This is a genomic window from Vannielia litorea, from assembly GCF_900142295.1.
In the GTDB taxonomy this organism is placed as follows: Bacteria; Pseudomonadota; Alphaproteobacteria; order Rhodobacterales; family Rhodobacteraceae; genus Vannielia; species Vannielia litorea.
Genome location: NZ_FSRL01000001.1, coordinates 1544031 through 1653789 on the forward strand (window position 1 = coordinate 1544031; position 109759 = coordinate 1653789).

A 109759-nucleotide genomic window follows, 5' to 3' on the forward strand; every position below is an offset into this window, starting at 1 on the left:
CTCGAAGCCGCTGGCGTGGCTGACAAATTCGAGATCATGGCCCCGCGTGAGGCGACCCGTGCCTCGCTGGAGACCATCACCCGGGGCGAGAACACCATTGCCATCACCGGCAACGTGCTGCGCGACTACCTGACCGACCTCTTCCCGATCCTCGAGCTGGCCACCTCGGCCAAGATGCTCTCGATCGTCAAGCTGATGCAGGGCGGCGGGCTCTTCGAGACCGGCGCGGGCGGCTCGGCGCCCAAGCACGTGCAGCAGCTCCACGAGGAGAACCACCTGCGCTGGGACTCGCTGGGCGAGTTCTGCGCGCTGGGCGAGAGCTTCCGCTTCCTCGCGGAGGTGAAGGGCAACGCCAAGGCGAAGGTGCTGGGCGACGCGGTGGATGCCGCGACCCAGGGCATCCTCGACCATGACCGCTCGCCCTCGCGCAAGGTGGGCGAGCCCGACAACCGCGACAGCCACTACTGGTTTGCCCGCTTTTGGGCCGAGGCGCTGGCCGCCCAGGGCGAGGACGCGGAGCTGGCCGCCGAGTTTGCGCCCATCGCCGAGGCATTGGCCGAGGGCGAGGCCCAAATTACCGGCGAGCTGGCCGCCGCACAGGGCAAACCGGCCGATACCGGTGGCTATTACATGAACGATCCGGCCAAGCTGGCCGCGGTGATGCGCCCGAGCGCCACGCTCAACGCGATCATCGGTTGATATCACGCGCGGCGGCCCCAAAGGCCGCCGCCGGTTTACTGGCGCTCAACCTGGGCGCCCTATAGCTGCGGCAGAGATGCAAGGAGCCAAGATGTCGAAGATCAAAGTCGAAAACCCGATGGTCGAGATCGACGGCGACGAGATGACCCGGATCATCTGGGACTTCATCAAGAAAAAGCTGATCGAGCCCTATCTCGACATCGACCTGCTCTACTACGACCTCGGCATCGAGGAGCGCGACCGCACCAACGACCAGATCACGATTCAAGCCGCCGAGAAGATCAAGGAAGTGGGCGTCGGCGTGAAATGCGCCACCATCACGCCCGACGAGGCGCGGGTCGAGGAATTTGGCCTGAAGCAGATGTGGAAGAGCCCCAACGGCACGATCCGCAACATCCTCGGCGGCGTGGTCTTTCGCCAGCCGATCATCTGCCGGAACGTGCCCCGCCTCGTGCCCGGCTGGACCTCGCCCATCGTGGTGGGCCGCCATGCCTTCGGCGACCAGTACAAGGCGACCGACTTTCATTTTCCCGGCAAGGGCCAGCTCACCATGAAGTTCGTGGGCGAGGATGGCGAGGTGATCGAGAAGGTCGTCTACGACGCGCCCTCGGCGGGCGTCTACATGGGCATGTACAACCTCGACGACTCGATCACCGACTTTGCCCGCGCGAGCTTCAACTACGGGCTCAACATCGGCTGGCCGGTCTACCTGAGCACCAAGAACACCATCCTCAAGGCCTATGACGGGCGGTTCAAGGACATCTTCCAGAAGGTCTACGAGGAGGAGTTCGAGGAGAGGTTCAAGGCAGCGAACATCTGGTACGAGCACCGGCTGATCGACGACATGGTGGCCTGCGCACTCAAGTGGAACGGCAAGTTCGTCTGGGCCTGCAAGAACTACGATGGCGACGTGCAGTCCGATACCGTGGCGCAGGGCTTCGGCAGCCTGGGCATGATGACCTCGCAACTGCTCACGCCCGACGGCAAGATCGTGGAGGCCGAGGCCGCCCATGGCACGGTGACCCGGCACTACCGGCAGCACCAGGAGGGCAAGAGCACCTCGACCAACTCCATCGCCTCGATCTTCGCCTGGACCGGCGGGCTGCGCCATCGCGCCAAGCTCGACGACAACGCCGCGCTGATGGGCTTTGCGGAAACGCTGGAGAAGGTGATCGTGGAGACGGTGGAGAGCGGCCACATGACCAAGGACCTGGCCCTGCTGGTCGGCCCCGACCAGGGCTGGCTCACCACCATCGGCTTTCTCGAAAAGATCGACGAGAACCTGAACAAGGCGCTGGCGGGCTGAGGCGCACGGCCCATGGGCAGGGCTTTTCACGCTTTTTTCGCCCCAGGCATCGCCCGGCTCCGATAGGCTGAGGCAGGACCAGCCGGCACGGGCCGCGAGCCCCCTGCCCGCCGCTGGCCCGCTGTGGCTGCCAGGGGAGCGCGCGATGACATGGTCCGAGGCTGATATCGTCAATCCGGTCTCTACCCCGCCCCGGTTTGCCGGCCATATCGCCATGGCCGGGCACCGCGACGAGGTCTACCTCGTCGGGCGGCAACAGGGAGACAGCGCCTTTACCCAGCTCCGCCGGTTCGCCAATGGTGCGGGCGGCATGACGGCCTGGTTCGATGACGGGCGGTTTGCGGGCGATGACCCGCACGCCCAGGCGGGGCTGGCCGTGCATGACGGGTGGGTGCACTGCGTGCTGGCGGGCAGCGCCGGGATGGAGCACTGGAGGCTGCGGCGCGGCAGCTTCGAGAAGCTGGGCGAGATCCCCGGCCACAAGAGCCATGCGCCGCCCTCCTTGGCCAGTGACGGCGCCGTGCTGCACATGGTGCATCTGGGCTTTCTCAACAAGCGGCTGTTCTACACCACCTTCGAGAACGGCGCCTGGAGCGCGGGCCAGTGGCTGCACCGCCTCCAGAGCCACGTGCCGCCGGTGGTGAGCTGCAACCAGGGCAACGTGCAGATCTTCACCACCGATGCGAGCGGGCGGGTGCGGATGATCGAGAAACACCGCACCGCGGGCGGGTTTCAGCAGATGGACATGGCGCATGGCATGGGCCGCGGCACCACCGCTTTGGCCGCATGCCATTTTGACCAGTCCGACGGGCTTGGCCTGATCTCCATGCGCCCGCGTCCCGGCCCGACGACCCACCTGCCGCCGCCGAACCTGCTGACCTGCGCCGTGTTTCGGCGCGGGCCCCGCGCGGGCCGGGGAATCTGGACGGGTGCGCGCAGGCTGGAGCGGTTCGTTCCCGCCCTGCCCGGCCGGATCGCCGCCGCCCGGACCCGACGCCACCTGCACCTCGTCTGGCTCGACCATCTCGGCCGGGCCCATGCCGCCTGGAACGGTGCGACACGGATGGGAGACGTGCGGATCGGGTTCAAGATCGCGCGGCCGGTGCTCGCCACCTGGCTGGCGGGCGACACGCTGGAGCGCCGCGCAAGACGGCTCACCGCGGGGGCGAACGGGCTGCTCGGCCGATACGGGGTGAACGTGCGGCAGGCCGCACCGCCTCAGGTGATCGACCTTCAGCCCGACCTGCTGGACCTCGACACCGGCGGCTGCGTGTTCCGGTCACGCAGCGAGGAGCTCGATCGGCTCAACAGCCACCGGGCCGGGCTCTCCCCGCGTGATGTTGCCTGCTACATCGTGCCCCGGATCGGCAATGGCGTCGTGGGATGCGCCTTTCTGCGCTACGACGGGCTGGCGATGATCCCCGACACCGATGGCGTGAACCAGCCCGATACCGAGACGGTGGTTCTGGCCCACGAGATCGGCCATGTCCTCGGCCTCGAGCATGTCGATCCGGCGCGCGCGCCATTCAACATCATGGCGGGTGCCGGGCCGCTGGGGCAACGGCTGACCCCGCAGCAGGCCACGCAGATGATGACCGACCCCAACGTGCTCATCTGACCCGCTCTCCGGCACTGGCGCCGGTTCGAAATTCAGGCTAGGCGGAGAGCGTTCTCCCCCTCCCTGCCCCGGTGCGCCCATGCCCAAGACCTATCTCTTTCTCGTGCTCGCCATCCTCGCGGAGACCATCGGCACGGTGGCGCTTCCGGCCACCAGGGGGTTTACCCGGCTCGCGCCCGCGCTGGTGGTGGTGGCGGCCTATGCGGTGTCGTTCTACTTTCTGTCGCTGACGGTGAAGGTCATGCCGGTGGGGGTGGTCTATGCCATCTGGTCGGGGCTGGGGATCGTGCTGATCGCGGTGATGGGCTTTCTGCTCTACAACCAGCGGCTCGACCTGCCTGCGGTGATCGGCCTGGGGCTGATCCTTTCGGGCGTCCTCGTGCTGCATCTTTTCTCGGCAACCACCGGCCACTGAGGCCCGCCGCGCAGGCAGGCGACGCCACGTTACGCCCTGCCCCCCACGACGGGGTTTGACGGCAGCCTGCCGCCGGGCCAGAGGGGCGGCATGGCGCTTGCAGACGAGAAACCGCATTACACCCCGCTCGAGGACATCCAGGGCCTCGTCATCGCCTCGGCGCAGGCCGCGCTCGGCGTGCACCTGCTGCGCGCGGCGGGGCTGATCTCGTCGGGGACGGCGGGCACGGCGCTGATCATTGCCTATCTCTCGGGCTGGTCCTTCGGGCTGGTGTTCTTTGTCATCAACATTCCCTTCTACGCCCTTGCCTGGGTGGCGCGCGGGCCGGTCTTCTGCCTCAAATCGCTGGGGGCCGTGACGCTGCTGTCGGTGATGGCGGAGGCGCTGAAGCCTGTGCTGGTGATCGCCTCGGTCCACCCGGCGGGCGCGGCGCTGCTCTTCGGCGTGGCCGCCGGAGTCGGGTTGCTGGGCCTCTTCCGCCATTCGGCCTCGCTTGGCGGCGTGTCGATCATCGCGCTCATCCTGCAGGACAAATACGGCTTTCGCGCGGGCTGGACGCAGCTCATCCATGACCTCGTGCTCTTCACCGTCGCCGCCTTCGTGCTGCCGCTCTCGGCGGTCGGATGGTCGCTGCTGGGAGCGGTGGTGCTCAATCTCGTCGTGGCGTTCAACCACCGCCGCGACTGGTATGTCGTCACTTGAGACTGGCCTTTCGCTGCGGTGCAGGATATGCGCGGCCCGAACAGTCAAAGAGAGCCAAATGGAACTGCGCAACATCGCCATCATCGCCCACGTCGACCACGGCAAGACGACCCTGGTGGACGAGCTCCTCAAGCAATCCGGCGCCTTCCGCGAGAACCAGGCGGTGGCAGAGCGTGCGATGGACAGCAACGACCTCGAGCGCGAGCGCGGGATCACCATCCTCGCCAAGTGCACGAGCGTGGAGTGGAAGGGCGCGCGGATCAACATCGTCGACACCCCCGGCCACGCCGATTTTGGCGGCGAGGTGGAGCGCATTCTCTCCATGGTCGACGGCGTGGTGCTGCTGGTCGATGCGGCCGAAGGCCCGATGCCGCAGACCAAGTTCGTGACCTCCAAGGCGCTCGCCCTCGGCCTCCGGCCCATCGTCGTGCTCAACAAGGTCGACAAGCCCGACGCCGAGCCCGACCGCGCGCTCGACGAGGTCTTCGACCTTTTCGCCGCGCTGGATGCCGACGAGGACCAGCTCGACTTTCCGCATCTCTATGCCTCGGGCCGCAACGGCTGGTGCGACACCGAGCTGGACGGGCCGCGCAAGAACCTCGACGCGCTCTTCCGCCTTGTCCTCGACCATGTGCCCGCGCCCAAGCAGCAAAAGCACGCCGACGAGGATTTTCGCATGCTGGCCACCACGCTGGGCGCCGACCCGTTCATCGGGCGCACCCTCACGGGGCGGGTGGAATCGGGCCGCATCAAGCCGGGCGCGACGGTGCAGGCGCTCACCCGCAACGGCCAGAAGATCGAGCAGTTCCGCGTGAGCAAGATCCAGGCCTTCCGTGGCCTCGGGCTTCAGGAGATCCCCGAGGCGGTGGCGGGCGATATCGTCACCCTCGCGGGCATGGCCAAGGCGACCGTGTCGGACACCATCTGCGCGCTGGCCGTGGAAGAGCCGATCGACGCGCAGCCGATCGACCCGCCGACCATCTCGGTGACCTTCGGCATCAATGACAGCCCGCTTGCGGGCCGTGACGGCAAGAAGGTGCAGAGCCGGGTCATCCGCGAACGCCTCCTGAAGGAAGCCGAGCAGAACGTGGCGATCAAGGTGACAGACACGCCCGGCGGCGAGGCCTTCGAGGTCGCCGGCCGGGGCGAGTTGCAGATGGGCGTGCTGATCGAGAACATGCGCCGCGAGGGCTTCGAGCTTTCGATCTCGCGCCCGCAGGTGCTGTTCCGCGAGGAAAACGGCCAGAAGCTGGAGCCGATCGAGGAAGTCACCATCGACGTGGATGACGAGCACTCCGGCGCGGTGATCGAAAAGATCACCGGCGCGCGCAAGGGCGACCTGGTGGAGATGAAGCCCGCGGGCGCCGGCAAGACCCGGATCATCGCCCATGTGCCCTCGCGGGGGCTCATCGGCTATCACGGCGAGTTCCTGACCGACACGCGCGGCACCGGTGTGCTGAACCGCGTGTTTCACAGCTGGGCACCGCACAAGGGCCCGATCCCGGGCCGCCGCGCGGGCGTGCTGATCTCGATGGAGCCCGGCGAGGCCGTGGCCTATGCGCTGTGGAACCTCGAGGATCGGGGCCGCATGTTCATCGGGGCGCAGACGCCCGTCTACACCGGCATGATCATCGGCGAGCACAGCCGCGACAACGATCTCGAGGTGAACCCGCTCAAGGGCAAGAAGCTGACCAACGTGCGGGCCTCGGGCACCGACGAGGCAGTGCGGCTGACCACGCCCATCACCCACTCGCTCGAAGAAGCGATTGCCTACATCAACGACGACGAGCTGGTGGAGGTCACGCCCAACGCGATCCGCCTGCGCAAGCGGCACCTCGATCCGCATGAGCGCAAGAAGGCTGCGCGCTCGGAGGGGTAGTCGGCGGGCCTCCCGCGCCCTAGGGTTTGGGCAAAGGGAGGTTCAGATGCAGAAAATCCAGACCCAGGGGGTGCACCACATCACCCTGACCGGCGCCGACCGGCAAACCTCGATCGACTTCTGGGAGGGCGTGCTGGGCATGCCCTTCCTCTTCGAGCAGCCCAACCTCGACAATGCCGACGAGAGCCACCTCTACTTCGATCCGGGCGACGGGCGGCTCATCACCATCTTCACCCATGAAGAGCGCAAGCCGGACCGGCGGCGCACGCCCACCGAGCCGGGATGCGTGCATCACCTCGCCTTCATCGTCTCCAAGGCCACCTGGAACCAGGCAGAGGCGCGGCTCGAGGCACGCGGCATCGGCCATTCCGGGCCCAAGGACCGGGGCTTCATGGATTCGCTCTACTTCAAGGATCCGCTCGGCCTGCTGATCGAGCTGGCCGCCTACAAGTTCGAGCCGCCCGCAGGCTGCACCCATGCCGAGGTGCTGGCCGAGGCACACCGGCTGCGGGTGGCCGCAGGCGACGAGGCCATTGCCGACGAGCACCTGGCCGATGCGATCGAGGCGCTGGTGGAACGGCGCAGCGCCACCCTCTCGGACGACCGCAGCGCAAAGAACCCCTACGCCTGAGCCCGGGTCTAGAACGGCCCCTTGAAGATGAAGAAGGCGCCGAGCGCGATGAAGCCGAACCCGAGCGCGTGGTTCAGCGTCAGCGCCTCCTTCAGGTAGGTGATCGAGAAACCGGCGAAGACCACCAGGCTGATGATCTCCTGGATGGTCTTCAACTCCGCCGCGCTGTAGCTGGCATGGCCGATCCGGTTGGCCGGGACGGCGAGGCAGTACTCGATCAGCGCGATCCCCCAGCTGGCGAGGATCACCAGCCCGAGCGGCGCCGTCGGGAACTTGAGATGGCCATACCAGGCCAGCGTCATGAAGACGTTGGAGGCGGCCAGCAGGACGATGGGCAGCAGCGTCGTGGCGCTCAGGGACGTTACTCCGAGGTCTCGACGACCATCAGCTCGCGCTCGCTGGCCCCGCGGGCATGGTCGAGCGCGGCCTGGTACTCGGGCGAGTTGTAGCACTCCACCGCCGCCTCGACGGAGGGGAACCGGGCCACCACGTTACGCGGCCGCTCCTTGCCCTCGAGTTGCACGAACCGGCCGCCGCGGGCGATGAAGCTGCCGCCATGCTTGGCGATGGCCGGGCCTGCCAGCTCGGCATATTTGCCATAGGCCTCGGCGTCGGAAACGGTGACGTGGGCGATCCAGAGTGCGGGCATGTCCTATCCTCCGATGACAGCTTCGGCAGCGGCAATGGCCTCGGCGGCCTTCGAGGGGTCCGAGCCGCCGCCCTGCGCCATGTCGGGCCGACCGCCACCACCCTTGCCGCCGAGCTTTTCGACCGCGGCCTTCACAAGGTCCACCGCCGAGAGCTTGTCGGTCAGGTCGGCGGTCACGCCCGCCGCCACGGCGGCCTTGCCCCCGGCATCGGCCACCAAGAGCACCGCGCCGGAGCCGAGCTTCTCCTTGTGGGCGTCGATGAGACCGGGCAGATCCTTGCCGGTCACCCCGGAAAGCGCTTGAGCAATGAAGGCTATGCCATTGATATCCTTGGCTTCGGCCTTGGCCTCGCCGCCGCCCGACATGGCCAGTTGCTGGCGCAGCTGGGCGACCTCGTTGGTCAGGCTCTTGCGTTCGTCGAGCAGGCTCTTGAGGCGTGTGATCACATCTGGGCCGGACGCCTTGAGCAGCCCCTCGACCTGTGCGAGCGCCACGTCGCGGCTGCGCAGCTCGGCCAGGGCGGCCTGCCCGGTCAGCGCCTCGATCCGGCGGACACCGGCGGAGCTGGCGGCCTCCGAGGTGAGCGCGAAGGCCCCGATGTCGCCGGTCCGGCCGACATGGGTGCCGCCGCAAAGCTCGATCGACCAGGTCTTGCCGTCACTGCCCTTGCCGGTGTCGGCGCGGCCCATGCTGACCACCCGCACCTCGTCGCCGTATTTTTCGCCAAACAGCGCCTGGGCGCCGATGGCGCGGGCGTCGTCGGGGGTCATGATCCGGGTTTCGACCGGGGTGTTCTGACGGATGAAGGCGTTGACCTCGCGCTCCACCTGGGCGACCTCCTCAGGGCTCAACGCCTTCCCGTGAGAAAAGTCGAACCGCAGCCGGTCGGGCGCGTTCAGCGAGCCGCGCTGCGCCACGTGATCGCCGAGCGCTGCGCGGAGGGCCTCGTGCAGCAGGTGGGTGGCGGAGTGGTTGGCGCGGATCAGGCTGCGGCGGTCGTGATCGACCGTCAGCTCGGCGCCCTGCCCCAGCTCCAGCGTGCCCTCCTCGACCCGGGCGAAATGGATGAAGACGCCCGCCACCTTGCGGGTGTCGGTGATCACCGCGCGGCCCGTCTCGGTCTTGACCCGGCCCTCGTCGCCGACCTGGCCACCGCTCTCTGCGTAGAACGGGGTCTGGTTGACAACCAGTTGAATTTCATCGCCTTTCGAGACCGAAGTCACCTTGTTGCCGGCCTTCACCAGCGCCAGGATCTGGCCCTCGGCCACCTCGGTGTCGTAACCCAGAAACTCGGTGGTGCCCTTCTCCTCGGCGAGGTCGAACCAGAGCGCCTCGTCGGCGGCGTCACCGGTGCCGGCCCAGGCCGCGCGGGCCTTGGCCTTCTGCTCGGCCATCGCCACGTCGAACCCGGCGGTATCCACCGCCCGGCCCTTCTCGCGGAGCGCGTCCTGCGTGAGATCGAGCGGGAAGCCATAGGTGTCGTAGAGCTTGAAGGCGGTCGCACCGGGCAGTTCGGCCCCCTCGGGCAGGTTGCCCAACTCGTCATCCAGCAGTTTCAGCCCGCGATCGAGGGTCTGGCGGAAGCGGGTTTCCTCGGCCAGCAGTGTCTCTTCGATGAGCGCCTTGGCGCGGCCCAGCTCGGGGTAGGCGCCGCCCATCTGGCGCACAAGTTCGGGCACCAGCCGGTGCATCATCGGGTCCTTCGTGCCCAACAGGTGGGCATGGCGCATGGCCCGGCGCATGATGCGCCGCAGCACGTAGCCGCGCCCCTCGGCCGAGGGCATGACCCCGTCGGCGATCAGGAAGGAGGTCGAGCGCAGGTGGTCGGCGATCACCCGGTGGTGGATCTTGCCCGCGCCGTCCGGGTCGGTCGAGCTGGCGTTGGCCGAGGCCTCGATCAGCGCGCGGATCAGGTCGGTCGAATAGTTGTCGTTGGTGCCCTGCAGCAGCGCGGCGACCCGCTCGATGCCCATGCCGGTGTCGATCGACTGCGCCTCGAGCTCGCGGCGGGTGCCATCCTCGAACTGCTCGTACTGCATGAAGACGAGGTTCCAGATCTCGACGAAGCGGTCGCCATCCTCCTCGGGCGAGCCGGGAGGGCCGCCCCAGTATTTCTCGCCGTGATCGTAGAAGATTTCGGTGCAGGGGCCGCAGGGGCCGGTCGGACCCATCTGCCAGAAGTTGTCGTTGGTGGCGATGCGGATGATCCGGTCGTCGGGCAGGCCTGCAACCTTCTTCCACAGATCGGCGGCCTCGTCATCGGTATGGTAGACCGTGACCAGCAGCTTGGACGGATCGATGCCCAGCTCCTTGGTGACCATCTCCCAGGCAAAGGGAATCGCCTGCTCCTTGAAGTAGTCGCCGAAGGAGAAATTCCCCATCATTTCAAAGAAAGTGTGGTGCCGCGCGGTGTAGCCGACGTTGTCCAGGTCGTTGTGCTTGCCGCCGGCGCGCACGCATTTCTGCGCCGTGGTCGCCCGCTTGTAGTCGCGGTGTTCGACCCCGGTGAAGAGGTTCTTGAACTGCACCATGCCGGAGTTGGCAAAGAGCAGCGTGGGGTCGTTGCGGGGCACCAGCGGCGAGCTGTCGACAACCTCGTGGCCCTGGCGGGCGAAGTAATCGAGAAAGGCGGTGCGGATGTCGTTGAGCGTGCGCATGATCATGTTCCGGGTGGGCGGACGTGAAGGTTCGCGCAGGTTTAGCCCCCTGCCCCGGTGCTGTCCACGGGCGAATGCGAAAAGGGCGGCCGTGGCGGGCCGCCCTTGCGTATCGTGGCCCTGTGGTGCGGGTCAGCTCTCGAACATCTCGTCGTCGGCGCTGCCGCTGTCCTCGTCGGAGCCGCCGAAGTCGAGCCCGTGGGAGGCGCGGATCTTGTCCTCGATCTCCCAGGCCATGTCGGGATTGTCCTTCAGGAACTGCTTGGCGTTCTCCCGTCCCTGGCCGATGCGCTCGTCACCGTAGGAGAACCAGGCGCCGGATTTCTCCACCACGCCGGCCTTCACGCCGAGGTCGAGCAGCTCGCCGGTCTTGGAGATGCCCTCGCCATACATGATGTCGAATTCCACCTGCTTGAACGGCGGGGCGACCTTGTTCTTCACCACCTTCACGCGGGTCGCGTTGCCCACCACCTCGTCGCGATCCTTGATCGCCCCGATGCGGCGGATGTCGAGGCGCACCGAGCTGTAGAACTTCAGCGCGTTGCCGCCGGTGGTGGTTTCGGGAGAGCCGAACATCACGCCGATCTTCATGCGGATCTGGTTGATGAAGATCACCATGCACTTGGAGCGGCTGATCGAGCCGGTCAGCTTGCGCATGGCCTGGCTCATCAGGCGGGCGTGGACGCCCACGCTCGAGTCGCCCATGTCGCCCTCGAGCTCGGACTTGGGCGTGAGCGCGGCGACCGAGTCGACGATCACCATGCTGACCGCGCCGGAGCGCACCAGCGTATCGGTGATCTCGAGCGCCTGCTCGCCAGTGTCGGGCTGGGAGATCAGCAGCTCGTCGAGATCGACGCCCAGCTTCTTGGCATATTGCGGGTCCAGCGCGTGTTCGGCGTCGACGAAGGCGCAGACGCCGCCCTTCTTCTGCTCTTCGGCCACGCAATGCAGCGTCAGCGTGGTCTTGCCCGAGCTTTCCGGCCCGTAGATTTCGATGATGCGGCCCTTGGGCAGGCCGCCGATGCCAAGCGCGATGTCGAGGCCGAGCGAGCCGGTCGATGTGGCCTCGATGTCGGGCAGCGCGTTCTCGCCGCCGAGCTTCATGATCGAGCCCTTGCCGAACTGCCGCTCGATCTGTGCGAGCGCGCTGTCGAGCGCCTTCTGCTTGTCGCTGTCGCCTGCCTTGCCGTCTTTGCCCATGTCCAGAATTTTCGCTGTGGCCATTGTTTGCGTCCTTATCCCATATGCCGCCGGGAGCGGCAATGACTGCTGCTGTTCACCTCTTGTTCCGCAAGCTATGCGATCAAAACGAGAACAAAGCAAGTTGAATCTTCACCTCGCCATGTTTGACGCCCCTTGGTTAATGAAGCGTGAACGTTTACGAAAAGCGGCGCAATACACGCGGAAGAGGTATGGATGCTGCTGTTCTGGGATGCCCGGCTGGTTTTTCTGGCGACCCCCAAGACGGGGACGCATGCGTTGGAATCGGCCCTCGGCGACGTGGCCGATATCGCCTTCCGGCACCCTCCCACGGTCAAGCACATGGGCTATGCCTGGTCGAACCGGGTGATGCCGCGGATCGTGGGCCAGAAGGAATGGACCGGCTTTCGCACGGTGGCGGTGATGCGCGAGCCGCTGAGCTGGCTTGGCAGCTGGTACAGGTATCGGCGGCGCAACGATCTCCAAGGCCAGAGCAACTCGACGCGGGACATGAATTTTTCCAGATTTCTCAGGGGGTACCTGGCGGATCCCCAGCCGCCCTACGCCCGGCTCGGGCGGCAGTGGAAGTTCCTGCGCACCGAGGACGGGCGGGTCGGGATCGACTACCTGTTTCCCTATGAGCGCTTCGAAGAGCTCGTCGCCTTTCTCGAGAACCGTCTCGATCGCAAGATCACGCTGGAGCGGCAGAACGTGTCGCCCGAGGCGCCGCTCGAGGTCGACCCCGAGCTCGCGGCGCCCCTGGCGGCCCAGCTGGAGAAGGACTTCAGGCTCTACGACGCGCTGATCTCGGGCGGGGACTGGAAGAATATCTGACCCGATCGCCAGCCGTCGCGGCGGCACCCGCGGTCAGTGGATCTGGTCGTGCACGGTTGCGGTCAGCTCGTTGAGCGAGAAGGGCTTGGGCAGGAAGACGGAATTCGGGATCAGGGCCTGCTCGTTGTCGAAGCTGTCCTCGGCATAGCCGGACACGAAGACAACCTTCACGTCGGGCCGCATCTCCAGGGCCTTCCTCACCCAGCTCGGGCCGTCCATGCCCGGCATGATGACATCGGTCACGAAGACATCGACTTTCAGCTCGATGTCCTCGAGCACGCGCAGGGCCTCCTCGGCGTTTTCGGCCTCGAGGACGGTGTAGCCCCGCATCCGCAGCGCGCGCGAAGCGAAGGCTCGCACGGGGGCCTCGTCTTCGACCAGAAGGATCACGCCCTCGCCCTTCCCGGCGGGCTCGCGCGGGAGCTGGTCGAGGGCCCGGCGCGGCGCTTCTTCGGGCCGGTCGTAGGCCGGGAAATAGAGCGTGAAGCTGCTGCCCTGGCCGAGGATCGAATCCACGAAGATATAGCCGCCGCTCTGCTTGACGATGCCATAGGCGGTCGAGAGCCCGAGCCCGGTGCCCTCGCCCGGGCGCTTGGTGGTCCAGAACGGCTCGAAGATCTTGCCGATCTTGTCGGGGTGGATGCCGGTGCCCTGGTCGGAAACCGAGACCACCACATAGGTGCCGGCGGGCACGGTGGCGCGGTCGCGGTGCAGCTCTTCGTCGAGCGTGCGGGTCTGGGTCTCGACGGTGATGGTGCCGCCCTCGGGCATGGCATCGCGGGCGTTGACCACGAGGTTCATGATGACCTGCTCGAGCTGGCGCTTGTCGGCCCGGATGGCGGGCAGCTCGGGGTCGTGGGTGAGCGAGAGACTCACGCGCTCCCCCACCAGCCGGTTGAGCAGGTGGCCGAGGTCCGACAGCGTCTCGCGCATGTCGAGGATCTCGGGCTGGAGGTTCTGCTTTCGGGAGAAGGCGAGCAACTGGCCGACGAGGCTGGCGGCGCGATTGGCGTTCTGGTTGATCTGCACCAGGTCGCCGTAGTCCGGATCGCCCTGGTCGTGGCGCAGCAGCAGCAGGTCGCAATGGCCGGAGATGGCGGTGAGCAGGTTGTTGAAATCATGCGCCACGCCGCCCGCGAGCTGGCCGATGGCCTGCATCTTCTGGCTCTGGACGAACTGGGCCTCGAGCGTCTTCAGCTCGGTCGCGTCGTTGAGCACCGCCACCAGCGAGGGCTCGCCGTTCTCGACCACGCGACTCAGCGAGACCTGGAGGAACACGTCTTTCAGAGGCATCTTGGCGCGGGCGACCTCGGCCCGCAGCGGGCCGCGACCCTCGGCGGCGTCGGTGACCCAGTCGCGCACCGAGCGGCCAAGCCCCTCGACCAGCTCGGCAAAGGACATGTCGATCACGTCGTCATGGCCCAGGAGCTCGCGCGCCAGGCGGTTGGCCATCGAAAGCGTGCCATCCCTGCGGATGCGCAGCAGCGCGACCGGCAGATGGTCGAGCACCTCCGTGGCCGCGGAAACGGCGGCGGGCTGCGTGGCGGGTTTGCCGGCCGGCAGCAGATAGACCTCGCGCCGCCCGGCCTGCCCCGCCACCTCGACCACATGGCACGGCAGCTCGCCCGAGGGCCCCGAAATGCGCTGCGGTCCGCCGAGACCGTCCTCGGGCACATCGACGAAGACCTCCTCGAGCCGCTTGGCGCGCCCGCCCAGAACGCGGCGGAGGGCCTCGTTCATGAACAGGATCGCGCCGGTCTTGTTGACCGTCATCATCGGCAGGCTGAGACTCTCGGCGCCGCGCGAGCCGTCGCGCTCGACCATGTCTTCCATCCGCCACAGGAATCCCTCCTGCCCGAGCCGGTGGACCACGAGCCGCATGTGGCCCTTGCGTGTGACCACATCTTCCGAAGTGTGGCCGCGCGCTTCGGCCCGGGCCTCGAGCCGGCTGAGCAGCGCGGCGGGGCTGGCCAGAAGATCCCGCATGATCCGTGGCAGGGTCTCGCCCGCCTCGGCCGAGAAGCGCTTGCGCGCGCTGGCGTTGAGATGGGTCACGCAGCCCAGCGGATCGGTGGTGAAACAGGGGGCGGAATCGAGCTCGGTAAAGCCTGCAACCGTTGCGGCAAGGGCCTTCTCCGCTTCGGCCTGACGCCCGGAGAGCAGCTTGAGCAGCACCGCCACGGCAGCCAGCGTGGATCCGCAGGCCACCAGAACGAGAGACAGCCGCAGATCGGGCAGGAAGGCGCCCACGCCGAGGAAGACGACCGCGGCGCCCAGCACATGCCAGACCCTTCCCCGAAAGGCCTGCGCGGTTCGCGCAAGCGGTGAAGGTGTCAGCGCTGGGTGCGACACGTGTCGGAACTCCCTTCGAATCATTGCACTGCACAATCGCCCGAAAATCGTTAATCGGGGATTAAGAACACTCGGGGCCCGCGAGACTCCGCGGGGTCAGGCACCACCCTGACGTGTGAAAACGGCGAGAAAAAACCCGTCGCCGCCGTCGCGCGGGGTGAGCCGAAGGCTGCTTTCCTGCTGCCAACCCGGATTGCGCGCCAGGAAGCCCGCGGCCTGCGCCCCGTTCTCGGCATCGAGCAGGGAGCAGGTGACATAGGCCAGCCGCCCTTGCGGTGCGACGCGCGGCGCGACCTCCTCGAGGATCGCGGCCTGGGTGGCGGCAAGGGCCGACAGGCCATCTTGGTCGAGCTGCCACTTGGCCTCGGGCTGGCGGCGCCAGGCGCCGGAGCCGGAACAGGGCACATCGGCCACCACCAGCTCGAACCGGCCCTCGGGCGCCTCCGTGCGGGTGATCTCCACCCCGGCACGGGCGGCACGGGCCGGAATGTCGTTCATCCGTCGGGGGTTGGCGTCATGGGCGAAGTAGCGCAGCGCCGGCGCGCGGGCCGCGAGGGCGAGGCTCTTGCCGCCACCGCCCGCACAGAAATCGAGCACCCGGCCCTGCGCGGGCAGCGGAATCGCCTCGCAAATGGCCTGGGAGCCGGCATCCTGCAGCTCCACCAGACCCTCGGCGAAGGCGCGGGTGGCCTGGATGCGGCGCGCGCCCGCGGTGACGCGGAGCGCATGGGGCGCGAGCGGAAAAGGCTCAGCTTCGACCCCCTCGGCGGCGAGTGCGGCGCAGGCCTCTTCGCGCGTGGCCTTCAGCGCGTTCACCCGCAAGAACACATCAGCCCGCGCCTGCAGGGCCTTGAGAACAGGCTCGAAATCGGGCCCGAGCGAGGCCTCCAGCTCGGCCGACAGCCAGGCCGGGCAATCCAGCGCCGCAGGGCCTTCGGGCGCATCACCCGCGGCGCGCTCCTCCGGCGACAGGGGTGCGGGGGCGTGGCCCTCGCCGGTGAAGACCTCGTCCGGGTCGCGGCCCTCGGCGCGCAGCAGGCCCAGCATCAGCGCCCGGCCGCTCAGCCCGCCGCCCCAGGCGGCACAGCTCGACCGGCGGCGCAGGGCGTCGAACACGTGATCACGGATCGCGGCGCGGTCCTTGCTGCCGGCGAAGCGGTTGGCCCGGCCCCAGCGGCTCAGGGCCTGCTCGGCGGCAAGGCCGGTGGCGATGGCATCCAGCACCTCGGCGGCGGCGGCAATACGGGCGGCGGGGGTCATCGCGCTACCTCAACTCGGGCCCGCAAGCGCTTTATCCGATGCGATAATTCGGGCTTTCGCGGGTGATCTGCACATCATGCACATGGCTCTCCTTGAGGCCCGCGCCGGTGATCCTCACGAAACGGCAGTTCTTGCGCATTTCCTCGACGGTGGCGCAGCCGGTGTAGCCCATCGCGGCCCGGAGCCCGCCGACCAGCTGGTGAACCACGGTGCCGGCAGAGCCCTTGTAGGGCACCTGGCCCTCGATGCCCTCGGGCACCAGCTTGTCGGAGGCCGCGTCCTTCTGGAAGTAGCGGTCGGCCGAGCCGCTGGCCATGGCGCCGAGCGAACCCATGCCGCGATAGGCCTTGAACGAGCGGCCCTGCCAGAGGATCACCTCGCCCGGGCTCTCGTCGGTGCCCGCGATCATGCTGCCGACCATGGCGCAGGACGCACCCGCCGCGATGGCCTTGGCAAAATCGCCGGAAAACTTGATGCCGCCATCGGCGATCACCGGCACGTCGCCCGCCGCGCGGGCGCAGTCCATGATCGCGGTGAGCTGGGGCACGCCGACGCCCGCGACCATGCGGGTGGTGCAGATGGAGCCGGGGCCGATGCCCACTTTCACCGCGTCCGCACCGGCCTCGATCAGCGCGAGGGTGGCCTCGGCGGTGGCCACGTTGCCGGCGATGATCTGCACCTCGTTGGAGAGTTGCTTGGCCCGCTTCACCGCCGCGATCACGCCCTCGGAATGGCCATGCGCCGTGTCGATCACCACGATGTCGGCGCCCGCGTCGACCAGCGCGGAGGTGCGCTCGAAGCCTGCGTCGCCGACAGAGGTGGCGGCGGCCACCCGGAGGCGGCCGAGGCTGTCCTTGCAGGCGGTGGGGTTCAGCACCGACTGCTCGGTGTCCTTCAGGGTCAGCAGGCCGGTGAGCTTGCCGGCGGCATCGGTCACCAGCAGCTTCTCGATCCGGCGGGCCTTCATCAGGCTGATCGCCTCTTCGCGGTCGGCGGGCTCGCGCAGCACAGCGAGATCCTTCGAGGTCATCATGACCTTCACCGGCGTGTCGTCGGAGGTGGCGAAGCGCATGTCGCGGTTGGTGACGATGCCCACCACGCGGTGCTGCTCGTCGACCACCGGGAAGCCGGTGAAGTTGTAGCGCTCGATCAGTGCCTTGGCGTCGGCCAGGGTCTGGTTCGGGGTCAGGGTGACGGGGTTGTAGACGATGCCGCTCTCGAAGCGCTTCACCCGGCGCACCTCGCGGGCCTGGGCCTCGATGTCGAGGTTCTTGTGGATCACCCCGATCCCGCCGGCCTGGGCCATGGTGATGGCCATGCGGCTCTCGGTCACCGTGTCCATCGCGGAACTCAGCAGCGGGATGTTCATGGAGATGTCCCGCGTCACGCGGGTCGCCGTATTGGCGGTAGACGGCAGGACCCGGCTTGCGGCGGGAACGAGCAAAACATCGTCGAAGGTCAGGGCCTCGCGAATCTCCATCACGGCTCTCCAGATGAGGGGTTCGGTTGGCGCTTCCCTATTGCATGGATGCTGCGGGAGCGAAAGGCCCATTGTGCCCCCCTGCCCCGGCGCCCCCAGTATCTGGTGGTCATTGCCCGGTGGCACGGGCGGCGAGGTCGGCGAAGATCTCCTCGGGCTCCGGGCGGGCGACGGTTTGGGTGACGAATCCCCAGGAGAACAGCATCTGCGCCTCGTACTGGCGGTTCACGCGCAGGTAGAGCGGCTTCAACTCCGCCGGTCGGATGATGCCGGTGGGCGGCAGGGCCACCAGCATGTGTACCCCCTTGAGGTCTTCCGGCACCGGAGAGGGGTACCAGGCGGGAGGGTCGAAGGGCGCACCTTCATACCAGACCTGGGGCACCGACAGGAAGGCATAGCGGAAGCGCCCTCGCGTGGCGCGGTCGGGCGTGGGGGCGTTGAGGTTGGTCCGCTCCAGCAGCACGCCGCTTTCGTCGATCAGCAAGGGGTGGATGCTCGCCGTCTCGGCCTCGGTCACGAAGGGGAGCGCGGCAAAGTCGCAGGGGCGGCAGGTGATGCCGTAGTGGTTGCCGTCATGGAGGTGGATCAGGGCGCCGGGTTCGAGCGCGAGGGTTGCCGCCTGCGGCTCGGCTGCGGCGAGTCGGGCGGTGATGCGGGCGCTCTCGAGGCGCTGGAGCAGCGGCGAGACGGTGCTGGCCGCCACTGCGAGGGCCAGGCCGGCGAGCCAGGCCCACCAGTGGCGGCCGTTCAGCAGCCAGATCAGCAGCCCCGCTCCGGCGGCCACGGTGATGGTCAGCACGAAGGCGGCGATATAGGGCAGCGCCATGGCGAGGAAATAGATGATGGCCATGTCTGCGCTCTAGGCTCCGTGCAGGGGCATCGCAAGCCCGCGGCGATGGCCGGTCATGTCTCGGCCTTCGGGACAGGCGCGGCCAGGGTTGCGGTGCGCCGGAAGGCCAGGGTCAGGACGCTCGCGCCGATCAGCACGTTGAGGGCGTAGACCAGGTTGAAGGCCAGGTCGAGCAGGGAGAAGGCCCAGAGCGGCATGCCCTCCTGTCCGGCGTCCCAGAGTGCGGCGTCGTGCTCCAGCAGGGCGGCGTAGGCGAGGTAGTAGACGGCTCCGGCGGGGATCCAGAGCAGGAGCGACCAGGCCGACGCCGAGGCAAACCAGCGGCGCAGGGCCCCGCCGAGCGCGTCGTTCCAGGTGCCATCGCGGCGGATGGCGAGTGCCGGAAGGGCGCGGGCGAAGTGGAAGAAGAGCCAGATGACGAGCCAGAGGCAGCCGAGGCCCATCAGTGCAACCCAGGGGCTGGCCGCGACGACCTCCAGAGGCGACAGGAGAAAGCCGGACATGCTCGGCTCCATGACGACGGCGCCTGTGCCGACCAGCCTGGTCAGCAGGAAATAGAGCACGAGAAAGAGCACGATCCCCAGGATGCCAGCGGCGAGGCCCGCGAAGAACCAGCCGAGCGCGTAGCGCGGCACGGGGCGGGCGTAGCGGGTGCCGAAGGGCCCCGGGCGCTCATCGAGCAGCGCGCCGCGGTGCCAGCCTACGGCGGCCCAGGAGAAAAGGAGAAACTCGGCAATCGTAACCGGCAGGCCGACGCCACCGGGCCATGCCCTGTAGTAAAGCTCGTAGATCAGAGTACTGAGCAGGAACGGAAGCCAGATGACCCTGAGCGCCGTGCCGCGCCCACGCCAGACCTCCGCCACGGCGGGCCAGAAAATGCCCTTGCTTTCCATACCCTTCCCACTCGTCTCTCACCTTGCGGGCAAGATGCCGGAAGGACGGGCCGGCCGCAAGCCGGCCCGCAGGAGGGGGTCAACCGAGGTAGTCGGAGCGTTGCAGCCCGTATTTGGCCATCTTCTCGTTCAGCGTGCGGCGCGGCAGGCAGAGTTCTTCCATCACGTTGACGATGGAGCCCTTGTGCCGGCGCATGGTGTTGTCGATCAGCATCCGCTCGAAGGCTTCCACATACTCCTTCAGCGGTTTGCCCTCGGTGGTCATGACCGGCTGCACCTCGCCCTCGTCGTTCATCAGCAGCGAGGCGATGGTGCCCGAGCCGCGACGGGCCTGAAGCACGGCGCGCTCGGCAATGTTGATGAGCTGGCGGACGTTGCCCTGCCAGGGCGCCTGCAGCAGCTGCGCGGCCTCCTGGGCGGAGACGGCGGGGGCCTCGCAGCCGTATTCCTCGGCGAACTGCTCGGAGAGCCGGGTGAAAAGCAGCAGGATGTCCTCGCCGCGCTGGCGCAGCGGCGGCAGGGTGATCTTCATCGCCGCCAGCCGGTAGTAGAGATCGGGGCGCAGCGCATCCTCCGAGGTCTTGCCCTGCTCCTGCAGGTTGGAGACGGCGACGATGCGGGTTTCGGCGGGCGTGCCCTGCTCGTTGATGAACTGCAGCAGCCGGGCCTGAAGGCCGGGCGAGAGCGCCTCGATATCCTCGAGGCAGAGCGTGCCGCCGCGCGCCTGCTCGACCAGAGGCAGGCGGCCCTTGTCGGCGTTGCCCTCGAAGAGCTGGGCCGCAAGCTCCTCCTCGTCGAAAGCGGCGCAGGAGACGATCACGAACTCCTTGCTGGCGCGGCTGCCGACGGCATGCAGCGCATGGGCCGCGAGGGTCTTGCCGGTGCCGGTTTCGCCGTCGATCAGCACGTGGCCGTCGGCCTGGCCGAGATCGAGGATGTCCTCGCGCAGCCGTTCCATGACCGGCGAGGCGCCGATCAGCTTTTTCATGATCGTGGTGCCGCCGCCCAGCTCGCGGCGCAGCGCGCGGGCATCCAGGCTCATCCGGCGGCGCTGGGTGGCGCGCTTGGCGAGCTGGGTCATCCGGTCGGGGTTGAAGGGCTTCTCGAGAAAGTCGAAGGCCCCGACCCGCATCGCCTCCACCGCCATCGGCACGTCGCCGTGGCCGGTGATCATGATTACCGGCAGCGCAGAGTCCTGCGCCATCAGCTTTTTCAGCAGCGCCATGCCGTCCATGCCGGGCATCCGGATGTCGGAAACCACCGCGCCGGGATAGTCGGGGCCGATGCCCTTCAGGGCCTCTTCGGCGGAGGGGTAGGTCTCTGTCTCGAAACCCGAGAGCGCCAGCCATTGGCTGATGGATTGGCGCATGTCCTGTTCGTCGTCGATGATTGCGATCTTCATAGCCTGTGCCATGTGTTGTCCTGTCGTCCCTGCTCTATTCCGCCGCCGTCGCGCTGTCTTGGCGAAGGATCGGCAACTGCAGCTCGAAAACTGCGCCGCCTGCCCTTCCGTTCCGCGCCGTGAGACGTCCGCCCAACTCGTTGATGATCCCCGAGGAGATGGCAAGCCCCAGACCGACGCCGTCGCCGGGGGCCTTGGTGGTGTAGAAAGGCTCGAAGAGGTTCTCCAGATCCTCGATCCCGTGGCCGTTGTCGCGCAGGGTCAGCGTGGCCGTGTCGCCGGTGGAGAGGGTCAGTTCGAGGGCGGGCGCGTCGACCTCGCGGGTAGCATCGAGCGCGTTGCGGAAGAGGTTGACCAGCACCTGCTCCACCCGCAGCCGATCGGCCCGGATGACCACCGGCTCGGCGGGCAGGCTGCGGGTGATGGAGACGTGCCGGGTGCGCAGCTGGGGCTCCATCATCGACAGGGCCGAGCTGACGGCGTCCCTTAGATCAAAGGGTTCGAAGGCCACCTCGCCCTTGCGGGCATAGCTCTTGAGCTGGCGGGTGATGGCGCCCATCCGGCCGATCAGGTCGTCGATACGCTGGAAGCTCGAGAGCGCCTCCTCGGGGCGCTTGCGCTGCAGTAGCAGGCGGGCCCCGGCGAGGTAGGTGCGCATGGCGGCGAGCGGCTGGTTCAGCTCGTGCGATACCGCCGCCGACATCTCGCCCAGGGCGGCCAGCTTGGAGCTTTGCGCGAGGGTCTGTTCGGCCACTTCGAGGCTCCGTTCGGCCTTTTCGCGTTCGGCGATTTCCCGCTGGAGGCGCAGGTTCAACTGGCGGAGTTCTGCCGACTCCTTCAGCGCCACGCGCCGGTCGGACCGGGCCTTGCGGGAGAGCCACCAGAACGAGCCCGCCAGCAGCAGCGCGAAGCCCATGATCTCGAGCGCCAGCACCCCGTTCACCCGCTCGCGGATCGAGCTGTAGGCGGTGAAGGAGGTGATCCGCCAGCCCTGGAACGGGATGCGCCCGTCGGTGCGCATCACCGCCTCGCCGAAGATGTAGGCATCGGGCGGGATGAAGCTCCAGTCGGCGGTGGCCTCGATGGCGCGCTGGATCGCCGAGGGCGGGTCCTGCTCGTCGAGCGCATCCTTGAGCGGGTGCCCGCGCCAGCGCGGCTCGGTGGAGAGGATCACGGTGCCCTGGCTGTCGGTGACCAGCACCGCATCGGAGATGCCGGCCCACTGGCGCTCGAACTTGCCCAGGTCGACCTCGACCACGATCACCCCGATGCCCTTGTTGTCGTGGCGGATCAGCCGCGAATAGGCGAATTCCATCGCGTTGTTCTCCTGTAGGTGCAGGGTGAACACGGTGCTGTCGGCCCGCTGGGCCTCGACGAAATAGGGCGCGGTGCGGTGGTTGGAGCCGAGCTGGTTGCGGTCGGTCGAGGCCACGGCGCGGCCGGAGGTATCCAGCATCAGGATCGACTTGGCGCCGATCTCGTCGCGAAACTCGATGAGCCGCTGCGAGGTGGTGAGGTAGTCGGAGCTGTTGAGCGCGCCGATCAGCGAGGGGTCGCGGGAGAGCAGCAGGGGCACGACCTGCGCCCGCTGCAGCTCGGAGATGATATTGCCGGCGTAGAGCGCCTGCCGCAGCTCGGACTGGTTGCGGGTGGTCTCGGTGAACCGCTCGGTGAGGAAATGGTTGGTCAGCCAGACGGAGAAGCCGGCCAGCACAAGCACCAGCACCCAGACCCCCCGCATCAGCGGACGGCGCCATGCACGCAGGAGGGAGCGGGCGTTGAACATGGGGCAAGTCTAGGCTTTGACGCGGATTTGGGGAAGATGCCGCCGCATCGGGTGCCGCGAAGGTGAGAGGCGGCGCGACGGCGCGCCGCCCCGCGGGCGGTCAGGCGGAAACCAGCGCCTCGGCCAGCCCGGAGAACATCGCCCGGCCGTCGGTGCCGCCGTGGGCCGCATCCACCGCCCGCTCGGGGTGAGGCATCATCCCCAGCACGCGGCGGTTGGCCGAGAGCACGCCGGCAATGTCGGCCACCGAGCCATTGGGGTTGTCGGTGTAGCGGAAGGCCACGCGGCCCTCGGATTCCAGCGCGGCCAGCCCGTTGGAATCGATGGTGTAATTGCCGTCGTGATGCGCCACGGGGATGGTCAGCGCGTCGCCCTGGGAATAGCCCGAGGTAAAGGCGCTCTCGGCGTTGGCCACGGTCAGCCCCACGTTCCGGCAGACGAACTTGAGCCCGGCGTTGCGCATCAGCACGCCCGGCAGCAGGCCGGTCTCGCAGAGCACCTGAAAGCCGTTGCAGATGCCCAGCACGAAGCCGCCCGCCTCGGCATGGGCCACCACCGAGCGGCAGATCGGCGAGTTGGCCGCGATGGCACCGCAGCGCAGGTAGTCGCCGAAGGAAAAGCCGCCGGGAATGCCCACCACGTCGATGCCGGAGGGCAGATCGGTGTCCTTGTGCCAGACCCGCGCGACCTCGAAGCCCGCCTGCTCGAAGCCCATGGCAAGGTCACGGTCGCAGTTGGAGCCGGGAAAGGTGATGACGGCGGCTTTCATGGGCGATTCCTCTCGGGCTGGCGCTTTGGCTCCCCTTAGCCCGGATCGCGCATCAAAGCCAGTTGCCCATCAGCACGAAGGCCGACCAGAAGTAGGGGTGGGCGAAATCGCTTACCGCGCCGGCCGATGGTCCTGCCTTGAGGGCGGTGGCCGCGCGGTTGGCGCTCTCGCCGGGAGCCTCCCCTGCCCCTGCGCCGTGGAGCATGGCGATCTGGGCGCGGCGCAGGGCCTCGGCCTTGTCCTCGCCGCGCTGGTAGAGCCCGGCATAGAAGTCGCGCATCAGGATCGGCGTGGCGGCATCGGCCACCGGCCAGAGCGAGGCCAGCACCGCGCTCGCCCCGCCCATCAGCGCCGCCGCCCCGAAGCCGTCGATCTCGGAGCCATCGCCGCCGCGGGCGGTCTGGCAGGCCGAGAGCGTGAGAAGGTCGACCCCGGTGAACCGGAACTTCGACGAGCGCAACTCGGAGAGCGGCAGGCGGGTGCCGTCGCCCAGCAGCAGGAAGCTGTCATCGTCCCGCCCCGGCCTGAGCGCGAAGTGGGAGGCGATGTGCAAGAGCTCGGGCGGGTCGCGCAGGGCACGGCGCAGGGCGCGGGTGTCGAACGCGCCGTCGAGCAGGGCTTGGCCGGCCAGAACGCCCTCGCCATCGGCGGCGGTGAAGAGGGTTTCGAGCTCCGAGGCCACGCCGGGGAGCGCCGAGAACCCCTCGTGCGCCTCGGTCACCCCGAAGCCCGCCGCGCTCTCGGACGCGCGCGGCGGGCGGGAGAACTGGGTCTGCACGGCGGCGACGTAGAGCGCGAAGGCGAAATCCTCCACCAGGTAGCGGCTGCCGTCGTGGAGCGCGGCAAAGGGCACGTAGCGCAGCACGCCATCCGCATTGACCATCACCACCTCGGTGCCGGCCGTCTCCAGCGCGGGGCGGATCGGCGCGAAGAGCACCTCGTGGAGCGCGTGCAGCCGCGCCTGCGCCTCGGGGCTGCGAGCCTCGATGGCCTGGAGCGCGTCGAAGACCATGCGGTTCATCTCCTCGCGCGGCACCGCCACCTGCTCGTGCACCGTGGCCCCCGGCAGGGTGAGGAAGAGGTGGGTGGCGTCGTCGAGCATGGCCAGTTGCAGGATTGCGGAGGGTCTCTCGCGCGCCTCCAGAATCGACTGGTAGGCGCCGGTGGCGTCGAAGAGGGCGGCAAAGCCTGCGCGGCGGTCGAAACTGACCGCGGTCAGAAACTCCTCCACCTCGGCCTCGAAGGCGGCATTGGCCTCGGCCATGGCATCCTCGAGAAGAAAGAGCTGGTCTTCCTCCTCCGCGGTGCCGCCGCCGGCCGCGAGCCGGGCCGAGAGCGTCTCCCAGGCCGCGCGGGCCTCGACCGGCCGCAGGGCGAGCTCGGCCAGCTTTTCGGCGTCGCTCTTCTCGCTGTCGGTCAGCACGGCCACGGTGTCGCGCAGCTCTGCCTCGCCATCGCGCCGCAGGAACTCGAAGGCCTCCTGCTCCTTCTCCATGTTCAGCACCGCCTGCGCCTCGGAGAAGCGGCCCTCGGCGATCATCAGGTCGGCGAGGTCGCGGTAGAGCCGGCTCCACTCGGCGCGCAGCCCTTCGGTATCTTCCTCGGGCAGCGACTGGTTGAGCGCGCGGATCTCCTGCTGGGCGTTGACCGCCATCTTGCCGAAGAGGATCGCCTTTTCGACCTGCCCGCGCCGGGCGAAGATGTTGCGCATCAGCTCGAAGGTCCAGCGCTGGTTGTTCAGCGACGAGCGCGGGTTGGTGGCGATGTAGGGCAGGATTTCGACCGCGTAGCGCATGGCCTTCTCGTCCTCGCCCATGTCGAAGGCGATGAGCCCCAGGTTCACCCGCACGACGGCAGGTGCATAGCTGTGCGGGCCCCAGTGCCGGTCGAGCAGCGGCAGCGCCCGGAGCGACCAGTCGCGGGCCGGCTCCAGCTCCTTCAGATACCAGTAGGACGCACCGATGTTAGCCGTGATCGCGGCCACCGAGGCGCTCTCGGCCCCCTCCATCCGCTCGAAGATCTCCAGCGCATCCTCGCTCACGCCGATGGCCTCGCGGTGGCGCTTGAGACCGTCGAGCGCGTTGGCCTCGAGCATCAGGGTGTTGGCCACGTAGAAATCGCGCAGCGGGTCGTCCTCGGCAAAGACCTTGTAGACCTGCCGCGCCAGCCCTGCATGCTCGATCGCCTCGCCGTAGCGCGACAGCTCGTTGAGCGCCACGGCGGCGGCCTCGAGGCATTGGCCGAGGGTCAGGTTGGCCTCCTGCTCCTCCCAGCGCTCTCCCAGGGCCTCGATGCAAAGGTTGGCCCAGCCGAGGGCGAAGCTGTGCTCGGCCAGCTCGGAATAGAGCGTCGTCAGCAGTTTGGCGGCCATCGCGGCATAGAGCACGCCGGTGGCATCGCCGTGGTCATAGCCGTTGTAGGCCGCGCGCAGCCAGCCGGTCATCTGGCGGCGCTCGGCATCGGTCAGGCCGGTCTCGGAGAAGAGCGGCAGCACGTAGTTGTAGGCCGCCGTCGGCTCACCTGCCCGCGCCGTCTCGTAGAACTCCTGCGCGGCCCCCGGCATGTGCGGATAGTCGAACGGCACCTCCTCGGCCCGCGCGGGCAGAGCCAGGCAGGCGAGGGTCAGAAACAGGTGTGTCAGCCGAAGCATGGCAGGTTTCCGGGGTTCGTGCCCGGGAGAATACGCCAGATGCGAGCGCCGTTCAAAATGACAAATGCCGTTTCAGCGCAACGCCGGGGCGCGGCGGCGCCAGCGCAGCAGGAGCAGGGCTGCAAGGAGCGCCGGCACCAGCGTGGCAGCCCCGAGCGCGGCGAGCGCACCGGGGATGATCCAGTGCCAGGTGCCGGGGAGATAGACGTCGCCGTTGGTGTCGGGGTCGTAGAGGATGGTCATCCGGCTGCCCGGGGCAAAGTTCCACCCGGAATGGGACATGCCCGTGGAGGCGCGGGCCTCGGTGCCGTCGGCGCGCATGTAGCGGAAGAGCGGCGAGTAGTTGGTGACCTCGCCCTCCAGCGGGCTCCAGCCCTCGTAGGCGCGCAGCTCGATCACCTCGCCCTCGGCCGCCTGCTTGCCCAGGGGCGCGGTAAGGGTGAAGAGCGCGAAGAGCGCGGCGGCCCCGAGGAAGAGCGCAGGCATGATCCAGACCAGCAGCCAGCTGCGCCAGCTGATCTCGCGGTGGCCGTCGAAACGGGTGCGGATGAAGAAGGCATCGGACATGGGCCGATACTGGCCGGAGAGAGGCGAGGCGTCCAGAGGCATGGAGCCCGCCCTGTGACCGGCGCCTCGGCCCGGCCTCGGCGGTGCAAGGCGGCAAGCCGCCGCCCGGCCCGGCCTCACATGTGGATCGCGTAGCTCTCGATCACCGTATTGGCGAGGAGCTTTTCGCACATCGCCTTCACGTCGGCCTCGGTGGCGCCTTCGGCCAGCTCCAGCTCGATCACCTTGCCCTGCCGCACGCCTTCGACGCCGGTGAACCCCAGCGCGCCGAGCGCCGATTTCACCGCCTCGCCCTGCGGGTCGAGCACACCCTGCTTGAGCATCACGTCAACGCGAACCTTCATCGGCCGGGCTCCCTGTTCTTCAGTTGATCAGCTTCGGCTTGCCCATCGGGGCGGGGCCGTTGGAGGGCAGCACGCCGAGACGGCGGGCCACTTCGGTATAGGCGTCGGTCAGCGAGCCCAGGTCGCGGCGGAACACGTCCTTGTCGAGCTTGCGGCCGCTCTCGAGATCCCACAGGCGGCAGCTGTCGGGGCTGATCTCGTCGGCCACGATGAGCCGCATGTACTCGTTTTCCCAGATCCGGCCGACCTCGATCTTGAAATCGACCAGCTTGATGCCGACGCCGTACATCACGCCGGAAAGATAGTCGTTCACCCGCAGCGCCAGCGCCACGATGTCGTCGAGGTCCTGCTGCGAGGCCCAGCCGAAGGCGATGATATACTCCTCGGGCACCAGCGGATCGCCCAGCTTGTCGTCCTTGTACGAGAACTCGATGATCGGGCGGGGCAGCTGCGTGCCCTCTTCCATCCCCAGCCGTTTGGCCATGGAGCCTGCGGCGAAGTTGCGCACGATCACCTCGAGCGGCACGATCTCGACCGAGCGGATCAGCTGCTCGCGCATGTTGATCCGCTTGATGAAATGGGTCGGCACGCCGATGTTGTTCAGCCCGGTCATGAAGAACTCGGAGAGCCGGTTGTTCAGCACGCCCTTGCCCTCGATCGTCGCCTTCTTCTCGGCGTTGAAGGCGGTGGCATCATCCTTGAAATACTGCACCAGGGTGCCGGGCTCGGGGCCTTCGTAGAGAATCTTCGCCTTGCCTTCGTAGACGAGCTTGCGTCGTGCCATGGGATCCAATCCAGATGCGGGCAGGCGCGGCGCCGGGAAGGGCCACGCGGGTCTGTCCGCGCTATACGGCAAGGGGGGCCCAGCCGCAAGCGGCGGCAGGGTGCCCGACACGGCTTGGCCCCCGGCCGGAGGCGGGATAGGCTGGCCGTGCCGAGCGGTGGGCCGACCGGAGGGGGAGATGGCAGAGGATTTCGCAGTGCTGGATTTTGCGCTGGTCGCCGCGGCGCCGCGTGCGGTGGCCGTTGCGCTGGCGGCCGCCGAGGCCGGCGCGCCGCAGGCGCCGCCGCGCACGGGCGGGGTGCTGGGCCGCCTGTTCGGGCGCAAGCCCGCCCCATCTCCCGAGGCCCCGCTGCTGGTGCAACCGGCGGGCACCCTGCCCCGGGGCGTGCTGGCCCGCGAGATGCTGGACGACATGGGCTTCGGCGGGGCCGACCGCGAAATCCGGCTGTCGGCCCCCGTGGGCAATGCGGGATACACCCTGATCGAATGGCGCGAGCGGACCGATGGCGGCCCCTCGCCCCGGCTGGTCGCCCTCAGCCGCGCCCTGCCGGCCGAGGAGATCCTCGCCTTCCGGCTCACCGGCGGGCAGCATCCGGGCGGGGAATACGGGTTCGCCGTTTACCGGGGGGGCCAGGTGGTGCGGCGGCTGGGCATCCATCGCGCCGATGCCGGGAGCGACTGGGAGCCCACGCAATCGGGCACCGCGCACGCGCTGGAGGCCGAGGCCCCGCTCGACCCGTCGGACCCGGGCGCACTGATGACCCCGGCCCGCCAGGCCGGGATTCTCGCCGCGCTCGGGATCGACGCCGACCGGCTCCTGGTCGACCGAGACGGCCACGAGACGGTGCTGGAGCTCTCCACCCGCCCCGGCGGCACCGCCCCCGAGGCCCTGGCCGAGGCGCCGCCCGAGCCCGAGGAGGACACCGCCGATGCGGCGCTCGCCTGGGAGGACGAGGTGACCGGCCTGCTGGTGACCGCCGTGACCGATGCGCTTCCCGAGGACGAGCAGGTGCCCTGGCTCGACGCCATGACCGCAGACCTCGAGGCCGGGCGCACGGAGGCCGCGCTCGACCGCGCGCGCGCCCTTCTCGACAAGGGCAGCCGCCCAGCCCCGGTGCGGGCCGCCGCCGCGGCGCGGCTCGCGGTGCTCTTCGGGCATTGAGCCGCAGAGGGTATTTTGCGCCCGATCGCGCCTTCCCATCCCGGCGCGAGGCCCTTACATAGAGGCAAGGATTCACTTCGGGAGGCCCCCATGTCCACCTTCGACGATCGCGAGAACGCGTTTGAAAACAAGTTTGCCCACGACGCCGAGATGCAGTTCCGGGCCGAGGCGCGGCGCAACAAGCTGCTCGGGCTCTGGGCCGCGGGCCTGATGGGCAAGTCGGGCGAGGATGCGCTGTCCTATGCCAAGGAGGTGGTTGCCGCCGATTTCGAGGAGGCCGGCGACGAGGACGTCTATCGCAAGGTCTCGGGCGATCTGGGCAGCCTCGCGGACGAGGCCACGATCCGGGCCCAGATGAAGGCCCTGATGACCGAAGCCAAGGCCCAACTGATGGAAGAGAGCTGAAGGCACCTTTTCCACCGCGCTTCGAACGGCCGGCTCTGCCCGGCCGTTCTGTTTTGTGAAGCCCGGTTAAGCCCTTGGTCATACGGGGCTGATAGCACCCTGCCCGATACACCCCGGTCGGAGGCGGAATGGGCGAGGTTTCTCACAGGCTGCACCGCGCGGCCGGCACGCTGAAGCGGGCGGGTCTGGGGCGGCTGGTGCTGCGGCAGGGCCTGCCGATCCTGGCCGTTCTGGCGCTGCTGCCCGTGCTGGCAGGCTGGCTGCAGGGGCTCGACCTGGCCGCCGGTTGGGCGCTGCTCGCCGGGCTGCCGGGGCATCGCTGGGTCGGCGCGCTGTGCATGACCGCGGTCAGTTTCTGGGCGCTCGGGCGATACGACCTGGCCATTCACCGCTGGCTCTCCACCGGACAGAACGAGGATGCAGCCCAGGGGGCCGGGGTGACGGCGATCGCCGTCGGCCAATCCACCGGCTTCGGGCTGGTCATCGGCGCGCTGGTGCGGTGGCGCATGTTGCCGGGGCTCGGCCTTGCCCGCGCGCTGGGCGTGACCGCCGCGGTCGCGCTCTCCTTTCTGGCGGGATGGGCACTCTTTACCTCGCTCTGCCTGCTCGCCCTGCCCTCGGCCTTTCCTCATGCCGCGCCGGTCGGTGCCCTTGGCGTGCTGGCGGGTGGCTTCATCGTCGCGCTCTGTCTCTGGCCCCCCGGCTGGGGCGGGCTGGCACGGTTGCCTCGGCTGCCCTCGATCTGGCTGGCGAGCCGGATCGCCACCTTCGCCACCCTCGATTGCACCGCCGCCGCGCTGGCCTTCTGGCTGCTGCTGCCCCCCGGAACGGAGCTGGCCTTTGGCGCGCTTCTGCCGGCCTTCCTGGTGGCGCTCGGCGCGGGCATCATCGGCGGCACGCCGGGCGGGGCCGGCCCGTTCGAGGCGACGCTGGCGGTGATGCTGGCCCAGGTCGATGGCGCGGCGCTTGCCTGTGCGATCCTCGGGTTCCGCCTGGTCTACTACGCGCTGCCCGCGGGGCTCGGGCTGCTGGCGGCGGCCGCGGGGCCGATGCGCAGCCTCGCCACCCTGCGGATCGAGCGCGAGGCGCTGAGCCGCCAGCGCCCCGTCTTCCGCCGAGCCGGCCGGCCGCCCTCGCCCGACCTGGGCTGGCACCTTGCCACCGCAGACCGCGCCGAGGCCGGGCTCCTCCGCCAGGGAGAGCTCGGCTGGCTCGAGGCACCCGGCTCCGGCGGCGGCTGGGCGGCCGCGCCCACAGGCTCGGCGCTCGTGGCCATCGGGGCGCCCTTCGGCCCCTGGGGCGCAGCCCGCCACTGGATCGCGGCCCTGCGCGCCGAGGCCCGCAGCCGGGGGCTTGCGCCGGTGATCTACAAGGCGGGCGCGCGCATGGCCGCAAGCGCGCGGGAGGCCGGCTTTTGCGTGGTGCCGGTGGCGGAGGAGGCGGTGCTGGACCCGACCGGGTTTTGCCTCGACAGCCCGGAGCACCGGCAACTCCGCCGCAAGCTGCGCCGCGCCGAGAAGGCGGGGCTCGTCATCACCCGCGAGATGGGCCCGCCCGATCCGGCCACCAGCGCCGAGATGGCCGCCGTCTCCGCCGCCTGGGAGGCCGGGCGCGGCGGGGCGCGCGGGTTTTCGATGGGGCGTTTCTGCCCGGTCTACATCGGCCACCAGCATCGGTATGTCGCCCGGTCCCGAGGCCGGATCCTGGGGTTCGCCAGTTTCCACGTTTCGACCCGCGAATGGGTGCTCGACCTGATGCGCACCCTGCCCGACAGCCCGGAGGGCGGCACGGCTGCGCCGGATGGCACGATGCATGCGCTCGTTCTCCGCGCCATCGAGGAGGCCGCGGCCCGCGGCTGCCCGCGCCTGTCGCTCGCCGCCGTTCCCCTGCGCGGCACCCCCGCGGAGGACAGCGGCACACCACCGCTCTTCGCCGCCCTGCGGGCCCGGCTCGACGAGGCCACCGGCGGTGCGGGGCTGCGCCAGTTCAAGGCCTGTTTTGCGCCCCGCTGGGAGCCCCTCTACATGGCCGCGCCCAACCGCCTCGCCCTGGCGCTGGCCGCCGTCGACATCGCCCGCCGCGTCGCCCGCCCCCGGGCCCTGCCCCGGCTCGGGCCCGAGTTTGCCGCCCCCGGCGGCCTCGCCCCGCCCCGCACCGCCGACCGCGCCGCGAGGGAGCAGGCACCGCCGCTCCGCCGCGCCTCCTGAGGGGCAGGCCCCGTCTGCCCCGGTCTCGCGCGGTGATCCAGCTTTCGGCGTTGCGCCGCGGCCCCGCCTGTGGCACGCACCTGCAAACCCAAGCCCGGAGGTCCCCATGCCCGACGTTCTCTCCACCCTGCTGGCTGAACGCCCCTTCCTGCTGACCGATGGTGCCACCGGCACGACGCTGTTCAACATGGGCCTCCAGTCGGGCGACGCGCCGGAACTGTGGAACGACGAGCACCCCGACCGGATCGCCGCGCTCTACAAGGGCGCGGTCGAGGCCGGCTCCGACCTGTTTCTGACCAACAGCTTTGGCGGCAACGCCTCGCGGCTCAAGCTGCACAACGCCCAGGACCGCACCCGCGAACTCAATCGCAAGGCCGCGGAGATCGGCCGCGAGGTGGCCGACAAGGCCGGCCGCCCGGTGGTGGTCGCGGGCTCCATGGGCCCGACCGGCGAGATCATGGGCGCCATCGGCACGCTCAGCCACGAGGATGCGGTGGCGATGTTTCACGAGCAGGCCGAGGGGCTGAAGGAAGGCGGCGCCGATGTGCTCTGGGTCGAGACGATCTCGGCCCCGGAAGAATACAAGGCCGCCGCGGAGGCCTGTGGGCTGGCGGGCATGCCCTGGGTCGGCACCATGAGCTTTGACACCGCCGGCCGCACCATGATGGGCGTGACCTCTGCCGACATGGTCAAGATGGTCACCCGCCTCCCCAACCCGCCGCTGGCCTTCGGCGCCAATTGCGGCGTCGGCGCCTCCGACCTGCTGCGCACGGTGAAGGGCTTTCTCGCCGAGGGGCCGGAGCTGCCGGTGATCGCCAAGGGCAACGCCGGCATCCCCAAATACGTCGATGGTCACATCCACTACAACGGAACGCCCGAGCTCATGGCCGATTACGCCTGCATGGCGCGCGACATGGGCGCGCGGATCATCGGCGGCTGCTGCGGCACCACGCCCGAGCATCTCGCCGCGATGCGCGAGGCGCTCGACACCCGCCCCGCCGCCCCGGCCCCGACGCTGGAGCAGATCGCCGAACGCCTGGGTGGCTTTTCCTCCGCCAGCGACGGCACCGGCGACGAGCCCTCCCCCGAACGCCAGCGCCGCGGCCGCCGCCGGAGCTGACGCCCGGCCGCCCGGTCAGCCGAAGAGATCGAGCTGGTCGCCCGGTGCGGGCGGAACGCGGAACAGATCGCAGCGCAGCGGCGGCAGGTTGCGCTTGAGCCCCAACCGCTTGCAGGCCACCTCGAAACGATGCGACAGCAGCGCCGCATGGGTGCCCTGCCCCTTCATCCGGCGGCCCCATTCCGGGTCGTAATCGCGCCCGCCGTGCATCTCGCGCACCCGTGCCATGACCCGCGCCGCGCGGTCGGGCACGTTGGCCTCCAGCCAGTCGCGAAACAGCGGCGACACCTCGCGCGGCAGGCGCAGCACGATGTAGCTGGCCGCCACGGCGCCGGCATCGCGGGCGGATTCGAGGATCTTCTCCATCTCGTGGTCGGTCAGCCCCGGGATCATCGGCGAGGCCATGACCCGCACCTGCACGCCCGCGCCGGCCAGCCGCTCGATCATCTTCAGCCGACGTGCGGGCGACGGCACGCGCGGCTCCATCCTGCGGGCCAGATCGGCGTTCAGCGTGGTCACCGAAATGCCCACGCGCGCCAGCCCCTCCCAGCCCATCTCGCCGAGGATGTCCAGGTCGCGCTCGATCAGGCTGCCCTTGGTGACGATGCCCACCGGGTGGTTGTGCGCGCGCAGCACCTCCAGCAGACGCCGGGTGATCCGGTGGGTCCGCTCGATCGGCTGATAGGGGTCGGTGTTGGTGCCCATGGCGATCGGGGCCACCTCGTAGGAGGCACTCCGCAGCTCCGCCGCCAGCCGCTCGGGCGCGCCCGGCTTGGCCACCAGCCGGGTCTCGAAATCGAGCCCGGGAGAGAAGCCAAGGTAGGCATGGCTCGGCCGGGCAAAGCAGTAGATGCAGCCATGCTCGCAGCCGCGATAGGCATTGATGGAGCGGTCGAAGCTGAGATCGGGCGAGCTGTTGCGGGTGATGATCCTGCGCGGGTTCTCCAGCGCAACCTCGGTGCGCAGCGGCGGCAGTTCGGCCTCCGCCCCACTCTCCCACCCATCGTCCACCCGCTCGACCGCATAGGGATCGAACCGGTTGGCGATGTTCGACAGCGCCGCCCGCCCGCGCCTGCGGTGCTCGGGCACCATCCAGCCTGCATTCGCCTCTTCAAAACCCATGGCCACACCCTCTTGTGTGCTCCAGATATAGAACATATGGAGAACATTTTAAAGAACCACATGACCTGCATGGTATTTTTTGGCACCATTCCCCGGGCAAACGTTGCGACAAGTCGGCAAAAGCGCGTGCGATGTCGGATTTCGGAAAGTTCCCGCCTGCCGATCAGGCAAAGCGGAAAGCAGAGAAACCGCACCGGCCCCGCGCAGGCCGCACAAAGGAAACGCCCATGTCTGCGGATGACGAAGACGACATCATCCTTTCGGAACTCTCCGACGAGGACCTGACCGCCCAGATGCACGACGACCTCTACGATGGCCTCAGGGAGGAGATCGAAGAGGGCGTGAACATCCTGCTCGAGCGTGGCTGGACCCCTTACGACATTCTCACCAAGGCCCTGGTGGCCGGCATGAAGGTTGTGGGCGACGACTTTCGCGATGGTATCCTCTTCGTCCCCGAGGTGCTGCTCGCCGCCAATGCCATGAAGGCCGGCATGGCGATCCTGAAGCCGCTTCTGGTCGAAACCGGCGCGCCGCGCATGGGCAAGATGGTGATCGGCACCGTGAAGGGCGACATTCACGACATCGGCAAGAACCTTGTCAGCATGATGATGGAGGGCGCGGGCTTCGAGGTGGTCGACCTCGGCATCAACAACCCGGTGGAAAAATATCTCGACGCGCTGAAGGCCGAAGAGGCCGACATTCTCGGCATGTCCGCCCTGCTGACCACCACCATGCCCTACATGAAGGTGGTGATCGACGCGCTGGTGGAGCAGGGTCTGCGCGAGGATTACATCGTGCTGGTCGGCGGTGCGCCCCTGAACGAGGAGTTCGGCCGCGCCATCGGGGCCGATGCCTATTGCCGCGATGCCGCTGTGGCGGTGGAGACGGCCAAGCAGTTCATCGCCCGCAAGCACAACCAGCTGGCCGGCTGAGCAGAGGCTCAGGCCGGGGGCATCAGAAAGGCCTCGACCTGCGCCGCCAGCGCCTTGCCCGGATCGGTCGCCTTTCCGGGCCGGGCCACGTGGCGGGCCATGGCCATGAGGGTGAAGGCCCGGATCCCCTCGGCCATCACCTTGGGGTCCAGGTCGGTCCGGAACGGCGGCGCGCCGAAGAGCCCGCCGAACCAGCCGGTCAGGATGATATCGAGCCGCGAGAGCGCCTCGGCAATCGGGCCATCCGCGAGGGACGCGCGTTGCACAAGGTCGAAGACATAGCGTTCGCAGGTCAGCAGCTCGATGATCGGGCCGAGCGTGGCGGCCAGCGCCTTGGCGCTGGAGGGCCGCCGCGTGGTTTGCAGCGCGTCGAGCAACCGCGAGATCCGCTTGGCCACGAGCTGCTCAATCAGCACGTCCTTGTCGGCGAAATGGGTGAAGAACGTGCCCTTGGCCACGCCTGCCGCCTTCACCACCTGCTCGACCCGAAGCGCGCCGAAGCCCTCGCGGGCCACGATGCTCTCGGCGGCGGCGATCAGATTGGCACGGGTGGCGCGGGCGCGGCGCTGGATGGGCTCTGTCATGGCCGCTTGGTGGCGCTTAATCTGACCGTGGTCAATTCGAATCCGGAGGCCGGGGCGTGAAACTTCCCAGCGACAGCAAGCTGACCGAGGATGGCCTAGCCCCCGCGGGCCGGGGCGAGCTGCTGCTCATCGCCTGCGGCGCGCTGGCCCGCGAGATCCTGGCGCTGATCGAGCGGAATGGCTGGCGCCACATGGCGCTCACCTGCCTGCCCGCGATCCTGCACAACCGGCCCGAGACGATCCCCGATGCGGTGGAGGCGGCGGTGAAGAAGCACCGCGACGCCTTCGAGCGGATCTACGTGGTCTATGCCGATTGCGGCACCGGCGGGCTGTTGCAGGCGCGCTGTAAAGCACTCGGGGTCGAGATGGTGCCCGGACCCCATTGCTACAGCTTCTTCGAGGGCAACGCCGCCTTCGCCGCCCATGACGATGAGATCACGGCCTTTTACCTGACTGACTTTCTCGTGCGGCAGTTCGATGCCTTCGTGACCCGGCCGCTGAAGTTCGACAAGCACCCGGAACTGAAGGAGATGTACTTTGGGCATTACGAGAAGCTGGTCTATCAGGCGCAAACCGACGATCCGGCGCTGACCGAGCTGGCGCGGCAGCACGCTGAAACGCTGGGGCTGGCCTTCGAGCGGAGGTTCACCGGCTATGGCGACCTGGAGGTGGCGCTGGCCAAGGCCTGAGCGGGGCGGGCTTCACCCCCCGGTCACAGCGCCATGTCGTCCCGGTGGATCAGCGCCGCGCGGCCGGGGTAACCCAGCAGCGCCTCGATCTCCTCCGTCCGGTGCCCGGCGATCACCCTGGCCTCGGTGGCGGTGTAGCGCACCAGCCCCTGCCCGAGATGCCCGTCAGGCCCGACGATCTCTACCGGGTCGCCCCGCTGAAACGCGCCCTCCACCGAGCGCACGCCCGCGGGCAGCAGGGATTTGCCGGCCAGAAGCGCCTTTGCGGCACCGGCATCCACCACCACGGTGCCGCGCGGCTTCATCGAGCCGATCCAGCCCTTGCGGGCGGCCTGCGGCGTGGTCTGGGCGGTGAACCAGGTGGCATTGGCCCCCTCCTCCAGCCGCCGCAGCGGATTCATCGCGAACCCATGGGTGATCGCCATGGCGCAGCCCGCCGTGGTGGCCGTTCGCCCCGCCATCAGCTTGGTCTTCATGCCACCACGCGACAGGCCCGAGCCCGCATCGCCCGCCATCGCCTCGATCTCGGGCGTGATCTCCTCGACCACCTCGAACCGGGTGGCGGCAGGGTCGATCGACGGGTTGCCGGTGTAGAGACCGTCGACATCGCTCAGAAGCACCAAGGTATCGGCGCCCACCGTCACCGCCACCTGCGCGGCGAGCCGGTCGTTGTCGCCAAAGCGGATCTCGTCGGTCGCCACCGTGTCGTTCTCGTTCACGATCGGGATCACGCCAAAAGACAGCAGGGTCTCCAGCGTGGCGCGGGTGTTGAGGTAGCGCCGCCGCGAGGCGCTGTCTTCCAGCGTCAGCAGCACCTGTGCAGACTTCAGCCCGTGCGGCGCGAGCACCTCCTCATAGGCCCGCGCCAGCCGGATCTGCCCCACCGCCGCCGCGGCCTGGCTCTGCTCCAGCGGCAACTCGGCCACGCCGAGGCCCAGCACGCCGCGCCCCAGCGCGATGGAGCCCGAGGAGACCAGCAACACCTCGCAGCCCCGCCTGCGCAGCGTGGCAATGTCTTCGGCCAGGGCGCCGAGCCAGTCCTGCCGCAGCGCCCCGGTGGCGCGGTCCACCAGCAGGGCCGAGCCGATCTTGACGACCAGCCGACGGGCGCCGCTCAGGCCCGAGCTCAGGGCTGCCACGGCGCATCCTCGTCGTCGTCCTCAGCGGCCGCCTCGGCCTTGCGCCCCCGGACGATCTGCGCCCGCACCGCGCGCAGCACCTCGGGGATCCCCTCGCCCGCCACGCCCGAAATCTGGAACGGCCGCTGCCCGGCGGCCTCCTGCAGCTCAGCGTGTTTTTCCGCACGTTCCTCAGGGGTCAGCGCATCCACCTTGTTGAGCGCCAGCACCCGCGGCTTGTCGGCGAGGTGGCCGCCGTACATCTCGAGTTCGTGGATGATTGTGGCGTAATCCTCCGCCACCGTCTCGGAGGTGCCATCGACCAGGTGCAGCAGCACGGCGCAGCGCTCGACATGGCCAAGAAAGCGGTCGCCGATCCCCTTGCCCTCATGCGCGCCCTCGATCAGCCCCGGAATGTCGGCCATGACAAACTCGTGCCCGTCGATCCCCACCACCCCGAGGTTCGGGTGCAGCGTGGTGAAGGGATAGTCGGCGATCTTGGGTCGCGCGTTGGAGGTGGCGGCCAGGAAGGTGCTCTTGCCCGCGTTGGGCAGGCCCAGCAGGCCCGCGTCGGCAATGAGCTTCAGCCGCAGCCAGAGCGTGCGCTCCACTGCCGGCTGGCCGGGGTTGGCGCGGCGCGGGGCCTGGTTGGTGGAGCTCTTGAAGTGCAGGTTGCCGAAGCCGCCGTTGCCGCCCTTGGCCAGCACCACGCGCTGGCCCTCCTCGGTGAGGTCGGCGATCACCGTCTCCTCGTCTTCCTCGAGGATCTCGGTGCCCACCGGAACCCTCAGGATGATGTCCTTGCCATTGGCCCCGGTGCGCTGGTTGCCCATGCCCGGCTGGCCGTTCTTGGCGAAGAAATGCTGCTGGTAGCGGAAGTCGATCAGCGTGTTGAGGTTGTTCACCGCCTCGGCGATCACGTCGCCGCCATCGCCGCCGTCACCGCCGTTGGGGCCGCCGAACTCGATGAACTTTTCCTTGCGAAACGACACGCAGCCGTTTCCGCCCGCGCCGGAGCGGATGTAAACCTTTGCGAGGTCGAGAAATTGCATGGGGCTGCATCCTTGGTCTTGGGCTTCCGCGAGGTATCCCATCGCGCCGGGCTTCTCAAGCCTCCACGCGGGGCATGTGACGGCGGGTCTTGCCGACCTGGTCCGAGACACCGTGCCAGACCGCCAGGGCGCAAAAGCCCGCGCGTGCAGCGCCCTAGCCGAGCTTCTTGAGGTAGGTCCAGGTCGGAACGGTGCCGCCCCGGCTGACCGAGTAGGCCTCGGCATCGCCGAGATACTCGAAGCCCGCGTTGGTCAGCACCCGCGCCGAGGCGGGGTTGTCCTGAAAGACCTCTGCAAAGAGCGTGTCGGAGCCCTGCGGATTGGCCTCGACCATGGCCGCCACTGCCTCGGAGGCGAGGCCGGTGTTCCACATCGCGGGCGCCACCCAGTAGCGGATCTCGCTCTGCTTGCGGCCCTTCTCCGAGTCCATCCGGGTGAGAGCCACGATGCCCACCAACTCGCCCATGCCGGCGGCGGTGCCGTCGATCGCCCAGACATCCTCGCGCCGGGTTTCGGCGTGGGAGCCCCGGATGAAGGCCTCTGCGGTGCCGGGCGGCAGCGGGTGCGGCAGGTGCCGGGTGGCCCGCGCCACGCGCTCGTCGCTGGCGTAAAGGGTGATGAGCCCCGCATCGCTCGGCTGGAGCGGGCGCAGCGTGACGCGCTCTGCGGTAATGACGGGCTGCCCGGTGATCCGGTCCTGTTGCATCTTACGTTACTCCTCCGTGATGCCGGTTTCCCGGCCGGCGGTCGGGCCCCCTTCCCTTCCGCCATGACCCTAATATGGGGCCTAAACGCATCGGGGGGACCGGCTTTCTGCCGACCCCCCCGAAAAAGTGATTTCGCACCGGGTTCGGCTTACTCGGCTGCCTCCTGGACGGGCAGGACCGAAATGAAGGTGCGGCCCTTGAGGCCCTTGTGGAACTTCACGCTGCCTTCTTCGGTCGCGAATATGGTGTGATCGCGGCCGATGCCGACGCCCTCGCCCGGCCACCACTTGGTGCCGCGCTGACGCACGATGATGTTGCCGGGGATGACGGCTTCGCCACCGAATTTCTTGACGCCGAGGCGACGGCCCGCGGAGTCGCGGCCGTTACGGGAGGAGCCGCCTGCTTTTTTGTGTGCCATGGGTCGTTCTCCTTACTTGCCGGCCAGTTCTTTGGCCTGTTCGATCCAGCCTTCGCGCTCGATGCGGCCCTTGAACGAGAGTTTCTCGTCCATCTCGGCCACGTCATCGGCACTCCAGGCGGCGATCTGGGCGAAGGTGGTCACGCCAGCTTCGTGCAGTTTTTTCTCCAGCGCCGGGCCGACACCCGAGAGCTGCTTGAGGTCGTCGCCACCCTCGGCCTTGGCGGCCTTGGCGGGAGCGGCTTTCTTGGCTTCGGCCTTCGGAGCCTCGGCCTTCTTCTCGGCGGCCTTCTTCGGCGCGGCCTTCACGGCGGCGGCCACGGCGGCGCCCGACACGGAGCCGGCACCGATGGCGGCCTTCACGCCGGTCTTGTCACCGCCCTTTTCCAGGATCTCGGTGACGCGCAGCAGGGTGAGCTGCTGGCGGTGGCCCTTGGTCCGCTTGGAGCTGTGCTTCCGGCGGCGCTTGACGAAGTGGATGACCTTCTCGCCCTTGATCTGGTCGATCACCTCAGCCTGCACGGCGGCCCCGTCGACCATCGGCGAGCCGATGGTGGCGCCCACCATGAGAATCTCGTTGAACTGGACGGTTTCACCCGCCTCTGCGGCCAGCTTTTCGACCCGCAGCACGTCGCCGCTGGTCACCTTGTATTGCTTGCCGCCGGTTTTCATAACCGCAAACATGTAGTTTTCCTTACGTCTGTCGCGTTCCTGCGGTCCCCCTTGCGGGGCGTTACCGGCCTCTCGGCCACCTCGAACAGCGTGCCCTTCACCTGGGCCTTGTTGCATAGGTTTTCCACCCGTTGCCGGGTAGAGCGCGGCTTATCGGGTGGAACGGGGTTTCTGTCAAGGGGGTTTCCGGCGTTGCGGGCCTGGCAGGCCGGGCGCCCCGACCCGCCTCCACACCGCAGGACGGTCGGGCGGACAGGAGGGTGCCGGCAGACCTCTCGGCCCGGTTCGGCAGGGCGGCGCTCAGATGTCTTCGCTGACCATGAAACGGGCGGCGGCCAGGCCGAGGTCGCGGGAGATATCGGTGAAGAGCTCGTCGAAGCCCGCGAAGATCGCCCGGTTCAGCGCCCGCCCCTCCGGCGTGCGCGAGAGCGCCGTGTAGGCCTCGATATCGGCCGTATCGAGCGGCTTGTAGGCCATCGCGAGATAGGACCAGACCCAGTTCTCGGTCTCTTCGCGGATGTCTGGCTCCTGCATCCAGACGTCGCGCAGCATGTCCTCCTCGCTCATCTCGGCGGGCAGCGCGCCCCCGGCGGCGAGGCCCTGGTAGAAGGCGAAGTTGGAGTTCAGCGCGCCGGCGATGTTGGTTTCCACGAGGTCGTTCGTCTCGATGTAGTCGCGCAACACCTCGAGGCGCGGGTCATCCGCCCCCACCATCTCGCTGTAGGCCTCGCGGCTCATCTGCTCCACCGTGTCGTCGAGCAGCGCGGCGCGGGCGGAAATTTCGAGCGAGACGATCCTGCGGCCCAGCTCGCTCTCGAAAAAGGCCTTGAGCGGGGCGGTATCGACCCCGGCCATCTCTTCGGAGAAGCGGCGCAGCATCACCCGGTCGAGCCGGTCCACCTGGTAGATCTTGTCGACCAGCCCGGCCCAATCCTCGCCACCTGCGCCGGGAAAAAGCTCACCCTGCAACGATCTGGAGTAGGCCAGCCCTTCGTCGCGCAGGATCGGCATCAGCCGGTCCATCCCCAACGCGTCGAGCAGCGCCCGCGCCTCGGCCTCTTCCATCCGCGTGGTTTCGGACCGTTCGGACGCGCTCCTGGGCCCGGCCTCGGCCAGCGCGGGCACGCCCGCCCCGCAGAGAGCGGCGGCCAGCAGAAGGGCGCTGAGGGCTCGGTTGGGTCGGATCATCTGAAAGGCTACTCCGTCGCGCGGTGTGGTTCACTCTGGAATAGGCTTTCGCGGCCCTCTTTCCAAGCCAATGTCAACAATTTGAACCAGATGCGGCAGAAATCACGCCCGGCCTCAGCTCTTCCAGAGCGAGACGCAGGGGATCTTGCTGCGGTCGCAGCGCTCGGCGTACCGGCGGGCGATGTCGCGCACCTCCTCCAGCATCCCGGCCTCCAGCGTGATCGGCTCAAGCCCCATGCCCAGGAAGCGGTCGTTGGTGACATGAAGATCGTTCTCCGCCGCCTCCCGGCGCGGATTCTCCAGATAGGCGATCTCGGCACCCATCTGATCGTGCAGCATCTGCGCGAGATCCCGAACGCGGTGGGTCTCGGTCATCTGGTTGAGGATGTTCACCCGGTCTCCGTCGCCCGGCGGGTTCAGCAGCGCCAGCTCGATGCACCGGCAGGTGTCCTGGATGTGGATGAAGGCGCGGGTCTGGCCGCCGGTGCCATGCACGGTCATCGGGTAGCCGATGGCGGCCTGCATCACGAAGCGGTTGAGCACCGTGCCATAGTCGCCGTCATAGTCGAACCGGTTGATCAGCCGCTCGTCCATCCGGGTCTCCTCGGTCTGGGTGCCCCAGACGATGCCCTGGTGCAGGTCGGTGATCTTCACCCCGTCGTTCTTGTTGTAGAAGTGAAAGAACAGCTGATCCTGGGTCTTGGTCATGTGGTAGATCGAGCCGGGGTTGGCCGGATAGAGAATTTCCTGCTCGCTGGGCCCGTGCGCGGTATCGACCGAAACCTTGAGATAGCCCTCGGGGATCTTCATGCCGGCGGTGCCGTAGCCATAGACGCCCATGGTGCCCAGGTGGACGAGGTGAATGTCCTGCCCGCTCTCCACGATGGCCGAGAGCACATCGTTGGTGGCATTGAGGTTGTTGTTGACGGTGTAGCGCTTGTGGGCGCTCGATTTCATCGAGTAGGGCGCGGCGCGCTGCTCGGCGAAATGGATCACCGCATCGGGCTTTTCCTCGGCGAAGAGCGTCAGCAGCCGGTGGTAGTGCTCGCCCACGGTAAAATCGTGAAACCCGATCTCGCGGCCCGTCAGCTCCTTCCAGACCCGCAGGCGCTCGCCCAGGGGCCGGATCGGGGTGAGGCTCTCGACCTCGAGCTCGATGTCGATCTTCCGGCGGCTCAGGTTGTCGACGATGATCACGTCATGGCCGCGTGCCGACAGGTGCAGCGCATTGGGCCAGCCGCAAAACCCGTCTCCGCCGAGAATGATGACTTTCATGAAACAGGGCGCCTCCCAGCGCAAAACACCAGCCAGGCCCCCACCTTGGGCGAGTTCTACCCGAGCCGGGGCGCAGGTCAATCGGGGGCGCTCGAATTCGCCGCGCGGGGTGGTGCGGAAGCCTCAGTCGGGGCGTTGCGCCTTCGGCCCGCTCAAAGGGGTTGCGCCGCCCGCCCGGCTCTTATACATCCGCGCCACCTGAGACCACAGGGATCGCGGAGAGGTGCCGGAGTGGTCGAACGGGGCGGTCTCGAAAACCGTTGATCCTTCACGGGATCCCAGGGTTCGAATCCCTGTCTCTCCGCCACTTTCCCCATGCTGCCAGCTCAACCTCGGTGCCTGCGCCGCGCCCCACCGGGGCCGGCCGGCGCCGCGCCGCGCCCCTTCACGGGCACCTCCCGAAGACGTGACGCCGATGGCCCGCATTTCGGGGAACGGAAATCTTGCCACAAACGTTTAACGACCTCAGATGCACTCGAGCACTCAGCCCGGATGCAATCGAACACACACGAAAAGCGTCCTAAAAGGAACGACACATGAAGACCTTTATCGCAGCAGCAACGCTCCCCGCGCTCCTCGCCTTCCCGGCGTTTGCAGGCAACCTCGAAACCCCGCTCGCCGACGATGTGGTGACGACCCCCGCCCCCGTGGTGGACCTGGGCCGCGACTGGACCGGCGGCTACGTGGGCCTGAGCTTCGGCACCGGCTCCGGCGAGATCGACGGCGGAGGCGCTACCAACGACTTCGATGTCGAGGACAACTACGGCCTCTACGGCGGCTATCTCTGGGATAACGGCAACCTCGTCTATGGTGGCGAACTGGCCTACAGCTCCCTCGGCCTCAACCCCGATGTCGGCCCTGATGCCGATGCCGATGTCTGGGCCCTGAAGGGCCGCCTCGGCTATGACGCGGGCAACTTCCTGCCCTATGCCACCGCAGGCTTCGCCAACATCACCTCCGAAGGCGAGAGCGGCGACGGCTACGTGCTGGGTGCCGGCCTCGAATATGCCGCGACCGACAATATCCGGGTCCGCGGCGAGTACCTGAACCACCAGTTCGACGACTTCGGCGACACTGGCAACGACGTGAAGGCCGATACCTTCAGCCTCGGCCTGAGCTACAACTTCTGACCCTGTCCCTCGTCGGAAGTTGAAAGGGGTGGCGCCGTCGCGCCGCCCCTTTTTTCATGCCCTGAGCGGCCGGCCGCGCCCTGCCCTTGTCGCATTCGCCCGCTTCAGGGTCGAAAGTCCGGTTTCCGCCCTCCCTGATTCTTGCCTAGGATGCGCCCGAGCGCCTTGGGAGGGGCCTGCCTTCATGTCTGCATTCCGCGACGCCATATCCGAGGCCGCCGGGCTGATCGTCCGGGCGGATGCCGATTTTCTGGAGATCGTCGCGCTCTCGGCCCAGGTCACCGGACTGGCGGTGCTGATCGCCTGCCTGATCGGCTTTCCGCTGGGCGCCCTGCTGGCGGTGGGCCGGTTTCGCGGGCGCGGCGCGCTCTCGGTCCTCGTCAACGCCGCGATGGGCCTGCCGCCGGTGGTGGTGGGGCTGGCGCTCTACATGCTCTTCTCCCGCGCCGGGCCGCTCGGCGTGCTGGGGCTGCTCTACACCCCCACGGCCATGGTCATCGCCCAGGTGGTGCTGGTGACCCCGATCGTCGCCGCCCTGACCCGGCAGGTGGTGGCCGACCTCGATGCCGAGTTTTCCGAAACCCTCCGCGCGCTCCGCGCCACCCGGGCCCAGGCCATGACCACGCTGCTCTGGGAGGCCCGCCCGGCGCTGGTCACCGCCGCCCTCGCCGGGCTGGGCCGCGCCATGGCCGAGGTGGGCGCGGTGATGATCGTGGGCGGCAACATCGACCACCTGACCCGGGTGATGACCACCGCCATCGCGCTCGAAACCTCGCGCGGCGAGCTGTCGCTCGCGCTGGCGCTGGGTCTGGTGCTGCTGACCGCCTCGCTGGTCATCAACGGCGCGTTGATGGGGCTGCGCCAGCGCATCGGCGAACCGGCCCATGGCTGAGCGCCGCGTCATCCCCCTGGCCCGGCCCGAGCCGCGTGGCGCGGAGCCCGGCGTTTCGGTGCGGGGCCTGCATGTCGCTCGGGGCGGACGGGCACTGCTGCGCGGGATCGACCTCACGCTGGGCGGCTCCGGGATCACCGCGCTGCTGGGCCCCAACGGGGCGGGCAAGAGCCTGCTGCTGCGGGCCATCGCCGGGATCATCGCGCCGGACGACGGGGAGATCACCCTCGCCCCGCGCCTCGCCCGCCCGGCGCTGGTGTTCCAGAAGCCCGTGCTGCTGCGCCGCACCGCCCGCGCCAACCTCGCCCATGCGCTCAAGCTGGCGGGCCAGCCCCGCGCCGCCCGGGCCGCCCGCATCGCCGACCTTCTCGAGCAATGCGACCTGACCCAGATCGCCACCTCCCCCGCCCGCAGGCTCTCGGGCGGCGAGCAGCAACGGCTGGCGCTGGCCCGCGCGCTGGCCGCCGATCCGGCGCTTCTGCTGCTCGACGAGCCGACCGCCTCGCTCGACCCAAAGGCCACCGCCGCGATCGAGGCCATCACGCTGCGCGCCGCGGGCCGGGGGGTGAAGGTGGTGCTGGTCACCCACGACCGCGCCCAGGCCGAGCGGCTGGCGGGCGACGTGGTGTTTCTTCACGATGGCCGGGCCGTCGAACATGCCCCCGCGCCCCGCTTCTTTTCCAACCCCGCCTCCCCCGAGGCGCAGGCCTACCTCGAAGGACGACTGATCCTGTGATCCGCCCCATTCTTGCCGCCGCCCTCTCGCTCCTCGCCCTGCCCGCCCTCGCCCAGGGCCACATCACCGTGCAGAGCACCACCTCGACCCAGAACTCCGGGCTCTACGAGCACCTGCTGCCGATCTTCGAGCAGACGACCGGCATCGACGTGCGGGTGGTCGCCGTGGGCACCGGGCAGGCGCTGGAGAACGCGGGCAATTGCGATGGCGACATGCTCATCACCCATGCCCGCGAGGCCGAGGAGGCCTTCGTGGCCTCCGGCAAGGGCCTCGCGCGGTATCCGTTGATGTACAACGACTTCGTCCTGGTCGGCCCTGCCGCCGACCCCGCCGACGCGCAGGGCAAGGATATCGTGGCGGCGCTGACCCGCATCGCCGAGGCCCGCGCGCCCTTCGCCTCCCGCGCCGACGACAGCGGCACCAACAAGGCCGAGCTGGCGCTCTGGGCCGAGACCGGGGCCAACCCCAAGGCCGCTTCGGGCGAATGGTATCTTGAAACCGGCTCCGGCATGGGCGCCACGCTGAACCTCGGCACCGCGCAGGGCGCCTATGTGCTCACCGACCGCGCAACATGGGACACCTTCGCCAACAAGGCCGATTTCGAGATCCTGGTGGAGGGCGACCCGAGGCTCTTCAACCAGTATGGCGTGATCGTGGTGAACCCCGCCGCCTGCCCGGCCACCCGGATCGAGGCGGCGGAGACCTTCGCCAGATGGCTCCTGGGGGACGGCGGGCAGGATGCGATCGAGGCCTTCGCCCCCAATGGCCGGCAGCTCTTCTTCCCCAACGCCAGCGAGTGACGTCTGGCCTCGGCGGATCTGGCGCAAGAGAATGAGCAGAGCGCCGGGCCAGACGACCGGGACAATCTACCTGAGGTTGCGCATTTTCCTTCCGAGACGACTGCCGGAGGCACTACTCCTCCGACCGGCCCTTGAAGCCCGTGGCAACGACGAATTTCTCCGAGCTGTCGGCGCGGCTGGCGCCGGGCTTCACGTTGGCGACCTTCTCGAAACGCTGCTTCAACAGCACCTGCAACTCGCCCTCGGCCCCGCCGGCCAGCACCTTGGCAACGAAGGTGCCGCCCTTGGCCAGCACGTCGAAGGCCAGGTAGGCCGCGGCCTCGCAGAGCGCGACGATACGCAGGTGATCGGTCTGCTTGTGGCCCGAGGAGGCGGCGGCCATGTCCGACATCACCACATCGGCCTCGCCGCCCAGCCAGGCCTTCACCTTCTCGTCGGCGCCGTCCTCCATGAAATCGAGCACATGCAACTCGGCGCCGGCGATGGGCTCCACCTCCTGGAGGTCCACCCCGATGATCCGGCCCTGCGCCTTGCCGCTCTTCTCGCCGAGCGCGTTGATCCGCGGCACTGCGACCTGGCACCAGCCGCCGGGGGCGCAGCCCAGGTCCACCACCCGCGCGCCGGGCACCAGAAAGCGATACTTGTCGTCGAGCTCCATGATCTTGAAGGCGGCGCGCCCGCGGTAGCCCTCCTTGCGGGCACGCTGCACATAGGGGTCGTTCAGCTGCCGCTCGAGCCAGAGGGTCGAGCTGAGCTTGCGCCCGCGCGCGCTCTTCACCTTCACCCGAAGGTCGCGCTGGCCGCGTCCGGAGGTGTTCTTTCCTGTGGGGTTCTTCGCCATGGGAGCGGGTTAGCTTGGCGCGCCGGTCGGTGCAAGTTCCGTCGGATGGCATGGTGCCCCCGGGCTGCGGGCCCTCTGCGGGCTGCCTGCCACCCCGGCGCCGCTCAAAACGGCCCGTCCTCCAGCACGCCGTCGGCGCTCATCTGGGCATAGAGCAGGCCCTCGCGCAGCCCCCGGTCGGCGACCGAGAGCCGGTCGGTCGGCCAGGCCCGCATCAGCGCCTGCAGGATCGCCGCGCCTGACATGATCAGCGCCTGCCGGTCGCGCCCGATGCGCGGATCGGCCCGGCGCCCGGCATCGCCCATGATCAGGTAGCCCCGGATCACCGCGTCGATCTGGGCCGTGGTCATCCGCAGCCCGTCCACCTTGTTGCGGTCGTAGCGCCGCAGCCCGAGGTGCGAGGCGGCCACGGTGGTGACGGTGCCCGAGGTTCCGATGATCTGGAAGTTCTCGCGCCCGACGCCCGCCTGATAGGGCGTGAACTCGGCCAGCATGTCCTCGAAATAGCAGGACATCAGGGCAAAACGGGCGCCATCGCCCTTCACGTCGCGGAACTGGTCGCGCAGCGTGGCCACGCCGAGCGGAATCGAGATCCAGTCCACCACCTTGGCGGCGGGAAACGGGCCCGCATCGGCCACGAAGCCCTTGTGCAACCGCATGATCGCCTTGGGCCGCTCCGGGCGCGGCACGCGGGAAATGTCGATCCACACCAGCTCGGTCGAGCCGCCGCCGATATCCACCACGAGAAGCTGTTCGGTGCGGGTGGAGACCAGCGGCGCACAGCTCACCACCGCAAGCCGCGCCTCCTCCTCGGGCTGGATGATCTCGAGCTCCAGGCCGGTCTCGCGGCGCACCATCTCGATCAGCTCGCCCGCGTTTCCGGCCCGGCGGCATGCTTCGGTGGCGACAAGGCGCATCCGCTCGACATTGTGCTTGTGAAATTTCTTCCGGCAGATCCGCATCGCCTGCACCGTGCGGCCCATCGAGGCACGGCTGATCCGCCCCGAATCCTCCAGCCCCTGGCCGAGCTGGACCGACTTCGAGAAGCTGTCGATCACGTGAAACTGGCTGCCCTTGGGCTGGGCCACCAACATCCGGCAGGAATTGGTGCCAAGATCCAGCGCCGCATAGGTGGCGACGGGATTGGCAACCGGCGGTGCAGGTGGTTCGACCGCTTTGGGGAACGCGCCCGCACCGGTGGGACGCTTCGCGGGCATGACGCCCTCCATTTCGAGTTGCCGCCAGCGTAACGCCCAACCCCGCGCCAAGGCAACCGTTTTGCCGGGCCGCGGGGTTCAGACGGCATCTGCCCCCGCCGCCCCCGCCGCCCTTCCCCCCGCGCGCCCGAGGGCCTAGGCTCGGATGCGACGGGCGCTTGTCGTTTCCGCGTCGAACCATGTCGAAAACCGCGCGTGAACTTGCGGGTTTTTTGCGTAGACGGGGCGATGAGAGGTGCCGGGAACGACACGCGAAAGGAACAGGCTGCATGGCCGATATCACCATCGTCTACTGGCGGGACATCCCCGCGCAGGTGATCGTCGGCAAGGGCCGTCGCGGATCGAAGGCGGTGTTGCCCGAGCGGTTCGAACAGGCCATCGACCGCTGCGCCATGAAGATCGGCGCCAAGGACAGCGATTCCTATCTCTCGGAATGGCGCAAGGTGCCCTCGGGCACCGCGGAGGGCGACCCCGACGCAGTGGCCCGGGAAACCGCCGAGCGCCTGGACAGCGAACACGGGCCGGAGGTGATCCGCGCCCTGATCGCGAATGACGGCTGGGCGAAATCCGCCTGAAATGACCCGATTTGGGGCCAACCTCTGGGAGCGCGCAATGACCATCCTGAACTTCCGCCGCAAGAAGCCCGCCCCGATGAACGGCGATGTCGCCGGGTTCATCGCCGGCTATTCGATCGAGGTGATGCCCCGCACCGCCGAGAAGGTGGAAGATTTCCGCGAGATCCTGCCGGAGGGCACCCGCGTCTACATCGCCCATATCGACGGCACCCCGATCGACGACATGGTGGCGACGGCGCGGCGCATCGCCGGGGAGGGCTTCGAGGTGATGCCCCATTTCCCGGCCCGGATCATCCCGGACGCCGCCACGCTCGAGGATTGGATCGCCCGCTACCAGGGTGAGGCCGGCGTGACCCAGGGCCTGCTCTTGGGCGGCGGCATCAGCACGCCGCATGGCGCCTTTTCCGACAGCATGCAGCTGATGGAAACCGGCCTCTTCGACCGCGCCGGCTTCACCCGGCTCCACATCGCCGGACACCCCGAGGGCAACCGCGACATCGACCCGGACGGCGGCATGAAGAACGTCATGCAGGCGCTGCGCTGGAAACAGGAGTTTGCCGAGCGCTCCGATGCCGAAATGGCCATTGCCACCCAGTTCTGCTTCGAGGCCGACCCGGTTGTAAAATGGGCCGAAGACCTTGCCGCGGCGGGCATCACCCTGCCGATCCACATCGGCATCGCGGGGCCGGCCAAGCTGCAGACCATGATCAAGTTCGCCATCGCCTGCGGCGTCGGCCCCTCGCTGCGCGTGCTTCAGCGCCGCGCCAGGGACGTGACCAAGCTGGTGCTGCCCTTCGAGCCGGGCGAGGTGCTCGCCGGCCTCGCCGCCGCCCGCGCCGACGGCCGCGCCACCAACATCGAACAGGTCCACTTCTTCCCGCTCGGCGGGATCAAGACCTGCGCCACCTGGGCCGCCGAGAACGGCGCACCCGCCACCGCCAAAACCGCCTGACCCCCGCCACAGAAAGAACCACATGACCCGCACTGTCATCGAGTCCAAGACCAAGACCGTCACCATCGGCTTCGACGAGCCCTTCTGCGTGATCGGCGAGCGGATCAACCCGACCGGCCGCAAGAAGCTGGCCGCCGAGCTGGAGATGGGCGATTTCTCCACCGTCGAACGCGACGCGCTGGAGCAGGTGGCCTGCGGCGCGACGGTGCTCGACGTGAACTCCGGCGCCGTCTTCACCAACAAGATGGCCGAAGACCCGCGCTACGCCGACAACAACTTCGTCGAGCCGACGCTGATGAAGCAGCTCATCGAGAAGGTGCAGGCCGTGGTCGACGTGCCGCTCTGCATCGACAGCTCGGTGCCCGGCGCGCTGGAGAACGGGCTCGCGATGGCCGAAGGCCGCCCGCTGCTGAACTCGGTGACGGGCGAGGAGGAGCGGCTCGAGCTGGTGCTGCCGCTGGTGAAAAAATACAACGTGCCCGTGGTGGCGATCTCCAACGACGATACCGGCATCTCCGAGGACCCGGACGTGCGCTTTGCCGTGGCAAAAAAGATCGTCGAACGCGCCGCCGACTTCGGCATCCCGGCCCATGACATCGTGGTGGATCCGCTGGTCATGCCGATCGGCGCCATGGCGACCGCCGGGCACCAGGTCTTCACCCTGGTGCGCCGTCTCCGCGAGGAGCTGGGCGTCAACACCACCTGCGGGGCCTCCAACATCAGCTTCGGCCTGCCGCACCGCCACGGCGTCAACGCCGCCTTCCTCCCCATGGCCATCGGCGCGGGGATGACCTCGGCGATCATGAACCCGGTCCGTGCCGTGGAGATGGAGGCGATCCGGGCAGCGAACCTGCTGATGAACCACGACCCGAACGGCGGCGCCTGGATCGGCTTTTCGCGCATTCTCGATGCCGTCGAGGCCGGCGCCAGCTTCGCCGAGGCCAGCCAGGCCGCCGCCGAAGGCGGCGCGGGCCGGGGTGGACGCCGCCGCCGCCGGGCGTGAGCGGGTTAACCGGGTGTTAACCACGCGTGCCCGATGCTGCGGCGATGACCCAGCTTCGTCCCGTTACGGCCAATGATCAGTGGCTCAACCAGATCTTCGCGGCAAAGTCCGTGCAGACCGGCGGCGTTGTGCGCCGACAGGTCGAGGATGTCGACCGCAAGATCGGGCGCGCGGCGCTGGAGCTTGAGGTGCGGCGGCGCGGCTTTCACCTCGTGGAGGCGGGCGGGCAATACATCGTCATCTGCACCCGCGCGCCCCTGCGCGTCCTCGTCTGAGCTAAAAAATCTTCACGAAGATTTTTCGGGCCCGAAGAATTTTCGTGAAAATTCTTCCCCGGCGGCCGTTGTGTTCGTTGGCGTTAACCCGGCCTTAGGACCTGTGGCGCAAATTGGACGGCATGGACATGAGGGGCCGCATCGCCCTCGCCGCCCAGAACGGGCCTGCACTTCACCCCCGCACCGCTCAGCCGTGTCTGACCGGGGGCAATGCGGCCCACTCTGCCACGCCTCCCCCTTGCCACGCCCCGCGCCACGAGGCATCCAAGGGCCACCCGCGAGGAGGCCCGCCCCATGCGCATAGCCGTCATCTCCATCTCTGTCCTCCTGGGGATCGTCATCATCGCCGCGCTGGCGCTGGGCCTCTCGCGCCGCAGCCAGACATCTGGCACCGGCCAGGACGAGGCCTTCCCTACCCAATGGAGCGCGGGCCAGTTCACCTACCGGACCGACCTTGTGACCGCCGACTGCGAGATGCGGATCTCGACCGAGGTGCTTGAACCGGACGGCTTCGAGGCCGAGAACCGCGTGCTCATTGCCCCCATGGCGGCGCTCGACCCGGAGCGGATCGAAACCACCGCCCGCAACCCGGCCCTGGGCCTGCCCGGCCTTCTGACCTTTCACGCCAGACCGGGCGAGGCCGTCCGCTGCGAGCTGCTCGCGGGCGGGCCCTGCCCCACGGCGACACGCGACAAGGCGGAGCTTCAGCTTCCGCCGTTCTGGGCCGACCGGCCCGATGACCTGGCGCGGCTCATCCGCGCCGATATCGAGGCCTGCACCACAGAATGACCGACCCTCTCGTGATCTTCACCCCCTCCGGCAAGCGCGGCCGCGTGCCCGCCGGCACCTCGGTTCTCGCCGCCGCCCGCAAACTCGGCGTCGATCTCGACTCGGTCTGCGGCGGCCGTGGCATCTGCTCCAAGTGCCAGGTCAGCCCCGGGTTCGGCGAGTTCTCCAAGCACGGGGTGAGTGTCGCCGAGGATGCGCTCACCGGCTGGAACGAGGTGGAGGCCCGCTACGACCGGGTGCGCGGGTTGAAAGAGGGCCGCCGTCTCGGCTGCCAGGCCTGCATCGTCAAGGACGTGGTGATCGACGTTCCGCCCGAGAGCCAGGTGCACAAGCAGGTCATCCGCAAGAGCGCCGACACCCGCGCCATCGAGATGGACCCGGCCACGCGGCTCTATCTCGTCGAGGTCGAAGAGCCCGACATGCACGCCCCCACGGGCGACCTGGAGAGACTAAAAGTCTCGCTCGAGAAGTCTTGGGAGATCAAGGGCTTGCAGATCGACCCTGATCTGCTGCCGCAGCTGCAACCGGCACTGCGCAAGGGCAACTGGCAGGTCACCTGCGCGGTGCATGACGCCGGGCACGGCCCCCGCCTGCTGTCGCTCTGGCCCGGCTTCCACGAAGGCCCGCTCCACGGGCTCGCCATCGACCTCGGTTCCACCACGATCGCCGCCCACCTCTGCGACCTCGAGAGCGGCGCGGTGCTGGCCTCCTCGGGGGTGATGAACCCGCAGATCCGCTTCGGCGAAGACCTGATGAGCCGTGTCAGCTACGCCATGATGAACCCCGGCGGCGCGGCGGAAATGACCGCCGCCGTCCGCGCCGCACTGGCCGACCTCGCCCGCGCCTGCGCCGCCGAGGCCAGCGTCGAACCGGCCTCGATCTTCGAGGTCACGCTGGTCTGCAACCCGGTCATGCACCACCTCGCGCTGGGGATCGACCCGGTGGAGCTTGGCCAGGCGCCCTTCGCGCTGGCCATGTCCGACGCGCTCGACCTGCCCGCCGCCACGCTGCTGCCGGGCGCGATCCATCCGCAGGCCCGCGCCTTCGTGCTGCCCTGCATCGCCGGCCACGTCGGCGCCGATGCCGCCGCCGTCGCCCTCTCGGAGGCCCCGCACAGGTCCGACGACCTCGCGCTGGTGGTCGACGTGGGCACCAACGCCGAGATCCTGCTGGGCGACAAGCGGCGCGTGCTGGCCTGCTCCTCCCCCACCGGTCCGGCCTTCGAGGGGGCGCAGATCAGCTCCGGCCAGCGCGCCGCGCCCGGCGCCATCGAGCGCATCGAGATAGACCCCGAGACCAGGGAGCCCCGATTCAAGGTCATCGGCTGCGAGCTGTGGAACACCGAAGAGGGCTTCGACCTCGCCACCGCCACCACCGGCGTCACCGGCATCTGCGGCTCCGGCATCATCGAGGCGGTGGCCGAGATGCGCATGGCCGGGCTGCTCGACCGCTCCGGACTGATCGGCTCGGCGGAGGCCACCGGCAGCCCCCGCATCACGCCCCAGGGCCGCACCTACGAGTATCTCATCCACGACGGCACCGCCGAGGGCGGCCCGCGCATCACCGTCACCCAGGGCGACATCCGCGCCATCCAGCTGGCCAAGTCCGCGCTCTATGCGGGCGCCCGGCTGCTGATGGATGAACTCGGCGTCGACACGGTGGACCGCATCGTCCTCGCCGGGGCCTTCGGGGCGCATATCTCGCCCAAGCACGCCATGGTGCTCGGCATGATCCCCGACGCGCCGCTGGGCAAGGTCGCCAGCGCCGGAAACGCCGCGGGCACCGGTGCACGGATCGCCCTGCTCAACCGCGCCGCGCGGGCCGAGGTGCAGCAGATCGTGCGCGAGATCACCAAGGTCGAAACCGCCATCGAACCGCGCTTCCAGGAGCATTTCGTGGCCGCCAACGGCATCCCCCATGCCTCCGATCCCTTCCCCGAGCTGGGCAGGATCGCGCCGCTCCCGGAGCCCTCGTTCAATACGGGCGGTGGCGGCGAGGCGGGCGCGCGGAGACGTCGTCGCAGGGGCTGATGCGCGCCGAGTCTCGGGCTTCACATCCATGACAGGCTTTGTCATTGGCAATGCGCGCGCCGGTACCCCATATCTGTTTCAACGCAGCAACGAGCTGACGGATCGAAACGAATTCAAGGCGTTACCCAGATGAGCATGGCCCTCTTCTCCACCCTTGCCGCCGCCCTCGGCACTGTGCCGAGCGACGGGCGCTGCGGCAGCCAGCCCGCCGGGCGGCCCGGTACGACCAGCCCGGCACAGCAGGCGGCATGAGTTCTCCCTCCGGCGGCTGACGGGACGCATCCCCGGTCATCCTCCCCATCGGCTCGCCGTCTCCGCGGGCCGCGGGGATGCCCCCGCGCCGGACCCTGCGGGGCGGTGTGTGGCAGGTCAGGCCCTGCCCCTCCGCCCCGCCTCTTTTTCAGGCCCTTGACGGAACGCGCGGCGGGCCGTATCCCAACCGTCGCGGCGGGTATGATGTAATGGTAGCCTGTCAGCTTCCCAAGCTGAACGCGCGGGTTCGATTCCCGCTACCCGCTCCAGGTTTTCCGACAGTCGCAATCAGAGGGTGTGTCTGAAGGCCGGCGTTCAGGGATGCGCAGGCCCGGCCCGTGTTGCGCCCATGTGCGCCACCTGCACCCGGCCGCGCGAGCCCGATCCGGGGCGCAGCCAGAGCGCGCCCGTCCCTCACCTCCGCTTGCGGATGTAGTCCACCAGCATCTGCGTGCTGTCGTCCTTGTCGGCGCCATCGGCCTCTCCGGCCACCACGGGCTGGAGCGCGACGGCCAGCTCCTTTCCCAGCTCCACGCCCCATTGGTCGAAGCTGTTGATGCCGAGGATCACCCCCTCCACGAAGACCCGGTGCTCGTAGAGCGCGATGATCATGCCCAGCACCTCCGGCGTCAGCTCGGGATAGAGCAGCATGGTCGAGGGCCGGGAGCCGGGAAAGACGCGATGCGCGGCCTGCCGCTCCAGCTCGGCGCCGGTGAGGCCCTTGGCCGCCATCAGCGACGTGGCCTCCTTCATCGAGCGGCCGTTCATCAGCGCCTCGGCCTGGGCCAGGCAGTTGGCCACCAGAAGCTCGTGCTGATGCGCCAGCTCGCTCTCATGCCCGCGGGCCGCCACCATGAACTCGCAGGGCACAATGCCCGTGCCCTGGTGGATGAGCTGGTAGAAGGCGTGCTGCCCATTGGTGCCCGGCTCGCCCCAGACGACCGGGCCGGAGGGCACCGTCAGCTTGGCGCCATCCATGCCCACGCGCTTGCCGTTGCTCTCCATCTCCAGCTGCTGGAGATAGGCCGGAAGCCGCGCCAGGCGCTGATCGTAGGGCAGCACGGCGCGGGTCGGGTACCCGCAGATCTGGTGATGCCAGATCCCGACAAGCGCCAGCAGAACGGGCAGGTTGTCCTTGAACTCGGCGGCGCGGAAGTGGCGGTCCATCGCCTGGGCGCCGCGCAGGAAGGCGCGGAAGGCCTCGGGCCCGATCGCCAGCATCAGCGAGAGCCCGATCGGCCCCCAGACCGAGTAGCGCCCGCCGACCCAATCCTCGAAGCCGAAGACGCGCTCGGCCGGAATGCCGAAACCCGCCGTCTTCTCAAGGTTGGTGGAGAGCGCGGCGAATTGCGCCTTGGGGTCGCCGCCGCCCTCGCGCATCCAGGCCTTGGCGGTGGCTGCGTTGGTCATGGTCTCGATGGTGGTGAAGGTCTTGGAGGCCACGATCACCAGCGTATGCCGGGGGTCGAGGCCGCGCAGGGTGTCGGCGATGTCGGCGCCATCGACATTGGCCACGAAATGGGTGCGCGGGCCGTCGTGGTAGGGCGCGAGCGCAAGGCAGGCCATGGCGGGGCCAAGGTCGGACCCGCCGATGCCTATGTTCACCACATCGGTGATGCGGCCCCCTGCCCCGGCAAGGCGCCCCTCGCGCAGGTCGCCCGCAAAGCTCTCCATCCGGCCGAGCACCTCCTTGATGCCGGGCATCACGTCGGCCCCGTCCACCAGCACCGGGCCGCCGTCGAGGTTGCGCAGCGCGGTGTGCAGCACGGCGCGGCCCTCGGTGTCGTTGATCTTTTCGCCCGAGAACATCGCCTCGCGCTTGGCGGCCACGCCCGCCTTCTCGGCCAGCTGCATCAGAAGCCAGAGCGCCTCTGTGTCGATGGAGGTCTTGGAGAAGTCGAACAGCATGTCGCCCATGCGGGCCGAGAAGTTGCTCGCACGGTTGGGCGTGGCGAAGAGCTTGGCGATCGGACGGCGGGCGTGTTCGGCGTGATAGGCCCTCAGCTTGTCCCACATGGATGGTATCCTTTCGTCGATCCGCCTTCCGGCCCGTAGTGTCTCAAATAGATGCAGGAAGGCTTAACGGCCGTCCCGCCCGCACCTCAGGGTGCCCAATGCACCGTTGCCTCGCCGAGAACCACCCGCACCGGGGCCTCCTCGTTGGACAGGCCCCGCGTGCGGTGGAGCGCGGCCAGCTTGGCCTCTCCGGTGATGAGGATATGCGTCGAGAGCGCCCCTTGAAGCACCGGCGCCGAGAGCGTGATGCGCGGCTCGTCCGCCGCCTCGGCGCGCATCGGCAACAGGATCGGCGCATCGGGCGCAAGCGCCTCGGCCAGCCGGTCGGCGCCCGGAAACAGCGATGCCGTGTGCATGTCGGCGCCCATGCCGAGCAGTAGCACCTGGATCGGCAGATGCGGCGCGATCGCCTCGGCGAGCCGCTCCATCGCATCCTCGGGCCGTGCCTCCGGCGCATAGAGCGGCAGGTAGGTGGCCGCCGCTGCCGGGCCGGTCAGCAGCCGCTCGCGGATCAGGCGGGTGTTGGAGCGCGGGCTGTCCTCGGGCACCCAGCGCTCGTCGTTCAGAAACACGGCGATCCGGCTCCAGTCGAGCGAGGAGCGGCCCGCGAGCATGTCGAAGACAGGCCCCGGCGTGGTGCCGCCGGGCACGCAGAGGCTCGCCCGCTCGTGGGTTTCCAGCGCCATGGTGAGCTCCGACGAGATCTGGTCGGCCAGATCCATCATCATCATCTCGGCATCGGGGTATTCGCGCAGCCTCATACCTTGATGTCCCGCCATTTGCGGCCGTCGCGGTGCATCAGCGCCAGCGCGTCATCGGGGCCGGAGCTGCCCGCGTCATAGGGTTTGGGCACATCGTGCCGGTCGATCCAGCCCTGGATGATCGGGTCGGTCCAGGCCCAGGCCGCCTCCACCTCGTCGCCACGCATGAAGAGCGTCTGGTTGCCCCGGATCACGTCCATGATCAGGCGCTCGTAGGCGTCGGGCACGTCCTCCGCATCGGGCCCCAGCGCATCGGCGAAACTCATGTCGAGCGGCACGTCCATCAGGCGCATGCCCCCCGGACCCGGCTCCTTGATGGTGACGCCCAACTCCATGCCCTCGTTGGGCTGGAGGCGGATGGTCAGGATGTTGCGGTGCAGCCCGGCCTCGGGGCCGAAGATCGAGTGCGGCGTATCCTTGAACACCACCGCGATCTCCGAGGCCCGCGCCCTGAGCCGCTTGCCGGTGCGCAGGTAGAAGGGCGTGCCCGCCCACCGCCAGTTGGAAATACCCACCTTCATCGCCACGTAGCTTTCGGTGCGGCTGCGCGCGTCTTCCACGTCGTCGCGGTAGCCCGGCCCGTCCGGCCCCTTGTCATACTGGCCGCGCACGATGTGATGCGGATCCACCTCGTCGAGCGCCCGGATCACCTTCAGCTTCTCGTCGCGCACCGCGTCGGGGTCGAACTTGGCGGGCGGCTCCATGGCAATGAGGCACAAAAGCTGCATCAGGTGGTTCTGCACCATGTCCCGCATCGCGCCCGACTTGTCGTAATAGGAGCCGCGCCCGCCCACGCCCACCGTCTCGGCCACGGTGATCTGGATGTGGTCGACGTACTGGCTGTTCCACAGCGGCTCGAACAGCATGTTGCCAAAGCGGACGGCCATGAGGTTCTGCACCGTCTCCTTGCCGAGGTAGTGGTCGATCCGGTAGATCTGGTGCTCCTCGAAATGCGCGGCCAGCGAGGCGTTCAGCGCCCTGGCCGAGCCGAGATCGTGGCCGAAGGGCTTTTCCACCACGATCCGCGCATCATCGCCGGCAATGCCGTGGCTCTTCAGCCGTTCGGCGAGGTCGCCGAAGAGGCTGGGACCGACCGAGAAGTAGAAGGCCTTGACCACGCCATCGCGCATCAGCCCCTTCAGCTCTGGCCAGCCGCCCTCGCCCTTGGCGTCGATCGCCACGTAGTCGAGCCGTTCGAGAAAGTCTCCCACCCCGGCCACGTCGGACTTGTGGCGCGGGTCGCCGAACTCCTCGATCGCCTCCTTGACCATCTGCTGATAGCCAGCCCGGTCGAGCTCGGAGCGCGCCGCGCCGATGATCCGCGCCTCCTTGGGCATCTGCCCCGAGGCCATCCGGCGGTAGAGGCCGGGCAGGATCTTGCGTCGGGCGAGGTCGCCCGTGCCGCCGAAAATCACGAGGTCGAACGGATCGACGGGAATGACGCGTGAAACCATGGGTTCTCCCTGCGGATCGGCGCCTCTCCGGGCGGCGTTAGCGCTAACGGCCCCGGTTTACCCGCAAGCCTGCCCGGAGTCTAGCACCCGCGCGATACCGGGCAAACCGCGCGTGACGGGATTTGTCATCGCCTTGCCCGTTGTCCGAGCCGGCCCGGGCCGCCATAGTCGGATCAGCAATTTCCGTCAGATCATTTCCGGGAGCCCCGCCATGACCAACCTGTTCCGTCCGCTTGCCCTCTCCGCCGCCCTTGCGCTGGCCCCGCTGGCCGCAACCGCCCAAGGCGGGCCAGCCGTCATCGACCAGTCCGACCCCGAGCATGTGGCCCGCCTCGCGGGCGTGCTCACCGGCATGGGCTTTAAGGTCTCGCCGCTGGGGCAGGACGGGCCCTGGGGCTTTCTGGCCGAGTACAGGGGCAGCAAGCTGGTGATCGCTCCGGTGGGCTGCCCCGAGGGCAAACCCTGCAATTTCCTGCGCATCGAGACCCGCTACACCTATCCCGCCGCCTTCGACGAGGCCGACATCGCCGATTTCAACCGCCGCGCCTGGTGCTGCAAGATGTCCCAGGTGGCGCCGGGACAGGTGCACCTGTCGCTGACCCTGCCCTACACCGCCGCCCTGCCCGAGCCCTACCTGCGCGAGAGCCTCGCCGTGCACTACGCGATGCACAACACCGCCTGGGACATGCTGACCGAGTGGCACGAGCGCGGGCCCGCGGTGGTCTCTGCCCCGGCAAAGCCGGCCCCCGCCGCCCCGGCCCCCGACAAGCCCAGCCTCGGCATCAGCGTCGGCAAGGCCGCGGTTGCCGGCGCCGCGCCCGCCGACAAGCCCGCGCTTGGCGTGGGCATCGGCAGCTTCAGCCTCGAGGATCTGATGGACTGAGTCTGCCCCGCTCCTCATTGGTCCTCGAAATATCCCGCGGGGTGTGGGGGTGTGAAACCCCCACCGGCCCGACGGCTCCGCCCGGTGCCTGGTCAGGCCTCCAGCTCGGCATCCCAGTAGAGATAGTCCATCCAGCTCTCGTGGAGGTAGTTCGGCGGAAAGCGGCGCCCCATGTTCATCAGCTCGCCCGCGCCCGGCGCGCGCGGCGGCTTGCGCAGGTGCATGCCCGTCTGGGCGAGCTGGCGCGACCCCTTGCGCAGGTTGCAGGGCGCGCAGGCGGCGACCACGTTTTCCCAGCTGGTGCGCCCTCCGCGCGCCCGCGGCACCACGTGATCGAAGGTCAGGTCGCCCCTCGCGCCGCAGTACTGGCACTGAAATTCGTCCCTCAGAAAAAGATTGAAGCGCGTGAATGCCACGCGCTTCTGGGGTTTGACGTAATCTTTCAGAACGACGACCGAGGGGATCCTGATCTCGGTGGAGGGACTTCGCACCACCTCGTCGTATTCGGCGATGATCGTCACCCTGTCGAGCCATGCGGCCTTGATGGCCTCCTGCCAGGGCCAGAGCGAAAGCGGGTAGTAGGAGAGCGGTCGGTAATCGGCGTTCAGCACCAGCGCGGGGTGGTGTTTGAGGTTCGTGGGTTCTCGAACGAATGCCGTCCTGAAGTCACCGTCCATCTGCCTGTTCTCCGTGCCCGTCTGCCTGTGCCGTCTGCCTGTCTTTGCCCGCGTCTCGCGCCTGAGTCTTTCCTCGACTATATCTGGGGTTTGCCCCTGCGCAAGCCCCGCAACATGCGGTGTTGCCTGAACAATTGCCCCGATTCCGTGACAGGGTCGTGACAGGGTCGCACAACCGCGCGACGCCGGTTATGCCGCAACGCCGCATCCGGCGGGGCCGTAGGCGGCGACGAGGACGGCGGACGCCGGGGTGAATCCGACCCGGCGCGCTCAGCCGTCCTTCAGCAGGAACTCCCGCAGGAAGGCGAAGGCCTGGCTCAGCCCTTCGGGCGCAATCCCGTGCGGCGTGCCCTCCATGGTGAAAGTGTAGACCGGAAAGCCCGCCTCGCTCAGAGCCTCGGCCGCAAGCCCCATGCTCTCGAAGGGCACCAGCGGGTCCTGGTCGCCATGGGCCAGCAGCACCGGAAAGGTGCTCTTCACCTCCGCCGTCAGCCGCTCCGGCTCGAGCAGCCGCCCGGAAAAGCCCACGACACCGGCGAAGGGTTCCGCGCGCCGGGGCGCGACGTGCAGGCTCAACATCGTGCCCTGCGAAAAGCCGACCAGCGCCACCTGGTCGGGGGTCACCCCTTCCTCGGCCAGCACCTTGTCGAGAAAGGCGTTCAGGTCTTCCACCGATTGCGCCATGCTGGTGGCCGCCTCCTGCTGGCTCGATCCGTCCATCATCGGGATCGGAAACCACTGGAAGCCCATCGGGTTGTTGCGGCAGGGCTCCGGCGCGTCGGGCGCCAGGAAGAGCGTGTCGGGCATATGCGCGCCGAGCGGCTGGGCCAGCCCGAGCAGGTCGTTTCCATCCGCTCCGTAGCCGTGCAGGAAAATCACCACCTGCTTCGTCCTGCCCGATTTCGGCGCGACCCGCCCGACCTTCAGCTCTCTGGGTGCCATCTACATCGTCCCTTCCCGGTTTTTCTCCACCCGGAAGTAGGCCCATAACAGCCGCGCCGCAACCGCCCGCCACGGGCTCCAGGCCTCGGCCATCTGCCGCAGCGCCTTTTCCGAGGGCCGCTCCGGCAGGCCGTAGAGCATCCGGGCGCTCTCCTGCAGGGCAAGGTCGTTCGGGGCGAACACGTCGGCCCGGCCGAGCGAGAACATCGCGTAGATCTCCGCCGTCCAGCGCCCGATGCCGGGCATCTGCGTCAGCACCGCGATCACTTCCTCGTCCGTCGCCCCACGCAGGGCGGCATAGTCGATCTCCGCCTCGGCCAGAGCGCGGGCATAGCGCACCTTGGGCCGCGAAAGCCCGACCGCGCGCAGCTCCTCCTCCGTCGCCGCCCGCACCCGTGCCGGATCGGCAAAACCCGCCGCCTCCACCCGGCCCCAGATCGCCGCCGCCGAGGCCACGCTCACCTGCTGGGAGACGATCGCCGACAGGAGCGCCTCGAACCCGTCGCCCCGCAGCCTCAGCGGCACCTCGCCGCAAGCCTCCAGCGCATGGGCCATCCTCGGGCAACTCGCGGCGAGCCATTGCGCCCCCTCGGCCACGCAGGCAGCGCCCTCGATGATCCGCCCCGGGCCCGCGCTCACAGCGCCTCCACCCAATCCATCGCCTGTTGCAGCGTTTCGGCCCGCGCCACCCCCTCCGGTTCGGGCGGGCGGGCGAGCATGGCCACCGGCAGGCCCATCGCGCGTGCGGCGTCGAGCTTGGGCCGCGCCCCCGCGCCGCCCGCGTTCTTGACCACCAGCCAGTCCACCTCGAGCCGCTGGAAGAGCTTCATCTCGTCGGCCATCGTGAAGGGCGGCACCGAGAGCAGGAACTCGCCCCCCTCGAAGGGGAACGGCCCGTCGGCGGCATCGAGCTGGCGGCAGATCACCCGGCGGCCCTCGAGGCAGGCAAAGCGCTCCAGCCCGGCCCGCCCGGTGCCGAGAAACACGCAGGCCCCCTCCGGGATCAGCCCCGCGCTCTCCTCGGGGGACGTGATCTCGGCCCAGTCGTCGCCGGGGCCCGGCACCCAGGGGGCGCGCTCGTGGTGCAGGAGCGGCAGGCCGAGCTCGATGCAGACGGCCGCCGTGCGGGCGGTGATGGCCTCGGCATAGGGGTGCGTCGCGTCGATCACCGCATCGGGCTTCCATTGGTCGAGAAACGCCCTGAACCCGGCCTCGCCGCCAAAGCCCCCCGCCGTCGCCGGCACCGGAAAGGCCCGCCCGCGCATCGCGCGCGCCAGCCGCACCTCCAGCGCGATCCCGTCGCGCCAGGCCAGCGCCTGGGCCAGCGCCCGGCTCTCTCCGCTGCCGCCCAGCAGGAGGATGCGTGTGTCGTGGTCCCTTGGCATGTCGCACCGGACCATAGGCGTGCCGCCCCGAGGGGCCAAGGGTGACGTGAGAGACAGACTGTTTGCCGCATGCCGCCGCGTCTTGCGCGGGGTCCGGCTTTGGGCTCTAACCGCGCCATGACCACCGCCGAAACCTCTCCCGCAGCCGATGACAGCAAGGCCCGCCGCAACGTTGCGGTGCTGGTCGCCGCCCAGGCCATCCTGGGCAGCCAGATGCCCATGATCTTCACCATCGGCGGGCTGGCGGGGCAGTCGCTGGCGCCCAACATCTGCTTCGCCACCCTGCCGATCTCGCTGATCGTTCTGGGCTCGATGCTCTCGGCCACGCCGCTCTCGGCGCTGATGCAGCGCTACGGGCGGCGCGCGGGCTTCTGGGCGGGCACGCTGGGCGGGGCCATCGGCGGCGCGATCGGCGCCTGGGGCCTCTACACCCAGAACTTCTACCTCTTCCTGCTCGGCTCGCTCTTCACCGGCATCTACATGTCGGCCCAGGGCTTCTACCGCTTCGCCGCCGCCGACACCGCCTCCGATGCCTTCCGGCCCAAGGCGATCAGCTACGTCATGGCCGGCGGCCTCGCCTCGGCCATCCTCGGCCCGCAGATCGTGAAGCTGACGGCCCAGGCCTATGTGATCCCCTTCCTTGGCACATATGCCGCCGTCATCGCGGTGAACGTGCTGGGCTCGCTGCTGTTTCTCTTCATCGACATCCCGCGCCCGCCGGTGCCGCCACACGACGCGCCGCGCGGCCGCAGCCGGATGGAGCTGCTGAGGACCCCGCGCATCGCCGTGGCGGTGATCTGCGGCATGGTCAGCTACGCGCTGATGAACCTGGTGATGACCTCCACGCCGCTCGCCGTCGTGGGCTGCGGCTTCGACACCGGCGACGCCGCCGATGTCGTCACCGCCCACGTGCTGGCGATGTTCGCGCCCTCCTTCTTCACCGGTCACCTGATCGCCCGCTTCGGGGTGGAAAAAATCATGGCCACCGGCCTCGTGATCCTCGCCGGCGCCGGGGCCGTGGGCCTCTCGGGCGTGGACCTCGAGCAGTTCTTCGTGGCGCTGGTGCTGCTGGGGCTCGGCTGGAACTTCGGCTTCATCGGCGCCACCTCGATGCTGGCAGGCGCCCATGCGCCGCACGAGCGCGGCCGGATGCAGGGCCTCAACGATCTCATCGTCTTCGGCGGCGTCACCGTGGCCTCGCTGGCCTCGGGCGGGCTGATGAACTGCTCCGGCGGCAGCGCCCAGGCGGGCTGGACCGCGGTGAACCTCGCCATGGCGCCCTTCCTCGCACTGGCAGGCGGCGCGCTGATCTGGCTGGTGCTGCGCCCGAAAGAGGCCTGACCGAGGCGCCGCATCGCCGGCGATGAGCGGCCGTACCGCAGGCAAGGCCCCGAAGAGCCGCCCTCAAGAGAAAAGGCCCGCCCCGAGGGACGGACCTTTCCCGGAGAGACCCGGGCCACCACGCCTCCGGGTTCTCCTGCCGGGTGAGGGGAAAGGGTTATACGCCGCTCACCGGCTGTCCGGAAATCCGCAGGATGGCGGGGAGGCCCCAGGCGGGGTCATCCACCCTGTCGTCTTCGGTCAGCATGCCGCTGGCCAGCTCGTCCTCGGGCGTCCAGCCCGGATCGGCGTTGACGAAGGCCCGGGGATCGCCCTTCAGCAGGCCCGCGAAGACCGCCGCCACGATGGTCGAGCCAAGGCGGCCCAGCCGCTCGCCGGCCTGCCCTTCGGCCTCCTTCAGGATGTAGTACCACAGCGCCGCGGGCTCGCCCTCGGCAAGGTTCACGGTGACCGGCACGTTGAGCTTGGCCGCCACGTCCGGGCCGGAGGGCAACTCCAGCGCCACACCCCGGATCAGGTTGCGCGCCGCCAGCCGGTTGGCCACCGCGCCGGGATTGCCGTCGTCCTCGCCGAGGAACAGCAGCGCATTGGCCAGCTTGGTGTCGATCTTGCGCGCCCGCTGCGGAAAGAAATCGGCCTGATTGCCCATGTCGAAGAACCAGTCCCACTGCACCGTCGTGACCGGCGTGCGGGGCCGGAACCCGCGCAGGTCGGGCTCGCCCGCGCCACCGGGGCCGGCGGTGGTGTTGTTGAACAGCGGCACCCGCTTGAGCTGGTTGTGGGTGAAGTTGGTCTGGTAGCCGTTGCGCACCATGGAATGTCCGAACCGGTAGGCCGCGACCGAGAACTCCAGCGGCATGAAGGGGTTGTACTCCCAGGAGTAGACGTCCTTCAGCCCGAGTTGCCACTGCACCCGGCCATCCTTGCCCTCGTCCTTCTGCAGCGCGGTATCGACCACCGTATCGACGCAGATGCGGCGAATGAAGTCGTTCCAGACGCAGTGCTGGTAGAGCCAGGTCAGCACCCGGCGCGCCTCCATGAAGGGGTCCGCCGCGCCTGCGGCCAGGGCCCGGTCGACCAGGGTGTTGTGCGCGCTCAGAAAGGCCAGCTGGATCTGGCTGACGATCGCGTTCTCGTCGTTGCGCATGTCGCCGATGATCGCGCGGCCCAGCGGGTTGCGCGGCAGGTCCGCGAGCCCGGTGCCCGCGATCTCGCCGATCAGGAACTTGGCGCCATCGTACATGTAGGGCTGGTCATGCGGGCCGGAGCCGTAGACGCAATCGAGATCGAGCCGCGGTGTCCGGAAGTTCTCGAGCCCCTCGGGGTCGGTCACCTCCACCCCCAGCGGGGTCGGGTCGAAGGTGATGTCATGGTCGACGAACTGGCCGAAGTAGGTGTAGCCGACCGGGATCGAGGAGCTGAACTCGGCCTCCAGCTCGTCGGTGATCGCATTGGCCTCGTCGGGCGTGAGGCCGGGGCGCTCCACCATGTGCTCGGCGGCGAAGGCGGCGAAATGCGCCTCGATCTGGTCGGGCGGCACGCCCGGCGGGGTCCAGGGGGTGAGCCCGGGGCAGATCCGGCCGAACCGGCCCTTGTAGAGTTTCGAGCGCGGCGCGAAGGCGGGGCGGGCGGGGCCTTTGGCATGTGACATTGCTGTAGTCCTCCTGTGACGGGCCACGCACGGGCGCAGCCTTGCTGGGGTGCGACGCCGGGCCTCGTGTCGGGGGGAAAACGGCTCTGCCCTGGGGCAGGCGAGGCCCTCTGCCCGGCGCCTGCGACGAGGAGTGCGCCCGGCTTGCCCTTGCGGCAACTTGAGCTGGAACACATTCACGCGGATGCACCGGAGCATTCACGCCACCGTCACGAAAGCCCCGGCCCGACCTCCGCGCTTTGTCGGAATTGCCTGGCCGTGCTAAGCTCGCCCGGCAACCCGGAGGCCCTCTAACCCGAAGGTATGACGACCATGAAAACCAAGACTGCCCTGGCCGCCCTCGCGCTGGCCTTCGCCCCCGTCCTCGCCCACGCCGAATGTGCCTCGAAGCACGAGGTCACGATGTCCTGCGCCGAGGGCACGGTCTGGGACGAGAAGACCTCGAGCTGCATCACGCCCACCGGCTGATGCGCCTCCCGCGGCGCGGCTGACTCCGCACCGCCGGTAACCCCGCCTTAATCCTCCCGCGCCTACTGTGGACAAGACGTTCATTGAGCAAGGCGCGAGGCGCTGATGTCCACTTCCCTCTCCCCGCTTCCCGGCGGGCTCGGTGATTTTGGCACCGGATCCGGCGGTGCGCCCTCGAGCGGCGGCCTGCCCGCGCGGGCCGGGGCCAGCGGCGGCAGTCGCGCTCTTGGCGCCAGGCTCACCCGCCGCCAGAAGGTCGCCATCCTCGTCCGCCTCATGGTCAACGGCGGCGCCAGGCTGCCGCTCGCCGACTGGCCCGACGGCATGCAGACCGCGCTGACCGAGGCCATGGGCCAGCTCCGGATGGTCGATCATGACACGCTCTCCGAGGTGATCGAGGAGTTCGAGCAGGAGCTCGACCGCGTGGCGCTCTGCTTTCCCGGCGCGATGGCCGGCGCGCTGGGCCTGCTCGACGGGCACATCTCGCCGCTCACCGCCGCCCGTTTGCGCCGCGAGGCCGGCGTGGCCGCCAGGGGCGACCCCTGGGAGCGGATATCGGGGCTCGACGCCGCCAGGCTGCTGCCGGTTCTGGAGGAGGAGAGCGTGGAGGTCGGCGCCGTGGTGCTGTCCAAGCTGCCCACCGGCAAGGCCGCCGAGGTGCTGGGCAAGCTGCCCGGCGAGAAGGCCCGGCGCATCACCCACGCCATGTCGCGCACCGGCAAGGTCGCGCCCGAGACGGTCGCGCGCATCGGCATCACCCTGTCGGCCCAGTTCGATGCCCAGCCCGTCACCGCCTTCCAGAGCGGCCCGGTCGAGCGGGTCGCCGCCGTGCTCAACTTCTCGCCCTCCGCCACCCGCGACGATGTTCTCAAGGGCCTGGAGGAGGAGGATGCCGAATTTGCCGAGGAGGTGAAGAAGGCGATCTTCACCTTCGCCAACATCGCCGACCGTCTGGCCGCCCGCGACATCCCCAAGATCACCCGCGGCATCGACCAGGCCGTGCTTGTCACCGCGCTGGCCGCCGCCAGCGGCGCCGCCGAGCGCTCCCGCGACCACATCCTCGACAACATGTCCAAGCGCATGGCCGAGAGCCTGCGCGAGGAGATGGCCGAGAAGGGCAAGGTCAAGGAGAAGGACGGGGAAGAGGCCATGACTGCCGTCGTGGCCGAGATCCGCCGGCTCGAGGCCGAGGGCGAGATCATCCTGCTCTCCCCCGACGAGGAGCCGTGATCGCGCAGGCGGCCGCCCTGCCCCGGCGCCCCTGCCCGGCCGCTCCCGCCGCGCCGTCACGCCGCCCGGCTCTTCCCTTCCCGCCGCCTCGCCGCTAACCCTGTTCCACCACCGGGGAGAGCGCCGCATGGCCGCCACTGAGAACGACGCACCGCAGGGCACGGCAGCCGACTGGCTGACCGACAAGCTCCTGCGCGGCTTCATCGGCGGCGCCCGCCTGCTGCCCTATGCCACCCGCATCCCCGCCTTCGGCAAGCTCACCCGCAGCGTCATCGGGCCGCTGGCGGGCTACGGCAAGCGCGCCCAGGCCAACCTCGCCTATGTCTGGCCCGACATGGACGCCCCGGCCCGCGCCTCGCTGGCCGCGCGCGTCTGCGAAAACGCAGGCCGGGTGCTAATGGAGAACTACTCCAACCCCGAGTTCTTTGCCCGCGCCTCGACCTTCCCCCTCTCCGGCCCGGGCCTGCCCGCGCTGCAAGAGGCACGCGCCAGCGGCCGCCCGGTGATCGCGGTGACCGGCCATTTCGGCAACTACGAGGCCGCACGGGCCAAGCTCAACACCAGCGGCTACCACTTCGGCGGGCTCTACCGGCCCATGGCCAATGCCTTCTTCAACCAGCACTACGTGGAGACGATGGAGGCCGTGGGCCGCCCCGTGTTTCCGCAGGGCCGCGCCGGCACCATGGCCTTCATCCGCCACCTCAAGGCCGGCGGCATGCTCATCATCCTGCACGATGTCCACGCCTGGCGCGGCGAGGTGATCGACTTCCTGGGCCGCCCCGCCCGCACCGCCACCTCCGCCGCCGACATGTCGCTGCGCTACGATGCGCTGATGGTGCCGATCTACGCCACCCGGCTGAACGGCGGGCTCGATTACGCCATCGAGATCGAGGCGCCGATCCCCCATTCCGACGCCCGCGCCATGACCGAGGCCGCCACCCGCAGTCTCGAAGACCGGATCGAGGCCAACCCCGAGCAATGGTTCTGGATCCACCGCCGCTGGAAGGTCGGACGCTGAGGCGCGGAACATCCCGGCGCCTGCCACGTTGAGGTGCTCACCATCAACAGGAGGCATCCCGACATGATCAAGCGCAAGGCATCGGCCCATTGGAGCGGAAACATCAAGGACGGCAAGGGCACCGTCAGCACCGGCTCGGGCGCTCTCTCCGACCAGCCCTACGGCTTCAACACCCGCTTCGAGGACGCCCCCGGCACCAACCCCGAGGAGCTGATCGGCGCCGCCCACGCAGGCTGCTTCACCATGGCGCTCTCCAAGGTGCTGGTCGACCAGACCGGCCAGGAGGCCGAGGCACTCGACACCACCGCCACCGTCCACCTGGACAAGGAGGGCGAGGGGTTCGCCGTCAAGCGCGTGCACCTCGCGCTGAAGGGCCGCGTGCCCGGCATCGACGAGGCCGCCTTCATGAAGGCCGCCGAAACCGCCAAGGCCAACTGCCCGATCTCCAAGCTGCTCCAGGGCGGCGCGGAGATCACGCTGGAGGCGCAGTTCGAAGGCTAGAGGTAGAGCCCCACGAGCCAGGCGATCGCCGCCAGCCAGGCCACGCCCAGCACCCGCCCCGCGAAGAGGCAGGCGCGGGTCTGGCCGGGGGCGAGCAGGCTCTGCTGCACGGTGAGCAGGGCGGGGATGCCGAAGAAGAAGGCAAAGGCGAGGCCGAAGAGCACGGCCTCCATCCCGCCGCCCTCGCTCAGGTGCAGGCTCGAGGCGCCAAGCGCGGCTCCAAAGATCAGCGCGGCGCAGGAAAGCGCGGCGCGGCCTGCGATCGGGCGCCACCGGGGCGCGCAACCTTGCGGGTGAGGATCGGTGATATGCATCGGGGCAGCTCCGAAGGGATTTGGCACAAAAGGTCTTGGTCTTCGTTCAATGGCCCCAAGATGGGCAGGCCCCGCCGGGCCTGCAACGCCGCCACGCCGGGATTCACGTTACCGACACCGGATTCACGCCTGCCTTTCCCTGCGCGGCTTCGCGCTCCATATATGTGCCAATGCTGAAGCTCACCCCCATCCTCCTCGCCGTGCTCTACGGTCTCGTCCTGTGGCGTTTCTCGGCCTGGCGGCTCGCCCGCCAGCTCGACGACCAGAGCACGCCCCTCGACGACCCGGCGCTGCTCAAGCTGACCGACCGCATGGCCCGCGCCCTCGACCTGCCCCGGCTGAAGGTCCACATCTTCGAGACCCCGGCGATCAATGGCCTCGCCGCGCCCGACGGGCGCATCTTCATCACCCGTGGCTTTCACGCCGCCCTGAAGCAGGGCACCGTCACCGAGCAGGAGCTGGCCTCGGTCATCGCCCACGAGCTCGGTCACGTGGCGCTGGGGCATTCGCGCCGCCGGATGATCGACTTTTCCGGGCAGAACGCCCTGCGGGTGGGGCTCGCCATGGTGCTCAACCGGGTTCTGCCCGGCATCGGCGCCGCCATCGCCACCGGCCTCACCTCCATGCTCATGGCGCGGCTCTCGCGGGCCGACGAGTTCGAGGCCGATGCCTATGCCTCCGCCCTGCTCACCAAGGCCGGCATCGGCACCGGCCCTCAGAAGGCGCTCTTCGCCAAGCTCGACAAACTCACCGGGGCCGGCGGCGCAAAGGTGCCTGCCTGGTTCATGAGCCACCCGCCCGCCGCCCGGCGGATCGCGGCGATCGAGGCCAACGAGGCGAAATGGGGCACCGGCAGCTGACGCCACCCTGCCCGTTTTCTTGCCGAGACTATCCCGGGGGAGCGGGGGCTGGCCTCCACTCCGTCCGCGCCGAAACGCCAAGCGTCAGACGCAGGCGCAACCTCCCGCAGCGCGGGGGCTGTCCCTAGGTCCTCGCGCCCGCCAAGGCCTTGCCCAGGCGCGGCAGCCGCGCCTTCTTCAGCAGCGCCCGCATCTCCCACCCCTCGCCCGAAAGCCGCTCCGCCTCGGCGCGGACGGCCTCCGCCACAGCTGCCATCCGGGGCCGGTCGGCCTCGGCGAAGCCCAGCAGCAGGTTGTCGGGATCGGCCCGCATGAGGCCCTCCTCGGCCAGCACGTTGCGCGGAAAGTCCTTGGCGTTGGCGGTCACGATCCCGTCGGCCGAGCAGGCCACGGCGCAGGCCAGCACATGCACATCCGCCGGGTCGGGCAGCCAGAGCCGCGCCTCCAGCCCCGGCTCCACCTTCACCTCCGCCCGTGGCCAGGCCGCCCGCAGCAGGGCGATCTCGCCCTCTGCCTGCACGCCCTCGCCGGGCCCCCGCTTCAGCGCCGCGCGGCGCCACTCCTCCAGAATCCGGGCCGACCATTGCGGCTCGAAGAACCCCGCCTTCGCCGCGCCCATGAGCAGCTCCCGCATCACCGTGGGGTAGAGCACGCAGGCGTCGAGGCACAGTCTCACAGCCCGTGCCTCACGGCAGCAGCCGGTAGGTCAGTGCCTTCAGGTAGCCCGATTCCGCGAGCTGCGGCAGGGTCGGATGGTCTGCCGCGGCGTAGCCCGTGCGCAAGAGCTGCGCCGCGCGTCCTGCCCGCCCGATGCCCCGCGCGCAGGCATTGCCGAACTTGGCCACATCGGCGGCATGCGAGCAGGAGCAGAGCGTGAGGTAGCCGCCCGGCGCCACCAGCGGCGCGGCAAGGCGCGCCACCCGCTCATAGGCCCGAAGCCCCTGCGTCAGGGCCTTCTTGGAGGGGGCAAAGGCCGGCGGATCGCAGATCACCACGTCAAACTGCGCCCCCTCGGCTCCGAGCGCCTCGAGCACGGCAAAGGCATCGCCCTTCCGGGTCTCGAACCTCTCCGCCATGCCGCCGGCCTCGGCGCCGGCCTGGGCCAGCGTCAGCGCGGGCTCCGAGCCATCGACGGCCAGGGCCGAAACGGCCCCGCCCGCCAGCGCCGCGAGGGCAAAGCCGCCCACGTGGCTGAACACGTCGAGCACCCGCGCGCCCTTGGCCAGCCCGGCGGTGAAGGCGTGGTTGTCGCGCTGGTCGTAGAAGAGCCCGGTCTTCTGCCCGCCCATCAGGTCGGCCATGTAGGTCGCCCCGTTCATCGGCACCGGCACCGGCGCCTCGGGGGCTGTGCCGCAGGCCACCTCGAGCCCCTCGCCCAGCCCCTCGAATTTCCGCGCCCGGCCCATGCCGTTGAGGATGACCGTGCGCGCGCGGGTCACCTGCACCGCGGCCTCCGCCAGCATCGCGGAGCGGGCATCGGCCCAGGCCGCGTTGGGCTGCACCACCAGGATGTCGCCGAAACGGTCGATCACCACCCCCGGCAGGCCATCGGCCTCGGCATGGACAAGCCGGTAGAACGGCGCGGCGTAGAGCCGCTCGCGCAGCGCCAGTGCGGCCTGCAACCGCGCTGCAAACCACGCTTCGTCGATCCTGGCTGTCAGGTCCCGATCGAGCACCCGCGCCGCGATCCGGCTCTCGGGGGTCACCGCCACCAGGGCCAGCGGGCTGCGCTCGGCATCCTCCAGCACCGCCACGCTGCCGGCGGGCAGCGCCTTGGTGCGACGGTCGAGCACCAGCGCATCGGAATAGACCCAGGGGCTGCCATGGCGCAGGGCGCGGGCATCGGCACCGGGTTTCAGACGGACGGTCGGAAGAAGGTCGGCATCACTCATGAGCCTGACCTACCCGGTCAGGCCCCTGCCGAAAAGAGCCGTCAGCGAAAGCTGCCGGTCGACCACAGAGTCGTGGTGTCAAGCTGGCGCACCGGCGTGGTGCCGGTGGGCGCCTGCGCGCAGGCGGCCAGCGTGGCAAAGGCCATCGCAATCAGGGAAATCTTCGTCTTCATCATCGGTTTTATCCTTTGAGGCCCAACGCAGAGCCCTATCTGCTCGATCCCTTTATACGTCAAATGACCGCAATCAGGGAGTATGGTGCATTTTCGCAGGTATTGCCTGCCTCAGGGTAACCTGCATGCAACACCGGCGGTTTTCCGCTTCCGCCGGTGCCGTTTGCCTCGGGTCAGCCCGCCGTCGGATGGGCCGAAAGCTCATTGGTGAAGGTGTTGGCCAGATGTTGCGTGATACGGGCCTTCTGCCCCCACCCCTTGGCCTCCATCGCCACCGCCTTGGTGCCGCCGTAGGCCTTCAGGTCGGCGGTGATCACCCGGCTTTCCAGCTCTTCGCCGGTTTTCGGGTCGACCATGGTCATGCGGAACTTGATCGAATGCACCCCGCCCACGGTGTAGCGGGTCTTCTCGGTGAGCGAATGGAAGCGCAGAACCTCGATTTCCACGTCCACCGGCTTGCCCCTGGTCAGGCGCACGCCGCCCCGGCCCAAGGCCTCCTCGAAGATCGCCTGCACCTGTTTGTGCCGGTCACCGGGCGCGTCGCCGCGCCAGACGATATCGGCGTTGGGGTAATAGGTGTTGGCCTCCGACACGCGCAGCGAGAGCGGCACATCCACGCGGATATCGTGGATCTGGTAGCCCTGCAGGGAGGGCGCGGGCTTGGCAGCCGCCTCCGGGGTGGCCAGTTGGGCGGTGCCGAGCGGCGCCGAACGGGTCGCCACGGGCACGCTGGATTTCACGGCGCAGCCGGCCACGGACAGGACGGTCAGCGCGAGGGCGGCGGTATGGGTCAGCTTGTTCATTCTCTCAATCCTCCGGGCCGATTGCCGGCTCCTGATCTGCTCATGCCCGCAGGGAACGCTGCAAATGCGGCGAGAATTGGAAGATTTTAGGTGAATTGTTCGCACATCCGCGACAATCGCCCCCTGTGGCCCAAAAGGCGCGATCAGCCCGGGTCGCCCACCAGGATGAAGGGGGCCCAATAGGCCGGATGGCTCCACTTCGGGGTCTGCATCAGAGCCAGCGCGGCCTGCCGCTGCGCCTCCGCCGCCGAGAGCGCCGGATCGGCCGCGCGGCGGGCGAAGATATCGGTCATCAGCGCCACCGCGCTCTGGCTTTCCACCGGCCAGTGGCTCACCAGCAGCGCCCGCGCCCCGGCGTAGAAAAACCCCTGCGCCAGCCCCGAGAGCGCCTCTGCCCCCGGCTTGCCGCCCACCGCGGTGTTGCAGGCCGAGAGCACCACCCAATCGGCGTTCAGCTTCAGCTGCGCGATCTCCGACACCTTCAGAAATCCGTCCTCCCCCTCGCCCGGCGTCAGGGCCAGGGCGGATTCGTCGAGCACGTCGCCCTCGACCGCATCGCCGCTGACCAGCCCGTGCGTGGCAAAGTAGAGCACCCGGAAGCGATCGAGCGCCCGGCCCTTCAGCCCCGCCTCGCTGGCCTCCGCCCCCTCCAGCACCGCGCCCGCCCCGGCCCGGACCGCATCGGCCACCGAATGCACCTCGCCCGCCGTCTCCGGCAAGGGCGCGAGGCCCGACCGGAGCTGCGCTGCGCGGGCGTTGCCGGCGGCCGCCTCCACCCCGTAATCGGGGTTGGCGAGGCCCAGAAACGGCTCCGGCGCCCGGCCCACTTCCGCGCCCAGGGCGGTGATCTGCAACGAGAGCACCGAGGGGATCACCGTCACCGCATGGTGCCGCAACAGCCAGTCGGCCTCGGCCAGGTCGCCCTCTGGCAGGCTGCGCAACAGCAGCTGCGGCGGCAGCGACGAGAGCGCCCCGCGCAGCTCGACATAGATGTGGCTCACCCCCTCCAGCGCCGGCGCCACCTGCCCGAAGGTCAGCGCATAGAGCTCGGCGGCCGCCTCCGTGTCGAACTCCTCGGGCGCCGCGCCGGTGGCCGCCTTCAGCGACAGCGCGGCGCGCACTCCGATCTTCAGCTCGATACCCTCGCGCACCCGCTCGACCAGGGCCGCAAGCTGCGGCTGGTCGGCCGGGATCGGCGCCCAGGCGGCGCTCTCGGGGGTCACCACCACGATCCGGCTGCTGCCCCAGGCGCGGGTGGTAACATCGACGATCACCACCGCCTCGCCCGGCTTGAGACTCTCGCGCACCTCCTGCGCCGAGGCAGCCATGCCCTCTTTCAGCCCGTTCATCCACGGATCGCGCCCCGAGAGCTCGGCCTGCCGCGCCTCGATCTCGGCCAGGGTCGCGGCCAGCTCGGCCTGAAGCGCCGCTTCCGCCGCCGGGTCACGCTCGTCGAGCGGCAGGCCCGAATGGTCGAGCAGCGCGGCCTGCAACGTGTTGCGGCGCCGGAGGCTGTCGGTATAGGACCGCGCCGCCTCGCCCGCGCCCTCGCGGGCCAGCGCAAGCCTCTGGCGCAGCATCAGCGTGCTGGTGGAGGCGACCGAGAGGTAGCTGGCCTGCACCGCCCGAAAGGCCTCTTCCGCCGAACTGACCGCGGTCATCTTTCCGCTCGTCTCGGCGGCGGCCAGGGCGTCGAACCACGGCCCCGACATGGCGGTGCCGATCTCGCCCGACCAGCGCGCCAGCTCCAGCGCCCGCTCCCAGCGGTTCTCCTCCATCGCCAGCGTCGCAGCCCAGGTCAGCGGCTCCGACAGCGCGGGGTGACTGCGCCCCAGCACCTCCTCCATGTTGGCGATCGCCAGGTCGAGCAGGTGCACGCCCAGCTGGTAATACTGGCTCCCCGGCCCTTCCCGGGTGAGAACCAGCGCGATCATCGCGTTGTATTCGCTCACCTGCCGGCTCTTCGGCCCGTAGATCTCCTCGGCCAGCTGCACCCCGTCGAAGAGCACCTCGCCCGCGACACTTAGATACCCCATTCGCCCCGCCAGCTTGCCCATCAGGTAGTTGATCCGCACCAGGTCGGGGTGGCGCGGCCCGAAGGCCTCCCGCGTGGCGGGCAGGCTCTCGGCATAGAGCATGATCGCCTCGTCGTGGCGCCCCAGCTGCTCGGCCATACGCGCGGCATGCACCGTCACCACCGCCCGGTGCTTGCGCGCGCGGCCGTCGTCATGGGCGGCCAGCCCGTCCTTCACCGCGATGAACTCGGCCAGCGCCAGCTCGTATTCGCCGGTCCGCTCCATCAGACCGGCCACGTTGTAGCGAAAGAACAGCGTCGTCACCGCCTGCGCGCCCCAGTGGCCCCTGGCAAACTCGTAGGCCTCCAGCGCAAAGGGCATCGCCTCGCCCGCCCGCCGCGCGTTCGAGAGCGCCATGGCCAGGTTCATCCGCGCGCGCTGCGCCTCGGGATGGTCGCGCCCGTGGTGCTCCACCCAGTCGTCGAGCAGGGCGGCATAGGCCTCTATCGGCTCGGTCCCGAGGCGCGCCCGGCTCGAGGCCATCGCGGCCCGGTTCTGAAGCGCCTCCACGCTGAACGCGCCGAAGGCCTCCACAAGCCTCGGATGCAGCGCCTCGACAAAGGCCAGCGCCTCCTCGTAGCGCCCTTCGCCGAAGAGCCTGTCGCCCTCCAGCACTGCCTCGCGCAACGCCTCGGGCGTGTCCTGCGCGGCGGCAGGCGTGGAAAGCGCGAGCACCAGGCCGAGAAGCAGCGCCGTCACCAGCCCTGTCCTCCGGGATGGAGGGCGGTTGCCCGTCAGGCCGGGGGTCATGTGCCGTCTTGCGCCCCCGGCGGCCGCGCATAAAACCAGCCAATGAGCGAGCATGAAGTATCGCATGGCTTGAAATATCCGGGCCCCGCGCTGCATGGTCAAAGGAAATCGCGTGACAAATCGCGTCATGCCACGGTCGGTTTGCTCCGTTAGCGCTAACACGCTATGCTGCGGCCAGCCAGAATCGCCACCAGACCGAAAGGCCGCAGCCCGTGCCGCTCAACCCCACCATCGCCGCCGTCACCGACCGTATCATCGCCCGCTCGGCCGAGGCGCGTGGCGCCTACCTGGAGCGGATCGGAAAGGCCGCCGAGGCCGGCCCCGTCCGGGCCCATCTGAGCTGCGGCAACCAGGCCCATGCCTACGCCGCGATGGGCGCCGACCAGTCCGCGCTGGCCACCGGCAATGCCCCCAACATCGGCATCGTCACCGCCTACAACGACATGCTCTCGGCTCATCAGCCCTTCGAGCGCTTCCCTGCCCTGATCCGCGAGGCGGCCCGCGCCAAGGGCGCCACCGCCCAGGTGGCGGGCGGGGTTCCGGCCATGTGCGACGGCGTCACCCAGGGCCAGCCCGGCATGGAGCTCTCGCTCTTCTCGCGCGACGTGATCGCCCTCGCCGCCGGGGTCTCGCTCAGCCACAACTGCTTCGATACCTCGATCTACCTTGGCGTCTGCGACAAGATCGTGCCGGGCCTCATCATCGCCGCCGCCACCTTCGGCCATATCCCCGCGGTCTTCCTGCCCGCCGGCCCCATGCCCTCCGGCCTGCCGAACGACGAAAAGTCGAAGGTTCGCCAGCAGTTCGCCGCCGGCGAGATCGGCCGCGACAAGCTTATGGAGGCCGAGATGGCCTCCTATCACGGGCCGGGCACCTGCACCTTCTACGGCACCGCCAACACCAACCAGATGCTGATGGAGTTCATGGGCCTGCACCTGCCCGGCTCCTCCTTCGTCAACCCCAACACCCCGCTGCGCGACGCGCTCACCGTCGCGGGCACCGAGCGCGCGCTCGAGATCACCGCGCAGGGCAACGATTATCGCCCGGCCGGCCAGGTGCTCGACGAAAAGGCCTTCGTCAACGGCATCGTCGGCCTCATGGCCACCGGCGGCTCGACCAATCTCATCCTGCACCTGCCCGCCATGGCGCGGGCGGCGGGCGTGCTCCTCGATCTGCAGGATTTCTCCGACATCTCCGAGACCGTGCCGCTGATGGCCAAGGTCTATCCCAACGGCCTGGCCGACGTGAACCACTTCCACGCCGCGGGCGGGCTGCAATACCTCATCCGCCAGCTGCTCTCGGCGGGGCTGCTGCACAACGACACGCTCACCGTTGCGGGCGAGGGCCTGGGCTCCTACACCGAGGAGCCCAAGCTGATCGACGGCAAGCTCACCTGGCAGCCCTCCGCCGAGGAAAGCCAGAATGACAGGATCCTCCGCCCCGCCTCCGACCCTTTCCAAAGGACCGGCGGTTTGAAGGAGCTGAAAGGCTCGATGGGCAGGGGCGTGATGAAGGTCTCCGCCGTCGCCCCCGAGCGTCAGGTGATCGAGGCCAAGGCCCGCGTGTTCCACGACCAGAACGACGTGAAGAAGGCCTTCCAGGCCGGTGAGTTCACCGAGGATACCGTGGTGATCGTCCGCTTCCAGGGCCCCAAGGCCAACGGCATGCCCGAGCTGCACAGCCTCACCCCGCCGCTCGCCGTGCTTCAGGATCGCGGGTTGAAGGTCGCCCTGGTGACCGATGGCCGCATGTCCGGCGCCTCGGGCAAGGTGCCCGCCGCCATCCACGTCACCCCCGAGGCCGCAATGGGCGGCCCCATCGGCAAGGTGCAGGACGGCGATCTCGTCCGCGTCGACGCCGTGGCCGGCACGCTCGACATCCTGGCCGAAGGCTGGGAGGCGCGCACGCCCGCCAGCCCCGATCTTTCGCGCAACAAGCACGGCATCGGCCGTGAGCTTTTCGAGGCCTTCCGCCAGACCGTCGGTGCATCCGACGAGGGCGCGGCCGTCGTCGTCTGACAACCCAAGGAGCCATAGATGACCCCCGCCGAAGCCTCCCTGAAAACCAAGGAAATCTGCGCCCTTGCGCCCGTCGTGCCCGTGCTGGTGGTCGATGAGCTGGCCCATGCCGCGCCTCTCGCCACGGCCCTCGTGGCCGGTGGCCTGCCCGCGCTCGAGGTCACGCTGCGCACCCCCGCCGCACTCGACGTGATCCGCGCCATGTCCGAGGTCGAGGGCGGCGTCGTCGGCGCAGGCACCCTGCTCACCTCGGCAGACGTGAAGGCCGCCGTGAAGGCCGGCGCCAGGTTCGGCGTCAGCCCGGGCGCCACCGACACCCTGCTGAAGGCCTGCGAAGACGAGGGCCTGCCGCTGCTGCCCGGCGCCGCCACCGCCACCGAGGCCATGGCCCTGCTGGAGCGCGGCTATACCGCGATGAAGTTCTTCCCCGCCGAGGCCTCCGGCGGCGCGCCCGCGCTCAAGGCCATCGGCGCGCCGATCCCGCAGATCAGCTTCTGCCCCACCGGAGGCGTGAGCCTGAAGAACGCCAACGACTACCTGAGCCTGCCCAACGTCATGTGCGTCGGCGGCTCCTGGGTCGCGCCCGGTGACAAGGTGCAATCCGGCGACTGGGAGGGCATCACCGCGCTCGCCCGCGAGGCGGCCGCCCTCCCGCGCTGATCCCGGCTCAGAGGAGCCGCTGCAACAGGGCGGGCGAAGGCTCGCCCGTCACCGGCAGGCCGTTGGCCTGCTGGTAGGCCCGGATCGCCGCGGCCGTCTTGTTGCCCAGCACCCCATCCGGCGTGCCCGCATCGTAGCCCGCCCGGTTGAGGCCCTCCTGAAGCGCCATGCGCTGCTTCTGGGTCAGCCCGTATCGGTCCGGCCCGAACTCCGCCTGCAAGCCGCCGCGCCCGGCGATCCGGTCGCTGAGGTAACCCACCGCCAGCGCGTAGTTGTCGGAGTTGTTGTAGCGCTTGATGACGTTGAAGTTGTGCCCCACCGCAAAGCGCGGCCCGCCCGGATCGGGCTGGAGCCCGCCGCTCGACACCTCGCTGCCCCAGCGCTCGCCGCGCCGCCAGCCGTTGCGCGCCAGATAGGCCGCCGTCGAGGCCAGGGCGTCGCTCGGGTCTTCGCCCCAGATGTCGCGGCGCCCGTCGCCGGTGAAATCCACCGCGAAGAGCTGAAAGCTGGTGGGGATGAACTGGGTGTGCCCCATCGCGCCCGCCCAGCTGCCCACCATCCGCTCCGGCGTCGTGTCGCCCGCCTGCAGGATCTTCAGCGCCGCGATCAGCTGGCTCTCGAAGAAGGCCCCGCGCCGCCCCTCATAGGCCAGCGTGGCGCAGGCCGAGATCACCGGGATATCGCCACGCCGCGTGCCATAGGTGCTCTCGACGCCCCAGATCGCACAGCACACCTCCGCCGGCACGCCATATTTGGCCTCGATGGCATTGAGCCGCCCGCGCTGGCTGGCAAAGGCCGCGCGGCCCATCTCCACCTTCTTCTCGCTGGCCACCAGCGACAGGTAATCTTCGAAACTGCGCTTGAACTCCGCCTGGTTCCGGTCGCGCTCGATCACGCCGGGAAGAAAGCCCGCCCGCGCAAAGGCCCGGTCCACCACGCCCTGGCTCACGCCCGCGCTCACCGCCCTGGGCTTGAAGTTCGCCACCCAGGCGTCGAACCCGGCATTGGCCACCGGCCGCATCGCCGGGTCGGGGGCGGAAGGCGCCACGGCGTCAAAGCCGCCCGGCCCGCCGCAGGCGGCCAGAAGGCCCGTCGCCGCCGTCGAAATCAGAAATCCGCGCCTGTTGAGCACTGCTCGCATCATCGGGTGTCTCCCCGTTTGTGAACTGCTTCGTTGCTGCCGAACCTAGCCGATCCCGCGCGCCGCCCCAAGGGCCAAGCGCAGACCCGCGCGGCGCACCGCCGTCGGGCGGGCCAAACCCGCGCTTCAGCCCATCCAGGGCGCCCTGCGCTTGTCGAAGAAGGCGGCGATCCCTTCGCCCGCCTCGGCGCTCTCCCAGCGCCGCACCAGCGCCGCGACGCTGGCCTCGACCTCCGCCTCCGAGGGCGCCGCGCCCAGCCGCAGCGCCAGCGCCTTGGCCTCGGCCACCGCGCCGGGGGCACAATCGAGGTAGGGCCGCACCTGCCGCTCCACCGCCGCATCCAGCGCCTCCTCGGGCACCGCCTCGGCCACCACGCCGAGCCGCACCGCCTCGGCCGCCCCGAAGATCCGCGCGCTCATGAACACCCGCCGCGCCATCGCCTCGCCCATCCGTGCCAGCACATAGGGGCCGATCGTGGCCGGAATCAGCCCCAGCCGGGTCTCGGTAAAGCCGAACTTCGCGCCCTCGGCGGCCACCGCCAGGTCGCAGACGCAGGCCATGCCGACGCCGCCACCGAAGGCATTGCCGTGGATGCGCCCGATCACCGGCTTGGGGCAGGCGTTCACCGCGCCGAGCATCTCCGCCAGCCGCCAGGCCTCGGCGGCCCGCGTCTCGCCATCGGCGGCCATCTGCTCCTGCATCCAGCCCAGGTCGCCGCCCGCGCAAAAGCTCTTGCCCTCGCCCGCCAGCACCACGACCCGCACGGCCTCATCCGCGCCCAATCGTTCGATCGCGGCGTGGATCTCGTCGATCAGCTCCGCCGAGAGCGCGTTGTGCTTCTCTGCCCGCGTGAGCCAGAGCGTGACCACGCCGCGCGCATCCCTGTCGATCCTGACCAGGCTCATTCCGCCCTCCCTGCCCGCATCGCCCGCGCCATCTCCGCCGCCTCCTGCAGCACGCCCATGTCGAGGCCGGTCTCGTAGCCCAGCTCCGCCAGCCGCGCCGCCACCGCCTCGGTGGCCACGTTGCCCGCCGCCCCCGGCGCATAGGGGCAGCCCCCGAGCCCTCCCACGGCGGCATCGAAGACCCGCAGGCCGCGGGCCAGCGCCACCTCGATGTTGTCCAGCGCGCGCCCGCCGGTGTCATGGAAATGCCCGGCCAGCCGCTCGGCGGGCACCTCGTTCAGCACCGCGCCCAGCATCGCGTCCACCCGCTCCGGCACGCCGCGCCCCAGCGTCTCGCCCAACGAAATCTCGGCGCAGCCCATCTTCAGCAGGACTCCCGCCACCTGCGCCACCGCACCCGGATCGACCTCGCCCTCGAAGGGGCAATCGGTCACCACCGAGACATAGCCCCGCACCGGCACCCCGTCGGCCTTTGCCGCCGCCAGCACCGGCTCGAAGCGCTCCAGGCTCTCCGCGACCGAGCAGTTGAGGTTGGCGCGGCTGAACCCCTCCGTCGCCGCCCCGAACACCGCCACCCCGTCGGCCCGCGCCGCGCGCGCCGCCTCGTAACCCTTCATGTTGGGCGTCAGCGCCCAGTAGCTCACCCGCTCCGACCGCGTGATCCCGGCCATCACCTCGCCCGAGGAGGCCATCTGCGGCACCCACCTGGGGCTGACGAAGCTCGCCGCCTCGATCCGGTCGAACCCGGCACGCGACAGGCAATCCACCAGCGCCACCTTCTCGCCCACGCCGATCACCGCCTTCTCGTTCTGCAACCCGTCGCGCGGGCCGACCTCGAAGATCTCCACCTTCACCATGGCGCGTAGAACTCCTCGCTGTAGAGCAACTCCGCCCCCTCCGGCGGCAATGAGGCCACGAAGCCCTGCCGCGACGACACCCGCGCCCACCAGTCCGCCAGCGCCGGAAAGGCCTCCAGCCGGGCAAACCGCTGGCCCATGTAAACCGCCTGCCCCACGGCGACATCCGCCGCCGAAAAGCCGCCCTCCAGCAGGTGCTCGCGCCCCTCGAGCCGGTCGTTCACCGCGCCGAGGCACTTGCTCAGCCGCGCCGCCTCGAGCTTCATCACCACCGGGCTGCGCATCGCGTCGTCGTAGAGCATGATGTGCTGTTGGGTGAGCGCGGCGAGATGCTGGCTGATGGTCTCGGCAAAATGCAGCCAGATCAGCCAGTCCGCCCGCTCCGAGTGGCCCGGCGCCCGGCCCAGCCCGGCCTCGGGGAAGCGCTCGCAGAGCAATTCCATGATTGCACCCGACTCCCACCAGACCTCGCCGTCGATCTCCAGCGCCGGCACCCGCCCGGCCGGGTTCAGCGCCAGGTAGCCCGGCGCCCGCAGCGACTTGTCGAAGGGATGCACCACCAGCTCGAAGTCGACGCCCAGCTCGTGCAGCAGCCAGAGCACCCGCATCGAGCGGGTCTGGTGGCAATGATGCAGCCGGATCATCGCGCCATCCCGCCGCGAAGACGCCTCGAAGGGCGGATGAGCGGCCCGGTCATGGCTGCGCCTCGATCCGCACGATCAGCGCCCCGGCCTCCAGCTGGTCGCCCGCCGCCACACCGAGCTCCGCCACCACACCGTCATGGGGCGCGCGCATCACATGCTCCATCTTCATCGCCTCCATCACCGCCAGCCGGTCGCCGGCCGTCACCGCATCGCCCTTGCGCACATGGATCGAGCGCACCACGCCCGGCATCGGGGCCATCACCGCCCCCTCGCCCGCCGCCTCGCCCGCCGTCTCCAGCGGGTCCGGCAGGGCAAAGACCATCGGCTCCGCGCCGAAGACATGCACCTTGCCGCCCACCACCTCGGCCCGCGCCAGAGCCGGGCGGCCGTCCAGCACCCACCCCTGCGCGCCGCGCCGCGCCTGCACCTCGGCCCCACCGATCGCCACCGCAAAGGCCCCGCCGCCGAGGGCCGACACCCGGCCTTCGATGCGGTCGGCGCCGCGCAGCAGCAGCACCGGCCAGCCGAGCGGCGTCCAGAGCGCAAAGCCCTCGCCCGGCCTGGCCTCGTTCAGCCCCAGCGCCTCCAGCGCGGCCAGCGCCAGCAGGTCCGGCGCCGCGCAAGGCGCCACCAACCCGTCGAGCTCGCGCGCGATCAGCCCGGTCTCCACCTCGCCGCTGCGAAAGCCCGCATGGTCGATCAGCCGCCCGAGGAAGCCGAGGTTGGTCACCACGCCCGCCACCTCCGTCTCCGCCAGCCCGCGCGCCAGCGCCGCCCGCGCCTCGTCGCGCGTGGCCCCCCAGCAGGTCAGCTTGGCGATCATCGGGTCGTAATGCGGGCTGATCGTGTCGCCCTCGCGCACCCCGGTATCCACCCGGCCCGGGCCAAAGCGCAGCCGCTCCAGCCGCCCGGTCGCGGGCAGAAAGCCCGCCGGCACGTCCTCGGCATAGAGCCGCGCCTCCATCGCGTGGCCGCTGATCGCAAGCTCCTCCTGCCGCATCGGCAACGGCTCGCCCGAGGCCACCCGCAGCTGCCATTCCACCAGGTCCACCCCGGTGATCGCCTCGCTCACCGGATGCTCCACCTGCAACCGCGTGTTCATCTCCATGAACCAGAAGCCATCCGGCCTGAGCCCGCCTGCGCCATCGACGATGAACTCCACCGTCCCCGCGCCCTTGTAGCCGATCGCCTCCGCCGCCCGCACGGCGGCGCTGCCCATGGCCTCGCGCACCGCCTCGGTCATCCCCGGCGCCGGGGCCTCCTCGATCACCTTCTGGTGCCGCCGCTGCAACGAGCAGTCGCGCTCGAAGAGATGCACCGCCCGCGCCCCGTCGCCGAAGACCTGCACCTCGATATGGCGCGGGTGCTCGATGTATTTCTCGATCAGCACATCGCCGTTGCCGAAGGCCCCCAGCGCCTCGACCCGCGCCGATTCCAGCGCATCCTCGAAGTCCTCCGCCCGCGTCACCAGCCGCATCCCCCGGCCGCCGCCGCCCGCGACCGCCTTGATCAGAACCGGGTAGCCGATCAGCGCCGCCTCGGCCTCCAGCCGCCCCGGGTCCTGCTCGGCCCCGTGGTAGCCCGGCACCACCGGCACGCCCGCCGCCTCCATCCGCGCCTTGGCGGCGTCCTTCAGCCCCATCGCCCGGATCGCCTCTGCCGACGGCCCGATGAAGGTCACGCCCGCGCGGTCCAGCGCCGCCACGAACTCCGGGTTCTCGCTGAGAAAGCCGTAGCCCGGATGCACCCCCTGCGCGCCGGTCTCCACCGCCGCCGCCACCACCTTGGAGATGTCGAGATAACTCAAGGCGGAGGCCGCCGGCCCGATGCACACGGCCTCGTCGGCCATCGCCACGTGCCGCGCGCCCGCGTCCGCCTCGGAGAAGACGGCCACCGTGCGCACCCCCAACCTGCGGCAGGTGTCGATCACCCGGCAGGCGATCTCGCCCCGGTTGGCGATCAGGATCTTGTCAAACATCGCTCCCGCCCTCCCCGGCGTCCCCGGCGAGATACCTGTGCCGGTAGATGAAGTTCGGCCGCTCCCCCGTCAGCAGGTAGAACCCCGCCGCCACCGCCGCCACGGCCTCACCCAGCGCCCAGAGTTGCCCGCCCCAGGCGCCCTTCATGCCGGTGGCGAAATCGACCAGGATCATCGCGCAGGCGGTGATCCCCATCCAGCCGCCCGGCGGCAGCCGGAAGAACAGCGCCGCCGCCGCGAGCAGGAAGAACACCACCTCGACCCCCATCCAGACCCCGCCGAAGACGAAGGTCCAGAGCACCAGCCGCCAGGCCGCCATCCCGAAGAGAAAGACCACCACCGCGTAGAGCGCCAGGTTCAGCCGCCCCTGCGGATGGGCCGCCACCATTTCGCCCGTCACATGCACCCAGCGCTGCCCGCTCACCGGGTCACGCGCCCCTGTGATGAACTGCCCCCTGGTTTCCTTGCGCTCGCTCATGCCTCGTCTCCGCTTCCACACCAGCCCGCGCGCCACCCACCTTCATAGGTCCGCGCCAGTCCGCGTGCGATCATCATTCTCGCCACCGGCTCGCCGTCGATGGTCATGCGCACGAGCACCCGCCCGTAGCGGTCCTTCTCACCCATCGGGGCGGCAATGCGCCAGCCGCTCCAGACGCGCCAGCGCAGGTATTGCGTCGCCATCCAGGCCCGCCCCGCCTCGCTCATGCACCGGGCGCTGATCTCGGGCGTGTCGAACCCGAGCAACCGCCCCGAAACCAGCCCCTCGCCGCGGCAGATCATCCGCACCGTGTCGCCGTCGATGATACCCACCACGCGGCACCCGTCGCGCGGTTTCACATAGGCCTGCGCCACGTCGACCACCGGTGCCAGCAGCACCGGGCCAAGCGCCAGCCCGGCCATCCAGAGCCGCCAGTTGCCGAGCCTCACCCGTCGCCGACCCCGCCGGCGCGGTCGCCCGAGCGATTCCAACCGCTTCAGCTGCCGCCTGCGCGCCCAATAGCCCATGCCGCCGCCTCACATCCGGAACACGCCAAAGCGTGTCTCCTCGATGGGCGCGTTCAGCGCCGCCCGCAGGCTGAGCGCCAGAACCTCGCGCGACTTTCGCGGGTCGATGATCCCGTCATCCCAGAGCCTCGCGCTCGCATAGAGCGGGTCGGACTGCTCCTCGAACTGGTCGAGCACCGGCTGCTTGAACGCCGCTTCCTCCTCGGCACTCCAGCACCCGCCGCCCCGCTCGATGGCGTCGCGTTTCACCGTGGCGAGCACGCCGGCCGCCTGCGCCCCGCCCATCACCGAGATCCGGCTCGTCGGCCAGGTCCAGAGGAACCGGGGGCTGTAGGCCCGGCCCGCCATGCCGTAATTGCCCGCGCCAAAGGAGCCGCCCACCAGCAGGGTGATCTTGGGCACGGCGGTGGTGGCCACGGCGGTCACCATCTTGGCTCCGTGCCGCGCGATGCCCTCGTTCTCGTATTTCCGGCCGACCATGAAGCCGGTGATGTTTTGCAGAAACACCAGCGGGATCTTTCGCTGCGAGCAGAGCTCCACGAAATGCGCGCCCTTCACCGCGCTCTCGCTGAACAGCACGCCGTTGTTGGCGATGATCCCCACGGGCATCCCCTCGACATGGGCAAAGCCGCAGACCAGCGTCTCGCCGTAGCGCGGCTTGAAGGCGTCGAAGCGCGAGCCGTCCACCACCCGCGCGATCACCTCGCGGATATCCCAGGGCTGGCGCGGATCGGCGGGCACGATGCCGAGAATCTCCTCGGGGTCGTAGAGCGGTGCCTCGGCAGACTGCAACATGGGCGACGCCCCGGCCTCGCCATAGCCGCGCAGCGAGCCCACCGCCTCCCGCGCCAGGGCCAGGGCATGGGCGTCATCCTCGGCCAGCATGTCGGCCACGCCGGAGAGGCGCGTATGCACGTCGCCCCCGCCCAGGTCTTCGGCGCTCACCACCTCGCCGGTCGCCGCCTTCACCAGCGGCGGCCCGGCCAGAAAGATCGTGCCCTGCTCCTTCACGATGATGCTCACGTCGCTCATCGCCGGCACATAGGCCCCGCCCGCCGTGCAAGAGCCCATCACCACCGCGATCTGCGCGATCCCCTTCGCGCTCATCTGCGCCTGGTTGTAGAAGATCCGGCCAAAGTGGTCGCGGTCGGGAAAGACCTCGTCCTGGTTCGGCAGGTTCGCCCCGCCCGAGTCCACCAGGTAGACGCAGGGCAGCCGGCAGGCCTCGGCGATCTCCTGGGCGCGCAGGTGCTTCTTCACCGACATCGGATAATAGGTGCCGCCCTTCACCGTGGCGTCATTGGCCAGCACCATCACCTCGCGGCCCTTCACCCGGCCGACCCCGGCGATCATGCCTGCCGCGGGCGCGTCGCCGCCATACATCCCGTGCGCCGCCGTGGCGCCCACCTCGAGAAACGGCGAGCCCGGGTCGAGCAGCCCCGCCACCCGGTCGCGCGGCAGCATCTTGCCCCGGCCCAGATGGCGCTCCCGCGCCCTCGCGCCGCCCCCCTCCGCCGCCGCCTCTGCCGCAGCCCGCGCGCGCGCCAGCGCGGCGTCCGACGCCGCCCGGTTGGCCGCGAAGTCCTCCGATTTCACAGAGAGATGTGACGTCAGGATCATGCCTCTTCCCCAGTCGAAAATTCCGGCGCCGGCAGGAGCTGCCGGTGCATCAACCACCTGAGCCTGAACCCGTAGCGCGCCGCCCGCGCCACGTCGGTCTGAAAGCTCGCGTTCACGCCCGCGCCGATCGCCGCACCCGCCAGCGGCACCACCTGCGCGGCCTTGCGCTTCAGAAGATCGGTACCCAGCCCGCGCGCCACCCGGTCCACCACCTTGTCGACCACCCAGTCGGCGCCCTTTTCCAGCACGTAGCGCACCTCGGGGGCCTGCAACTCGCGGGCCAGCTGGTTGACCTTGCCGAGGCTCTCCTTGCGCCCCTCCAGCCCGCGCACCGTGGCAAGCTCCAGCACCATGAGGCGAAACACCAGCTCCTCCTCGCCCTCGCCTTCGAAGCCGTAGCACTGGCCCGTGGCCCGCACCGTGCGTGCCGCGAGGCTGATGGTTGCCGGAATATCCAGCGTCATGCCCAGGCCCCCGAACCAGCCCGCCGCCCCGCCCGAGGCCGCGCCGGAGCCCGCCGCCCAGCCCTGCACCCGCAGCGCGACCACATCGCAGGCCGCGAGGTCGTTGGTGTCATGGGCCACCGCAGGCAGCGTCCACCCCGCGCCCCGGTCGGCCATCACCAGCGCCCGGCGCAGCATCCCCGGCGGCACCAGCCGCCGCAGCAGCCCGCCGAGCGGCGCGGTCGCCTTCTCGGCCCCGCGCCCGAGCCGCGAATAGCGCTTCTTCTCGTATTTCTCCTGCTCCGCCAGCGCAGCCGTCAGCGCCGCCTCGAAGCGGCGGTCACGGTCCGGAAGATCGCCCTTCTCGCTCACATCCCCTCCGCCTGCACCTGGAGCCAAAGCGCCTGCCGCCCGGTCTCCTGCATCAGGCAGGACAGCATCGCCGGCCCCTGCCCGGTGCCACCCGACCACTGCGAGCGCACGTAATCGCATTTGGCGTCGCGGAACACGATCCAGGCCCGCTGCATGTCGCGCAGCGTCTCCTCCGCCGACAGGTGCCCGTTCTGCGCCGTGGCCATCTCCACGTCAAACCCCTTCGCCCGCGCAATCGCCTCCCGGTAATGCTGGTTCAGCCGCGCGTCCCAATACTGCCACTCCGCATCGAGGCAGCCGTTCATCCCCGCGGTCGACTGCCCGCCCTCGGTGTTCTCCATGCAGGCATTCGCCGCCCAGCCGATGCATTGCTCGCGCGCGGCAAACTCCGGCCGCTGCTCCTCGCATTCCTCCGCCAGCAGCGGATCGAAGGCCAGTTCCTGCGCCGCCGCCGGGCTGGCCAGGGCCAGCAGAACAAGGATCCATCTCATTTCGCCGCCTCCTTCCGTGCCGCGATCAGCGCCTCGCCGGCGACCCTGAGCTTGCAGCCCGGGGCCGGCAAGCCGCCCGCGCAGGCCGCCTCGGCCCGCGCCAGCATCGCCGCTGCCAGGTGATCGGCGCAAGCCTCGTAGCTGCCTGCGTTCAGGCACTCGGCCAGTGCCGCCTCCACGCAGGCCCGGTCACTCTCGCCCGCCGCGAGGCAGGCGTCGAGCCGCGCCACGATGGCCTCGTATGTGCCGGGTTGCTTGGGTTTCACCTGCGCCTCCACGCTCGACGTCATCAGGAGGAGGGCCACCGCCGCCCTCACACCGCCCCCATCAGCTCGCGGCCCACCAGCATCCGCCGGATCTCGGACGTGCCCGCGCCGATCTCCATCAGCTTGGCGTCGCGGAACAGCCGCGCCACCGGCGCATCGGCCATGAAGCCCGCGCCCCCCATCGCCTGCACCGCCTGGTGCGCCTGCACCATCGCCTGCTCGGAGGCATAGAGGCAGCAGGCCGCGGCATCCGCGCGGGTCACCTCGCCCCGGTCGCAGGCCTTGGCCACCTCGTACACGTAGGCCCGGCTGGAGTTCAGCGCCACATACATGTCGGCGATCTTGCCCTGCATCAGCTGGAAGCTCCCGATCGGCTTGCCGAACTGCTTGCGCTCGGCCAGGTAGGGCATCACCTCGTCGAGACAGGCGGCGATGATCCCCGGCCCGATGGCCGCCAGCACCACGCGCTCGTAGTCGAGCCCGCTCATCAGCACGCGCACGCCGCCGCCCTCTTCGCCCAGCACGTTCTCGAAGGGCACCTCCACATCCTCGAACACCAGCTCGGCGGTGTTGGAGCCGCGCATCCCGAGCTTGTCGAAGTGCTTGGAGGTGGAAAACCCGGTCATCGACTTCTCGATCAGGAAGGCGGTGATCCCCTTGCTGCCCGCTTCCGGGTCGGTCTTGGCGTAAACCACCAGCGTGTCGGCATCCGGGCCGTTGGTGATCCAGTATTTCGTGCCGTTGAGCCGGTAATGGTCGTTCCGCTTTTCGGCGCGCAGCTTCATGCTCACCACGTCCGAGCCCGCCCCCGCCTCGCTCATCGCCAGGGCGCCCACATGCGCGCCGCTGACCAGACCGGGCAGGTACTTTGCCTTCTGCTCCGGCGAGCCGTTCAGGTTGATCTGGTTGACGCAGAGGTTGGAATGGGCGCCGTAGCTCAGCGAGATCGAGGCCGAGGCCCGCGCGATCTCTTCCACCGCGACCGCATGGGCGAGGTAGCCCATCCCTGCCCCGCCGTACTCCTCCGGCACGGTCACGCCGAGCAACCCCAGCTCGCCCAGCTCGCGCCAGAGCGCCGCCGGAAACTCGTTTTTCGCATCCACCTCCGCCGCAATGGGCCGGATACGCTCCTGCGCGAAGCGCTGCACCATCTCGCGCAGCGCCCCCACCTCCTCGCCGAGGTCAAAGGTCAATTGTCCTGCAAACATCCGCCTGCTCCTCCCGTTTATTGAACAAGCGTTCAAATAGTAGGAGAGCTGCGCCCCGCGGTCAACGATTCCCGTCGCGCACCGCGATCGGGGCAAAAAGAAAGGAGCGGCCGGGGGAGGACGGCCGCTCCTTGGCCATGCCGGGGCGGGAAACCCGCGAGGCAGCCCGGCAGGGGAGATCAGCGAGGCAACGCCCCGACCGGGACCCCGGTTCCCTGCTGCATAAAAAAAGGGCGGCCCACGCGGGGCCGCCCTTCAGGCTGGAGGTCTTCCGCCTTAGCGGTAGATGTAAACGATGGTCCGGTCCTCGCGCACCAGCACGTCCTGGCCGTTGATGTTGAGGTAGGAGTACTCGCTATCCGGCACCGGGTAGATGGTGATGTCTTCCGGCACGCCCGCGCCGAGCACCACTTCGCCGTCAAGGTAGACCGGCTCGACCGGGTTTTCGGTGACATAGGTCACGGTGCGGGTCTCGGGCTCGGGCACGGCATCGCTGCCGGCATTGGCGCCGAGCACCACGCCCGCGGCAATCGCCGCCGGCCCGCCGATCAGCGCACCGGCGATGGCTCCGCCGGTCACGGCACCGGCCGCAGCGCCTGCACCCTCGTTGCCGCCTTCCTTCATGTAGGTCACGGTGCGGGTCGTGGTCACCTGGGTGGCCTCGGTAGCCGAACCGCTGAGGTAGTGCCGATGGGCCCAGCCGGTCTCGCCGTTATAGGTGACCTGGCACCAGGCGCCGGTCTCCATGCAGCCCTCGACCTCGGCCTGGTCCAGGCCGGGGATCACGCCGATCACTTCGAACTCGGGGCCGGGGCCGGCCCGCAGGTTGAGGTCGGTGGTGGCGGTGGCCGTGTCGGCCAGCATCGGGGTCGCGGCCACGCACAGGGCGGCGGCGCTCAGGGTAAGTGTCTTGAACATGGGTCTCTCCGTTCTTGTCGTCTGCTCTGCCGGGTCTTCCGCGAGATCATCTCGCTGCCCGGTCGGTGTGGGCGCACAACAAGCCCGGCTCGGGGGTGGTTCCAACGCCGTTGCGCCCTGCAACCGGAACGCGAGAATAGTGAGCGGTATCAAGCCGTTGGATGTTACAGGCTGCAAGATTTCTTGATCCTCACGCCTGCGCAGGCACCGCTTCGCCCCGCACGAAAACGGGGCGCCCGTCAAGACGCCCCGCCTTTTCTCCCGCGCCGCGTGGCGGCCGAAATCCCTACCGGTAGACGTAGACGATGCTGCGGCTCTGCCGCTCCACCAGCACGTTCTGACCGTTGATGTTGACGTAGGAATAATCGCTGTCCGGCACCTGGTAGATCGTCACCGTCTCCGGCACCCCGGCGCCCAGCACCACCTCGCCATCGAGGTAGACCGGCGCGACCGGGTTCTCGGTCACATAGGTCACCACCTGGGTGCCCGGATCGTTGGCCGCGGCCTGGGCGGCGAGCAGGGCGCCGTTGCGGGTGGCCGAGGGGCCCGAGAGCAGCGCACCCATCACCGGATCCTGGGTGGTGGCGGTGGTGACGGTCGTCGTGCTCTCGTCGCCCTTGGTCTTGGTGACGGTGCGGGTATAGGTCACCGTCTTGGGCAGCTCGATCGGGGTGGCGGTCTCGGCGCTGGCGCTCAGATAGTCGCCAAAGGCCCAGCCCTCCTGGCCCATGTAGGTGACCTTGCACCAATTGGCCGCCTCCAGGCAGCCTTCCACCTCGGCCTGAGTCCGGGCCTGGATGGTGCCGACAACGGGGTACTCGGGGCCGGGGCCGGCCCGGAGGTTGAGGTCGGTGGTCGCGGTGGCCGGAACGGCGAGGCTCGGACCGGCCACGAGGACAAGCGCCACTGCCGTGGCGAAAAGTTGGGGTTTCATGGTTCAAATTCCTTGGCAGGCGTAAATGCCGCCGGACTTGCGCAGCACGGGCTGCCGCCGGGGCGCGTATGGTCAGTCAACTCGCCATCACGGGGGCTTGTTCCTTCACGCCCCCGAGACCATCGGCAAGATCTGGCCGCCACAGGTAGCGCCGCCCGGCCTCACCGCGCCTGAAACACCGCGCCCACCTCGGCCCGGATGATCCGCGCGATCAGCTCGCAATCGGCAATCGAGAAGGTCAGCGGCAACCGCATGTCCATCAGCCCCGAGAGCACCCCGTCGGTCTGCTCCAACTCGGGCGGCGCGGCATAACGCCAATGGGCATAGCGCGAGGTAAAGCCCACCGGATCGGGCCCGCCGAACCACTTCAGCTCCACGCCCCGTTTCAGGCAGCGCTCCAGCACCTCGCCCACCGCCCCCGCGCCCCAACCCTTGAGCAGGAACTGGATCGACGATCCCACGAAATGCTCCTGGTCCGGCCGTTCCACCACCGTCAACCCCGGCGTGCCCCGGATGCCCTCTTCCACCGCCCGATACCGCGCGTTCCACCGTGCGATCTGGCGCGGCAGCTCCGCCAGCTGGGGTCGCAGGATGGCGGCCCGCAGGTTGTCCATCCGGCCGGAGATATTGGGCATCTCCATCCGGTGGCGGGCAAAGACCTCCGCCCCCGGCGCCGCCTTGTGGCGCTCGTAGAGCATGTAGGACCCCGAGAGCAGCACCGCCTTGGCCGCGATGTCCTCGTCATCTGTCACCAGCAGGCCGCCCTCGCCAGAGTTCATATGCTTGTAGGTCTGGGTCGAGTAGCAGGCCACCGCGCCATGCCGCCCGCTCGGTACGCCCTCCCATGTGGCGCCCATGGTATGCGCGCAATCTTCGACCACGGTCACATTTGCCGCATCGCAGATCTCCATCAGCCGGCCCATGTCGCAGATATGGCCGCGCATGTGGCTGAGCAGCAGCACCCCGGCCTCGCCCGCCTTGGCCGCGAGGTCGTCGAGGTCGATCACCAGCCCGTCGGTCACCTCCACGAACACCGGCTCCGCCCCCACCGCAGCAATTGCGCCCGGCACAGGGGCGAGCGTGAAGGCATTGGTCAGCACCCTGTCCCCCGGCTTCACGCCGACCGCACGGAGCGCCAGCCCGATCGCCGAGCCGCCGCTTGCCGTCGCCAGGCAATACTTCGCCCCCACGAAGGCGGCAAACTCCTGCTCCAGCAGCGCCACCTCCCCCAGCTCTCCGGGCTTGAGGTTGTAGCGATGCAGCCGGCCATGCCGCAGCACCGCCATGGCCGCCTCCAGCGCCGCCTCCGGCAGCGGCTCCTGCTGGGTGAAATTTCCGGTGAACACCTCTGTCATGGCCGCACCCTGCTCCGCCACCTGCCGCCGGTCAATCCGCCAGCAGCCGGCCGGCCAGTTCCGGCAGGTCCTCGAAGCGGTCGAGCAACGCCTCGGGCTCCAGCGCCTCCACCCCGCGCCCGTCCGGCCCGAAGGTGACCAGCACGCAAGGGATGCCCGCTGCCCGCGCGGTGTTGCGGTCGGTCTCGGTGTCGCCGATCAGGATGCCCCGCGTGCCCCCGGCCCGCTCGACGGCGGCGAAATAGGGCGCCGGGTCGGGCTTGCGCGTGGGCAGCGTGTCGGCCCCGATCAGCGCCCCGAACATGTCGCGCACCCCGAGCCGCCGCGTCAGGGTCTCCGCCAGCCCCTCCGGCTTGTTGGTGCAGATCGACACCGCATAGCCCGCGCCCCGCAGCGCCTCGACCGCCTCCATGGCGCCGGGGTAGAGCACCGTGTGCACGTCGATATGCGCCCCGTAATGCTCCAGCAGCAGCGGATAATCCGCCTCGACCTCGGCCACCCCCAGCCCGGCGCGCCCGTGCCCCAGCGTCAGCATCGCCCGTCCGCCGCGAAAGGCCGTGCGCGCATCGGCCACCGGATCCAGCAATGCGCCCAGGCCGCGCGCGACAAAGCAGGCATTGGCCGCCGCGATCAGGTCCTTCGAGGTGTCCGCCAGCGTGCCATCCAGGTCGAAGACCACCGTTTTCATTGCCTGCTCCTGTTACAATCCGTCACCACAAGTGACATTGCAGCCCCTTGCCACGAACCGCCCCTCGGGTAGAACGGGGCCAAGGTCTTCGGGTTAAACCGGAGTGGAGCAGAACAAAAGGGGCAGAGGGCCATGAGCGCCAGCCTGATCATCCTCGCCGCGGGGCAAGGCACCCGCATGCAGTCCGATTTGCCGAAGGTGCTGCACCGGGTCGGCCACGCCCCCCTTCTGGCCCATGCCATGCAGGCCGGCAGCGCGCTGGAGCCCGCGCGCATCGTCGTGGTCGCGGGCCACGGCGCCGAAGAGGTCGAGAAGGCCGTGGCCGAGATCGACGAGACCGCCCAGGTGGTGATCCAGGACGACCGCCTCGGCACCGGCCATGCCGTGCTGCAGGCCCGCGCGGCGCTGCAGGGCGCCGAGGGCGATGCCATCGTCCTTTACGGCGACACCCCCTTCATCCGCCCCGAGACCCTCCAGGCCATGCAGGAGGCCCGTGCCCGCCACGCCGTGGTGGTGCTGGGTTTCGAGCCCGCCGACCCGGCCCGCTACGGCCGCCTCTTCATGGACGGCGACAGCCTCGAAGCCATCATCGAGTACAAGGACGCGACCGCGGCGCAACGCGCCATCCCGCTCTGCAACTCGGGCGTCATCTGCGCCGACGCGGCCCAGCTCTTCGCGCTGCTCGATGACGTGACCAACGACAATGCCGCCGGCGAGTACTACCTCACCGATATCGTCGCCATCGCCCGCGCCCGCGGCCTCTCCTGTGGCGTGGTGATCTGCGACGAGGCCGAGACCCTGGGCGTCAACTCCCGCGCCGACCTCGCCGGAGCCGAGGCCGCCTTCCAGGCCCGCAAACGCAGCGAGGCGCTGGAGAACGGCGTCACCCTCACCGCCCCCGAGACCGTCCACTTCGCCTGGGACACCTGGATCGGCCGCGATGCCATCATCGAGCCCTACGTCGTCTTCGGCCCCGGCGTGACCGTCGAGACCGGCGCAGAGATCCGCGCCTTCTCGCACCTCGAGGGCTGCCACGTCAGCCAGGGCGCGCAGGTCGGCCCCTACGCCCGCCTCCGTCCCGGCGCGGAACTGGCCAACAACGCCAAGGTCGGCAACTTCGTCGAGATCAAGAACGCCGAGATCGCCGAGGGCGCCAAGGTCAACCACCTCAGCTACATCGGCGATGCCTTCGTGGGCGAGGCCGCCAACATCGGCGCGGGCACCATCACCTGCAACTACGATGGCGTCTTCAAGCACCGCACCGAGATTGGCGCCCGCGCCTTCATCGGCTCCAACACCATGCTGGTCGCCCCGGTGACGGTCGGCGCCGAGGCCCTCACCGCCTCGGGCTCGGTCATCACCGAGAACGTGCCCGACGGCGCCCTCGCCGTCGCCCGTGGCCGGCAGTCCAACAAGCCCGGCCTTGCCCGCAAACTCATGGACAGGCTGCGCGCCGCCAAGGCCGCGAAACAGGAGAAACACTGATGTGCGGAATCGTCGGCGTCCTCGGAGATCATGAAGCCGCCCCCCTGCTGGTGGAGGCCCTGAAACGGCTTGAGTATCGCGGTTACGACAGCGCCGGCATCGCAACCGTCAACGGCGCCGCGCTCGACCGCCGCCGCGCCGTCGGCAAGCTGGTCAACCTGTCTGACCTGCTGGTGCACGCACCGCTCGCCGGCAAGGCCGGGATCGGCCACACCCGCTGGGCCACCCATGGCGCCGCCAACGAGACCAACGCCCACCCGCATCGCGCCGGCCCCGTCGCCGTTGTCCACAACGGCATCGTCGAAAACTTCCGCGAGCTGCGCGAGGAGCTGGCCGGCCACGGGCTCAACACCGTGACCGACACCGACACCGAGGTCGTCGCCCTCCTCACCCAGCACTACCTCGCCCAGGGCCTCGCCCCCCGCGACGCCTGCGAGCAGGTCATCGCCCGCCTCACCGGCGCCTTCGCCCTCTGCTTCCTCTTCGAGGGCGAAGACAACCTGCTGATCGCCGCCCGCAAGGGCTCGCCGCTCGCCATCGGCCATGGACAGGGCGAGGTCTTCGTCGGTTCCGACGCCATCGCCCTGGCCCCGATGACCGACCGCATCACCTATCTCGAAGATGGCGACTGGTGCGTGCTCACTCGTCAGAGCGTCGAGATCTTCGACGCCAAGGGCAACCGCGCCAACCGCCCGGTGAAGACGGTGAGCATCGACGCCACCCATATCGACAAGGGCGGGCACAAGCACTTCATGGCCAAGGAGATTGCCGAGCAGCCCACCGTGCTGGGCGAGGCGCTTTCCTACTATCTCACTGACGCAGGCATCGCCCTGCCCGAGCCGGGCCTCGACTTCACCAAATTCGACCGCCTCACCATGGTCGCCTGCGGCACCGCCTTCTATGCCTGCCTGACGGCAAAATACTGGTTCGAGCAGATCGCCCGCCTTCCCGTCGAGGTCGATATCGCCTCCGAGTTCCGCTACCGCGAGCCGCCGATCCCGGCCCGCACCCTGGCGCTTTTCGTCAGCCAGTCGGGCGAAACCGCCGACACCCTGGCCGCCCTGCGCTACTGCGAAGACAAGGCGATGATCGCCTCCGTGGTCAACGTGCCTGAAAGCTCCATCGCCCGCGCCTCCGACATCGCCCTGCCGATCCTCGCGGGCGCCGAGATCGGCGTGGCCTCCACCAAGGCCTTCACCTGCCAGCTCACCGTGCTCTTCCTGCTGGCCCTCAAGGCCGGGCTCGACCGTGGCACCCTGACGCCCGAAGAGGCGAGCGAGCACCTCGCCCAGCTCAAGGCCCTCCCCGGCCTCTTCAACGCCGCACTCGCCGCCTCGCCCGAGATCGAAGCCACCGCGCAAAAGCTCGCCGAGGCCCGCGACATCCTCTTCCTGGGCCGCGGCCCGCTCTACCCGCTGGCCATGGAAGGCGCGCTGAAGCTGAAGGAAATCAGCTACATCCATGCCGAAGGCTATGCCTCCGGCGAGCTGAAGCACGGCCCCATCGCCCTGATCGACCAGCACACGCCGGTCGTCTTCATGGCCCCCTCCGACGGGCTCTTCGACAAGACCGTGTCGAACATGCAGGAGGTCATGGCGCGGGCCGGCAAGGTGGTGCTGGTCACCGACGCACGCGGTGCCAAGGCCGCTGCCGAGGGCACCTGGCGCCAGATCATCCTCCCCGAGGTCTCCCCGGCGCTGGCCCCCATCCTCTACGCTCTGCCCGCGCAGCTGCTGGCCTACCACACCGCCGTCGCCAAGGGCACCGACGTGGACCAGCCCCGCAACCTCGCCAAGTCGGTAACGGTGGAATAACGCCGCCGAATGACGCCCGAAAACGCCCTCTCCGCCCTCCGCGCGCTGGCCGAGCCCGGCCGCGCCGAGGGCATGGCCGCCTATCACAAGCAGGCCCGCGAGGTCATCGGCATCCCCAACCCGGCGCTGAACGAGATCACGACCCATTGGCGCCGCACCCTCCCCGTGCCCGAGCGGGTCACGCTGGCCGATGCCCTCTGGCAAACCGACATCTTCGAGGCCCGCATCGCCGCCACCAAGCTCCTCACCCAGGCCCGCATCCGCCCCGACGACGCCGCCTGGGCGCTGATCTGCCAATGGGCGCAGGATCTCGACAGCTGGGCCATCGCCGACCACGCCATGATGGCCGCCCAGAAGCGCCTCGCCGCCGACCCGTCCCGCCTCGACACCGTCGCGACCTGGACCCACAGCGAAAACCTCTGGACCCGCCGCGCCGCCCTTGTCGCCACCCTGCCCTTCGCCAAGAAGACCCATCCCAAACCGGCCGAGGCCCGCGCCCGCACCCGCGTGCTCGGCTGGGCCGAGAGCTACGTCACCGATCCCGAATGGTTCATCCAGAAGGCCGTGGCCTGGTGGCTGCGCGACCTCTCCAAGCACGACCCGCAAGCCACCCGCGCCTTCCTCGACGGCCCGGGCCAGGGCCTGAAGCCCTTCGCCCGCCGCGAAGCCGCGAAATATCTGTGAAGCGGCGCTAGCCGCACCGCCTGGGCTGGCGCGCTACCCGGTGTGCCCCGCGTAGACCACCAGCTCCGGCAGCCCGGTCAGCGGCGCACCAAGCACCTGGAACGCCGGGAGCGACACCCGCGTGCCCGAGCCCGCAGGCCCGCCCGAGGGCCGCAGTTCCACCTGCACCGAGTTGCCGTTGCCCGGATAAACCAGCCGGCCCGACTGCGCCACCGTCACCAGCGGCGTCTCCGCCCAGAAGCCCGGGTCGGTCGGGTCGCCCAGCGAGGCGATCGTGGTGCCAAGCTCCCGCTCCGCCGCCACCGGCGCCGCTGCGGCCGCCGCCTTCTCTTCCTCTGTCGTGGTGTCGAACTGCGCCGCCGTGCGCGCATTCGCCGGCGGCGGCGGCGCCTCTGCGGCTACCGGGGCCGCGCTCTCGGAGGGCGCCTCCGTGGCCTGCGCCCCGCCCGCCTTCGGCTTCATCGAGAACGGCCCCTCCGCGCAGCCCGCCAAAAGCAGGGCCACACCCGAAACCGCCAGAACTCCCCGCACCATCCGCACCGTCCGTCTCCTTGCCACCTTCGTCGAAGCTGCCGCAAATCTCCTTGCCGCACCGTCTCTTCCGGCCTAGCTATAGCCCATGCAAACGCCCCTGATCGACCCCTTCCAGCGCCCGATCACCTATTTGCGGGTCTCCGTGACCGACCGCTGCGATTTTCGCTGCGTCTACTGCATGTCCGAGAACATGACCTTTCTGCCCAAGAAGGAGCTTCTCACGCTGGAAGAGCTCGATGCGGCCTGCACGGCCTTCATCGGGCTGGGCGTCCGCAAGCTCCGCATCACCGGCGGAGAACCGCTGGTGCGCAAGGGCATCATGACCTTTTTCGAGGCGATGACCCGCCATCTCGAGTCGGGCGCGCTCGATGAGCTGACCCTCACCACCAACGGCTCCCAGCTCGAGCGCTTCGCCCCGCAGCTGGCAGCGGCGGGCGTCCGGCGCATCAACGTCTCGCTCGACACGCTGGACGAGGCCAAGTTCGCCCGCGTCACCCGCTGGGGCCGCCTGCCCCAGGTGCTGCGCGGGCTGGATGCGGCGCAGGCGGCGGGCCTGCGCGTCAAGCTCAACGCCGTGGCGCTGAAGGGCTTCAACGAGGACGAGCTCATCACCCTCGCCGAATTCTGCGCCACCCGCGACATGGACCTGACCTGGATCGAGGTCATGCCGATGGGCGATCTCGGCAACGAGGACCGCATCGGCCAGTACTGGTCGCTGAAAGACCTGCGCGCCAAGCTGGCCGAGCGCTACACCCTGATCGACCTGACCGAGCGCACCGGCGGCCCCGCCCGCTACGTCCAGCTCCAGGAAACCGGCCAGAAGATCGGCTTCATCACGCCGCTGACCCACAACTTCTGCGAAAGCTGCAACCGCGTCCGGATGACCTGCACCGGCGAGCTCTACATGTGCCTCGGCCAGGAAGACCGCGCCGACCTGCGCGCACCGCTGCGCCAATACGGCCCCGGCCCCGCGTTCGAAGAGGCCATCCGCGCCGCCATCGCCCTCAAACCCAAGGGCCACGATTTTGACTATTCGCGCCAGACGGTCGAAGGCCAGGTCTCCCGCCACATGAGCCACACCGGCGGCTGAAGCCAGGATTGCCGAAACCCCGCGCTTGCGGTATGTTACTGCGGTATAATCAAGGTGCCCGCATGACCGCTGCCAAACGCAAGACCTCGCTGACGATGGATGCCGCCGATCTCGACGCCGCGCGCGATCTGGGCGTCAACGTCTCCGCTGTGGCAGGCGAGGCGCTTCGCCGGGCCGTGGCCGAGGCCCGCCAAAGGCGCTGGCGCGAGGAAAACGCCGAGGCCTTCGCGGCCCAGGCCGACTGGCACGCGCAGAACGGTCACCCGCTCGCCGCGATCCAGACCGGCCCGGCAACGTGGAAGAGCTGAAACGCTTCGACATTGCCGAATGGAACGGCATCGCGATGGTCGTGGTCGAGAGCGATATCCTCCCGCCCGACCCCGCCCTCGTGGTCATCCCGCTCCTGCCCGATTATCCTGCCGCAAAAGGCCTGAACCCGACCATTCCCCACAAGGGTCAACCTCTGGTTCTGGCCACCCGCCTTGTCACCTCGGTGCGCCGCTCCGCCCTGTCCCGAAAGGCGAGTGCCGCCGGTCATGCCGATGAAATCACCCGCGCCCTCGATATCCTGCTGACCGGCGTCTGACCTCCGGCACAAGCCACCGCCCCTCAGGCCCACTCCGCGCCCAGATCGTCCCGCGCCCGGTCGATCCAGTGCTCGGCGAGCCAGGGCGTCGGCCTGCAATACCGCAGCCAGGAGCCGGAATAGCCCTCTACCGCCTCGTGCATCTTCGGATGCCCGTGAAAACACACCACCTTCGCCGCCTCGGGCAGGCGGGCGGGCCTCAGCCAGTTCACCGGCGGCAGGCCGAGGCAGTCGTGCTTGAAGCTCACCACCTCGTCGCCCGGAAGATAGGCAAACTCGCCCCGCTCCTGCGCCAGCGTCGAGGTATAGCGCTGCTCGCTCCCCCGCGCCTTCTCCACTTGGCGCTTCGCGTCGCCCGCCAGCACCTCGTAGAGCCAGCCGTGCCGGGCCGGGTCGAAGCGAAAGACCGAGCCGTGCCCGGTGGCCCGCCCGCGCCGCGCCTCCACCCAATCGGCCCGCATCGCCACCTTGCCCGGCGCGAAGTTCAGCAACCCGTCGAGCGGCCCCGTCACCACCACGTCGAGGTCGAAGCCCAGCAAGGGCCCGTCGAGATCGGGGATCAGCCCGGGGCGGAACAGCGAGACCTTGCGCATCGCCCCCTGCCGGTTGGCCACGGCCAGGGCGGCATCCATCTCGGCCAGGAAGGGCTCCACCGGCAGCTCCAGCACCTCAACGTCGGGGTGCAGCCCGGCCCGCTCCTCTGTCATGCAGAAGAACCGCACGTCATCGCTCAGATGCCGCCGCGCGCCGGAATAGAGCCGGTTCACGTATTCGGGGCCAAACAGCGTGCCCCACTTGATGCAGATGACATTGGCAACCATGGCGCTGCCCTACCCGGCTCAGTCGTACTTGGCCAGCAGCTTCTCACGCACTGCAGGGCTGACGAACTTGGAGACGTCTCCGCCCAGGCGCGCGATCTCCTTCACCAGCTTGGAGGCGATCGCCTGCCGCTCGGCGCTGGCCATCAGAAAGACGGTCTCGATGCTGGCGTCGAGCTGACGGTTCATCCCCACCATCTGGTACTCGTATTCGAAATCCGCCACCGCCCGCAGGCCGCGCAGGATGATCCCCGCGCCCACGTCGCGGGCACAGTCGATCAGCAGGTTCTCGAACGGATGCACCACGATCTCGCAATGGGTCTTGGCCGAGATCACCTCGCAGGCCGAACCGACCATCGCCACGCGCTCCTCCAGGTTGAAGAGCGGGCCCTTGTCGGCATTGATCGCCACCCCGATCACCAGCCGGTCCACCAGCGCCGTGGCGCGGGTGATGATGTCGATATGGCCCAGCGTCACCGGGTCGAAGGTGCCCGGATAAAGCCCCACGCGCATGGCTGTCCCTCCCTGGCGCCTCAGGTCGAGGGCAGAAAACACCAGCCTCCCCCGAGGGGCAAGGCGAAACCCCGCTCCCGCAACATTCTTTCACCACGCCGCTTTAACGCCCGCCAAACCCTTTTTTCACGGCGGCTCTCTTGCGCGGGCGCCAGCGGTGCTTACCTTTAGGCCAATTGAATAGACCCAGTTCATTTTGAAAATCGTCGAGTCGTCATGGACACAATCGACTTCAGATTCTTTCGCGCCCAGATGCCGCCTGGCTGGGACAACCAGGTCATGGTCACCTGCACCCCGCCTCCCGGAGAGGAGCCGCGCCGCTCGGTCGTCTTTCTCCGCAAGGAGATGGCACCCGCCGAGAGCCTCTCCGCCTTCGCCGCCTTGCAACGCAATGCCCTCGCCGCGCAGTTGCCCAGGTTCTCGCTGATGTACGACAAGCCGACAGAGCTGGCCGGGCAGACCGTGCCGCTGATCGTCTATGGCTGGCAGGCCGACGCGGGCCGGCTCACCCAGGTGCAGGCCTTCTTTCCCGCCGAACCGGGGTATGCCTGGCTGGTCACCCTGACCGCGGCCGCCGAGGCCTACGACGCGCTCCTGCCCGAGTTCCAGGCCATGCTCGCCGTCTTCGCACCGGCAAGGGAGGGCTGAGCGATGGTCACCACGCCCGCCACCCGCATCACCGATCGTACCAGCCACATCGTGCCCGCCGTGGCGGCCCTCGCCGCGGCCCTCACCGCCGCCTGCGCCGGGGCCGACGCGCTGCTGAACTCGCCGGTCATGACCACCCCCGCAGGCGGCGCCGTGGCCGCCGGTGTGGCGGCCGGGCTCTCGGCCATGGGCGCCATGTTCAACCTCATCCCGCCCACCGGCGCGGTGCCCTCCATCGGCTTTCCCACCGTGCTCACCGGCTCCCTGCCCCAGGCGCGCACGCTCGATGCCCACGGCTGCTTCTTCCACGGCCCGAACACCGTGATCGAGGGCGCCATGACCGTGCTCACCGGCGGCCTGCCCACCGCACGGGTGATGTCGAAGACCGCCTGCTCGGCCATGTGCTCCTCGGGCCAGTACAACGTGCTGATCGGCGGCAGCTCGGTCACCATCCCGATCAACGTGAACGGCACCGATGCCTTCCGGCTCCAGGTCCAGAATGCCGCCGCCACCCTCTATGGCACACCCTCGGGCCGCGAGATCTTTCGCGGCATCGCCGCATCGGGCAACATGGTCGAGATGCATGAACTCTCCGACCCCAACGGCTACTGCACCCCCAACGATGGCACCGCCGCCACCGACGGCACCGGCACCGGCAGCCGGGTCGACTGGAACCCCACCTACGACGACCGCGCCGCCTACCCGGGCCAGACCCCGACCATCGTGCTCGGCCACGAACTCGTGCACGCCTACCACAACGCCAACGGCACCCAGGCCACCGGCCCGATGGACAGCTACCCCGGCCAGACCGGCAGCTCCAACCGGGGCGAGGAACGCGCCACCGTGGGCACCCGCGGCACCTCGATCACCGATCCCTCGGGCAACCCGGCCACCGTGCCCGACCACGGCAACGACGTGCCGACCGAAAACTCTATTCGGCGCGACCTCGGCGTGCCCGAGCGGCAAACCTACTACCCGCCCACCTGGCCCGGCGGTGCGCCGTGGTAGGCCGTCGCCCGCTGCTCGCCGGGGGCGCCGCGCTCCTGCTGGCCCCGCTCGCCGCCGCCTGCCGCCTCGGCCCCGCCGGCTCGGGCAGCGCCGCCGCCGGCCCCCTGCCGTCCGCAAAAGGAACCCGATCCATGCAACAAGACGGACTGATCCTCCAGGCCAGCCTCGAACCCGACCAGGACGCCGGCCAGCTCACCCTGGCCTACACCGTCGAAAACCACGGCCCCGGCCCCGCCTACATCCACGACAAGCTGATCGTGCCCGACCCGAAGGGCGGCCAGATGGCCGAGGCTGGCCGTGCCTATGTCTATCCCCGTCCCGAGCACGACGAAGTGCTGGTGATGAAGGATATCCCGCCGGTCCCGCCCGGCCTCTCCCCGGCGTCCCTCGTTGTGCCGCTCATGGTCCGGTTGGCCCCCGGCGAGGCGCTCGACGGCCGCCTCCGATTTGCCCTGCCGCTCAAGCCCTGGCGGCAGTACGCGAACAATGCCCTCGCCTATCCCCGGCAAACCACCGTGGACAGCCTGCGCTTCCGGCTGGGCTATGCCCTGCCCGCCCCCGGCGCCGAGGAAACCACCTTCGACTACGCCGGCGAAACCGCGTTCAACTTCCGCAACCCGCCCGGACAGAGCCACAAGGCCGCGGCGCTGGAGGCCCGCTTCGACACGCCGGGCCTTCCGGTCTTCCTGCCCGAGTGAGCACAAGGGGCGGCCCGCGTCTCCGCGGCACCGCCCCCTGCGCCTCGTCCGGTGATCGGTGGGCTCAGTGGCCCATGATCATGCCTTCGAGCGCATCCTTTTCCATCGCCAGCTCCGCCAGCCGCGCCTTCACCACGTCGCCGATGGAAATGAGGCCGATCATCTCCTCGCCCTCCATCACCGGCATGTGGCGAAACCGCCCCTCGGTCATCATTTCCAGCACACCCAGCGCCGTATCCTCCTTGGAGCAGGTCACCAGCTTGCGGGTCATCATGTCGTCCACCACGTCGCTCAGGCACCCCGGCCCGCGACGGCCCAGCTCGCGCACGATGTCCCGCTCCGAGAGGATCCCCTCGGGATGGGCGCCGTTCGCCGACACGATGACCGAGCCGATGCGCCGTTCCGAGAGCAGCTTGGCCGCATCCGCCACCGAGCTTCCCGGTTTCACGCAGAGCACGCCGTCACCACCCTTGTTCTTCAGAATTTGTTGCACCAGCATGGCTTACCTCCAACGTCGCTCACTTGGGTTGACCGTCGCGCCAGCAGGCCCCACCTGTCAAGTCTCGGCTTCCAGCCGCTCCACCTCTGCGCGGAGCCCCTCGCACAGAAGCTCGGCAAATCGGCCAAGGCGGCGCACCCGCCGATCGTCGGCATGGCGCACCAGCCAGAAGGTCCGGCGCAGCTTCACCTGGTCGGACAGCACCGGCTCCACCCGGTTGGCGCTGCCGAGCGCGAAGCCATGCACGATCCCCACGCCCGCCCCGCTCTTGACCCAGGCGAACTGGACCGAGACCGAGTTGGAGGCCAGCTGCACCCGCTCCAGCCCGAGCTCGCCGAGGTAATCCAGCTCCTTGTCGAAGATCATGTCGGGGATGTAGCCCACCAGCCGCTTGCCCCTCAGGTCCTCCAGCCGCTCCACCGGGTTCTGCTTCAGCCAGCGCCGATGGGCGGCGAGGACCAGGTGGTAGTCGGTGATCTTCTGCACCGTGAGCCGCCCGGCCGTGGGCCGGGACACGGCAATCGCCATGTCCGCCTCGCGCCGGTTGAGGTTGAACACCCGTGGCAGCGAAACGATCTGCACCTCGAGCCCCGGATGGGCGTTGCAGATCCTCTCCACCACCTGCGGCAGCAGGAAATTGGCGCAGCCGTCCGGCGCGCCGACGCGGATCGCGCCGGTCAGCCTGTCCTCCTGCCCGCGCACCGCGTCCTCGGCGTTCAGCATCGCCTGTTCCAGCTCCTCGGCATGCGGCATCAGCCGCTCGCCGGCCTCGCTCGGCGCGTAGCCCTGCGGCGATTTCAGAAACAGCGGCGTGCCGAGGCTCTCCTCGAGCCGCTGCACCCGCCGCCCCACCGTCGCCGGATCGAGCTTCAGCACCGTGCCCGCGCCCGAAAGGCTGCCCTCCCGCGCCACGGCAATGAATATCCGCATGTCGTCCCACGACACGGTCATCCTTCTCTCCCATGCATTTTTGCAAGACGTGTTTGCCAAACTGCCGCTTCTACCGGGATAAATGCAAGAGTATGGTCCGCACGACCCCGGAAACAGGAGGAGTTCCGCCATGAGCCAGATCGGACATTTCATCGACGGCAAGCACACCGCCGGCACATCCGGCCGCAGCGCCGATATCTTCAACCCCGCCACCGGCGAGGTTCAGGCCTCCGTCACCCTCGCCACCAAGGCCGAGGTCGATGACGCCGTCGCCCGCGCCGCAGAGGCCCAGAAGGAATGGGGCGCCACCAACCCGCAGCGCCGCGCCCGGGTGATGATGGCTTTCGGCGCGCTCATCAACACCCACATGGACGAGCTGGCCGAGCTGGTCGCCCGCGAGCACGGCAAGACCATCCCCGACGCCAAGGGCGATGTGCAGCGAGGCCTCGAGTTCGTCGAGGTCTGCATGGGCGCGCCCCACATGCTGAAGGGCGAATACACCAACGACGGCGGCCCCGGCATCGACCTCTACTCCATGCGCCAGCCCCTCGGCGTGGTCGCCGGCATCACCCCCTTCAACTTCCCGGCGATGATCCCGCTGTGGAAGATGGCCGGCGCGCTGGCCTGCGGCAACGCCATGATCCTCAAGCCCTCCGAGCGCGTGCCCTCCACGGCCATGCGCCTCGCCGAACTGCTGCAGGAGGCCGGCCTGCCCGACGGCGTGCTGCAAGTGGTGAACGGTGACAAGGAAGCCGTCGATGCCCTGCTCGACAACGAGACCATCCAGGCCGTCGCCTTCGTCGGCTCCACGCCGATCGCCCAGTACATCTACGCCCGCGCCACCGCCACCGGCAAGCGCGCCCAGTGCTTCGGCGGGGCCAAGAACCACATGATCGTCATGCCCGACGCCGACATGGACAAGGCCGCCGACGCGCTGGTGGGGGCCGCCTACGGCGCCGCCGGCGAGCGCTGCATGGCCATCTCCGTGGCCGTCCCCGTGGGCGAGAAAACCGCGGACACGCTGATCGAAAAGCTGGTGCCCCGCATCGAGGCCCTCAAGGTCGGCCCCTATACCTCCGAGAACGATGTCGATTACGGCCCGGTCATCACCGCCGCCGCCAAGCAGCGCATCCTCGGGCTGGTCGAGTCGGGCGTGAAGCAGGGCGCCGAGCTGGTCGTCGACGGCCGCGACTTCTCGCTGCAGGGCTACGAGAACGGCTTCTTCGTCGGCCCCCACCTCTTCGACCGTGTCACCCCCGACATGGACATCTACAAGGAGGAGATCTTCGGCCCCGTCCTCACCCAGGTCCGCACCGCCAGCTACGAGGAAGCCCTCAAGCTGACGATGGACAACCCCTACGGCAACGGCACGGCGATCTATACAGCCGACGGCGACACCGCCCGCGACTTCGCCCACCGGGTCAACGTCGGCATGGTCGGCATCAACTTCCCGATCCCGGTGCCGCTGAGCTACCACACCTTCGGCGGCTGGAAGAAATCCGGCTTCGGCGACCTCAACCAATACGGCCCCGACGCCTTCCGCTTCTACACCCGCACCAAGACCGTCACCGCCCGCTGGTTCTCGGGCATCAAGGACGGCGGCGAGTTCGCGTTCAAGCAGATGGATTGAGCGGGGCAGCGCGGCCATGAACACCCTGCAGGCGGACTCCTACCGCCTGCAGGCACTCTGCAAAACCGAGGTGGAAAACCTCGAGGGCATCTTGTAAACAAGAGCCGAATTCGATGCGGAGACAAAAATTGGCGGCATGGAGAAAGCTAACGACCAGAAAACCCCGGACCAGCACGCCAATGCCTCCGGAAGAGAGGAATCATTTGAATGAGGCTTACTTAAAAGCCCAAACGATTCTTGAGTATGGCTCGGGTATCTCAACCGAATTCGCAGCAACTTTGCCCGGCAAGACGGTGTTCAGCATTGAGAGCGATAGTGCATGGTGCGAAGCACTACGGCATCGCTTGCCCGCTCCAGCTGACGGAACCCACGTGCATCTTCGCCATGTAGATATTGGTCCAACCGGGGAATGGGGGCGCCCCACCGGAACCAAACATTGGAGCGAGTTTCATACCTACCCCCTCTCAATCTGGCAGGAGCCCGGTTTTCAACAACCGGATCTTGTCCTGATCGACGGCCGCTTCAGGGTCGCGTGTTTTGCGGCAACCTGTATCTTCGCAGAGAAACCGATCAAGCTCTTGTTCGACGACTACTACCCACGACCGCGATACCATTGCGTGGAAGAAATGTTTCATCCAGTCCAGCGCATTGGCCGAATGGCGGAATTCCATATCCAACCGCGCGCCTACACGCCGTTAGAGATTGCCAAGTTTATCACGTTCTTTTCTATGGCCTCATACGCGCCGGCTTGACGATCGTATCAACTCACCGGCTTTCAACATGCAGTCTTTCGTGACTCGGTGCATAGTGCCGGCTCTTCAAGCCCATCGTGGCACGCAATAGGCCTGTTGCCATGCCAAACTTGAAGCCCGCATTCACAAGCGCCTTTCGTCCACGAACCGGCACCGACAGGAAGTTCAATAATGCGTCGGTCAACCGCTGCGTCGCTCTGATCCAGGTCTTTATCGTGCTGTGTTGGCGGATCAGAACGTCATTGCTTGCTTGGTCCCTTGCACGGCCAGCGTAGTAGGAAAGCGTCAGGCGTTTCCGTGGCAGCACTTCGCTCACCCAAGCGGAGGGGGCCCATCCAATACTGGCGCCCGCACTTCGCATCTGCCGACTGAAGCGGGTATCGCTGCCACCAGTATAGCGCATCGCTTCATCAAACATCAGTCCGTGGGTGCGCACAGCGTCAATGCGCACGCACCAATTGTTCGTGTAGATATTAAGTCTGGAATCTTTGTTGGCCGCGGCATCGGCTTCGCGTCGAGTGATGTTCTTAAGCGAGCGCTCGGTCTTGTGAATGAAGACAGCTTCTTGCATTGGACTCAAGCGATCATCCGGCCGCGTAAACTCAACCGGCCCACCGCAAAGGTCCAAGCTGCGGGCCTGCATCGCTGACAGCAGATTTACCAGCCAATCCGGCTTCACCACCTCATCGTCATCCACGAAGGTCAAAAAGTCGAATCCCTGTTCCAGCGCCGCCGCCAACACCCGATTGCGCGCAAAAGGAATTCCCTTCTGCGGTTCCAGCATCAGTTGGACCGGCTCGGGCACCTCGCTCCGAAAGTTTTCCACAACATCGGAAACACGGCTCTCTTCGTCGTTCTCGCAGAATACGAACTCGATATCGGCCCCCTCCGGCCGTTCCATTCGTGCAAAACTGTCGAGCAAGCGTTTAAGGCCCTCAGGCCGACGGCGCGTGATCGCGCCCACTGCAATACGCAAGCGAAAACCCCCTATAACTAAACCACTCTTACACGGCGCAAATCGTGATCCAGATAGCGCCCCCAATCACCGGTTGCGCCGCACACCTAAAAGCAGCCTTAGCGGGCCAATTTCCGTGGTTCAACACATTTGACCCTCAACCCCCAATCAATAGGCGAGGATCCGCTGCAAATCCGCCGGCTCCCTGCAAGGCTCCCAGGCCCTTCGCCGGTAGACAATCGGCCTGACGTCACGCAAACAGTCGGGACCCCACCAAGGATACCCCATGCCCGTCACCTACCGCATCTTTCCCGAAATCGGCCTCGTCTTTGTCCGCTACGCCGGGCATGCCTCCATTTCGGAGACCATGCAGGCTTTCGGTCGCTACATGGCGGACCCCGCCTATCGCCCCGGGCAGAAGCAGCTGGTCGATCTCTCCGCGGTCACCGGCTTCGACACCGACTATGCCGCCCTCCTAGCGATCCAGGCCAAAAAGGCCGAGGCGTTTCTGCGGGGGCCCGAAACGGTGATGGTCTATCACGCGCCCACGCCCGAGACGGCGGCGATGGCCCGGCTCATCATGCGCAGCTGGGAGGAACTCGACGCCATCGTGCCGATCCTGCAGGACACCGAGCGCGGCGCCCTCGAGGTGCTGGGCCTGACCGAGACCAGCTTTTCCGCCCTCGCCCGCCGCCCCGCCTGACCGGGCGGAACCCCGCGCCCGCCGCCGCGTTGTCCTTTCAACCGAAAGGACACCTCATGACCCGCACTGCCCTCGCCCTTCTCGCCAGCCTCGCCGCCGCGCCCCTCGCGGCCCAGACCTTCCAGAGCCCCGCCTGCCCCTCCGGCTCCACCCGCACCGGCAACGAGTGCATCGCCCCCAACGGCATCGTCACCCAGCGCTTCATCCTGCCGCAGGTCACCGCCGAAACCGACGATGGCCGCGTGGTCTACAACCTGTCGTCCAACTCCCCTTCCGGCCTGCGCTCCATGTCGGACGGCGACCGCGTGGTGATCCGCAAGAACTCGCTCTTCGTCACCGATCTCGATGTCGACCTGACGGTGATCGCCGACTGACGCGGCGCAAGATAGCCTCTTCCCTCCGGTATGAAACTTATATATTCTCGTATTCGAATGTATTCAGTCCAGGAGGACCCCATGTTCAAGTCAAATGTTGGCGGCATCGACCGCATCCTGCGCATCGTCATCGGCGCGGCGCTCATCGCGGGCTTCTTTCTCAACCGGGAGGGGGCCTGGAGCTGGCTCTACCTGCTGGGCATCATCCCGCTGGTGACCGGCCTTCTCGGCACCTGCCCGCTCTACTCGCTCCTGGGCATCAAGACATGCCCCATGCATCGCGGCTGACCGCCGTCACCTTTCCGGCACATCCGCCCAACTCAAGCCCCCGTGATGAAACCCTTCACGGGAGCATGGGTTGAGCGGCATGCTCCCTTCGGGGAAGCCAATGTTGTCTGAAAGGTAAGCCCATGTTCCGACTGCCCCCCCTGACAGCGGCCACCATGGCACTCTGCCTGGCGGTCGGCTCGCATGTTCTCGCCGAGAGCAAGGACAACGCAAACCCAAGGGCGGGGGCGCGCGCCGAGCAGGCGCAACCCAAGGCCACCCGCTGCCCGCCCGGCCTCGCCAAGAAGAGCCCGCCCTGCGTAGCGCCGGGCCAGGCCAAGGCATCCGCCCCCCGCGATGACAAGGCGCGCATCCGCGTGGGCCACATCCTCGACGGGCGCGATTACACCCTCGTCCGGTCCTGGCAATATGGGCTCGAGCCCGCCCCCCGCGGCTCCCGCTACGCCGTCTCCGACGGCATGCTGGTCCTGATCGACGAGGGCACCGCCGAGGTGCTGGACCTGATCCGCGCCGTCGGGCAACTGCCCGACTGACCGGCCCGGCGCCAGCCGCGGCCGAAAATGAAACCACCCGCCCTCCTGCTGCGTTCTAGGAGCATGGAACGCATCAAGTCACTTCTCGTGCTCATCGCGGCGGTCACCTTCGCGGCCTCGCCCTTTTTCGTGCAGAGCTTCGCCGGCTATGACCCCTCGCTCTTTCCCGTCCCGCAGATCGACCCCCCGGTGCAGCCCGCCGGCTGGGCCTTCTCGATCTGGGGCGTGATCTACCTCTGGCTCATCGCCTCCGCCGCCTTCGGCCTCTTCGCCCGCGCGATGGACGAGGGCTGGGACCGCCCGCGCTGGCCGCTCTTCGGCGCGCTGGCGCTCGGCACCTTCTGGCTCGGCACCGCCAATGCTTCCGCGATCTGGGCCACGGTGATGATCTTCGCCATGCTGGCCCTCGCACTCGGCGCCTGCGCCCGCGCGCCCGCGCGCGAGCCCTGGCTGCTCTCCGCGCCGCTCGGCCTCTTCGCGGGCTGGCTCACCGCCGCGAGCTTCGCCTCGCTCGGCATCACCGCGGCCGGGTATGGCCTGCTGATGGGCGAAACCGCCTGGGCCATCGCCTGCATCACCGGCGCCCTCGTTGTCGGCCTGACCGTGCTGCTGACGATCCGCCCGCACCCGACCTATGCCCTTGCCCTT

113 protein-coding genes and 2 tRNA genes (2 of these 115 only partly in view) are annotated in these 109759 nt (G+C 68.9%); 52 read left to right on the forward strand and 63 right to left on the reverse strand.

The annotated features are described in order from the left end of the window. From BUR94_RS07675 to BUR94_RS07705, 7 genes are all read left to right on the forward strand, one after another. Window positions 1-699, forward strand: the 3' end of a protein-coding gene (locus tag BUR94_RS07675; RefSeq protein ID WP_074257630.1) for an NADP-dependent isocitrate dehydrogenase. 1506 nt of this gene lie to the left of the window's left edge; 699 of the gene's 2205 nt are visible here — the last part of the coding sequence; its start codon lies beyond the left edge, outside the window; the stop codon is at window positions 697-699. 91 nt (window positions 700-790) lie between these two features. Beyond that, window positions 791-2005, forward strand: a complete 1215-nt coding sequence (locus BUR94_RS07680; RefSeq protein WP_074255619.1) for an NADP-dependent isocitrate dehydrogenase — start codon at window positions 791-793, stop codon at window positions 2003-2005. 145 nt (window positions 2006-2150) lie between these two features. Next, the gene (locus BUR94_RS07685; RefSeq protein ID WP_074255620.1) at window positions 2151-3623 is read left to right on the forward strand and encodes a hypothetical protein; all 1473 of its coding nucleotides are present in this window, start codon (window positions 2151-2153) and stop codon (window positions 3621-3623) included. Between the two features lie 79 nt (window positions 3624-3702). Beyond that, window positions 3703-4038 (forward strand): DMT family transporter, encoded by a 336-nt coding sequence (locus BUR94_RS07690; protein ID WP_074255621.1) that lies wholly within the window; start codon window positions 3703-3705, stop codon window positions 4036-4038. Window positions 4039-4128: 90 nt separating this feature from the next. Then, window positions 4129-4740 (forward strand): YitT family protein, encoded by a 612-nt coding sequence (locus BUR94_RS07695; RefSeq protein ID WP_074255622.1) that lies wholly within the window; start codon window positions 4129-4131, stop codon window positions 4738-4740. A gap of 58 nt (window positions 4741-4798) precedes the next feature. Then, entirely contained in the window at window positions 4799-6619 is a 1821-nt protein-coding gene (typA, locus tag BUR94_RS07700) for a translational GTPase TypA (RefSeq protein ID WP_074255623.1), read from the forward strand. Window positions 6620-6665: 46 nt separating this feature from the next. Beyond that, a complete protein-coding gene (locus BUR94_RS07705; protein WP_074255624.1) occupies window positions 6666-7250 on the forward strand; it encodes a VOC family protein in 585 nt (194 codons plus the stop codon). Window positions 7251-7258: 8 nt separating this feature from the next. Here the strand turns inward: BUR94_RS07705 and BUR94_RS07710 are convergent, their stop codons facing one another. The 4 genes from BUR94_RS07710 to recA form a co-directional block, all read right to left on the reverse strand. Next, a complete protein-coding gene (locus BUR94_RS07710; protein WP_074257631.1) occupies window positions 7259-7606 on the reverse strand; it encodes a DMT family protein in 348 nt (115 codons plus the stop codon). A gap of 5 nt (window positions 7607-7611) precedes the next feature. After that, window positions 7612-7899, reverse strand: a complete 288-nt coding sequence (locus BUR94_RS07715; RefSeq protein WP_074255625.1) for a DUF1330 domain-containing protein — start codon at window positions 7897-7899, stop codon at window positions 7612-7614. 3 nt (window positions 7900-7902) lie between these two features. Beyond that, window positions 7903-10557, reverse strand: a complete 2655-nt coding sequence (gene alaS / locus BUR94_RS07720) for an alanine--tRNA ligase (protein WP_074257632.1) — start codon at window positions 10555-10557, stop codon at window positions 7903-7905. 132 nt (window positions 10558-10689) lie between these two features. After that, the gene (gene recA, locus BUR94_RS07725) at window positions 10690-11781 is read right to left on the reverse strand and encodes a recombinase RecA (RefSeq protein WP_074255626.1); all 1092 of its coding nucleotides are present in this window, start codon (window positions 11779-11781) and stop codon (window positions 10690-10692) included. A 192-nt stretch (window positions 11782-11973) separates the two neighbouring features. Between recA and BUR94_RS07730 the strand changes: the two genes are divergently transcribed. Further along, window positions 11974-12591 carry a hypothetical protein gene (locus BUR94_RS07730; RefSeq protein ID WP_074255627.1) on the forward strand — a complete coding sequence of 206 codons (618 nt, stop codon included), beginning with the start codon at window positions 11974-11976 and terminating at the stop codon, window positions 12589-12591. A 33-nt stretch (window positions 12592-12624) separates the two neighbouring features. Here BUR94_RS07730 and BUR94_RS07735 read toward each other — a convergent pair whose 3' ends face one another. From BUR94_RS07735 to purC, 12 genes are all read right to left on the reverse strand, one after another. Beyond that, on the reverse strand, window positions 12625-14967 hold the full coding sequence (locus tag BUR94_RS07735) for a hybrid sensor histidine kinase/response regulator (RefSeq protein WP_074255628.1): 2343 nt from the start codon (window positions 14965-14967) through the stop codon (window positions 12625-12627). Window positions 14968-15039: 72 nt separating this feature from the next. Continuing rightward, entirely contained in the window at window positions 15040-16203 is a 1164-nt protein-coding gene (locus tag BUR94_RS07740) for an RsmB/NOP family class I SAM-dependent RNA methyltransferase (RefSeq protein WP_074255629.1), read from the reverse strand. 31 nt (window positions 16204-16234) lie between these two features. Beyond that, window positions 16235-17683 carry an IMP dehydrogenase gene (gene guaB, locus BUR94_RS07745; protein WP_074255630.1) on the reverse strand — a complete coding sequence of 483 codons (1449 nt, stop codon included), beginning with the start codon at window positions 17681-17683 and terminating at the stop codon, window positions 16235-16237. 109 nt (window positions 17684-17792) lie between these two features. Next, window positions 17793-18533: a hypothetical protein gene (locus BUR94_RS07750; protein WP_074255631.1), complete on the reverse strand. Its 741-nt coding sequence runs from the start codon at window positions 18531-18533 to the stop codon at window positions 17793-17795. Between the two features lie 53 nt (window positions 18534-18586). After that, complete coding sequence (locus tag BUR94_RS07755) at window positions 18587-19426, reverse strand: hypothetical protein (protein WP_074255632.1); 840 nt, start codon at window positions 19424-19426, stop codon at window positions 18587-18589. 79 nt (window positions 19427-19505) lie between these two features. After that, on the reverse strand, window positions 19506-20840 hold the full coding sequence (locus tag BUR94_RS07760; protein ID WP_074255633.1) for a sigma-54-dependent transcriptional regulator: 1335 nt from the start codon (window positions 20838-20840) through the stop codon (window positions 19506-19508). Between the two features lie 22 nt (window positions 20841-20862). Continuing rightward, a complete protein-coding gene (locus BUR94_RS07765) occupies window positions 20863-22614 on the reverse strand; it encodes a sensor histidine kinase (protein ID WP_074255634.1) in 1752 nt (583 codons plus the stop codon). Window positions 22615-22714: 100 nt separating this feature from the next. After that, window positions 22715-23383, reverse strand: coding sequence for a phosphoribosylformylglycinamidine synthase subunit PurQ (gene purQ, locus BUR94_RS07770; protein WP_074255635.1), 669 nt, complete (start codon window positions 23381-23383; stop codon window positions 22715-22717). A 52-nt stretch (window positions 23384-23435) separates the two neighbouring features. Continuing rightward, a complete protein-coding gene (locus BUR94_RS07775) occupies window positions 23436-26033 on the reverse strand; it encodes a CHAT domain-containing protein (RefSeq protein ID WP_074255636.1) in 2598 nt (865 codons plus the stop codon). Between the two features lie 72 nt (window positions 26034-26105). Then, window positions 26106-26600, reverse strand: a complete 495-nt coding sequence (locus BUR94_RS07780; protein ID WP_074255637.1) for a DUF3592 domain-containing protein — start codon at window positions 26598-26600, stop codon at window positions 26106-26108. A 116-nt stretch (window positions 26601-26716) separates the two neighbouring features. Beyond that, window positions 26717-26944: a phosphoribosylformylglycinamidine synthase subunit PurS gene (gene purS, locus BUR94_RS07785; RefSeq protein WP_074255638.1), complete on the reverse strand. Its 228-nt coding sequence runs from the start codon at window positions 26942-26944 to the stop codon at window positions 26717-26719. 19 nt (window positions 26945-26963) lie between these two features. After that, window positions 26964-27728 carry a phosphoribosylaminoimidazolesuccinocarboxamide synthase gene (gene purC, locus BUR94_RS07790; RefSeq protein ID WP_074255639.1) on the reverse strand — a complete coding sequence of 255 codons (765 nt, stop codon included), beginning with the start codon at window positions 27726-27728 and terminating at the stop codon, window positions 26964-26966. A 178-nt stretch (window positions 27729-27906) separates the two neighbouring features. Here purC and BUR94_RS07795 point away from each other — a divergent pair, with 178 nt between their 5' ends. The 4 genes from BUR94_RS07795 (at window position 27907) to bmt (ending at window position 32622) form a co-directional block, all read left to right on the forward strand. Further along, window positions 27907-28890 carry a hypothetical protein gene (locus BUR94_RS07795; protein WP_074255640.1) on the forward strand — a complete coding sequence of 328 codons (984 nt, stop codon included), beginning with the start codon at window positions 27907-27909 and terminating at the stop codon, window positions 28888-28890. Between the two features lie 90 nt (window positions 28891-28980). After that, on the forward strand, window positions 28981-29295 hold the full coding sequence (locus tag BUR94_RS07800) for a DUF1476 domain-containing protein (protein WP_074255641.1): 315 nt from the start codon (window positions 28981-28983) through the stop codon (window positions 29293-29295). Between the two features lie 128 nt (window positions 29296-29423). Beyond that, window positions 29424-31502, forward strand: a complete 2079-nt coding sequence (locus tag BUR94_RS07805; RefSeq protein ID WP_074255642.1) for a phosphatidylglycerol lysyltransferase domain-containing protein — start codon at window positions 29424-29426, stop codon at window positions 31500-31502. Between the two features lie 106 nt (window positions 31503-31608). Continuing rightward, window positions 31609-32622 carry a betaine--homocysteine S-methyltransferase gene (bmt, locus tag BUR94_RS07810; protein ID WP_074255643.1) on the forward strand — a complete coding sequence of 338 codons (1014 nt, stop codon included), beginning with the start codon at window positions 31609-31611 and terminating at the stop codon, window positions 32620-32622. Window positions 32623-32637: 15 nt separating this feature from the next. Here the strand turns inward: bmt and BUR94_RS07815 are convergent, their stop codons facing one another. Beyond that, window positions 32638-33714: a PA0069 family radical SAM protein gene (locus tag BUR94_RS07815; RefSeq protein ID WP_084193127.1), complete on the reverse strand. Its 1077-nt coding sequence runs from the start codon at window positions 33712-33714 to the stop codon at window positions 32638-32640. Between the two features lie 257 nt (window positions 33715-33971). Here BUR94_RS07815 and BUR94_RS07820 point away from each other — a divergent pair, with 257 nt between their 5' ends. After that, window positions 33972-34676: a corrinoid protein gene (locus BUR94_RS07820; protein ID WP_074255644.1), complete on the forward strand. Its 705-nt coding sequence runs from the start codon at window positions 33972-33974 to the stop codon at window positions 34674-34676. An 8-nt stretch (window positions 34677-34684) separates the two neighbouring features. Here the strand turns inward: BUR94_RS07820 and BUR94_RS07825 are convergent, their stop codons facing one another. Further along, the gene (locus tag BUR94_RS07825; protein ID WP_074255645.1) at window positions 34685-35260 is read right to left on the reverse strand and encodes a TetR/AcrR family transcriptional regulator; all 576 of its coding nucleotides are present in this window, start codon (window positions 35258-35260) and stop codon (window positions 34685-34687) included. A gap of 56 nt (window positions 35261-35316) precedes the next feature. Between BUR94_RS07825 and BUR94_RS07830 the strand changes: the two genes are divergently transcribed. Then, window positions 35317-35949 (forward strand): DUF1638 domain-containing protein, encoded by a 633-nt coding sequence (locus tag BUR94_RS07830; protein ID WP_074255646.1) that lies wholly within the window; start codon window positions 35317-35319, stop codon window positions 35947-35949. Window positions 35950-35972: 23 nt separating this feature from the next. Here BUR94_RS07830 and proB read toward each other — a convergent pair whose 3' ends face one another. The 7 genes from proB to BUR94_RS07865 form a co-directional block, all read right to left on the reverse strand. Further along, entirely contained in the window at window positions 35973-37079 is a 1107-nt protein-coding gene (gene proB, locus BUR94_RS07835; protein ID WP_425445245.1) for a glutamate 5-kinase, read from the reverse strand. Then, window positions 37076-38119 carry a GTPase ObgE gene (gene obgE / locus BUR94_RS07840; RefSeq protein ID WP_074255648.1) on the reverse strand — a complete coding sequence of 348 codons (1044 nt, stop codon included), beginning with the start codon at window positions 38117-38119 and terminating at the stop codon, window positions 37076-37078. Before obgE ends, proB begins: the two co-directional genes overlap by 4 nt. Before the next feature lie 154 nt (window positions 38120-38273). Continuing rightward, window positions 38274-38825 carry a GNAT family N-acetyltransferase gene (locus BUR94_RS07845; RefSeq protein WP_074255649.1) on the reverse strand — a complete coding sequence of 184 codons (552 nt, stop codon included), beginning with the start codon at window positions 38823-38825 and terminating at the stop codon, window positions 38274-38276. 149 nt (window positions 38826-38974) lie between these two features. After that, window positions 38975-39244, reverse strand: coding sequence for a 50S ribosomal protein L27 (gene rpmA / locus BUR94_RS07850; protein ID WP_074255650.1), 270 nt, complete (start codon window positions 39242-39244; stop codon window positions 38975-38977). A gap of 12 nt (window positions 39245-39256) precedes the next feature. Further along, on the reverse strand, window positions 39257-39928 hold the full coding sequence (locus BUR94_RS07855) for a 50S ribosomal protein L21 (protein WP_074255651.1): 672 nt from the start codon (window positions 39926-39928) through the stop codon (window positions 39257-39259). 288 nt (window positions 39929-40216) lie between these two features. Then, window positions 40217-41104 (reverse strand): DUF2059 domain-containing protein, encoded by an 888-nt coding sequence (locus BUR94_RS07860; RefSeq protein ID WP_074255652.1) that lies wholly within the window; start codon window positions 41102-41104, stop codon window positions 40217-40219. Window positions 41105-41218: 114 nt separating this feature from the next. Then, window positions 41219-42379, reverse strand: coding sequence for an NAD-dependent epimerase/dehydratase family protein (locus tag BUR94_RS07865; protein WP_074255653.1), 1161 nt, complete (start codon window positions 42377-42379; stop codon window positions 41219-41221). Window positions 42380-42596: 217 nt separating this feature from the next. Here BUR94_RS07865 and BUR94_RS07870 point away from each other — a divergent pair. The 5 genes from BUR94_RS07870 to BUR94_RS07890 all read left to right on the forward strand — a co-directional run bounded on the left by BUR94_RS07870 (window position 42597) and on the right by BUR94_RS07890 (window position 45937). After that, window positions 42597-42686, forward strand: a tRNA-Ser gene (locus BUR94_RS07870). Between the two features lie 229 nt (window positions 42687-42915). Continuing rightward, window positions 42916-43509 (forward strand): outer membrane protein, encoded by a 594-nt coding sequence (locus tag BUR94_RS07875; protein WP_074255654.1) that lies wholly within the window; start codon window positions 42916-42918, stop codon window positions 43507-43509. A 184-nt stretch (window positions 43510-43693) separates the two neighbouring features. Continuing rightward, window positions 43694-44401, forward strand: a complete 708-nt coding sequence (locus tag BUR94_RS07880; protein WP_074255655.1) for an ABC transporter permease — start codon at window positions 43694-43696, stop codon at window positions 44399-44401. Then, window positions 44394-45137, forward strand: a complete 744-nt coding sequence (locus tag BUR94_RS07885) for an ATP-binding cassette domain-containing protein (RefSeq protein WP_074255656.1) — start codon at window positions 44394-44396, stop codon at window positions 45135-45137. The genes BUR94_RS07880 and BUR94_RS07885 overlap by 8 nt, the downstream gene beginning before the upstream one ends. After that, on the forward strand, window positions 45134-45937 hold the full coding sequence (locus BUR94_RS07890; protein ID WP_074255657.1) for an ABC transporter substrate-binding protein: 804 nt from the start codon (window positions 45134-45136) through the stop codon (window positions 45935-45937). The genes BUR94_RS07885 and BUR94_RS07890 overlap by 4 nt, the downstream gene beginning before the upstream one ends. Window positions 45938-46049: 112 nt before the next feature. On the opposite strand, the gene BUR94_RS07895 is transcribed toward BUR94_RS07890, so the two are convergent. Beyond that, window positions 46050-46778 (reverse strand): RlmE family RNA methyltransferase, encoded by a 729-nt coding sequence (locus tag BUR94_RS07895; RefSeq protein ID WP_074255658.1) that lies wholly within the window; start codon window positions 46776-46778, stop codon window positions 46050-46052. Window positions 46779-46882: 104 nt separating this feature from the next. Further along, a complete protein-coding gene (locus tag BUR94_RS07900) occupies window positions 46883-47995 on the reverse strand; it encodes a Ppx/GppA phosphatase family protein (protein WP_074257634.1) in 1113 nt (370 codons plus the stop codon). Between the two features lie 269 nt (window positions 47996-48264). On the opposite strand from BUR94_RS07900, the gene BUR94_RS07905 reads away from it, so the two are divergent. The 8 genes from BUR94_RS07905 (at window position 48265) to BUR94_RS07935 (ending at window position 54140) form a co-directional block, all read left to right on the forward strand. Further along, window positions 48265-48570: a virulence factor gene (locus BUR94_RS07905; protein WP_074255659.1), complete on the forward strand. Its 306-nt coding sequence runs from the start codon at window positions 48265-48267 to the stop codon at window positions 48568-48570. A gap of 37 nt (window positions 48571-48607) precedes the next feature. Continuing rightward, window positions 48608-49522, forward strand: coding sequence for a methylenetetrahydrofolate reductase (locus BUR94_RS07910; protein WP_074257635.1), 915 nt, complete (start codon window positions 48608-48610; stop codon window positions 49520-49522). A 22-nt stretch (window positions 49523-49544) separates the two neighbouring features. Then, entirely contained in the window at window positions 49545-50525 is a 981-nt protein-coding gene (locus tag BUR94_RS07915; protein WP_074255660.1) for a methyltetrahydrofolate cobalamin methyltransferase, read from the forward strand. Window positions 50526-50569: 44 nt separating this feature from the next. Further along, window positions 50570-50800, forward strand: a complete 231-nt coding sequence (locus BUR94_RS07920; RefSeq protein WP_074255661.1) for an N-(5'-phosphoribosyl)anthranilate isomerase — start codon at window positions 50570-50572, stop codon at window positions 50798-50800. Between the two features lie 294 nt (window positions 50801-51094). Then, the gene (locus tag BUR94_RS07925) at window positions 51095-51589 is read left to right on the forward strand and encodes a hypothetical protein (protein WP_074255662.1); all 495 of its coding nucleotides are present in this window, start codon (window positions 51095-51097) and stop codon (window positions 51587-51589) included. Further along, on the forward strand, window positions 51586-53619 hold the full coding sequence (locus BUR94_RS07930) for an ASKHA domain-containing protein (RefSeq protein WP_074255663.1): 2034 nt from the start codon (window positions 51586-51588) through the stop codon (window positions 53617-53619). The genes BUR94_RS07925 and BUR94_RS07930 overlap by 4 nt, the downstream gene beginning before the upstream one ends. Window positions 53620-53748: 129 nt before the next feature. Next, window positions 53749-53871, forward strand: coding sequence for a hypothetical protein (locus BUR94_RS21045; protein WP_281249204.1), 123 nt, complete (start codon window positions 53749-53751; stop codon window positions 53869-53871). A 195-nt stretch (window positions 53872-54066) separates the two neighbouring features. Then, window positions 54067-54140: transfer RNA gene (locus BUR94_RS07935), tRNA-Gly, on the forward strand. A gap of 145 nt (window positions 54141-54285) precedes the next feature. Here BUR94_RS07935 and pgi read toward each other — a convergent pair. From pgi to zwf, 3 genes are all read right to left on the reverse strand, one after another. Then, window positions 54286-55887, reverse strand: coding sequence for a glucose-6-phosphate isomerase (gene pgi, locus BUR94_RS07940; RefSeq protein ID WP_074255664.1), 1602 nt, complete (start codon window positions 55885-55887; stop codon window positions 54286-54288). Window positions 55888-55973: 86 nt separating this feature from the next. After that, window positions 55974-56648: a 6-phosphogluconolactonase gene (gene pgl, locus BUR94_RS07945; RefSeq protein ID WP_074255665.1), complete on the reverse strand. Its 675-nt coding sequence runs from the start codon at window positions 56646-56648 to the stop codon at window positions 55974-55976. Continuing rightward, window positions 56645-58102, reverse strand: coding sequence for a glucose-6-phosphate dehydrogenase (gene zwf, locus BUR94_RS07950; protein WP_074255666.1), 1458 nt, complete (start codon window positions 58100-58102; stop codon window positions 56645-56647). The genes pgl and zwf overlap by 4 nt, the downstream gene beginning before the upstream one ends. Window positions 58103-58313: 211 nt before the next feature. Here zwf and BUR94_RS07955 point away from each other — a divergent pair, with 211 nt between their 5' ends. Then, entirely contained in the window at window positions 58314-58985 is a 672-nt protein-coding gene (locus BUR94_RS07955; RefSeq protein ID WP_074255667.1) for a hypothetical protein, read from the forward strand. A 92-nt stretch (window positions 58986-59077) separates the two neighbouring features. Here the strand turns inward: BUR94_RS07955 and BUR94_RS07960 are convergent, their stop codons facing one another. From BUR94_RS07960 to BUR94_RS07975, 4 genes are all read right to left on the reverse strand, one after another. Beyond that, window positions 59078-59662, reverse strand: coding sequence for an HNH endonuclease (locus BUR94_RS07960; RefSeq protein ID WP_074255668.1), 585 nt, complete (start codon window positions 59660-59662; stop codon window positions 59078-59080). Window positions 59663-59932: 270 nt separating this feature from the next. Beyond that, entirely contained in the window at window positions 59933-60604 is a 672-nt protein-coding gene (locus BUR94_RS07965) for an alpha/beta hydrolase (protein ID WP_074255669.1), read from the reverse strand. Then, window positions 60605-61243: a DNA-3-methyladenine glycosylase family protein gene (locus BUR94_RS07970; protein WP_074255670.1), complete on the reverse strand. Its 639-nt coding sequence runs from the start codon at window positions 61241-61243 to the stop codon at window positions 60605-60607. Then, window positions 61240-61989: a precorrin-6A/cobalt-precorrin-6A reductase gene (locus tag BUR94_RS07975; protein WP_074257636.1), complete on the reverse strand. Its 750-nt coding sequence runs from the start codon at window positions 61987-61989 to the stop codon at window positions 61240-61242. Before BUR94_RS07975 ends, BUR94_RS07970 begins: the two co-directional genes overlap by 4 nt. Before the next feature lie 117 nt (window positions 61990-62106). On the opposite strand from BUR94_RS07975, the gene BUR94_RS07980 reads away from it, so the two are divergent. Continuing rightward, entirely contained in the window at window positions 62107-63330 is a 1224-nt protein-coding gene (locus BUR94_RS07980) for an MFS transporter (protein ID WP_074255671.1), read from the forward strand. 157 nt (window positions 63331-63487) lie between these two features. Here the strand turns inward: BUR94_RS07980 and BUR94_RS07985 are convergent, their stop codons facing one another. Next, window positions 63488-64981 carry a peroxidase family protein gene (locus BUR94_RS07985; protein WP_074255672.1) on the reverse strand — a complete coding sequence of 498 codons (1494 nt, stop codon included), beginning with the start codon at window positions 64979-64981 and terminating at the stop codon, window positions 63488-63490. A gap of 312 nt (window positions 64982-65293) precedes the next feature. Here BUR94_RS07985 and BUR94_RS20435 point away from each other — a divergent pair, with 312 nt between their 5' ends. From BUR94_RS20435 to BUR94_RS08000, 4 genes are all read left to right on the forward strand, one after another. Then, a complete protein-coding gene (locus BUR94_RS20435; RefSeq protein ID WP_175570435.1) occupies window positions 65294-65449 on the forward strand; it encodes a chitin-binding domain-containing protein in 156 nt (51 codons plus the stop codon). A 105-nt stretch (window positions 65450-65554) separates the two neighbouring features. Beyond that, the gene (locus BUR94_RS07990; RefSeq protein WP_084192955.1) at window positions 65555-66679 is read left to right on the forward strand and encodes a flagellar motor switch protein FliG; all 1125 of its coding nucleotides are present in this window, start codon (window positions 65555-65557) and stop codon (window positions 66677-66679) included. A 127-nt stretch (window positions 66680-66806) separates the two neighbouring features. Continuing rightward, window positions 66807-67697, forward strand: a complete 891-nt coding sequence (locus BUR94_RS07995) for a lysophospholipid acyltransferase family protein (RefSeq protein WP_074255673.1) — start codon at window positions 66807-66809, stop codon at window positions 67695-67697. Between the two features lie 63 nt (window positions 67698-67760). Continuing rightward, window positions 67761-68198 carry an OsmC family protein gene (locus BUR94_RS08000; protein WP_139301242.1) on the forward strand — a complete coding sequence of 146 codons (438 nt, stop codon included), beginning with the start codon at window positions 67761-67763 and terminating at the stop codon, window positions 68196-68198. Here BUR94_RS08000 and BUR94_RS08005 read toward each other — a convergent pair. Next, window positions 68195-68512 carry a hypothetical protein gene (locus BUR94_RS08005; RefSeq protein WP_074255674.1) on the reverse strand — a complete coding sequence of 106 codons (318 nt, stop codon included), beginning with the start codon at window positions 68510-68512 and terminating at the stop codon, window positions 68195-68197. The two genes, BUR94_RS08000 and BUR94_RS08005, sit on opposite strands and share 4 nt — an antisense overlap. Before the next feature lie 170 nt (window positions 68513-68682). Between BUR94_RS08005 and BUR94_RS08010 the strand changes: the two genes are divergently transcribed. Further along, window positions 68683-69372 (forward strand): M48 family metallopeptidase, encoded by a 690-nt coding sequence (locus BUR94_RS08010; protein WP_074255675.1) that lies wholly within the window; start codon window positions 68683-68685, stop codon window positions 69370-69372. Between the two features lie 124 nt (window positions 69373-69496). On the opposite strand, the gene BUR94_RS08015 is transcribed toward BUR94_RS08010, so the two are convergent. The 5 genes from BUR94_RS08015 to BUR94_RS08030 form a co-directional block, all read right to left on the reverse strand. Continuing rightward, window positions 69497-70048, reverse strand: a complete 552-nt coding sequence (locus BUR94_RS08015; RefSeq protein WP_074255676.1) for an RSP_2648 family PIN domain-containing protein — start codon at window positions 70046-70048, stop codon at window positions 69497-69499. Between the two features lie 10 nt (window positions 70049-70058). Then, window positions 70059-71264 (reverse strand): RSP_2647 family RNA methyltransferase, encoded by a 1206-nt coding sequence (locus BUR94_RS08020; RefSeq protein ID WP_074255677.1) that lies wholly within the window; start codon window positions 71262-71264, stop codon window positions 70059-70061. Between the two features lie 41 nt (window positions 71265-71305). Beyond that, entirely contained in the window at window positions 71306-71440 is a 135-nt protein-coding gene (locus tag BUR94_RS21050; RefSeq protein ID WP_281249206.1) for a hypothetical protein, read from the reverse strand. 170 nt (window positions 71441-71610) lie between these two features. After that, entirely contained in the window at window positions 71611-72240 is a 630-nt protein-coding gene (locus BUR94_RS08025; RefSeq protein ID WP_074255679.1) for a DUF6778 family protein, read from the reverse strand. A 143-nt stretch (window positions 72241-72383) separates the two neighbouring features. Beyond that, entirely contained in the window at window positions 72384-75014 is a 2631-nt protein-coding gene (locus BUR94_RS08030) for a CHAT domain-containing tetratricopeptide repeat protein (RefSeq protein WP_074255680.1), read from the reverse strand. 263 nt (window positions 75015-75277) lie between these two features. On the opposite strand from BUR94_RS08030, the gene edd reads away from it, so the two are divergent. Together edd and eda are read left to right on the forward strand one after the other, a co-directional pair. Beyond that, window positions 75278-77083: a phosphogluconate dehydratase gene (gene edd / locus BUR94_RS08035; RefSeq protein ID WP_074255682.1), complete on the forward strand. Its 1806-nt coding sequence runs from the start codon at window positions 75278-75280 to the stop codon at window positions 77081-77083. Window positions 77084-77101: 18 nt separating this feature from the next. Then, complete coding sequence (gene eda, locus BUR94_RS08040; RefSeq protein WP_074255683.1) at window positions 77102-77743, forward strand: bifunctional 4-hydroxy-2-oxoglutarate aldolase/2-dehydro-3-deoxy-phosphogluconate aldolase; 642 nt, start codon at window positions 77102-77104, stop codon at window positions 77741-77743. 7 nt (window positions 77744-77750) lie between these two features. Here the strand turns inward: eda and BUR94_RS08045 are convergent, their stop codons facing one another. The 16 genes from BUR94_RS08045 to BUR94_RS08120 form a co-directional block, all read right to left on the reverse strand. Then, window positions 77751-78887: a lytic murein transglycosylase gene (locus BUR94_RS08045; RefSeq protein WP_425445236.1), complete on the reverse strand. Its 1137-nt coding sequence runs from the start codon at window positions 78885-78887 to the stop codon at window positions 77751-77753. A gap of 123 nt (window positions 78888-79010) precedes the next feature. Continuing rightward, window positions 79011-79790 (reverse strand): crotonase/enoyl-CoA hydratase family protein, encoded by a 780-nt coding sequence (locus BUR94_RS08050; protein ID WP_074255685.1) that lies wholly within the window; start codon window positions 79788-79790, stop codon window positions 79011-79013. Beyond that, on the reverse strand, window positions 79787-80647 hold the full coding sequence (locus BUR94_RS08055) for a hydroxymethylglutaryl-CoA lyase (RefSeq protein ID WP_074255687.1): 861 nt from the start codon (window positions 80645-80647) through the stop codon (window positions 79787-79789). The genes BUR94_RS08050 and BUR94_RS08055 overlap by 4 nt, the downstream gene beginning before the upstream one ends. Further along, a complete protein-coding gene (locus tag BUR94_RS08060) occupies window positions 80641-81291 on the reverse strand; it encodes a glutathione S-transferase family protein (RefSeq protein WP_074255688.1) in 651 nt (216 codons plus the stop codon). Before BUR94_RS08060 ends, BUR94_RS08055 begins: the two co-directional genes overlap by 7 nt. A gap of 49 nt (window positions 81292-81340) precedes the next feature. Then, complete coding sequence (locus BUR94_RS08065; RefSeq protein ID WP_074255690.1) at window positions 81341-83269, reverse strand: acetyl-CoA carboxylase biotin carboxylase subunit; 1929 nt, start codon at window positions 83267-83269, stop codon at window positions 81341-81343. Beyond that, window positions 83262-83747: a hypothetical protein gene (locus BUR94_RS08070; protein ID WP_074255692.1), complete on the reverse strand. Its 486-nt coding sequence runs from the start codon at window positions 83745-83747 to the stop codon at window positions 83262-83264. Before BUR94_RS08070 ends, BUR94_RS08065 begins: the two co-directional genes overlap by 8 nt. After that, the gene (locus tag BUR94_RS08075; RefSeq protein WP_175570436.1) at window positions 83744-84196 is read right to left on the reverse strand and encodes a thermonuclease family protein; all 453 of its coding nucleotides are present in this window, start codon (window positions 84194-84196) and stop codon (window positions 83744-83746) included. The genes BUR94_RS08070 and BUR94_RS08075 overlap by 4 nt, the downstream gene beginning before the upstream one ends. A gap of 87 nt (window positions 84197-84283) precedes the next feature. Next, the gene (locus BUR94_RS08080) at window positions 84284-85894 is read right to left on the reverse strand and encodes a carboxyl transferase domain-containing protein (RefSeq protein ID WP_074255695.1); all 1611 of its coding nucleotides are present in this window, start codon (window positions 85892-85894) and stop codon (window positions 84284-84286) included. Next, a complete protein-coding gene (locus BUR94_RS08085; RefSeq protein ID WP_074255696.1) occupies window positions 85891-86709 on the reverse strand; it encodes an EcsC family protein in 819 nt (272 codons plus the stop codon). The genes BUR94_RS08080 and BUR94_RS08085 overlap by 4 nt, the downstream gene beginning before the upstream one ends. Beyond that, a complete protein-coding gene (locus tag BUR94_RS08090) occupies window positions 86706-87200 on the reverse strand; it encodes a lysozyme inhibitor LprI family protein (RefSeq protein WP_074255698.1) in 495 nt (164 codons plus the stop codon). The genes BUR94_RS08085 and BUR94_RS08090 overlap by 4 nt, the downstream gene beginning before the upstream one ends. Beyond that, complete coding sequence (locus BUR94_RS08095; protein WP_074255700.1) at window positions 87197-87505, reverse strand: hypothetical protein; 309 nt, start codon at window positions 87503-87505, stop codon at window positions 87197-87199. Before BUR94_RS08095 ends, BUR94_RS08090 begins: the two co-directional genes overlap by 4 nt. Before the next feature lie 8 nt (window positions 87506-87513). Next, the gene (locus BUR94_RS08100; protein ID WP_074255702.1) at window positions 87514-88674 is read right to left on the reverse strand and encodes an isovaleryl-CoA dehydrogenase; all 1161 of its coding nucleotides are present in this window, start codon (window positions 88672-88674) and stop codon (window positions 87514-87516) included. Between the two features lie 276 nt (window positions 88675-88950). Then, the gene (locus BUR94_RS08105) at window positions 88951-89592 is read right to left on the reverse strand and encodes an SH3 domain-containing protein (RefSeq protein ID WP_074255704.1); all 642 of its coding nucleotides are present in this window, start codon (window positions 89590-89592) and stop codon (window positions 88951-88953) included. 286 nt (window positions 89593-89878) lie between these two features. Continuing rightward, window positions 89879-90526: a DUF1236 domain-containing protein gene (locus BUR94_RS08110; protein ID WP_074255705.1), complete on the reverse strand. Its 648-nt coding sequence runs from the start codon at window positions 90524-90526 to the stop codon at window positions 89879-89881. Between the two features lie 161 nt (window positions 90527-90687). After that, on the reverse strand, window positions 90688-91881 hold the full coding sequence (locus tag BUR94_RS08115; RefSeq protein WP_074255707.1) for a DegT/DnrJ/EryC1/StrS family aminotransferase: 1194 nt from the start codon (window positions 91879-91881) through the stop codon (window positions 90688-90690). A 31-nt stretch (window positions 91882-91912) separates the two neighbouring features. Beyond that, on the reverse strand, window positions 91913-92569 hold the full coding sequence (locus tag BUR94_RS08120; RefSeq protein WP_074255709.1) for an HAD-IA family hydrolase: 657 nt from the start codon (window positions 92567-92569) through the stop codon (window positions 91913-91915). 132 nt (window positions 92570-92701) lie between these two features. Here BUR94_RS08120 and glmU point away from each other — a divergent pair, with 132 nt between their 5' ends. From glmU to BUR94_RS08135, 3 genes are read left to right on the forward strand one after another with little or no spacing between them, the layout of a single operon-like run. Next, window positions 92702-94054 carry a bifunctional UDP-N-acetylglucosamine diphosphorylase/glucosamine-1-phosphate N-acetyltransferase GlmU gene (gene glmU, locus BUR94_RS08125; protein ID WP_074255710.1) on the forward strand — a complete coding sequence of 451 codons (1353 nt, stop codon included), beginning with the start codon at window positions 92702-92704 and terminating at the stop codon, window positions 94052-94054. Further along, complete coding sequence (gene glmS, locus BUR94_RS08130) at window positions 94054-95868, forward strand: glutamine--fructose-6-phosphate transaminase (isomerizing) (protein ID WP_074255712.1); 1815 nt, start codon at window positions 94054-94056, stop codon at window positions 95866-95868. The genes glmU and glmS overlap by 1 nt, the downstream gene beginning before the upstream one ends. A 9-nt stretch (window positions 95869-95877) precedes the next feature. Next, window positions 95878-96552: a DNA alkylation repair protein gene (locus BUR94_RS08135; RefSeq protein WP_074255714.1), complete on the forward strand. Its 675-nt coding sequence runs from the start codon at window positions 95878-95880 to the stop codon at window positions 96550-96552. Window positions 96553-96585: 33 nt separating this feature from the next. Here the strand turns inward: BUR94_RS08135 and BUR94_RS08140 are convergent, their stop codons facing one another. Beyond that, entirely contained in the window at window positions 96586-97086 is a 501-nt protein-coding gene (locus tag BUR94_RS08140) for a hypothetical protein (RefSeq protein ID WP_074255716.1), read from the reverse strand. An 85-nt stretch (window positions 97087-97171) separates the two neighbouring features. Here BUR94_RS08140 and moaA point away from each other — a divergent pair, with 85 nt between their 5' ends. The 3 genes from moaA (at window position 97172) to BUR94_RS08155 (ending at window position 98762) form a co-directional block, all read left to right on the forward strand. Further along, window positions 97172-98176 carry a GTP 3',8-cyclase MoaA gene (moaA, locus tag BUR94_RS08145; protein WP_074255717.1) on the forward strand — a complete coding sequence of 335 codons (1005 nt, stop codon included), beginning with the start codon at window positions 97172-97174 and terminating at the stop codon, window positions 98174-98176. A gap of 62 nt (window positions 98177-98238) precedes the next feature. Next, entirely contained in the window at window positions 98239-98484 is a 246-nt protein-coding gene (locus BUR94_RS08150) for a type II toxin-antitoxin system CcdA family antitoxin (protein WP_074255719.1), read from the forward strand. Then, window positions 98472-98762 (forward strand): CcdB family protein, encoded by a 291-nt coding sequence (locus BUR94_RS08155; RefSeq protein ID WP_074255721.1) that lies wholly within the window; start codon window positions 98472-98474, stop codon window positions 98760-98762. Before BUR94_RS08150 ends, BUR94_RS08155 begins: the two co-directional genes overlap by 13 nt. A 23-nt stretch (window positions 98763-98785) precedes the next feature. Here BUR94_RS08155 and BUR94_RS08160 read toward each other — a convergent pair whose 3' ends face one another. Both BUR94_RS08160 and coaD read right to left on the reverse strand, forming a co-directional pair. Next, on the reverse strand, window positions 98786-99583 hold the full coding sequence (locus tag BUR94_RS08160; protein WP_074255722.1) for a glycosyl transferase: 798 nt from the start codon (window positions 99581-99583) through the stop codon (window positions 98786-98788). A gap of 18 nt (window positions 99584-99601) precedes the next feature. Next, window positions 99602-100093 carry a pantetheine-phosphate adenylyltransferase gene (gene coaD, locus BUR94_RS08165; RefSeq protein WP_074255724.1) on the reverse strand — a complete coding sequence of 164 codons (492 nt, stop codon included), beginning with the start codon at window positions 100091-100093 and terminating at the stop codon, window positions 99602-99604. A 216-nt stretch (window positions 100094-100309) separates the two neighbouring features. On the opposite strand from coaD, the gene BUR94_RS08170 reads away from it, so the two are divergent. From BUR94_RS08170 to BUR94_RS08180, 3 genes are all read left to right on the forward strand, one after another. Then, a complete protein-coding gene (locus tag BUR94_RS08170) occupies window positions 100310-100741 on the forward strand; it encodes a DcrB-related protein (RefSeq protein WP_074255725.1) in 432 nt (143 codons plus the stop codon). A 3-nt stretch (window positions 100742-100744) separates the two neighbouring features. Then, window positions 100745-101749, forward strand: coding sequence for a M91 family zinc metallopeptidase (locus BUR94_RS08175; RefSeq protein ID WP_074255727.1), 1005 nt, complete (start codon window positions 100745-100747; stop codon window positions 101747-101749). A 131-nt stretch (window positions 101750-101880) separates the two neighbouring features. Beyond that, window positions 101881-102447: a hypothetical protein gene (locus BUR94_RS08180; RefSeq protein ID WP_139301244.1), complete on the forward strand. Its 567-nt coding sequence runs from the start codon at window positions 101881-101883 to the stop codon at window positions 102445-102447. A 64-nt stretch (window positions 102448-102511) separates the two neighbouring features. Here BUR94_RS08180 and BUR94_RS08185 read toward each other — a convergent pair whose 3' ends face one another. Next, window positions 102512-102946 (reverse strand): CBS domain-containing protein, encoded by a 435-nt coding sequence (locus BUR94_RS08185; protein ID WP_074255730.1) that lies wholly within the window; start codon window positions 102944-102946, stop codon window positions 102512-102514. Window positions 102947-103003: 57 nt separating this feature from the next. Next, window positions 103004-103897: a LysR family transcriptional regulator gene (locus tag BUR94_RS08190; RefSeq protein ID WP_074255732.1), complete on the reverse strand. Its 894-nt coding sequence runs from the start codon at window positions 103895-103897 to the stop codon at window positions 103004-103006. 109 nt (window positions 103898-104006) lie between these two features. Between BUR94_RS08190 and BUR94_RS08195 the strand changes: the two genes are divergently transcribed. Both BUR94_RS08195 and BUR94_RS20440 read left to right on the forward strand, forming a co-directional pair. Beyond that, window positions 104007-105506: a CoA-acylating methylmalonate-semialdehyde dehydrogenase gene (locus BUR94_RS08195; RefSeq protein WP_074255734.1), complete on the forward strand. Its 1500-nt coding sequence runs from the start codon at window positions 104007-104009 to the stop codon at window positions 105504-105506. A 179-nt stretch (window positions 105507-105685) separates the two neighbouring features. Further along, the gene (locus tag BUR94_RS20440; protein ID WP_074255735.1) at window positions 105686-106258 is read left to right on the forward strand and encodes a hypothetical protein; all 573 of its coding nucleotides are present in this window, start codon (window positions 105686-105688) and stop codon (window positions 106256-106258) included. 13 nt (window positions 106259-106271) lie between these two features. On the opposite strand, the gene BUR94_RS08205 is transcribed toward BUR94_RS20440, so the two are convergent. Further along, on the reverse strand, window positions 106272-107234 hold the full coding sequence (locus BUR94_RS08205) for a glycosyltransferase family 2 protein (protein ID WP_175570437.1): 963 nt from the start codon (window positions 107232-107234) through the stop codon (window positions 106272-106274). 265 nt (window positions 107235-107499) lie between these two features. Between BUR94_RS08205 and BUR94_RS08210 the strand changes: the two genes are divergently transcribed. The 5 genes from BUR94_RS08210 to BUR94_RS08230 all read left to right on the forward strand — a co-directional run. Then, the gene (locus BUR94_RS08210) at window positions 107500-107916 is read left to right on the forward strand and encodes a hypothetical protein (protein ID WP_074255741.1); all 417 of its coding nucleotides are present in this window, start codon (window positions 107500-107502) and stop codon (window positions 107914-107916) included. 56 nt (window positions 107917-107972) lie between these two features. Continuing rightward, window positions 107973-108290: a hypothetical protein gene (locus tag BUR94_RS08215; RefSeq protein ID WP_074255743.1), complete on the forward strand. Its 318-nt coding sequence runs from the start codon at window positions 107973-107975 to the stop codon at window positions 108288-108290. An 81-nt stretch (window positions 108291-108371) separates the two neighbouring features. Next, window positions 108372-108578 (forward strand): YgaP family membrane protein, encoded by a 207-nt coding sequence (locus tag BUR94_RS08220; RefSeq protein WP_074255745.1) that lies wholly within the window; start codon window positions 108372-108374, stop codon window positions 108576-108578. Window positions 108579-108700: 122 nt separating this feature from the next. Next, window positions 108701-109111 carry a hypothetical protein gene (locus BUR94_RS08225; RefSeq protein ID WP_074255747.1) on the forward strand — a complete coding sequence of 137 codons (411 nt, stop codon included), beginning with the start codon at window positions 108701-108703 and terminating at the stop codon, window positions 109109-109111. Between the two features lie 63 nt (window positions 109112-109174). Then, window positions 109175-109759: the 5' portion of a hypothetical protein gene (locus BUR94_RS08230; protein ID WP_074255749.1), read on the forward strand. The gene runs 147 nt beyond the window's last position; 585 of the gene's 732 nt are visible here — the first part of the coding sequence; its start codon is at window positions 109175-109177; its stop codon lies beyond the right edge, outside the window.

What these genes read in the sequence shown, in the direction of transcription:
- BUR94_RS07680 (WP_074255619.1), top strand. Translation starts at nt 791, where the DNA reads ATGTCGAAGATCAAAGTCGAAAACCCGATGGTCGAGATCGACGGCGAC.
- BUR94_RS07900 (WP_074257634.1), bottom strand. Translation starts at nt 47,995, where the DNA reads ATGCCCGCGAAGCGTCCCACCGGTGCGGGCGCGTTCCCCAAAGCGGTC.
- BUR94_RS08105 (WP_074255704.1), bottom strand. Translation starts at nt 89,592, where the DNA reads ATGTTCAAGACACTTACCCTGAGCGCCGCCGCCCTGTGCGTGGCCGCG.
- BUR94_RS07855 (WP_074255651.1), bottom strand. Translation starts at nt 39,928, where the DNA reads ATGTTTGCGGTTATGAAAACCGGCGGCAAGCAATACAAGGTGACCAGC.
- BUR94_RS08185 (WP_074255730.1), bottom strand. Translation starts at nt 102,946, where the DNA reads ATGCTGGTGCAACAAATTCTGAAGAACAAGGGTGGTGACGGCGTGCTC.
- BUR94_RS07965 (WP_074255669.1), bottom strand. Translation starts at nt 60,604, where the DNA reads ATGGCACCCAGAGAGCTGAAGGTCGGGCGGGTCGCGCCGAAATCGGGC.
- typA (WP_074255623.1), top strand. Translation starts at nt 4,799, where the DNA reads ATGGAACTGCGCAACATCGCCATCATCGCCCACGTCGACCACGGCAAG.
- eda (WP_074255683.1), top strand. Translation starts at nt 77,102, where the DNA reads ATGACCCCCGCCGAAGCCTCCCTGAAAACCAAGGAAATCTGCGCCCTT.
- BUR94_RS07930 (WP_074255663.1), top strand. Translation starts at nt 51,586, where the DNA reads ATGACCGACCCTCTCGTGATCTTCACCCCCTCCGGCAAGCGCGGCCGC.
- alaS (WP_074257632.1), bottom strand. Translation starts at nt 10,557, where the DNA reads ATGCGCACGCTCAACGACATCCGCACCGCCTTTCTCGATTACTTCGCC.
- BUR94_RS07845 (WP_074255649.1), bottom strand. Translation starts at nt 38,825, where the DNA reads ATGCAACAGGACCGGATCACCGGGCAGCCCGTCATTACCGCAGAGCGC.
- BUR94_RS08045 (WP_425445236.1), bottom strand. Translation starts at nt 78,887, where the DNA reads ATGATGCGAGCAGTGCTCAACAGGCGCGGATTTCTGATTTCGACGGCG.
- BUR94_RS08190 (WP_074255732.1), bottom strand. Translation starts at nt 103,897, where the DNA reads ATGACCGTGTCGTGGGACGACATGCGGATATTCATTGCCGTGGCGCGG.
- purS (WP_074255638.1), bottom strand. Translation starts at nt 26,944, where the DNA reads ATGAAGGTTCGCGTTGACGTGATGCTCAAGCAGGGTGTGCTCGACCCG.
- BUR94_RS08140 (WP_074255716.1), bottom strand. Translation starts at nt 97,086, where the DNA reads ATGGTGCGGGGAGTTCTGGCGGTTTCGGGTGTGGCCCTGCTTTTGGCG.
- purQ (WP_074255635.1), bottom strand. Translation starts at nt 23,383, where the DNA reads ATGAAAGCCGCCGTCATCACCTTTCCCGGCTCCAACTGCGACCGTGAC.
- BUR94_RS07960 (WP_074255668.1), bottom strand. Translation starts at nt 59,662, where the DNA reads ATGGACGGTGACTTCAGGACGGCATTCGTTCGAGAACCCACGAACCTC.
- BUR94_RS07910 (WP_074257635.1), top strand. Translation starts at nt 48,608, where the DNA reads ATGACCATCCTGAACTTCCGCCGCAAGAAGCCCGCCCCGATGAACGGC.
- BUR94_RS07755 (WP_074255632.1), bottom strand. Translation starts at nt 19,426, where the DNA reads ATGGAAAGCAAGGGCATTTTCTGGCCCGCCGTGGCGGAGGTCTGGCGT.
- BUR94_RS08010 (WP_074255675.1), top strand. Translation starts at nt 68,683, where the DNA reads ATGCTGAAGCTCACCCCCATCCTCCTCGCCGTGCTCTACGGTCTCGTC.
- recA (WP_074255626.1), bottom strand. Translation starts at nt 11,781, where the DNA reads ATGGCCACAGCGAAAATTCTGGACATGGGCAAAGACGGCAAGGCAGGC.
- BUR94_RS08050 (WP_074255685.1), bottom strand. Translation starts at nt 79,790, where the DNA reads ATGAGCCTGGTCAGGATCGACAGGGATGCGCGCGGCGTGGTCACGCTC.
- BUR94_RS07820 (WP_074255644.1), top strand. Translation starts at nt 33,972, where the DNA reads ATGTCTGCGGATGACGAAGACGACATCATCCTTTCGGAACTCTCCGAC.
- BUR94_RS07880 (WP_074255655.1), top strand. Translation starts at nt 43,694, where the DNA reads ATGTCTGCATTCCGCGACGCCATATCCGAGGCCGCCGGGCTGATCGTC.
- BUR94_RS08025 (WP_074255679.1), bottom strand. Translation starts at nt 72,240, where the DNA reads ATGAACAAGCTGACCCATACCGCCGCCCTCGCGCTGACCGTCCTGTCC.
- BUR94_RS08000 (WP_139301242.1), top strand. Translation starts at nt 67,761, where the DNA reads ATGATCAAGCGCAAGGCATCGGCCCATTGGAGCGGAAACATCAAGGAC.
- BUR94_RS21045 (WP_281249204.1), top strand. Translation starts at nt 53,749, where the DNA reads ATGAGCATGGCCCTCTTCTCCACCCTTGCCGCCGCCCTCGGCACTGTG.
- BUR94_RS07925 (WP_074255662.1), top strand. Translation starts at nt 51,095, where the DNA reads ATGCGCATAGCCGTCATCTCCATCTCTGTCCTCCTGGGGATCGTCATC.
- pgi (WP_074255664.1), bottom strand. Translation starts at nt 55,887, where the DNA reads ATGTGGGACAAGCTGAGGGCCTATCACGCCGAACACGCCCGCCGTCCG.
- BUR94_RS07825 (WP_074255645.1), bottom strand. Translation starts at nt 35,260, where the DNA reads ATGACAGAGCCCATCCAGCGCCGCGCCCGCGCCACCCGTGCCAATCTG.
- BUR94_RS07685 (WP_074255620.1), top strand. Translation starts at nt 2,151, where the DNA reads ATGACATGGTCCGAGGCTGATATCGTCAATCCGGTCTCTACCCCGCCC.
- BUR94_RS08005 (WP_074255674.1), bottom strand. Translation starts at nt 68,512, where the DNA reads ATGCATATCACCGATCCTCACCCGCAAGGTTGCGCGCCCCGGTGGCGC.
- BUR94_RS07715 (WP_074255625.1), bottom strand. Translation starts at nt 7,899, where the DNA reads ATGCCCGCACTCTGGATCGCCCACGTCACCGTTTCCGACGCCGAGGCC.
- BUR94_RS08225 (WP_074255747.1), top strand. Translation starts at nt 108,701, where the DNA reads ATGTTCCGACTGCCCCCCCTGACAGCGGCCACCATGGCACTCTGCCTG.
- BUR94_RS07905 (WP_074255659.1), top strand. Translation starts at nt 48,265, where the DNA reads ATGGCCGATATCACCATCGTCTACTGGCGGGACATCCCCGCGCAGGTG.
- BUR94_RS07915 (WP_074255660.1), top strand. Translation starts at nt 49,545, where the DNA reads ATGACCCGCACTGTCATCGAGTCCAAGACCAAGACCGTCACCATCGGC.
- glmU (WP_074255710.1), top strand. Translation starts at nt 92,702, where the DNA reads ATGAGCGCCAGCCTGATCATCCTCGCCGCGGGGCAAGGCACCCGCATG.
- BUR94_RS07990 (WP_084192955.1), top strand. Translation starts at nt 65,555, where the DNA reads ATGTCCACTTCCCTCTCCCCGCTTCCCGGCGGGCTCGGTGATTTTGGC.
- BUR94_RS07735 (WP_074255628.1), bottom strand. Translation starts at nt 14,967, where the DNA reads ATGATTCGAAGGGAGTTCCGACACGTGTCGCACCCAGCGCTGACACCT.
- BUR94_RS08195 (WP_074255734.1), top strand. Translation starts at nt 104,007, where the DNA reads ATGAGCCAGATCGGACATTTCATCGACGGCAAGCACACCGCCGGCACA.
- BUR94_RS08100 (WP_074255702.1), bottom strand. Translation starts at nt 88,674, where the DNA reads ATGTTTGCAGGACAATTGACCTTTGACCTCGGCGAGGAGGTGGGGGCG.
- BUR94_RS07690 (WP_074255621.1), top strand. Translation starts at nt 3,703, where the DNA reads ATGCCCAAGACCTATCTCTTTCTCGTGCTCGCCATCCTCGCGGAGACC.
- BUR94_RS20435 (WP_175570435.1), top strand. Translation starts at nt 65,294, where the DNA reads ATGAAAACCAAGACTGCCCTGGCCGCCCTCGCGCTGGCCTTCGCCCCC.
- BUR94_RS08020 (WP_074255677.1), bottom strand. Translation starts at nt 71,264, where the DNA reads ATGAGTGATGCCGACCTTCTTCCGACCGTCCGTCTGAAACCCGGTGCC.
- glmS (WP_074255712.1), top strand. Translation starts at nt 94,054, where the DNA reads ATGTGCGGAATCGTCGGCGTCCTCGGAGATCATGAAGCCGCCCCCCTG.
- BUR94_RS07815 (WP_084193127.1), bottom strand. Translation starts at nt 33,714, where the DNA reads ATGGTGCCCGAGCACCGCAGGCGCGGGCGGGCGGCGCTGTCGAACATC.
- BUR94_RS07885 (WP_074255656.1), top strand. Translation starts at nt 44,394, where the DNA reads ATGGCTGAGCGCCGCGTCATCCCCCTGGCCCGGCCCGAGCCGCGTGGC.
- BUR94_RS07805 (WP_074255642.1), top strand. Translation starts at nt 29,424, where the DNA reads ATGGGCGAGGTTTCTCACAGGCTGCACCGCGCGGCCGGCACGCTGAAG.
- coaD (WP_074255724.1), bottom strand. Translation starts at nt 100,093, where the DNA reads ATGCGCGTGGGGCTTTATCCGGGCACCTTCGACCCGGTGACGCTGGGC.
- BUR94_RS07980 (WP_074255671.1), top strand. Translation starts at nt 62,107, where the DNA reads ATGACCACCGCCGAAACCTCTCCCGCAGCCGATGACAGCAAGGCCCGC.
- BUR94_RS08070 (WP_074255692.1), bottom strand. Translation starts at nt 83,747, where the DNA reads ATGAGCGAGCGCAAGGAAACCAGGGGGCAGTTCATCACAGGGGCGCGT.
- BUR94_RS08065 (WP_074255690.1), bottom strand. Translation starts at nt 83,269, where the DNA reads ATGTTTGACAAGATCCTGATCGCCAACCGGGGCGAGATCGCCTGCCGG.
- BUR94_RS07955 (WP_074255667.1), top strand. Translation starts at nt 58,314, where the DNA reads ATGACCAACCTGTTCCGTCCGCTTGCCCTCTCCGCCGCCCTTGCGCTG.
- BUR94_RS08110 (WP_074255705.1), bottom strand. Translation starts at nt 90,526, where the DNA reads ATGAAACCCCAACTTTTCGCCACGGCAGTGGCGCTTGTCCTCGTGGCC.
- BUR94_RS07750 (WP_074255631.1), bottom strand. Translation starts at nt 18,533, where the DNA reads ATGGCCATCATCTATTTCCTCGCCATGGCGCTGCCCTATATCGCCGCC.
- BUR94_RS08215 (WP_074255743.1), top strand. Translation starts at nt 107,973, where the DNA reads ATGACCCGCACTGCCCTCGCCCTTCTCGCCAGCCTCGCCGCCGCGCCC.
- BUR94_RS08210 (WP_074255741.1), top strand. Translation starts at nt 107,500, where the DNA reads ATGCCCGTCACCTACCGCATCTTTCCCGAAATCGGCCTCGTCTTTGTC.
- BUR94_RS07775 (WP_074255636.1), bottom strand. Translation starts at nt 26,033, where the DNA reads ATGCTTCGGCTGACACACCTGTTTCTGACCCTCGCCTGCCTGGCTCTG.
- rpmA (WP_074255650.1), bottom strand. Translation starts at nt 39,244, where the DNA reads ATGGCACACAAAAAAGCAGGCGGCTCCTCCCGTAACGGCCGCGACTCC.
- BUR94_RS08060 (WP_074255688.1), bottom strand. Translation starts at nt 81,291, where the DNA reads ATGATCCGGCTGCATCATTGCCACCAGACCCGCTCGATGCGGGTGCTC.
- BUR94_RS08115 (WP_074255707.1), bottom strand. Translation starts at nt 91,881, where the DNA reads ATGACAGAGGTGTTCACCGGAAATTTCACCCAGCAGGAGCCGCTGCCG.
- guaB (WP_074255630.1), bottom strand. Translation starts at nt 17,683, where the DNA reads ATGGAGATTCGCGAGGCCCTGACCTTCGACGATGTTTTGCTCGTTCCC.
- BUR94_RS08180 (WP_139301244.1), top strand. Translation starts at nt 101,881, where the DNA reads ATGCAACAAGACGGACTGATCCTCCAGGCCAGCCTCGAACCCGACCAG.
- BUR94_RS08220 (WP_074255745.1), top strand. Translation starts at nt 108,372, where the DNA reads ATGTTCAAGTCAAATGTTGGCGGCATCGACCGCATCCTGCGCATCGTC.
- pgl (WP_074255665.1), bottom strand. Translation starts at nt 56,648, where the DNA reads ATGAGGCTGCGCGAATACCCCGATGCCGAGATGATGATGATGGATCTG.
- BUR94_RS07865 (WP_074255653.1), bottom strand. Translation starts at nt 42,379, where the DNA reads ATGAAAGTCATCATTCTCGGCGGAGACGGGTTTTGCGGCTGGCCCAAT.
- BUR94_RS07760 (WP_074255633.1), bottom strand. Translation starts at nt 20,840, where the DNA reads ATGGCACAGGCTATGAAGATCGCAATCATCGACGACGAACAGGACATG.
- BUR94_RS07800 (WP_074255641.1), top strand. Translation starts at nt 28,981, where the DNA reads ATGTCCACCTTCGACGATCGCGAGAACGCGTTTGAAAACAAGTTTGCC.
- BUR94_RS08170 (WP_074255725.1), top strand. Translation starts at nt 100,310, where the DNA reads ATGGACACAATCGACTTCAGATTCTTTCGCGCCCAGATGCCGCCTGGC.
- BUR94_RS07860 (WP_074255652.1), bottom strand. Translation starts at nt 41,104, where the DNA reads ATGATCCGACCCAACCGAGCCCTCAGCGCCCTTCTGCTGGCCGCCGCT.
- BUR94_RS08135 (WP_074255714.1), top strand. Translation starts at nt 95,878, where the DNA reads ATGACGCCCGAAAACGCCCTCTCCGCCCTCCGCGCGCTGGCCGAGCCC.
- BUR94_RS21050 (WP_281249206.1), bottom strand. Translation starts at nt 71,440, where the DNA reads ATGATGAAGACGAAGATTTCCCTGATTGCGATGGCCTTTGCCACGCTG.
- BUR94_RS07975 (WP_074257636.1), bottom strand. Translation starts at nt 61,989, where the DNA reads ATGCCAAGGGACCACGACACACGCATCCTCCTGCTGGGCGGCAGCGGA.
- BUR94_RS07895 (WP_074255658.1), bottom strand. Translation starts at nt 46,778, where the DNA reads ATGGCGAAGAACCCCACAGGAAAGAACACCTCCGGACGCGGCCAGCGC.
- BUR94_RS07875 (WP_074255654.1), top strand. Translation starts at nt 42,916, where the DNA reads ATGAAGACCTTTATCGCAGCAGCAACGCTCCCCGCGCTCCTCGCCTTC.
- BUR94_RS07920 (WP_074255661.1), top strand. Translation starts at nt 50,570, where the DNA reads ATGACCCAGCTTCGTCCCGTTACGGCCAATGATCAGTGGCTCAACCAG.
- BUR94_RS07740 (WP_074255629.1), bottom strand. Translation starts at nt 16,203, where the DNA reads ATGACCCCCGCCGCCCGTATTGCCGCCGCCGCCGAGGTGCTGGATGCC.
- BUR94_RS07795 (WP_074255640.1), top strand. Translation starts at nt 27,907, where the DNA reads ATGGCAGAGGATTTCGCAGTGCTGGATTTTGCGCTGGTCGCCGCGGCG.
- zwf (WP_074255666.1), bottom strand. Translation starts at nt 58,102, where the DNA reads ATGGTTTCACGCGTCATTCCCGTCGATCCGTTCGACCTCGTGATTTTC.
- BUR94_RS08090 (WP_074255698.1), bottom strand. Translation starts at nt 87,200, where the DNA reads ATGAGATGGATCCTTGTTCTGCTGGCCCTGGCCAGCCCGGCGGCGGCG.
- BUR94_RS07705 (WP_074255624.1), top strand. Translation starts at nt 6,666, where the DNA reads ATGCAGAAAATCCAGACCCAGGGGGTGCACCACATCACCCTGACCGGC.
- BUR94_RS07780 (WP_074255637.1), bottom strand. Translation starts at nt 26,600, where the DNA reads ATGTCCGATGCCTTCTTCATCCGCACCCGTTTCGACGGCCACCGCGAG.
- BUR94_RS08150 (WP_074255719.1), top strand. Translation starts at nt 98,239, where the DNA reads ATGACCGCTGCCAAACGCAAGACCTCGCTGACGATGGATGCCGCCGAT.
- obgE (WP_074255648.1), bottom strand. Translation starts at nt 38,119, where the DNA reads ATGCAATTTCTCGACCTCGCAAAGGTTTACATCCGCTCCGGCGCGGGC.
- BUR94_RS07730 (WP_074255627.1), top strand. Translation starts at nt 11,974, where the DNA reads ATGCTGCTGTTCTGGGATGCCCGGCTGGTTTTTCTGGCGACCCCCAAG.
- moaA (WP_074255717.1), top strand. Translation starts at nt 97,172, where the DNA reads ATGCAAACGCCCCTGATCGACCCCTTCCAGCGCCCGATCACCTATTTG.
- bmt (WP_074255643.1), top strand. Translation starts at nt 31,609, where the DNA reads ATGCCCGACGTTCTCTCCACCCTGCTGGCTGAACGCCCCTTCCTGCTG.
- BUR94_RS07695 (WP_074255622.1), top strand. Translation starts at nt 4,129, where the DNA reads ATGGCGCTTGCAGACGAGAAACCGCATTACACCCCGCTCGAGGACATC.
- purC (WP_074255639.1), bottom strand. Translation starts at nt 27,728, where the DNA reads ATGGCACGACGCAAGCTCGTCTACGAAGGCAAGGCGAAGATTCTCTAC.
- BUR94_RS07995 (WP_074255673.1), top strand. Translation starts at nt 66,807, where the DNA reads ATGGCCGCCACTGAGAACGACGCACCGCAGGGCACGGCAGCCGACTGG.
- BUR94_RS20440 (WP_074255735.1), top strand. Translation starts at nt 105,686, where the DNA reads ATGCCTCCGGAAGAGAGGAATCATTTGAATGAGGCTTACTTAAAAGCC.
- BUR94_RS07765 (WP_074255634.1), bottom strand. Translation starts at nt 22,614, where the DNA reads ATGTTCAACGCCCGCTCCCTCCTGCGTGCATGGCGCCGTCCGCTGATG.
- BUR94_RS07985 (WP_074255672.1), bottom strand. Translation starts at nt 64,981, where the DNA reads ATGTCACATGCCAAAGGCCCCGCCCGCCCCGCCTTCGCGCCGCGCTCG.
- BUR94_RS08120 (WP_074255709.1), bottom strand. Translation starts at nt 92,569, where the DNA reads ATGAAAACGGTGGTCTTCGACCTGGATGGCACGCTGGCGGACACCTCG.
- BUR94_RS08175 (WP_074255727.1), top strand. Translation starts at nt 100,745, where the DNA reads ATGGTCACCACGCCCGCCACCCGCATCACCGATCGTACCAGCCACATC.
- BUR94_RS08160 (WP_074255722.1), bottom strand. Translation starts at nt 99,583, where the DNA reads ATGGTTGCCAATGTCATCTGCATCAAGTGGGGCACGCTGTTTGGCCCC.
- BUR94_RS08055 (WP_074255687.1), bottom strand. Translation starts at nt 80,647, where the DNA reads ATGGTGAAGGTGGAGATCTTCGAGGTCGGCCCGCGCGACGGGTTGCAG.
- BUR94_RS08080 (WP_074255695.1), bottom strand. Translation starts at nt 85,894, where the DNA reads ATGATCCTGACGTCACATCTCTCTGTGAAATCGGAGGACTTCGCGGCC.